90 protein-coding genes, 6 tRNA genes and 2 pseudogenes (2 of these 98 only partly in view) are annotated in these 103,898 nt (G+C 44.5%); 40 read left to right on the top strand and 58 right to left on the bottom strand.

The window, feature by feature from the left end; all coding sequences use genetic code 11:
- Positions 1 to 210, top strand: partial view of a glycogen/starch synthase gene (locus KUA50_RS06140; RefSeq protein WP_218457125.1) — the end only. Its footprint begins 1,464 nt before the window's first position; the window shows 210 of its 1,674 coding nt (coding positions 1,465–1,674); its start codon lies off the left edge, out of view; the stop codon is at positions 208 to 210.
- 90 nt (positions 211 to 300) lie between these two features.
- Complete coding sequence (glgP, locus tag KUA50_RS06135; RefSeq protein ID WP_218457126.1) at positions 301 to 2,859, top strand: alpha-glucan family phosphorylase; 2,559 nt, start codon at positions 301 to 303, stop codon at positions 2,857 to 2,859.
- Between the two features lie 288 nt (positions 2,860 to 3,147).
- Here the strand turns inward: glgP and KUA50_RS06130 are convergent, their stop codons facing one another.
- Entirely contained in the window at positions 3,148 to 4,086 is a 939-nt protein-coding gene (locus KUA50_RS06130; protein WP_022110725.1) for a ribose-phosphate pyrophosphokinase, read from the bottom strand.
- Positions 4,087 to 4,147: 61 nt separating this feature from the next.
- Positions 4,148 to 4,756 (bottom strand): thiamine-phosphate pyrophosphorylase, encoded by a 609-nt coding sequence (locus tag KUA50_RS06125; RefSeq protein WP_022110724.1) that lies wholly within the window; start codon positions 4,754 to 4,756, stop codon positions 4,148 to 4,150.
- Between the two features lie 108 nt (positions 4,757 to 4,864).
- Between KUA50_RS06125 and nspC the strand changes: the two genes are divergently transcribed.
- The 17 genes from nspC (at position 4,865) to KUA50_RS06040 (ending at position 17,099) form a co-directional block, all read left to right on the top strand.
- Positions 4,865 to 6,040 carry a carboxynorspermidine decarboxylase gene (gene nspC / locus KUA50_RS06120; RefSeq protein WP_218457127.1) on the top strand — a complete coding sequence of 392 codons (1,176 nt, stop codon included), beginning with the start codon at positions 4,865 to 4,867 and terminating at the stop codon, positions 6,038 to 6,040.
- Positions 6,041 to 6,231: 191 nt separating this feature from the next.
- A tRNA-Gly gene (locus tag KUA50_RS06115) sits at positions 6,232 to 6,304 on the top strand.
- A gap of 68 nt (positions 6,305 to 6,372) precedes the next feature.
- Positions 6,373 to 6,456: transfer RNA gene (locus KUA50_RS06110), tRNA-Leu, on the top strand.
- Between the two features lie 26 nt (positions 6,457 to 6,482).
- Positions 6,483 to 6,555, top strand: a tRNA-Gly gene (locus KUA50_RS06105).
- Positions 6,556 to 6,592: 37 nt separating this feature from the next.
- A tRNA-Leu gene (locus KUA50_RS06100) sits at positions 6,593 to 6,674 on the top strand.
- A gap of 20 nt (positions 6,675 to 6,694) precedes the next feature.
- Positions 6,695 to 6,778: transfer RNA gene (locus KUA50_RS06095), tRNA-Leu, on the top strand.
- A 10-nt stretch (positions 6,779 to 6,788) separates the two neighbouring features.
- Positions 6,789 to 6,861: transfer RNA gene (locus KUA50_RS06090), tRNA-Gly, on the top strand.
- 41 nt (positions 6,862 to 6,902) lie between these two features.
- Complete coding sequence (locus KUA50_RS06085) at positions 6,903 to 7,442, top strand: hypothetical protein (protein ID WP_118116924.1); 540 nt, start codon at positions 6,903 to 6,905, stop codon at positions 7,440 to 7,442.
- Positions 7,443 to 7,463: 21 nt separating this feature from the next.
- Complete coding sequence (locus tag KUA50_RS06080; RefSeq protein WP_118116925.1) at positions 7,464 to 7,895, top strand: single-stranded DNA-binding protein; 432 nt, start codon at positions 7,464 to 7,466, stop codon at positions 7,893 to 7,895.
- Positions 7,896 to 7,908: 13 nt separating this feature from the next.
- Positions 7,909 to 9,231 carry a gliding motility-associated protein GldE gene (gldE, locus tag KUA50_RS06075; RefSeq protein WP_022111094.1) on the top strand — a complete coding sequence of 441 codons (1,323 nt, stop codon included), beginning with the start codon at positions 7,909 to 7,911 and terminating at the stop codon, positions 9,229 to 9,231.
- A 123-nt stretch (positions 9,232 to 9,354) separates the two neighbouring features.
- Positions 9,355 to 9,987, top strand: a complete 633-nt coding sequence (locus KUA50_RS06070) for a 4'-phosphopantetheinyl transferase family protein (protein WP_022111095.1) — start codon at positions 9,355 to 9,357, stop codon at positions 9,985 to 9,987.
- Between the two features lie 3 nt (positions 9,988 to 9,990).
- A complete protein-coding gene (locus KUA50_RS06065; RefSeq protein ID WP_218457128.1) occupies positions 9,991 to 11,193 on the top strand; it encodes an esterase-like activity of phytase family protein in 1,203 nt (400 codons plus the stop codon).
- Positions 11,194 to 11,690: 497 nt separating this feature from the next.
- A complete protein-coding gene (locus KUA50_RS06060) occupies positions 11,691 to 11,861 on the top strand; it encodes a hypothetical protein (RefSeq protein WP_218457129.1) in 171 nt (56 codons plus the stop codon).
- Positions 11,862 to 12,312: 451 nt separating this feature from the next.
- Complete coding sequence (gene mtaB / locus KUA50_RS06055; RefSeq protein ID WP_218457130.1) at positions 12,313 to 13,650, top strand: tRNA (N(6)-L-threonylcarbamoyladenosine(37)-C(2))-methylthiotransferase MtaB; 1,338 nt, start codon at positions 12,313 to 12,315, stop codon at positions 13,648 to 13,650.
- An 87-nt stretch (positions 13,651 to 13,737) separates the two neighbouring features.
- Positions 13,738 to 14,625 (top strand): TIGR01212 family radical SAM protein, encoded by an 888-nt coding sequence (locus KUA50_RS06050; RefSeq protein ID WP_134844167.1) that lies wholly within the window; start codon positions 13,738 to 13,740, stop codon positions 14,623 to 14,625.
- Between the two features lie 104 nt (positions 14,626 to 14,729).
- Positions 14,730 to 15,755 (top strand): glycosyltransferase family 2 protein, encoded by a 1,026-nt coding sequence (locus KUA50_RS06045; RefSeq protein WP_218457131.1) that lies wholly within the window; start codon positions 14,730 to 14,732, stop codon positions 15,753 to 15,755.
- 120 nt (positions 15,756 to 15,875) lie between these two features.
- Positions 15,876 to 17,099, top strand: coding sequence for a DUF4861 domain-containing protein (locus KUA50_RS06040; RefSeq protein ID WP_218457132.1), 1,224 nt, complete (start codon positions 15,876 to 15,878; stop codon positions 17,097 to 17,099).
- A 7-nt stretch (positions 17,100 to 17,106) separates the two neighbouring features.
- On the opposite strand, the gene KUA50_RS06035 is transcribed toward KUA50_RS06040, so the two are convergent.
- Positions 17,107 to 17,352 (bottom strand): hypothetical protein, encoded by a 246-nt coding sequence (locus tag KUA50_RS06035; RefSeq protein ID WP_218457133.1) that lies wholly within the window; start codon positions 17,350 to 17,352, stop codon positions 17,107 to 17,109.
- 166 nt (positions 17,353 to 17,518) lie between these two features.
- Here KUA50_RS06035 and KUA50_RS06030 point away from each other — a divergent pair, with 166 nt between their 5' ends.
- From KUA50_RS06030 to KUA50_RS06020, 3 genes are all read left to right on the top strand, one after another.
- Positions 17,519 to 18,337, top strand: coding sequence for a gliding motility protein GldB (locus tag KUA50_RS06030; RefSeq protein WP_218457134.1), 819 nt, complete (start codon positions 17,519 to 17,521; stop codon positions 18,335 to 18,337).
- 209 nt (positions 18,338 to 18,546) lie between these two features.
- Entirely contained in the window at positions 18,547 to 20,736 is a 2,190-nt protein-coding gene (locus tag KUA50_RS06025) for a S9 family peptidase (RefSeq protein WP_218457135.1), read from the top strand.
- Between the two features lie 117 nt (positions 20,737 to 20,853).
- Complete coding sequence (locus tag KUA50_RS06020; protein WP_022109687.1) at positions 20,854 to 21,123, top strand: PqqD family protein; 270 nt, start codon at positions 20,854 to 20,856, stop codon at positions 21,121 to 21,123.
- Positions 21,124 to 21,471: 348 nt separating this feature from the next.
- On the opposite strand, the gene KUA50_RS06015 is transcribed toward KUA50_RS06020, so the two are convergent.
- From KUA50_RS06015 to KUA50_RS05985, 7 genes are all read right to left on the bottom strand, one after another.
- Entirely contained in the window at positions 21,472 to 21,960 is a 489-nt protein-coding gene (locus KUA50_RS06015) for a S24/S26 family peptidase (RefSeq protein WP_218457136.1), read from the bottom strand.
- A 20-nt stretch (positions 21,961 to 21,980) separates the two neighbouring features.
- Positions 21,981 to 22,892, bottom strand: a complete 912-nt coding sequence (locus tag KUA50_RS06010) for a hypothetical protein (RefSeq protein ID WP_256624280.1) — start codon at positions 22,890 to 22,892, stop codon at positions 21,981 to 21,983.
- A complete protein-coding gene (locus KUA50_RS06005; protein ID WP_218457137.1) occupies positions 22,889 to 23,410 on the bottom strand; it encodes a hypothetical protein in 522 nt (173 codons plus the stop codon). The genes KUA50_RS06010 and KUA50_RS06005 overlap by 4 nt, the downstream gene beginning before the upstream one ends.
- Positions 23,411 to 23,497: 87 nt before the next feature.
- On the bottom strand, positions 23,498 to 24,361 hold the full coding sequence (locus KUA50_RS06000) for an RNA polymerase sigma factor RpoD/SigA (RefSeq protein ID WP_022110428.1): 864 nt from the start codon (positions 24,359 to 24,361) through the stop codon (positions 23,498 to 23,500).
- Between the two features lie 214 nt (positions 24,362 to 24,575).
- Positions 24,576 to 26,039, bottom strand: a complete 1,464-nt coding sequence (locus KUA50_RS05995) for a trypsin-like peptidase domain-containing protein (RefSeq protein WP_218457138.1) — start codon at positions 26,037 to 26,039, stop codon at positions 24,576 to 24,578.
- A 447-nt stretch (positions 26,040 to 26,486) separates the two neighbouring features.
- Positions 26,487 to 26,921 (bottom strand): Fur family transcriptional regulator, encoded by a 435-nt coding sequence (locus tag KUA50_RS05990; protein ID WP_218457139.1) that lies wholly within the window; start codon positions 26,919 to 26,921, stop codon positions 26,487 to 26,489.
- A gap of 882 nt (positions 26,922 to 27,803) precedes the next feature.
- Complete coding sequence (locus tag KUA50_RS05985) at positions 27,804 to 28,286, bottom strand: low molecular weight protein-tyrosine-phosphatase (RefSeq protein ID WP_218457140.1); 483 nt, start codon at positions 28,284 to 28,286, stop codon at positions 27,804 to 27,806.
- Positions 28,287 to 28,450: 164 nt separating this feature from the next.
- Here KUA50_RS05985 and KUA50_RS05980 point away from each other — a divergent pair, with 164 nt between their 5' ends.
- Together KUA50_RS05980 and KUA50_RS05975 are read left to right on the top strand one after the other, a co-directional pair.
- On the top strand, positions 28,451 to 30,310 hold the full coding sequence (locus tag KUA50_RS05980; RefSeq protein ID WP_218457141.1) for an SLC13 family permease: 1,860 nt from the start codon (positions 28,451 to 28,453) through the stop codon (positions 30,308 to 30,310).
- A 48-nt stretch (positions 30,311 to 30,358) separates the two neighbouring features.
- Positions 30,359 to 30,499: pseudogene (locus KUA50_RS05975) on the top strand (MBL fold metallo-hydrolase); the annotation flags it as partial.
- A gap of 80 nt (positions 30,500 to 30,579) precedes the next feature.
- Here the strand turns inward: KUA50_RS05975 and KUA50_RS05970 are convergent.
- The 3 genes from KUA50_RS05970 to KUA50_RS05960 form a co-directional block, all read right to left on the bottom strand.
- Entirely contained in the window at positions 30,580 to 31,164 is a 585-nt protein-coding gene (locus tag KUA50_RS05970; protein WP_218457142.1) for a DNA-binding protein, read from the bottom strand.
- A gap of 231 nt (positions 31,165 to 31,395) precedes the next feature.
- The gene (locus tag KUA50_RS05965; protein ID WP_218457143.1) at positions 31,396 to 31,572 is read right to left on the bottom strand and encodes a hypothetical protein; all 177 of its coding nucleotides are present in this window, start codon (positions 31,570 to 31,572) and stop codon (positions 31,396 to 31,398) included.
- A 433-nt stretch (positions 31,573 to 32,005) separates the two neighbouring features.
- On the bottom strand, positions 32,006 to 32,158 hold the full coding sequence (locus KUA50_RS05960; RefSeq protein ID WP_218457144.1) for a hypothetical protein: 153 nt from the start codon (positions 32,156 to 32,158) through the stop codon (positions 32,006 to 32,008).
- A gap of 352 nt (positions 32,159 to 32,510) precedes the next feature.
- Here KUA50_RS05960 and KUA50_RS05955 point away from each other — a divergent pair, with 352 nt between their 5' ends.
- A complete protein-coding gene (locus KUA50_RS05955; protein ID WP_218457145.1) occupies positions 32,511 to 33,800 on the top strand; it encodes an ATP-binding protein in 1,290 nt (429 codons plus the stop codon).
- Positions 33,801 to 33,885: 85 nt separating this feature from the next.
- Here KUA50_RS05955 and KUA50_RS05950 read toward each other — a convergent pair whose 3' ends face one another.
- The 13 genes and pseudogenes from KUA50_RS05950 to KUA50_RS05890 all read right to left on the bottom strand — a co-directional run.
- Positions 33,886 to 34,104, bottom strand: a complete 219-nt coding sequence (locus KUA50_RS05950) for a DUF4248 domain-containing protein (protein WP_218457146.1) — start codon at positions 34,102 to 34,104, stop codon at positions 33,886 to 33,888.
- Positions 34,105 to 34,131: 27 nt separating this feature from the next.
- Positions 34,132 to 35,328, bottom strand: coding sequence for a CHC2 zinc finger domain-containing protein (locus tag KUA50_RS05945; RefSeq protein WP_218457147.1), 1,197 nt, complete (start codon positions 35,326 to 35,328; stop codon positions 34,132 to 34,134).
- 146 nt (positions 35,329 to 35,474) lie between these two features.
- Positions 35,475 to 36,812: a hypothetical protein gene (locus KUA50_RS05940; protein WP_256624281.1), complete on the bottom strand. Its 1,338-nt coding sequence runs from the start codon at positions 36,810 to 36,812 to the stop codon at positions 35,475 to 35,477.
- A 293-nt stretch (positions 36,813 to 37,105) separates the two neighbouring features.
- Positions 37,106 to 37,507 (bottom strand): hypothetical protein, encoded by a 402-nt coding sequence (locus tag KUA50_RS05935; RefSeq protein ID WP_256624282.1) that lies wholly within the window; start codon positions 37,505 to 37,507, stop codon positions 37,106 to 37,108.
- 97 nt (positions 37,508 to 37,604) lie between these two features.
- Positions 37,605 to 37,883: a DUF3127 domain-containing protein gene (locus KUA50_RS05930; RefSeq protein WP_218457148.1), complete on the bottom strand. Its 279-nt coding sequence runs from the start codon at positions 37,881 to 37,883 to the stop codon at positions 37,605 to 37,607.
- A 265-nt stretch (positions 37,884 to 38,148) separates the two neighbouring features.
- Entirely contained in the window at positions 38,149 to 38,595 is a 447-nt protein-coding gene (locus KUA50_RS05925; protein ID WP_218457149.1) for a hypothetical protein, read from the bottom strand.
- Between the two features lie 3 nt (positions 38,596 to 38,598).
- Positions 38,599 to 39,324, bottom strand: a complete 726-nt coding sequence (locus KUA50_RS05920; protein WP_218457150.1) for a hypothetical protein — start codon at positions 39,322 to 39,324, stop codon at positions 38,599 to 38,601.
- Positions 39,317 to 40,219, bottom strand: coding sequence for a hypothetical protein (locus KUA50_RS05915; protein WP_218457151.1), 903 nt, complete (start codon positions 40,217 to 40,219; stop codon positions 39,317 to 39,319). The genes KUA50_RS05920 and KUA50_RS05915 overlap by 8 nt, the downstream gene beginning before the upstream one ends.
- 81 nt (positions 40,220 to 40,300) lie before the next feature.
- Positions 40,301 to 42,028 (bottom strand): DNA (cytosine-5-)-methyltransferase, encoded by a 1,728-nt coding sequence (gene dcm / locus KUA50_RS05910; protein ID WP_218457152.1) that lies wholly within the window; start codon positions 42,026 to 42,028, stop codon positions 40,301 to 40,303.
- Between the two features lie 2 nt (positions 42,029 to 42,030).
- The gene (locus tag KUA50_RS05905; protein ID WP_218457153.1) at positions 42,031 to 43,566 is read right to left on the bottom strand and encodes a MutH/Sau3AI family endonuclease; all 1,536 of its coding nucleotides are present in this window, start codon (positions 43,564 to 43,566) and stop codon (positions 42,031 to 42,033) included.
- A complete protein-coding gene (locus KUA50_RS05900) occupies positions 43,566 to 44,972 on the bottom strand; it encodes a Sau3AI family type II restriction endonuclease (RefSeq protein WP_218457154.1) in 1,407 nt (468 codons plus the stop codon). Before KUA50_RS05900 ends, KUA50_RS05905 begins: the two co-directional genes overlap by 1 nt.
- Positions 44,973 to 45,616: 644 nt before the next feature.
- Positions 45,617 to 46,756, bottom strand: a complete 1,140-nt coding sequence (locus KUA50_RS05895; protein ID WP_218457155.1) for an AAA family ATPase — start codon at positions 46,754 to 46,756, stop codon at positions 45,617 to 45,619.
- 98 nt (positions 46,757 to 46,854) lie between these two features.
- Positions 46,855 to 48,132 (bottom strand): annotated as a pseudogene (locus KUA50_RS05890) (AAA family ATPase); the annotation flags it as partial.
- A 129-nt stretch (positions 48,133 to 48,261) separates the two neighbouring features.
- Here KUA50_RS05890 and KUA50_RS05885 point away from each other — a divergent pair.
- Complete coding sequence (locus KUA50_RS05885) at positions 48,262 to 49,101, top strand: MBL fold metallo-hydrolase (protein ID WP_256624283.1); 840 nt, start codon at positions 48,262 to 48,264, stop codon at positions 49,099 to 49,101.
- Between the two features lie 200 nt (positions 49,102 to 49,301).
- Here KUA50_RS05885 and cydB read toward each other — a convergent pair whose 3' ends face one another.
- The 3 genes from cydB to KUA50_RS05870 form a co-directional block, all read right to left on the bottom strand.
- Positions 49,302 to 50,441 (bottom strand): cytochrome d ubiquinol oxidase subunit II, encoded by a 1,140-nt coding sequence (cydB, locus tag KUA50_RS05880; protein WP_218457156.1) that lies wholly within the window; start codon positions 50,439 to 50,441, stop codon positions 49,302 to 49,304.
- Between the two features lie 86 nt (positions 50,442 to 50,527).
- On the bottom strand, positions 50,528 to 52,063 hold the full coding sequence (locus tag KUA50_RS05875; protein ID WP_218457197.1) for a cytochrome ubiquinol oxidase subunit I: 1,536 nt from the start codon (positions 52,061 to 52,063) through the stop codon (positions 50,528 to 50,530).
- A gap of 80 nt (positions 52,064 to 52,143) precedes the next feature.
- On the bottom strand, positions 52,144 to 52,356 hold the full coding sequence (locus KUA50_RS05870) for a DUF4492 domain-containing protein (protein ID WP_134844304.1): 213 nt from the start codon (positions 52,354 to 52,356) through the stop codon (positions 52,144 to 52,146).
- Positions 52,357 to 52,659: 303 nt separating this feature from the next.
- Between KUA50_RS05870 and KUA50_RS05865 the strand changes: the two genes are divergently transcribed.
- Positions 52,660 to 53,028 (top strand): MmcQ/YjbR family DNA-binding protein, encoded by a 369-nt coding sequence (locus KUA50_RS05865; RefSeq protein WP_218457158.1) that lies wholly within the window; start codon positions 52,660 to 52,662, stop codon positions 53,026 to 53,028.
- 3 nt (positions 53,029 to 53,031) lie between these two features.
- Here the strand turns inward: KUA50_RS05865 and KUA50_RS05860 are convergent, their stop codons facing one another.
- Positions 53,032 to 53,481, bottom strand: coding sequence for a cupin domain-containing protein (locus KUA50_RS05860; protein ID WP_218457159.1), 450 nt, complete (start codon positions 53,479 to 53,481; stop codon positions 53,032 to 53,034).
- Positions 53,482 to 53,821: 340 nt separating this feature from the next.
- Here KUA50_RS05860 and KUA50_RS05855 point away from each other — a divergent pair, with 340 nt between their 5' ends.
- Together KUA50_RS05855 and KUA50_RS05850 are read left to right on the top strand one after the other, a co-directional pair.
- Complete coding sequence (locus KUA50_RS05855) at positions 53,822 to 54,190, top strand: winged helix-turn-helix transcriptional regulator (RefSeq protein ID WP_218457160.1); 369 nt, start codon at positions 53,822 to 53,824, stop codon at positions 54,188 to 54,190.
- A 159-nt stretch (positions 54,191 to 54,349) separates the two neighbouring features.
- Entirely contained in the window at positions 54,350 to 56,140 is a 1,791-nt protein-coding gene (locus tag KUA50_RS05850; protein ID WP_218457161.1) for a 1-deoxy-D-xylulose-5-phosphate synthase, read from the top strand.
- Between the two features lie 101 nt (positions 56,141 to 56,241).
- Here KUA50_RS05850 and KUA50_RS05845 read toward each other — a convergent pair whose 3' ends face one another.
- Complete coding sequence (locus tag KUA50_RS05845) at positions 56,242 to 56,802, bottom strand: hypothetical protein (RefSeq protein ID WP_218457162.1); 561 nt, start codon at positions 56,800 to 56,802, stop codon at positions 56,242 to 56,244.
- Between the two features lie 355 nt (positions 56,803 to 57,157).
- Here KUA50_RS05845 and KUA50_RS05840 point away from each other — a divergent pair, with 355 nt between their 5' ends.
- From KUA50_RS05840 to KUA50_RS05830, 3 genes are all read left to right on the top strand, one after another.
- A complete protein-coding gene (locus KUA50_RS05840) occupies positions 57,158 to 58,231 on the top strand; it encodes a metallophosphoesterase (RefSeq protein ID WP_218457163.1) in 1,074 nt (357 codons plus the stop codon).
- Between the two features lie 74 nt (positions 58,232 to 58,305).
- Positions 58,306 to 61,137, top strand: coding sequence for a TonB-dependent receptor (locus KUA50_RS05835; protein WP_218457164.1), 2,832 nt, complete (start codon positions 58,306 to 58,308; stop codon positions 61,135 to 61,137).
- A gap of 44 nt (positions 61,138 to 61,181) precedes the next feature.
- Positions 61,182 to 62,570: a right-handed parallel beta-helix repeat-containing protein gene (locus tag KUA50_RS05830; protein WP_218457165.1), complete on the top strand. Its 1,389-nt coding sequence runs from the start codon at positions 61,182 to 61,184 to the stop codon at positions 62,568 to 62,570.
- A gap of 315 nt (positions 62,571 to 62,885) precedes the next feature.
- Here KUA50_RS05830 and KUA50_RS05825 read toward each other — a convergent pair whose 3' ends face one another.
- From KUA50_RS05825 to KUA50_RS05775, 11 genes are all read right to left on the bottom strand, one after another.
- A complete protein-coding gene (locus tag KUA50_RS05825; protein ID WP_218457166.1) occupies positions 62,886 to 63,659 on the bottom strand; it encodes a hypothetical protein in 774 nt (257 codons plus the stop codon).
- 160 nt (positions 63,660 to 63,819) lie between these two features.
- The gene (locus tag KUA50_RS05820) at positions 63,820 to 65,013 is read right to left on the bottom strand and encodes a glycosyltransferase (RefSeq protein ID WP_218457167.1); all 1,194 of its coding nucleotides are present in this window, start codon (positions 65,011 to 65,013) and stop codon (positions 63,820 to 63,822) included.
- A 99-nt stretch (positions 65,014 to 65,112) separates the two neighbouring features.
- Positions 65,113 to 66,270 (bottom strand): diaminopimelate decarboxylase, encoded by a 1,158-nt coding sequence (gene lysA / locus KUA50_RS05815; RefSeq protein WP_118116958.1) that lies wholly within the window; start codon positions 66,268 to 66,270, stop codon positions 65,113 to 65,115.
- A gap of 142 nt (positions 66,271 to 66,412) precedes the next feature.
- Complete coding sequence (locus tag KUA50_RS05810; RefSeq protein ID WP_218457168.1) at positions 66,413 to 67,732, bottom strand: aspartate kinase; 1,320 nt, start codon at positions 67,730 to 67,732, stop codon at positions 66,413 to 66,415.
- Positions 67,733 to 67,826: 94 nt separating this feature from the next.
- Positions 67,827 to 68,543: a cell division ATP-binding protein FtsE gene (locus KUA50_RS05805; RefSeq protein ID WP_218457169.1), complete on the bottom strand. Its 717-nt coding sequence runs from the start codon at positions 68,541 to 68,543 to the stop codon at positions 67,827 to 67,829.
- Positions 68,544 to 68,594: 51 nt separating this feature from the next.
- Positions 68,595 to 69,242, bottom strand: a complete 648-nt coding sequence (hisIE, locus tag KUA50_RS05800; RefSeq protein WP_118116961.1) for a bifunctional phosphoribosyl-AMP cyclohydrolase/phosphoribosyl-ATP diphosphatase HisIE — start codon at positions 69,240 to 69,242, stop codon at positions 68,595 to 68,597.
- 159 nt (positions 69,243 to 69,401) lie between these two features.
- Entirely contained in the window at positions 69,402 to 70,181 is a 780-nt protein-coding gene (gene hisF, locus KUA50_RS05795; protein ID WP_167639534.1) for an imidazole glycerol phosphate synthase subunit HisF, read from the bottom strand.
- Positions 70,182 to 70,211: 30 nt separating this feature from the next.
- Positions 70,212 to 70,925: a 1-(5-phosphoribosyl)-5-[(5-phosphoribosylamino)methylideneamino]imidazole-4-carboxamide isomerase gene (gene hisA, locus KUA50_RS05790; RefSeq protein ID WP_218457170.1), complete on the bottom strand. Its 714-nt coding sequence runs from the start codon at positions 70,923 to 70,925 to the stop codon at positions 70,212 to 70,214.
- A 7-nt stretch (positions 70,926 to 70,932) separates the two neighbouring features.
- Positions 70,933 to 71,541, bottom strand: coding sequence for an imidazole glycerol phosphate synthase subunit HisH (gene hisH / locus KUA50_RS05785; RefSeq protein WP_118116963.1), 609 nt, complete (start codon positions 71,539 to 71,541; stop codon positions 70,933 to 70,935).
- Positions 71,542 to 71,873: 332 nt separating this feature from the next.
- Positions 71,874 to 72,407, bottom strand: a complete 534-nt coding sequence (locus tag KUA50_RS05780) for an FHA domain-containing protein (protein WP_118116964.1) — start codon at positions 72,405 to 72,407, stop codon at positions 71,874 to 71,876.
- 48 nt (positions 72,408 to 72,455) lie between these two features.
- Complete coding sequence (locus KUA50_RS05775; RefSeq protein WP_218457171.1) at positions 72,456 to 73,583, bottom strand: SPOR domain-containing protein; 1,128 nt, start codon at positions 73,581 to 73,583, stop codon at positions 72,456 to 72,458.
- A 141-nt stretch (positions 73,584 to 73,724) separates the two neighbouring features.
- Here KUA50_RS05775 and KUA50_RS05770 point away from each other — a divergent pair, with 141 nt between their 5' ends.
- On the top strand, positions 73,725 to 74,564 hold the full coding sequence (locus tag KUA50_RS05770; protein WP_256624285.1) for a DUF4738 domain-containing protein: 840 nt from the start codon (positions 73,725 to 73,727) through the stop codon (positions 74,562 to 74,564).
- Between the two features lie 205 nt (positions 74,565 to 74,769).
- Here KUA50_RS05770 and KUA50_RS05765 read toward each other — a convergent pair whose 3' ends face one another.
- The 9 genes from KUA50_RS05765 to KUA50_RS05725 form a co-directional block, all read right to left on the bottom strand.
- Positions 74,770 to 75,918, bottom strand: a complete 1,149-nt coding sequence (locus tag KUA50_RS05765) for a sodium ion-translocating decarboxylase subunit beta (protein WP_022111035.1) — start codon at positions 75,916 to 75,918, stop codon at positions 74,770 to 74,772.
- 7 nt (positions 75,919 to 75,925) lie between these two features.
- On the bottom strand, positions 75,926 to 76,402 hold the full coding sequence (locus KUA50_RS05760) for an acetyl-CoA carboxylase biotin carboxyl carrier protein subunit (protein WP_218457172.1): 477 nt from the start codon (positions 76,400 to 76,402) through the stop codon (positions 75,926 to 75,928).
- Positions 76,403 to 76,461: 59 nt separating this feature from the next.
- On the bottom strand, positions 76,462 to 77,523 hold the full coding sequence (locus KUA50_RS05755; RefSeq protein WP_218457173.1) for an OadG family protein: 1,062 nt from the start codon (positions 77,521 to 77,523) through the stop codon (positions 76,462 to 76,464).
- Positions 77,524 to 77,682: 159 nt separating this feature from the next.
- The gene (locus KUA50_RS05750) at positions 77,683 to 79,374 is read right to left on the bottom strand and encodes a putative transporter (protein WP_022111032.1); all 1,692 of its coding nucleotides are present in this window, start codon (positions 79,372 to 79,374) and stop codon (positions 77,683 to 77,685) included.
- A gap of 181 nt (positions 79,375 to 79,555) precedes the next feature.
- Positions 79,556 to 80,803, bottom strand: a complete 1,248-nt coding sequence (locus KUA50_RS05745) for a phosphoglycerate kinase (protein ID WP_134844063.1) — start codon at positions 80,801 to 80,803, stop codon at positions 79,556 to 79,558.
- 390 nt (positions 80,804 to 81,193) lie between these two features.
- On the bottom strand, positions 81,194 to 82,495 hold the full coding sequence (gene thrC / locus KUA50_RS05740; RefSeq protein ID WP_022111030.1) for a threonine synthase: 1,302 nt from the start codon (positions 82,493 to 82,495) through the stop codon (positions 81,194 to 81,196).
- Between the two features lie 47 nt (positions 82,496 to 82,542).
- Complete coding sequence (locus tag KUA50_RS05735) at positions 82,543 to 83,850, bottom strand: cofactor-independent phosphoglycerate mutase (protein ID WP_218457174.1); 1,308 nt, start codon at positions 83,848 to 83,850, stop codon at positions 82,543 to 82,545.
- 30 nt (positions 83,851 to 83,880) lie between these two features.
- Positions 83,881 to 86,316 (bottom strand): bifunctional aspartate kinase/homoserine dehydrogenase I, encoded by a 2,436-nt coding sequence (gene thrA / locus KUA50_RS05730; RefSeq protein ID WP_218457175.1) that lies wholly within the window; start codon positions 86,314 to 86,316, stop codon positions 83,881 to 83,883.
- 247 nt (positions 86,317 to 86,563) lie between these two features.
- A complete protein-coding gene (locus tag KUA50_RS05725; protein ID WP_218457176.1) occupies positions 86,564 to 87,346 on the bottom strand; it encodes a phosphate ABC transporter ATP-binding protein in 783 nt (260 codons plus the stop codon).
- A 286-nt stretch (positions 87,347 to 87,632) separates the two neighbouring features.
- Here KUA50_RS05725 and KUA50_RS05720 point away from each other — a divergent pair, with 286 nt between their 5' ends.
- Positions 87,633 to 88,523, top strand: coding sequence for a PstS family phosphate ABC transporter substrate-binding protein (locus KUA50_RS05720; RefSeq protein ID WP_218457177.1), 891 nt, complete (start codon positions 87,633 to 87,635; stop codon positions 88,521 to 88,523).
- Between the two features lie 294 nt (positions 88,524 to 88,817).
- On the opposite strand, the gene KUA50_RS05715 is transcribed toward KUA50_RS05720, so the two are convergent.
- The 4 genes from KUA50_RS05715 to KUA50_RS05700 form a co-directional block, all read right to left on the bottom strand.
- Positions 88,818 to 89,243, bottom strand: coding sequence for a biotin/lipoyl-containing protein (locus KUA50_RS05715; protein ID WP_022111025.1), 426 nt, complete (start codon positions 89,241 to 89,243; stop codon positions 88,818 to 88,820).
- 10 nt (positions 89,244 to 89,253) lie between these two features.
- The gene (locus KUA50_RS05710) at positions 89,254 to 89,403 is read right to left on the bottom strand and encodes a hypothetical protein (protein ID WP_022111024.1); all 150 of its coding nucleotides are present in this window, start codon (positions 89,401 to 89,403) and stop codon (positions 89,254 to 89,256) included.
- Between the two features lie 24 nt (positions 89,404 to 89,427).
- Positions 89,428 to 90,993, bottom strand: coding sequence for an acyl-CoA carboxylase subunit beta (locus KUA50_RS05705; RefSeq protein WP_118116975.1), 1,566 nt, complete (start codon positions 90,991 to 90,993; stop codon positions 89,428 to 89,430).
- Between the two features lie 225 nt (positions 90,994 to 91,218).
- Positions 91,219 to 93,618, bottom strand: a complete 2,400-nt coding sequence (locus KUA50_RS05700; RefSeq protein ID WP_218457178.1) for a carboxypeptidase-like regulatory domain-containing protein — start codon at positions 93,616 to 93,618, stop codon at positions 91,219 to 91,221.
- A 175-nt stretch (positions 93,619 to 93,793) separates the two neighbouring features.
- On the opposite strand from KUA50_RS05700, the gene KUA50_RS05695 reads away from it, so the two are divergent.
- The 6 genes from KUA50_RS05695 (at position 93,794) to KUA50_RS05670 (ending at position 101,879) form a co-directional block, all read left to right on the top strand.
- Positions 93,794 to 94,972: a trans-sulfuration enzyme family protein gene (locus KUA50_RS05695; RefSeq protein WP_218457179.1), complete on the top strand. Its 1,179-nt coding sequence runs from the start codon at positions 93,794 to 93,796 to the stop codon at positions 94,970 to 94,972.
- Positions 94,973 to 95,071: 99 nt separating this feature from the next.
- Positions 95,072 to 96,250, top strand: a complete 1,179-nt coding sequence (locus tag KUA50_RS05690) for a PatB family C-S lyase (RefSeq protein WP_256624286.1) — start codon at positions 95,072 to 95,074, stop codon at positions 96,248 to 96,250.
- Positions 96,251 to 96,598: 348 nt separating this feature from the next.
- Positions 96,599 to 97,918: a TolC family protein gene (locus tag KUA50_RS05685; RefSeq protein ID WP_218457180.1), complete on the top strand. Its 1,320-nt coding sequence runs from the start codon at positions 96,599 to 96,601 to the stop codon at positions 97,916 to 97,918.
- 110 nt (positions 97,919 to 98,028) lie between these two features.
- Positions 98,029 to 99,168, top strand: a complete 1,140-nt coding sequence (locus KUA50_RS05680; protein WP_256624287.1) for an HlyD family secretion protein — start codon at positions 98,029 to 98,031, stop codon at positions 99,166 to 99,168.
- Between the two features lie 60 nt (positions 99,169 to 99,228).
- Positions 99,229 to 100,923 carry an MFS transporter gene (locus KUA50_RS05675; protein ID WP_218457181.1) on the top strand — a complete coding sequence of 565 codons (1,695 nt, stop codon included), beginning with the start codon at positions 99,229 to 99,231 and terminating at the stop codon, positions 100,921 to 100,923.
- Positions 100,924 to 101,003: 80 nt separating this feature from the next.
- Entirely contained in the window at positions 101,004 to 101,879 is an 876-nt protein-coding gene (locus KUA50_RS05670) for an AraC family transcriptional regulator (RefSeq protein WP_218457182.1), read from the top strand.
- Positions 101,880 to 102,034: 155 nt separating this feature from the next.
- On the opposite strand, the gene KUA50_RS05665 is transcribed toward KUA50_RS05670, so the two are convergent.
- The 3 genes from KUA50_RS05665 to KUA50_RS05655 form a co-directional block, all read right to left on the bottom strand.
- Positions 102,035 to 102,433 (bottom strand): hypothetical protein, encoded by a 399-nt coding sequence (locus KUA50_RS05665; protein WP_118116980.1) that lies wholly within the window; start codon positions 102,431 to 102,433, stop codon positions 102,035 to 102,037.
- A gap of 216 nt (positions 102,434 to 102,649) precedes the next feature.
- Positions 102,650 to 103,162, bottom strand: a complete 513-nt coding sequence (locus KUA50_RS05660) for a hypothetical protein (RefSeq protein ID WP_218457183.1) — start codon at positions 103,160 to 103,162, stop codon at positions 102,650 to 102,652.
- 232 nt (positions 103,163 to 103,394) lie between these two features.
- Positions 103,395 to 103,898: the 3' portion of a bifunctional dihydroorotate dehydrogenase B NAD binding subunit/NADPH-dependent glutamate synthase gene (locus KUA50_RS05655; RefSeq protein ID WP_218457184.1), read on the bottom strand. 1,842 nt of this gene lie beyond the right edge of the window; only the last 504 of its 2,346 coding nucleotides appear in the window; its start codon lies beyond the right edge, outside the window; its stop codon occupies positions 103,395 to 103,397.

The raw sequence follows: 103,898 nt of genomic DNA, 5'->3' as shown, positions 1-103,898 counted from the left end.
TACAACTATTCTGAGGTTGCTGATGCTATTAAGGATACTGTGGCCAAATATTCTGGTATGACAGATGCTCAAGTAAAGAAATGTCGAAGCAACGCGGATAAACTCTCGAAAAAAGCATTGTGGAGTCATTTTATAGAATACTATTATGAGGCTTATGATTTTGCGCTGCGTAAAGCCGAAAAAAGAATGGCTGATCTGACAGCGAAATAATAAATCATGCTGAAAGTGAGAATAGATTAGTAAGGATAAGATAAATAAAACTTATTACTTTAAATATAACAAACTTTAATATAAAACACAATGAAAATTAAAGCTGATTATGCAAATGCTCCTCAATGGAAGGAGACAACAGTAAAGTCAAGCCTTCCTAAAGAGTTGAAGTGCTTGGACGAGCTTGCTCATAACATGTGGTGGGCATGGAATTATGAAGGTCGAGACTTGTTCAAGAGCCTCGATGAGAAATTGTACGAGCAGGTTAATGCAAATCCTGTGTTGCTTTTGGAGCGTTTGAGCTATGATCGCAAGGAAGCTATCGTGAAAGACAAGGCTATGATGGCTAAGGTGAAGAAGGTTTACAAGATGTTCCGTGATTACATGGATGTTAAACCTAACGCCAAGCGTCCATCTGTAGCTTATTTCTGTATGGAATATGGTATCAATCAGGTGGTTAAAATCTACTCTGGTGGTCTTGGTATGCTTGCTGGTGACTATTTGAAGGAGGCTTCTGATAGCAACGTGGATATGTGTGCTGTTGGTTTCCTCTACAGATATGGTTATTTCAAGCAGTCTTTGAGCATGGATGGTCAGCAGATTGCCAATTATGATGCTCAGAACTTCAATTCTCTTCCTTTGGAGCGTGTTCTGGATAAGAATGGCAACCCAGTTGTCATCGACGTACCTTATATGAACTACCAGGTTCACGCTTATGTATGGCAGATGAATGTAGGTCGTATCAAGTTGTATCTCTTGGATACTGATAATGAAATGAACTCAGAGTTTGATCGTCCTATCACTCACTCTCTCTATGGTGGTGATTGGGAGAATCGCTTGAAGCAGGAGATCTTGCTGGGTATCGGTGGTATCTTGACTTTGAAGAAACTTGGTATTAAGAAGGATATTTATCATTGCAATGAGGGTCATGCAGCTCTCTGCAACTTGCAGCGTCTCTGCGATTACATCGAAGAGGATGGTTTGAACTTCAACCAGGCTCTTGAGTTGGTTCGCGCTTCTTCTCTCTATACAGTTCATACTCCAGTACCAGCCGGTCACGACTACTTCGACGAGGCTCTCTTCGGTAAGTACATGGGTGGCTATCCACAGCGTCTTGGTATTTCATGGGATGAGTTCATTGGTATGGGCCGTGAGAATGCAGACGATCACAACGAGCGTTTCTGTCTTTCTACTTTTGCATGCAACACTTGTCAGGAGGTTAATGGTGTAAGTAAGCTCCATGGTTGGGTGAGCCAGCAGATGTTCTCTAATATCTGGAAGGGTTATTTCCCAGAGGAGAACCACGTAGGTTATGTAACCAATGGTGTTCACTTCCCAACTTGGACTGCAACAGAGTGGCGTAAACTCTATGACACATATTTTGATAAGAACTTCATGAACGACCAGAGCAACGAGGAAATCTGGCATGCAATCTACAATGTTTCAGATGAAGAAATCTGGAATACTCGTATGACATTGAAGAAGAAACTCGTAGCTTATATTCGTGAGAAGTTTACAGAGACTTGGTTGAAGAATCAGGGTGATCCTGCTCGTGTGGTTTCTTTGCTTGAGCGTATCAATCCTAACGCTTTGATGATTGGTTTCTGCCGTCGTTTTGCTACTTACAAGCGTGCTCACTTGCTTTTCACAGATTTGGATCGTTTGTCTAAGATCGTTAATGATCCAGAGCATCCAGTATTGTTCTTCTTCTCAGGTAAGGCTCACCCAGCTGATGGTGCAGGTCAGGGCTTGATCAAGAGAATCTTCGAGATCAGTCAGCGTCCTGAGTTCCTTGGTAAGATTATCTTCTTGGAGGACTACGATATGACTTTGGCTCGTCGCTTGGTTTCTGGTGTTGATATTTGGATGAATACTCCTACACGTCCATTGGAGGCTTCTGGTACATCTGGCGAGAAGGCTGAGATGAATGGTGTTGTCAACCTCTCTGTACTTGATGGTTGGTGGGTAGAAGGTTACCGCGAGGGTGCTGGTTGGGCTCTTCCAGAGAAGCGTACATACCAGAATCAGGGTTATCAGGATCAGCTTGATGCTGCTACTATCTACAATCTCTTGGAGAACGATATCATTCCAATGTACTACAACAAGAACAAGGAAGGCTTCAGCAAGGAGTGGATTCAGGTAGTAAAGAACTCTATTGCTACTATCGCTCCTCATTATACTATGAAGCGTCAGTTGGATGACTACTATGATAAGTTCTACAACAAGGAGGCTGCCCGCTTCAAGAAGTTGAGCGCTAACGATAATGCTTTGGCTAAGGAGATTGCTCTCTGGAAGGAAAGTGTTGCTGAGCGTTGGGATGGTATTCATGTAGTATCAAAGAATGATGAGACAGCTAATGGTACTGAGACTGGTAAGAAGTACAAGATTCAGTATGTTATAGACGAGCAGGGCTTGAATGATGCTATTGGTTTGGAACTTGTTGTTCTTACCGATCAGCCGGAGAATGGTAAGCAGGTTTATTCTGTATTCCCATTCAAGGTTATTGGTCATGAGGGTAATAACTATACATTTGAGGCAGAGATTGAGCCTGTTAATGCTGGTTCTTTCAAAACTGCAGTACGTATGTTCCCTAAGAGCGATAAGTTGCCACATCGTCAGGACTTCTGCTACGTAAAGTGGTTGGACTAAGATAATAAATATCATAAAAGTGTTTTGGTATAGTAATATATCGAAAATATGATGAAGATATAATAAAGAATCCCACATTTTGAAAGAGATGTGGGATTTTTTTGTTTTTCCTATATTCTTGTATTTTTCTTTTTTTTCTGTCTTTCCTCTTTTTCCGTTTCCTTTAGTTTTTTGTTTCTTCTATCTTCTTGTATTTTCCTTTGTTTTGAATATTATGGGAAAAGAAAAAAGGAGCTTTCCCTAAGAAGAGTAGGGGAAGCTCCTTTTTAGATGGATAAATAATTTCTTTTATACGAGATACTGAGAAGAGATACTCTCGTTATCTTCTACACGGCGGATAGTTTCTGCAAACATATCTGCGATTGTAAGCTGCTTAACTTTTTCGCAACGCTTGGTGTAAGGAATTGAGTCGGTAAATACGATTTCCTCAAGAGCTGATTTCTGAACGCGTTCTGAAGCAGGACCGCTCATCACGCAATGAGAAGCACATGCACGTACGGTTTTAGCACCTGCTTCCTTCATGATATCAGCAGCTTTTGTGATAGTACCAGCTGTATCAACCATATCGTCGATGATCACAACGTTCTTGTCTTTTACGTCACCGATAATCTGCATGCTGGCTACAACATTTGCACGGGCACGAGTCTTGTTGCAGAGTACGAGTGGGCAACCGAAGTACTTAGCATAAGTGTTAGCGCGCTTAGAACCACCAACGTCTGGAGAAGCGATTACCATATCTTCGAGTTGCAAGCTCTGAAGATAAGGCAGGATGACGCCAGAAGCGTAGAGGTGGTCAACTGGTACGTCGAAGAATCCTTGAATCTGATCAGCGTGAAGATCCATGGTGATCAAGCGGTCGATACCGGCAACGCTCAACAAATCAGCAACAAGTTTGGCACCGATGCTGACACGTGGCTTGTCCTTGCGATCCTGACGAGCCCAACCAAAGTAAGGAATAACTGCGATAATATGACGAGCTGAAGCACGCTTAGCTGCATCAATCATCAGAAGCAATTCCATCAAGTTGTCAGAATTAGGGAAGGTGCTCTGTACGAGGAAAACATCGCGTCCGCGGATAGATTCCTCAAAAGATACACCAAACTCACCATCAGAGAATTTGGTTACTACCAAATTACCCAGTGGGCAACCTAAACTAGCGCAGATTTTTTCTGCAAGGTATCTCGTGTTAGTACCGGAGAATACCAAAAAAGAGTTTTTGTCACTCATTTGAATTTTAGTTTATGTGTAATTAAATTATTATTACGAATATTTATGATGAATAGCAATGTCAGTTAACTGCCTTGCGTAATTTCTCGAAATGATTGATTACTTCTTTGTAATCTCTTTCGTTGTGAATATCAAATCTATTCCAAAGATCACCACATATTACTATTCCTCCAAAGCCGAGCGCTTTAGCTATTTTGACATTTTCCAGGCTCATGCCTCCAAGAGCATATACTTTTTTGTCGATAAGCCCTTCTTTGGCTGCCAATTCTAATTGGTTGAGCGAGAAAGAGGATTTTTCATCTTTGAATTCTATGCAGTCGAAAATGTTTTTCAGAAAAACATATTGCGATTTTTTCTTCATTTCTTTCAACTGAAGAAGATCTGTGCATGTACGACTGTATTTCCCTTTGTATCCTTCTGGCAAGGCAGCGCTTGGATTGTCTATATGAATGCCGGCCAAATCATATTCCTGCTTGAGGTAATAATGATCGTGTACTGTGATCTTACGATAATAGTCCTCAGGTAAGAGTGTGAGTAGTCGCTCAGAGAACATTGGTGATGCCCCCGGTTTAAAAAGATGCAAATTGTCTAGTCCTTCATCAAACAATGAGGATAGGATTTTATCTTCTTCCACAAAGAATGTGGACTTCGTCATTATTACTAATTTCATAGTCTTAAAAACTTTTCTGTTGCAAAAGTATTAAAAAAAACGCAAACTTGCAATTATATTGGAGATAAAAAGCTATCTTTGCACCATAAAATTAATATTTATCAAGACATGCAAGTAAATTTAGAGAATTTTAAGGAGATTCGCACTCCGATTTACGTATTGGAAGAAAGTAGACTGAGACAAAATCTATCGCTTATAAAGAGCGTAGCTGATAGGGCTGACATGGAGATTATTCTGGCATTTAAGGCTTATGCCCTTTGGAAGACTTTCCCGATTTTCAGAGAATATATTTCTTCGACAACAGCAAGCTCTTTGAGCGAAGCAAAGCTGGCTTTTGAGAAATTTGGAAGTCCTGCCCATACTTTTTCTCCAGCTTATACTGATGACGAGATTGACGAAATTGCCCGTTGCTCAAGTCATCTGACGTTTAATTCTCTTTCTCAATATGAGCGTTTTCATGAGCGTGTAGCTACAGTTAATCCAAGCATCAAATTGGGACTGAGAGTAAATCCGGAATATTCTGAGGTAGAAACGTTGCTGTATAATCCCTGTGCGCCTGGTTCCCGATTTGGTGTAACTGCAGATAAATTGCCTGAGACTTTGCCTTCGGATATTGAGGGCTTCCATTGCCATTGCCATTGTGAGAGTGGGGCAGATGTGTTTGAAAGGACGTTGGTACATATTGAGGAGAAGTTCGGCAAATGGTTTTCTCAGTTGAAATGGATTAATTTTGGTGGAGGTCACCTGATGACTCGTAAGGATTATGATGTATTACACCTTATTAATATAATAAAGGAGTTTCATCTGCGTTATCCTCATCTTCATGTCATCATGGAGCCGGGTAGTGCCTTCGGATGGCAGACGGGACCTCTCGTTTCTCAGGTTGTGGATGTGGTGGAAGACCATGGTTACAAAACCGCCATTCTGAATGTCAGCTTTACTTGCCACATGCCTGATTGTTTGGAGATGCCATATCATCCGGCTGTACGCAATGCCGAAACCATCGAAATGGAAGATATGATGGAGAAGCCGGAAGGAGATCACGTTTACCGTTTGGGAGGAAATAGTTGTTTGAGTGGTGATTTTATGGGATATTGGAAATTTGACCACGAACTGGAAGTAGGCGAAAAAGTGATTTTTGAAGATATGCTTCATTATACTACCGTAAAGACAAATACTTTTAATGGCATTACGCATCCATCTATAGGAATCGTGCATTTGGATGGGAATTTGGAAATCCTGCGAGAATATGGATATGAAGATTATCTGAACCGAATGGATTAGACTGGTAGGAAAAGGACCATAAAAGTTCAGTTTTTGCAGATAAAACGATGAAAAATGCGTATTTTGCCTTTAAAAACAGACAAAATGCGCATTTTCTTAAAAAAAAGTCTTTGAAAAATTTGGTAATTCAGAAAAAAGTAGTACCTTTGCACCCGCATTCAGAGGAATGCTCCTTGCTAAGAGGAATAGCTGCGGAAATAGCTCAGTTGGTAGAGCACAACCTTGCCAAGGTTGGGGTCGCGGGTCCGAGTCCCGTTTTCCGCTCAATTTTTTGAAACAGCATCAAGTTTTATCTTATGTATTGAAATTGATGTAAGCAACATTATTATAATGGAGAGGTGGCGGAATTGGTAGACGCGCTACTTTGAGGGGGTAGTGACAATTGTGTCGTGGGAGTTCGAGTCTCCTCCTCTTCACAGAAGAAAGGTTGCTTTGTTGATTTGCGGAAATAGCTCAGTTGGTAGAGCACAACCTTGCCAAGGTTGGGGTCGCGGGTCCGAGTCCCGTTTTCCGCTCTAAGAGTGCTATAAGATTATTGTTTTATAGACTTGAGCCCAAGTGGCGGAATTGGTAGACGCGCACGTTTCAGGTGCGTGTGTTTCACAACGTGCAGGTTCGAGTCCTGTCTTGGGCACTATTTTTAAATTTGATGTTGGAGAGGTGGCGGAATTGGTAGACGCGCTACTTTGAGGGGGTAGTGACAATTGTGTCGTGGGAGTTCGAGTCTCCTCCTCTTCACCTTCTTTTTGCGGAAATAGCTCAGTTGGTAGAGCACAACCTTGCCAAGGTTGGGGTCGCGGGTCCGAGTCCCGTTTTCCGCTCTTTTTTCTTTAATATTTAAAAAGAGAGAAACATACCCACTATGAATTTATATATTAGATATTTCGATAAGGAAACCTTTGTTTCTTCTGTCGATCAAGCGATAGATTTTTTAAGTCAAATTCCAGAAATAGGAATGAATCCTGATTTGGAAGCGGATATCCGTGATTATGCTGCAAGTGATGTATGCTATCCAAAAAGATATAAAGTACGCCCAAGAGTTTATTTTATTATCATTAAGACAGCTGCTGCATGTATGCAGGATTTTAAGGATAAGAAGGCTTTGCGTACTGTGCCTTCTGAGCGTCATGATAATCCTGCAAGTCCAGTAAACCGTTTGACTGAAGAGCGTCCGGGCTGGTATGAAGGTTCGCTGGATTTCAAGCGAGTTGTAATGGTGCCTGCTACAGGTAAATTTGAGTATCGTGACACTCATTTTGTGGCAGACGTTAAAGCTATGTCTGGAATAGATTGCTATGAGAGAATCGTAGAGCATCTCCGTGGTAGGGTAGATTCCAGAAGTCAGTTCCCTTCTGCAAAGGGTAAGAATTTCCAGTTCCGTTATTTGGGAATGTGGAAATAATTTCATTAAAAATGTTTTGATATGAATAAGGTTATGTTAATTGGTAATGTCGGGAAGGATCCTGATGTTCATTATTATGATGCTGATCAGGCTGTAGCGCAGGTTTCTCTTGCGACAACAGAACGTGGATATACTTTGGAAAATGGTATGCAGGTACCAGATCATACAGATTGGCATAACCTTGTCTTTTTTCGTGCCTTGGCTAAATATGTAGAAAAGTATGTGCGTAAGGGTGACAAACTTTATGTCGAGGGTAAGGTGCGTTACCGTACCTATGATGACAAGCAGGGGAAACGTAGATATGTAACTGAGATTTACGTGGATAATATGGAAATGCTTGTATCCAAGTTTGCTGCTTCACGTACGAATGAAGCAAGTAATGCCCAAACTGCTGCCAAAGCTGAGGCTCAGACTTCTCAGGAAGAGAAGGAACAAGATAGTTTACCATTTTAATTAATATATAAAATTGGATATTTCAACTATAACTGAGGCCTTTGATGATGTTGCTTTTTCATCGCCTTCATTAGGGGTTGTTTTTGCTGCCGTCTTAGCGGCAGTATTGCTGTTGGTGTCTGCGTTTGCAAGTGGTTCTGAAATCGCTTTTTTCAGTCTTTCACCTACAGATGTTGATGAACTGGAAGATGAGAAAACAGAAACAGACCGTAAGATTCTGATGTTGCGTGAGGATTCTGAACGTACTCTTGCTACCATTCTTATTGCCAATAATTTTGTGAACGTCACCATCATTATGCTTTTAAACTATGTTTTTGCTGGTGTAGTTCATTTTGGAGCAAAAGCGTATTGGCTGCAATTTCTGATTATTACAGTTCTGCTTACGTTTCTTCTTTTACTTTTTGGTGAAATCATGCCAAAAGTGTATAGTCGTAAGGATCCGTTACTTTTCTGCAGGCGTTTTGTAGGAGGTATTTTGATTGCCCGTAAGATTTTCTGGCCTTTGGAAAATGTGCTCTTGAAAAGTGGAATGCTGGCCGAAAAGGTAGTGAAAAAGGAAAATCACATCTTGAGTGTTGATGATTTGGAACAGGCTTTGGAACTAACAGACAAGGATGATATCAAGGACGAACAGAGTATGCTGAAGGGTATTATCCGCTTTGGTGATGAGACTGCCAAAGAGGTAATGACGAGCCGACAGAATATAGTAGATTTGGATATTCACAGTACTTATCCTGAGGTTCTGAAATGTATCGTGGAAAATAACTACAGTCGTATTCCTGTTTATCAGGATAATACCGACAATATTCGCGGCATCCTGTATATCAAGGATTTGCTTCCTCATTTAGAAAAACCGGTCTCTTTCAGATGGCAGAGTCTGATTCGTCCGCCTTATTTTGTACCGGAGACCAAGAAGATTGATGATTTGCTGAGAGAATTTCAGGAGAATAAGGTACATATCGCCATCGTGGTAGATGAATTTGGCGGCACAAGCGGTATCGTAACTCTTGAGGATATTCTGGAGGAAATCGTAGGCGAAATTAATGATGAGTATGATGAGGAAGAAAAGTTTTACTCCAAGTTGAATTATAATACATTTATTTTTGAGGGTAAGACTTTGCTGACAGATTTCTGCAAGATTCTGAATGTTGATGATGAGGAATTTGAGGAAGTGGAAGGCGATGCCGATACTTTGGCCGGATTGTTGCTTGAAATCAAGGGTGATTTTCCAAGTATCCATGAGAAAATCGAATATAAGAATTATTCTTTTGAGGTTTTGGGTGTTGAGGAACGCCGTATCAGTAGGATCAAAGTGGTGGTTCATCCCGGTAAATAATTTGTTGAGGCTTTTTAAGATTGATTATAATAAGAAAGAGGGTCGAGATTGCTATAATCTTGACTCTCTTTTGTTTTTCTCGATTTTTTTTCGTAATTTTGTCCCCTATAAAATCAATTGGTTATGGCATTAATAAACGTAAGAGAAGTTTATCCTGGAGTACATTTGGGATTGTGGCAAATCGGGGAGTCTGTAAACGACTTTCTGGAGAGCTATCCTTGGATGAAAGTTTATATTAAAGATTTGGAACTTTATAAAAGTGAAGGGCGAAAGTTGGAGTTTCTTGCAGTCAGAGCTTTACTTAGAGAGATGCTTCTGATAGCTGGATATTCTGAGGAGCAGATAGGTAAAATCGGAGAAATCACACATGATAAGTGCGGCAAACCTTTGCTCAACAAGTTTAATATCAGTATTTCTCATACCCGGGGCTTTGCTTCCGTCATTATTTCTAAAAGCCGTTCTGTAGCTGTAGATATAGAATATTATAATGATAGGGTGGAGCGTATCGCTTCCAAGTTTTTGAGAAGGGACGAAAAGGCTGAAGGGCTGGATGCTTTGCTGGTTCATTGGTGCGCTAAAGAAACTGTCTATAAACTGTTTTCGGCAGAGAATTTGCAATATGGGGAGATGCGGCTGAAACCGTTCGACCCTATGATGGATTGGAATTGCGAAGTTGAAAACCTGAAGTCGCACAAATCGGTAAATGTGGACTTTGAGTTGACGATGGAGTTTGTTCTTACTTATGCAGCTTTGTAAACTATGCTTCGGAATATTTTACTAACTTGTTTCTTGTGTTTCGGGTATCAGGTGCTTTGGGCTGATACTTTACAGGTGGTGCGGGGTGATGTTGAGGAAGGTCAATGGACTGTCGTTCGGGAGTTTCCTCAGAAATCCTATTCCCGGTTTGTACCAGCAGGAAACTATAGTGGCATTACTCATTTGCATGATGATATTTATGCGGTAGTAAGCGATAAGTCTGATAGTGCCTTGTTTTTCAAGTTTCGCATCCAGGTAGATGAACTTACGGGAGAGCTTCGGCATGTGGAGAATCTGGGATATGATGTGATGGTGGATGGAAGCTGCTATGACGGGAAATCTTGGATAGGCAAGGATAGGGGCTTTGATCATGAGGCGATTGCAAAGGTTTCCGATTCTACCCTGATGGTGGCAAGTGAGGGATTTTTCAGTATCAGGGAGTTTTTTATCAATCCTTCATCCCGGAATGCGGAATGGAATTCCCGACTCAGAAAGATAGATTGCCCGTCTGCTGCGTTTGCTCCTAACTATGCGTTTGAATCTTTGGCTTTCGATTCTGTCCGTCATAACCTTTGGACGATTCCTGAAAGTACGCTCCGGAAGGATGGGGAATCTGCAACGCCACAGAATGGAGAAGCTAATAAACTACGTCTGATGAGAATTGATATTGGGCATCTGAAGGGGATAGATGCTCAACATCTGGAGGGGATAGGTGTTCTGAGGCAGAATAGCGATGATTCAGATTCAGTAAATGTTGGGGGAAAACACTTTATGGAAACTTACGCCTACCGGATGGATAAGCCTACTACGAACAAGAAGGCTGAAACGTATGTGATGGGTGTTAGCGAATTGTGTGTCTTACCAGATGGTCAGTTGTTGGTCTTGGAGCGTGAAGCTTTTATTCCAAAGATGAAATTGGGAGCATTTTGTAAGTGCAAGTTGTACTTGATTAATCCGTTGCAGGAGAATCCGTATCCCATTGAGCAACCTTTCTGCGAAGCTACACCTTATATTGATAAGCATTTGCTTTTAGAATGGAAGACCGGTTTGTCGGTTTTTGACCGCTCGTTTGCAAATTACGAAGGAATGTGCCTGGGACCGAAATTAAAGAATGGTGATCAGGTGGTGATTCTACTTTCTGATTCCCAAGACCAATATGCAGGCGTTCTTAAAGACTGGTTTAAAACGGTTGTAATAGGAAAATAGGGTCTGAGATAAAATGAGAAATGACAAATGAGAAGTGAGAAATGGGAAAGACGGGAGAAATGAGAAATGACAAATGAGAAGTGAGAAATGGGAAAGACGATGAAATGAGAAATGAGGAATGAGAAAGGAGAAAAATGATGATTATGATGAGAAAAACTGAGCTTTGAGATGAGAAAAACTGGTGGTTGAGATGAAAAAACGGAGTTTGAGATGAGAAAAAGGGGATTGGAAGTCTCGAAAAAGGGTAGTTTTGGAGTAGATGGCTTGGATAGTAAAAAACACGTAAAAGTGTTAATTTTCGGCTGTCTTCGCACACGATAAAAACTTTAACTTTTGTTAGCAGTTTGTAAGTGCCTGATTATTAGGCACTTGTAAAAATGTTACAAAAGTACCCCAAAAAAAGTCCTAAAAAAAAGAACAACCTATCGAAAAAATACTTACCTTTGCATCGTTTTAATAAACGAATGATTGTTTTACAGATTTAAAAAGCAAAGAAAATGAAGAAATTAGTTTTAATGTTCGTAGCTATCGCAGCTATCTCTTTCGCATCTTGTGGTAACAAAACAGCTCAGAACACAGCTTCTGCTGATTCTGATACTGCAATGGTTGATACAGCTTCTGCTGATACAGCTGCTGTTGATACAGCTGCTGCTGATACAGCTAAGTAATCTAGGATTACTTTACGAACGAAAAATGAGAGAAACAACCGCTGGACTTCGGTCTGGCGGCTTTTTTTGTTTTATAGGCTCTGGTGCTTTTCCTGTCTGGTTGTCTGATTGGTTTGATTCTTTCAGTCCCGATGCTTTATAGAATCAGTTTTTTCATACTGCCCATATTAGAAAAAGCGCTTTGGTAATTTGCTAATTTCAGAATAATTGTTTATCTTTGCCGAACTTTTGCTCAGAAGGCTAAAAAACAAGATTTGTGTTCCTTTCTTCTGATGCTGGAGGGATGGGGACTTTCTTCTTGAAAATCAAGATTTGTGTTCCTTTCTCCTGATGCTGGAGGGTTGGAGGACATTCTCCTGAAGCTGGAGATTTAGGGGCTTTCTCTTGAACGCAGAAAGGAGAACCTTTTCGTTTTGGCCGATTGAAATTTAATAATGTAAATAGGATAATTATGATAGATACAAGTGCCTTTCAAGGCAAGAAAGCTGCTTATTATACTCTGGGTTGTAAACTCAATTTCTCAGAGACTTCCACTTTCGGAAAGATGCTGGAAGATATGGGGGTTGTTACAGCTCAGAAGGGTGAACAAGCTGATATTTGTTTGATAAATACATGTTCTGTAACAGAAGTGGCTGATCACAAATGTCGTCAGGCCATTCATCGTATGGTACGCCAGAATCCTGGAGCCTTTGTGGTTGTTACTGGTTGCTATGCCCAGTTGGAATCAGAGAATGTGAGCAAGATAGAAGGTGTTGACCTGGTGCTTGGTGCCAATGAGAAAGCTCATCTGATACAGTATCTGAGTGATGCTTGGGCGCAGAAGTATTCAGAAGCGCTTCATCAGCATCATAGTGTGAAGACCAAGGAAATCAAGACTTTCCAGCCGTCTTGTTCCCGTGGCAACCGCACCCGTTATTTCCTGAAGGTACAGGATGGTTGCAATTATTATTGTACCTATTGTACAATACCTTTTGCCCGTGGCAATTCCCGCAATCCAAGTATTGCCTCTCTTGTAGAACAGTCTGAGCAGGCAGCCCGTGAGGGTGGTAAGGAAATCGTTATTACTGGCGTGAACATCGGAGATTTCGGTCAGACAACTCATGAGCGCTTTTTGGATCTGGTGAAGGCTCTTGACGGAGTAGAGGGCATCAAGCGATATAGAATTTCCAGTCTGGAGCCAGACCTCTGTGATGATGATCTCATCGAATATTGTGCCCAGAGCCGGGCTTTCATGCCTCATTTCCACATACCTCTGCAAAGCGGTAGCGACGAGGTACTCAAGTTGATGCATCGTCGTTATGATAAGGCTCTGTTTGCTCATAAGGTTCAACTGATCAAGGAGAAGATGCCGGATGCTTTCATCGGGGTTGACGTGATGGTAGGCTGCCGTGGTGAAACGCCTGAGTGTTTTGAGGAATGTTATGAGTTCCTGAAGTCCTTGCCTGTTACCCAACTTCATGTTTTCCCTTATTCTGAACGCCCGGGTACGGCTGCGCTCAAGATTCCTTATGTGGTGAGTGACAAGGAGAAGAAGTTGCGCTCCAAGAGACTCCTGGAGTTGAGCGACCAGAAGACGCAAGAGTTTTATGCCCAGTATATTGGAACGGAAGCTGAGGTTCTGTTTGAGAAGGCGCCTCGCGGCAAGGCCATGCATGGTTTTACCAAGAACTATGTGAGAGTAGAACTTTCTCCTGCGCTTGCCAAGGAAGAATATGACAATCAGTTGCTCCGTGTTCGCCTGGGCGATTTCAATCATGACAAAACGGCTTTGAAGGCAGAATTGCTCTAAGAGTTCGTGGTGATGATAACGCTCGAATCATATCGTTCGAATATAGTCTCGTAAGGTTCGGGCGATGTGTTTATTCTATGGTGATGTATTATGATGTATTATAATGATTTTGGTACTTGGATTCGGAAACAGTTTCCTGATTTCCGGGTTCAGAAGATTTCTATAGATGCAGGATTTTCCTGTCCCAACCGGGATGGGAAAATTTCCAGCGGCGGATGTACTTATTGTGACAACCGCACGTTCAATCCCAGCTATTGCGACCGCAAGAAGTCTATCTCCGAACAGTTGGAAGAGGGGAAGGCATTCTTTTCCCGTAAGTATCCGGACATGAAGTATCTTGCTTATTTCCAGGCTTATACCAATACTTATGCTAAGGTAGAACAGCTTCGGGAGATGTATGAGGAAGCCCTTCGCGTGGAAGATGTGGTGGGTATCGTGATTGGTACTCGCCCGGACTGTATGAGCGATGAATTGCTGGATTATCTGGAGGAACTCAACAAGCGCACGTTCTTATTGGTGGAGTATGGAATAGAAAGTGCGAATGATGATACTTTGCGTCGCATCAATCGCGGCCATGATTTTGCCTGCAGCCGTGATGCGGTAGAGCGTACGCATGCTCGCGGCATCCTGACTGGCGGTCATATTATCATCGGGCTGCCAGGAGAAGATGCGGAGGAGAGTCTCCGTCAGGCTCCTATCATTTCTTCGCTTCCTCTTGATATTCTGAAGATTCATCAGATGCAGATTATCAAGGGAACCCGTTTGGCACAGGAATATGCTGAGCATCCTTTTCATGTCTATTCGGTAGAGGAGTATATTGACGTCATCGTCAGGTTTATTCGGTTGCTTCGCCCGGATCTGGTGCTCGAAAGGTTTGTAAGTCAATCGCCTAAGGAATTGCTCGTGGCTCCGAAATGGGGATTGAAGAATTATGAGTTTACTAACTTGCTGAACAATAGGCTTAAGAGCCGTTAAAGCATTTTTTTATCATTATAAATTCTTAATTATGCCTCAAATCGGGGCATAATTGAATTATTCTTTGTATTTTTGCAGTCAATATGCAAAAGTAGCAATACAAGATGGCAAAAGTAGCAATTGTAATACTAAATTGGAATGGTCAGAAGATGCTGGCCAAGTTTCTTCCGAATGTGATAGAGTATTCCCGACAGGATGCTGAAATCTGGGTGGCGGACAACAGTTCGTCAGATGGTTCCATGCACCTTCTGGAAACTCAATTTCCTCAGGTTAAGACTATCGTACTGGAGCAGAATTTTGGCTTTGCCGAAGGGTATAATCGGGCGTTACGCCAGATAGAGGCCGACTACTATGTGCTTTTGAATAGCGATGTAGAGGTGAGTCATCATTGGCTTACTCCGCTTATCGAGTTTATGGATTCCCATCCTCGGGTGGCAGCCTGTCAGCCGAAATTGTTGGCAGAATATGACAAGGACAGTTTTGAGTATGCCGGCGCCTGTGGAGGTTTTCTGGATAAATATGGTTATCCTTTCTGTCGTGGCAGGATTTTCGGTACGGTAGAACGTGATAATGGCCAGTATGATTACCAGCAGGAGATATTGTGGGCTACGGGTGCGTGCATGATGATCCGTTCTGCGGATTATTGGAAGGCAGGTGGACTTGACGGCCGCTTTTTCGCTCATAATGAGGAGATAGACCTTTGCTGGCGTTTGCGCCTGATGGGGCGGAAAATCTATTGCATTCCTGAGAGTGAAGTGTATCATGTGGGTGGAGGAACTTTGCCTAAGAGCAATCCGATGAAGACTTTCCTGAATTTCAGAAATAATCTAACGATGCTTTATAAGAATCTGTCGGACAAGGAGTTATCGTATGTGATGAGAGTGAGATGGTTTCTCGATTATCTGGCTGCTTTTGAGATGTTGCTGCTTCAGCGGAATTGGGGTGATTTCAAGGCTGTGTTCAAAGCTCGTAAGGCATTCAAGGAATGGCGTTCCTCTTTTGATGAGGAGAGAAAGCGTATTCAGGCACAAAGAGTAGAGGAGGAGATTCCGCAGATTTTCCAGACTTCCATATTGTGGCAATATTACGCCAAGGGAGTGAAGAATTTCAAGGATTTGAAAACGACTTGAATGAAGCGTGATAATCCTTCTCGAATGAAGTCTGATGGAAGCTTTCGATAAAGCCAGATGGCTTCCTTTGAAAACGAGTAGGCTTTAAAAAATAGAAATAACTTAGAAACTGACTATAAAATGAGACGTATTTATTTATCATTTTTTGCTTTCTTCCTGGCATTAGGGATGGAAGCGCAAACGATGGTGAAGGTGCAGGTGACTAATCCTTCCAAAGTAGAGAGAAACAACGAACCGGTTGTCTTGGATTTGAGCAAGTATGGCGAAGTTTCCAAGGCCGTCGTTACGGTAGATGGCAAGGAAATTCCATCCCAGTTGGATGATCTGAATCGTGACTGCGTGAATGATGAACTTTGTTTTCTGGCTGATCTCGGCAAGAGGGAGTCGAAGACTTATCAGATTCTGTTGTTTTCCGAGGGCGAGCAGTCTGTCTATCCTGCCCGTACATTTGCAGAACTGGTTGTGCCAAGCAAGAACAAGAAGTTGGCCAAGAACAAGCAGGATATTTACTTGCGCAGTATTGCCTTCGACAAGAAGACCAAGGATGTCTATCATTTTGTGCATTCTCATGGCGTCTGTTTCGAGAGCGACCTCGTGGCGATGCGTGTTTATTTCGACAATCGGCAGACCATCGACCTTTATGGCAAAATCAATAAGGGACTGGTGGTAGAGGATACTCAGTTTTATCCTTCCGAAGAACAGTTGGCAGCAGGTTCCGGCGACGACTGTCTGTGGGTAGGCAATACCTATGGTTTGGGTGCCCTGCGCGGTTGGGACGGCACGAAATCCCTGTTGCTTACAGATGTGAAATGTCAGGAGCAGCGTGTTATTTCCGAAGGTCCTTTGCGTGCCGTGGTAGAAGTGGTGGACAACGGTTGGGTTCCGGCTCCAGGATTAAAGCCAGTAAATGCCACCATCCGCTATACGATTTATGCGGGGCATAGGGATTTTGATGTGGAGGTATTCTTCAATAAGAATGCGGATGATTACGTATTTTCTACAGGACTTATCAACGTGAAGGGTTCTACAGAAATGTCTGATGGCAAGGGATTGAGAGGCTGTTATGGTAGCGACTGGCCTACGGGCAAGGATGATGGCAAACATAAGTTGGAGACAGTTGGCTTAGGTATTTATGTGCCTCAATCTCATTTCGTGAGCCAGGAGGAGGCCAACAAGGATGTATATACGATGCTGGTGCGCCCTGTAGGAAAGAAGCTGACCTATAAATTGGCTTATACGAGCGCCAATGAAACCTATGGTTTTTCCGGAGAAAAGGAGTGGTATAAGTGGTTGGCGGAATGGAAGAAACTTCAGACTCAGCCATTACTGGTCAAAGTATTTTAAGCAAGCCTCAAGTTTGCTCGCTTTCTGCAAGGCTCAAGTTTGCTTGCTTTCTGCAAGAAATTGTTTGCGAGTTTTTCAAAAACGAAATAATAGAAGAGAGACTTTCTGCTGTGGTATTCCTGGCGGGAAGTCTTTTCTTTTTCTTTCTTTTTCCTTCTCCCATCTCCATTTCTCCTTTGTCATTTGTCCTTTGTCCTTTCTCCTTTGTCCTTTGTCCTTTGTCATTTCCCATTTCTCCTTTGTCCTTTCTCATTTCTCCCGTCTTTCTCATTTTGTTGCTCAAATCTCTGCAAATGTGAATATTTATAGAATAGATTCATCTTTTTTGCACATAATTTGTGCTTTTTTAGCTTAAAAACTTGGAATTTAAAATATTTTTTAGTATTTTTGCACTCGTATTAATACAAAATTATAATTACGTGAAGAATTTATATCATATTATCATAATTGCGGCACTTGTCTTGCTTTCTTCGGCTTGTGAATTTAAATTCAAGCCGAATGAGGAGTTAGTTGCTGAACCTCTTTGCGTACAGCGTTATGATCGTTTGGAAAGCCGCTATCTTACTACCGGAGATTTTTCTGCCCTGCAGCAGATGAATACCGATTATCCTATTGAAACCCGTACTCTGATAGAGAAAATGCTCCAGTTGGGTACGATTACCGATGCCAACATCAGCAATCGCTTCCTGATGTTCTTTCAGGACTCTACGCTCCAGGCTCTCATCGCAGATGCAGAGGCTGAATATGCCAATATGGACGATATCAATAAGGAGTTGAAGGAATCGTTTGGTCGATTGCAGGATTGGCTGCCGGAAATCAAGCAGCCTGTTTTCTATGCGCAGATAGGAGCTTTGGACCAGAGTATCGTGATAGGCGAGTCTTCGGTCGGCATTTCACTCGATAAGTACATGGGGTCTAAATATCCGCTCTACAAGAAATATTATAATGCCCAGCAGCGTAGCACCATGAACCGAAACAACATCGTGCCAGACTGTCTCACTTTCTATCTGCTGAGTATCTATCCGATGGATGATTTTGACAACAGACCGCAGTTGGACCGCGACCTGCACATGGGAAAAATCATGTGGACGGTCAATAGGGCGATGAACAGGGAAGTCTTCAATACCCGATATGTAAAGACAATCAACGATTTCGTGAAGCGCTATCCGAAAATTACGGTCAAGCAATTACTGGAAGATGAAGACTATTCCGCTATCAAGGCTTTGCACAAAGATTAGCAGGAACATTCTGAGTTGGGATGAATTTGTCCTTGATGAATAGGGATGAATTCGTCCTTCATTTGTTTTAAATGAGAAATGAGAAATGAAAAATGAGAAATGAGGAAGGAGAAGGGAGGAAGGAGAAGTCTGCTAAAGAAAAAAGGGTGGCAGATTTCAAATAGGAAAAATAAACAGATAATATTGAAGCTTTTTATATAAAGAAAACTATGAAGAAATTTTCTATTTTTATTGCAACTATCATGATGGTAACGGCAATGGAAGCTGCAGAGAAACTGGATCTGAAGAGCATTACTTCGGGCGAATTCTCTGCCAGTTATGTGACGGGAATCAATCCTATCGAAGGTACTGATTTGTATGCTTCTATCAGTAATGACGGCAAGCAGATTGTCAGCTATTCCTTCAAGTCGGGCAAGCAGGTGGCTGTCCTCTTTGATATTCATGAGGCTCAGGCTCCTTTCGAGTCTATTGATGGATATGTGATGAGCCCTGACGGCAAGCAACTTCTGGTAATCACCAAGAGCAAGGCTGTGTACCGCAGATCTTTCAAGGCTGAGTATTTCATCTATAATATCGCCAGCAAGAAGCTCCGCAAACTTTCTGAGGGCGAAAACCAGCAGGTGGCTACCTGGTCGCCTGATTCCAAGCACATCGCTTTCGTAAAGGATAATAATCTCTTTGTCTTTGATGGCGAAAAGGAAACGCAGATTACTTCCGACGGCAAGTTTAATGAAATCATCAACGGAATTCCTGACTGGGTTTACGAGGAGGAATTTGCTTTCAATAGGGCGTTTGCATGGAATGCTGACGGTACTTCCATCGGCTGGATTCGCTTCGATGAGTCGCATGTGAAGACTTATTCCCTCCAGCTTTTCGAGGGTGCCAAGCCAGCACATCCTGAGTTCCACGATTATCCGGGCGAGTATTCCTACAAGTATCCGAAGGCGGGTCAGGACAATTCCAAGGTGAGCCTCTGGAGTTATGATCTGAAGGCTGGCAAGACCATCCGCCTTGATGTTCCGGTAGATGCTGACGGATATTATCCTCGCATCAAAACTTCGCCAGACCGCAATAGTCTGATTGTCTATACGATGAACCGCCATCAGGACGATATGCGACTCTATTCGGTCAATCCTTTCACGGGTGCCAGCAAGATGCTCATCAAGGAGAGCGTGCCTAAGTTTGTGAAAGAGGAGGTGATGGAGAACAGCATCGTGGGCAAGAAATATATCCTCATGCCAAGCGACCGCGACGGCTATATGCATCTTTATCTCTACGATATGAACGGCAAGCTGATTCGCCAGGTAGAGAAGGGAAATTATGATGTGACCGAGATTTACGGAATGGACGAGAAGACCGGGAACGTGTACTTCCAGGCTGCGATGATCAATCCGCACGACCGACAGGTATATGTGGCTCACAAGAATGGTAAGGTGGAGCGACTCACAGATGCGGAGGGCTCTAATGCTGCCAATTTCTCGGGCGATTTCAGATATTTCGTCAATACCTGGAGCTCTTACAGCCATCCGCAGGTGTTTACCGTGCGCAGCAACAAGGGTAAGGTTATCAAGATGCTGGAGGACAACAAGGTACTTTTGGAGAAGACCCAGAAATACAACTGGGGCAAGCGTGAGACTTTCTCGTTTACTACTTCCGAGGGCGTGAAACTCGACGGTTGGATGGTGAAGCCTGTTGACTTTGATGCCAACAAGAAGTATCCTGTCATCCTGTTCCAGTATTCCGGTCCGGGCAACCAGCAGGTTCTGAATGCCTGGAATACGGGCAGTATGGGCCAGGGTGGTGCTTTCGACTATTATCTGGCTCAGGAGGGTTTCATCGTGGTTTGTGTAGATGGTCGCGGAACGGGTGGCCGTGGTGCAGAATTTGAGAAATCTACTTATCTCAGACTGGGCGATCTGGAGTCTAAGGATCAGGTGGAGACGGCTCTCTACATGAGTAGTCTGCCATACGTTGATAAGGACAATATCGGCATCTGGGGCTGGAGTTATGGTGGCTTCAATACGTTGATGAGTATGAGCGAAGGCCGTCCTGTGTTCAAGGCTGGTGTGGCTGTGGCACCTCCTACCTGCTACCGTTTCTATGATACGGTTTATACCGAGCGCTATATGCGTACTCCTCAGGAGAATGAGGATGGTTACAAGGTGAATCCTATCGAGCGTGCAGACCGCTTGCATGGTGCCCTGCTGATTTGCCATGGTGTGGCTGATGATAATGTGCATCCTCAGAATACCTTCGAATATTCAGAGGCGCTGGTTCAGGCAGACAAGGATTTCAAGGAGCTGTTTTATACCAACAGAAACCATGGTATTTATGGTGGCAATACGCGCAATCATCTGTTGAGACAGATTGCAGATTGGTTTAAGAGTCACATGAAATAAAAAGGAAATTTCCTCGGGGAAATCGGTTTCTCCGGGGGAAATTCTTCGGAAAGAAATTGGCTCCTTTCGAGGGGAAGAATAGAATATAAAAGAATAAGAATTAAAAAATAAGGAAAGATGAAAGCAAAACCAGGTTTCAATCTCCGTGTGGTTTGTGGTGAGAACATCATCGTGGCTGAGGGAGAGGAGAATATTGATTTCAGCAATATCATTAGTATGAATGAGAGTTCTGCTTATTTGTGGCAGAATATCCAGGGCAAGGAGTTTACTCATGAAGACTTGGTTGGTCTGCTGACTCAGGAGTATGAGGTGGATGAGGCTACGGCGATGAAAGACGTGAAGGCTCTTACCGAATTATGGTTGCAGGCTGGAATTATTGAAGCATAAATCGAGCGGTTTTGCTTTGGTTTAGTATTGGATTGTAAATCAAGCGCTTCTGCTTCGGTTTTAGTATTGGATTGTAAATCAAGCGCTTCTGCTTTGGTTTAGTTTTGGATTGTAAATCAAGCGCTTCTGCTTCGGTTTTAGTTTTGGATTGTAAATCAGGCGCTTCTGCTTTGATAGAAGTTCAAGTTTTGAAACATAAAGGCTTAGAATTATAAACAATTAAAAAGCGGGATTATCTTTTGGAAACTGAAGATAACCCCGATTTTTATTCTAGCATATTGTTATATATATCATATTCTATATATACCTGATATTTTAATACCTGATATTCCTCGTATTCTCTATATCCTACATCGGTCCAAGAATCGGAATCCAGATTCTTCTGTAAGCGGCAAGAAGATATCTGCGGATAGGGAAGAGGCGCATCCATAGGGCCGAATAAATTTTCCACTTTTTGCTGTCGGTTCTGTCCAGCTTCTTTCTGCCCTTGCGGTAAAATCCGATTACGGATGCTTTCACGTCTTCTATTCTGCATTTCTCTATGCCTAAGTTTCCGTCTCCTCGCAGTATTACTTCCCGGTCCTGAATCTTGATGATGCGATGAAGCACGTAATGCCTGTAGCCGATTTCTGCCAGTACCGCATCGCCTACTTTGATGTCTTTAGCCTTGGTCAGCAAGGCCTTGTCTCTATTGTCTTCCAGGAACGGGCGCATGGAGTAACCGCGCAGCAGCAGGGTTACGGTATGACCTTCTTCCAGCAGTTTTACGATCTCTGGGAGTAGTTGGGCGTTGGCAAACTGTATTTCTACAGTCTTTATGGAATGATTATCTTGCATCGTTTTTTATTATTTTTTTGTCATGCGGATTTTCCTTCACCTTCTTTGATGGCAATCGCCTGATTACAAACTTCGGCAGCCTCCCGGTTGGGCAGGCAATGGAGGATGTAGATGTTGGCGGTCTCCACCAGTCGGGTAATCGTATTGCAGATGTCGTTGAAAATATCCTGGTCCCATTTCATGCTCGAACAGGAGGGCAGGAGAGAGGCGAAGGCTTCGATAGGCGAAAGGCGCTCCACCCAGTTGGAACTGTCGCGGTCGATGCGTGTGATGGCTCCCAGCTTGGCTTTCACGTTGCGATAGCAAGGGGTTTTGCCGCTCCACGGACTGCCGTAGATGTAAGGCTTTCCGTCGATGAATCTTATGATAGGATTGTCGTCGTTCATGAGGTCGCATCCCTTCAGATATCTCAGCCACATGCTTACCTGAGTACTCTTTCCGGTTCCGCTTTTGGCGATGAATGCATATCCGTATCCGTTCTGTCTTACCAGGGATGCGTGGATGAGGAGAGTCTGCAGTCTGCTGCCGGCAAAGGCGAAGATGAGCATCAGGGCGTTGTTCAGTCCGAAGCAGCGCATGTTGTAGTTGCCGTTCAGGGCGCATCGGCAGTCGCTGAAGTCCTTGTTGGTTTGCAGCAGGCAGCAGCTGGCCCCGTTAATGTCCTTGATGATATACTGGTAGCCTCCGTTGTCGAGTTTATCCACGATGGTGTCTCCGTTTCCCGTGTCGAAAGCCCTGATTCTCTTGCGCTTATCCTTGGGGTAGGGTTTGAGGGAATCATCTACGAGCAGGCTAAAAAAAAGATGACCCTCCAAAGTGTTGACTCTGAAGGGTTCGAATGAGGACAGGAGTCGCATGCTGTTGAATGGAGACTCTGCAAAACAGATTCTCACGTTCAACTCTGCGATATTAAAATCATGTGATTCTATCATTTGTTCTTGCGTTGCTTTTTCTGGGCTTTCTTAGCCTTCACTTTCTTTACAGGTTCCTCTATTTCTGTAGCTTCATCCATAGGTGCTACAGCCTGGAACTGGAATTGCGTCCTGTTCAGTTTCTTGATTTGGAAAGGAGGCAGTTCGGTCTTCTGCTTCTGGTTGTTTTTCTGCTTCTGGTTGTGCGCATAGCGTATGTAGAGCTTGTTCCACACTTTCTCCAGTTTCTTCGGGTCGGTATTATATTCCACCACGCATGTGCGATGCTGTTCTCCGATGTTTGCCAGATAGTCGCGCAACTGGTATGAGTAGTTCTCTCGGCTTACCAGGAAATGATGTTTGCTGGTAAACCATGCAGAATCTACCTCCTGAATGTCTGTGAAATAGACTGTGGAGTCGTTGAAAGAAGAAGCAAATCCAAAGACGTATGCCTTTTTCATCTCGTTTTTAGCCTGTACGGTAAGCGAGATGAGGAGTGTAGCTGCTATAGCTGTGAGTCCGATTTTTGATAATTTCATTTCTATTCTAAATTATTTTAGCCTACTGACCTTCATCCGGTTTTCCTGAAAAGCTACAGACTTCCGCATCAGCATGTGTCTGATAGCCTACTGTCCCAGATAGGTCTTCAGCAGTTTATTCTTCGTATTGTGTCGGAGTCTGCGTATGGCTTTCTCCTTGATTTGGCGCACTCTCTCACGGGTGAGATTGTATTTGTCGCCGATTTCCTCGAGCGTCATTTCTGGCGAGCCGATTCCGAAGAAGGCTCTTACCACCTTTTGTTCTCTATCGTTGAGCAGGTCGATGGCCCTGTCGATTTCTTTCCGTAGCGATTCCTGTACGAGTGCCTTGTCAGCCATCGGCATATTGTTGTCGGCAAGTACGTCCAGCAGGCTGTTGTCCTCTCCATCTACGAAAGGAGCATCCATACTTACGTGGCGGTTGTTGGCCTTCATCGCTTCCTCGACTTTTTCTTCAGGCAAATCTATGCGGTCGGCAATCTCATTTACGCTTGGACGGCGCTCGTGTTCTTGCTCAAACTTGTTGAGTTCACGGTTTATCTTGTTGACGCTTCCCACCTGATTGAGTGGCAGGCGCACGATTCTACTCTGCTCTGCGATGGCTTGCAGAATGCTTTGGCGAATCCACCAAACAGCGTATGAGATGAATTTGAATCCACGTGTTTCATCAAATTTCTCTGCTGCTTTGATGAGTCCTACATTTCCCTCATTAATGAGGTCGGGGAGGCTGAGTCCCTGATTCTGATATTGCTTTGCCACAGAGACAACGAAGCGTAGATTTGCTCTTGTTAATCTCTCTAAGGCTTGGCGATCACCTTTCTTGATTTTCTGTGCCAACTCTACTTCTTCATCTACCGAGAGTAGTTCTTCATGTCCTATCTCCTGCAGATATTTGTCGAGTGACGCACTTTCACGATTAGTGAATGAATTTGAAATTTTTAGTTGTCTCATGGTAGCCTTTATTTTTTTAAGTTCTGCAAAAGTACACTTTTTGTTCGAAATGACAAAAAAAATAGCAAAAAAATAGCAGATATTTTTAAAAATACCTGCTATTTTGTCGTTTTTTATATTTTCAAAACCTTTTTCTGACGCCTAATTGGAGAAATTTTTCTGATAAAACTCTTGCTTGACTTGAGTTTTCTGTTCTCCTTTCGGGGCGACTGGTTTAGTCTCTCTGCAGAGGAACTGCGAAGTAAGCCTTCTTGCCTGTAGGCCACATACCCTGGATGTAGAGCACAGGGTCCTTGCTGGTAGAAGCGCTCTTGACGGCTTTCTGCAGGTCGTCGAGAGAAGTGATATTGTTGTCGTTGATCTTCTGGATGATGAATCCGCGAGAGATTCCGGCTTCCTTCAAGGCTCCGCTATTTACCTTCATCACCTCTACACCATACTTGATGTTGAGCTGCTCCTTCTGTGAAGCGGTAATCTGGCGGAAGTTGCCACCCAGCACATCGAGGTCGGCTGACTTGATGACAGAGGTTGTGCCCTGAGCATTCTTCAGCGTGATGGTCTTGGTGATAGCCTTCTTGTTGCGCAGATAGGTGATGGTCATCTTGTCGCCAGGGCGCTTGCCGTTGAGCAATTCCTGGAGTTCAGCCATCTTGGTTACCTTCTTGCCGTCCACCTTGGTGATTACGTCACCTTCTTTCAGGTCGGCAGCAGCACCATTTCCGTCTTCATCCACCTTGGCGATGTAAACACCCTCATTGGTTCCGAGGTTCACTTCCTTGCCGTTCTCCTTCTGGTTGTTGATATAGTTGAGCACGTCTGAACCCTGAATGCTGAGCATTACACGCTGTACGCTACCATATTTCTTGATGTCATCTACCACCTTGTTCATGATGGATGTAGGGATGGCGAAACCATATCCTGCGTAAGAACCGGTCTGTGAGTAGAGCATGGCGTTGATACCTACGAGTTCGCCCTGGGTATTGACGAGTGCACCACCAGAGTTGCCTGCGTTGATGGCAGCATCGGTCTGGATGAAGCTCTCTACGCCGTTGGCTCCGAGTGAACGTGCCTTGGCAGAGATGATACCAGCAGTCACGGTATTGTTGAGACCGAATGGGTTGCCTACTGCGATGACCCATTCTCCGACTCTTACCTTGTCGCTATCTGCGATAGGGAGGGTAGGCAGGTTCTTGCCGTCCACCTTGATGAGTGCGAGGTCGGTAGTCTTGTCGGTACCGACGATGCGGGCTGAGTATTCGCGGTTGTCGTTGAGGGTGACGGTCAGTTCGTCAGCACCTTCCACCACGTGGTTGTTGGTTACGATATATCCGTCGCTACTGATGATGACTCCCGAACCTGTAGCTTCTTTCTTAGGGGTCTGCACTCTCTGCTTGCGTGTGCCGCCGTTGCCAGGGTTTCCGAAGAAGCCGAATGGGTCGAAGAATCCTCCGAATGGATCGTCCTGCACGTCAACGGTTGTTGTCTTGGAGTTCTGTACGTATTTGATGTGAACTACAGCTGGCAGAGCTTTTTCTGCTGCATAAGTGAGATCTACTGGTTGACCAGCTGGAGCTGAAGTAGTAGCTGGAGCTGCGTTTACTTTCATGAATGCACCGGCTGAGAATGCGAGTGAACCTACGCACAACAGAGCCATCACGTAATTTGTTACCTTTTTCATGTCTATTGCTTTTAATTATTACTTTTCTTTTTTATTACTCTAATTGGTTTGCGGCAGCCTCGTTTCTTTCAGAACTCCTTGTGAGGGGATTCTCGGTTTCAGAACCTCTGCTTTGGTTTTCTTATTCCCAGAACTCCTTGTGAGGGGATTCTTGATTCCAGGCAGATTTGACTGTCTCGGAAAAACGATAGCTTCGTCTAACCGGTTGCAAATATAGAAGCAAAAAATGAGAAAGCAATCATTCCGTATTGTTTTTTATCCCGTTTTAACATTTGAATTTAACACTTTAACGGCTCTTAAATTTGAAATGCCCTAAATTTACAAATCTTATATACTTTGTAAGAAAAAGTTAGTTGCAAATATGTAACTAAAAAATGCGAATAGTTAAATGTATGTTAAGCTAAGGATGCTTCTCTTATTGATTTTATGGCAAGTATTTTGCCGTTATTATGGCAAGTACTTGTGCTTTTTTCTACATTCCGGGCATTCTCCCTTGATGACAAAGGAAACGGAGTGGGGATAGAATCCTTCTGGTAAATCGAAGCTTGGGATGTGGATGTCTTCCATGCAGAAGGAGCGTTGGCAAGCCTCGCAGTAGAAGTGGATATGGCCGTCATGATGGTCGCATTTTCCTTCTTCCTCGCAGAGTTCGTAGTTGAGGATGCCTCGTCCGTCCTCGAAAGCGTGTACCACGTCGTGTTCGAGGAAGAGGGTGAGCACTCTGAAGATGCTGGATTTGTCCATGGTCAGCATCTTGTGTTCCAGATTGCTGAGGCTCTGGGGATGATGCTCGCTCGCTAAAGTCTTGAGAACGAGAATGCGGTTGGCTGTAGGTTTGATTCCCTTCGCCTCCAGTTTGATGATAATATCTTGGTGCTCCATTTTCTATTTTCTTTATGTTCTAATTAAAAAGTGTACCACTTTATACTTGCTTGCAAAGGTATGATAAAATAATGAAATGACCAAACATAAAGTATAAAATCGGGAAAAACATCTGTGTAGATCTGTGAAATCTGTGGGACAAAAAACAATTATCTGTGAGAAGAACAAAACTCAGCGGAGAAAAAACAAAAAAAGCGTACAAGCTTTAGAGAGACTTGCACGCTTCTTTCATATATTACAAACGTAATTACTTTCTTTATCAAATGAATGCCCGCTTGAAGAAGCAACTCCATTTCTGAAGTTAGCTTACCGAAGCAGCATTCTTTTCATTCAGGATACTTGCTTACCGAAGCAGCATCCTTTCCGTAGGTTCTGATGCACCAGAGGTAAACCCCTTAAGCGCAAGAGCAACCACGACCTTTACTCAAGGCCTCGCCATACATTTCCATGGCGTTCATGTAGTTCTCAAGTAAAACTTTGAAAGCCTTCTTGATGTTTTCGAAAATTGTTTTCATACTTGTTATCCTTTAATTAATTAATACTGCAGGCTTCTTTCAGCCTAAATCTTTTTACCACTCATGGAGCAGGTAATTACTTACCCATTTCCATTTTGTCGTTTACATTTACAGCTTTAGCAATCATGACTGCTACTACTGCGAGAATCATTACTGTTGTCATCATAATCATTTTCATTTTGCGGAGTCTCCATTTGAGGCTCCAGTTTAACATTATCCTTATTACAATCTCACCTTTTTCGAGTGCAAAGGTAATGCCTATTTTTTGAAAATCTGTCACAAAGGCATGACAAAATGATGAAACGAGGACTTTTTTTGACTCATATCAACCAAATCCGTTTTCGGCTTGATGTAGGTCAAAGGAAAATTATTCCGTGAGAGACTGCAGCAATCCCTGACAGGCATCCTCCAGGAGAGTGATGACCAGTTCAAAGTCGCTATAGTCGCCATAGTATGGGTCGGGCACGGTCGTGTATTGGCGATGATGGGTCAGAAAATCAGCCATGCGAACCACCTTATCCTTGTCAGCCTGACAGGATGACATAGACGTGATGGCACGATAATTGTCGTTGTCCATCACCACGATGGTGTCGAAGCGGTCGAAGTCTGATTTCTTAAACTGGCGGGCGTGACTGTTGAAATCATAACCGTGCTCGGCGCCACATTTTCTCATACGGCTGTCGGGCAATTGTCCTACGTGCCAGTTGCCGATACCGGCAGAGTCGATTTCAAACTCGTCGCTCAGCCCCGCCTTTTCTACGAGACTCTTCATGATGCCTTCACCCGCAGGAGAGCGGCAGATATTGCCGAGGCAAATAAATAATACTGTATGTTTACCTTTCTTTATCATTTTGGAGTTTTAATGTTTCTTTTCCGTCTGCAAAGTTAGTATAATACTTTGAAATGAGCAAAGTTTTTTTACCAATTTCTTTGTTTTTTCTGAAAAAGTGCTTATCTTTGCAATCAAAACGTGATTTCGTTTCGAAAACATTATTTTAATTCAAATTTTATAGCATGACAATAACGCTTAGCATTTTAATCATTACGGTTGCCATGTTTATTTGGGGCAGAGTGAGGGCCGACATCGTAGCTCTTACCGCCTTGGCAGCACTACTCGTATTCGGAATTCTTACTCCTTCAGAAGCCCTGGCAGGTTTCTCGTCGCCCATCGTCGTCATGATGATAGGCCTTTTCGTGGTGGGTGGAGCCATCATGCAGACGGGACTTGCCAAGCTCACGGGCAATAAGCTCATGGCCCTTTCGCGCGGCAACGAAACCATTACCTTCCTGCTGGTGATGCTCGTCACCTCCTTCATCGGAGCCTTCGTGAGCAATACCGGAACCGTGGCGCTCATGATGCCTATCATCGTGAGCTTAGCGGCAGCATCGGGCATGCAGTCGAGCCGTTTCCTCATGCCTCTGGCCTTTGCGGGCAGTCTCGGAGGAATGCTCACGCTCATCGGTACGCCGCCCAACCTGGTCATCGATGAGGTGCTCACAGAAGCCGGTTATCAGCCGCTCGCTTTCTTCTCCTTCTTCCCCGTGGGTCTCATCGTCATCGCCATCGGCATCATCGTACTCATGCCCCTCAGCAAGATTTTCCTCAGCAAAAAGCAGAACGGAAAGAAGAAGGACAAGGCGAAATCGCTCGACGACCTGGTGGATGAATACCAGCTGCTCGACAATCTGCATCGCTACATCGTGCCTAGCAAGCGCTATGGGGCGGCCGATGAAAATGGTGGGGTGATGGACATCGTGGGCAAGACGCTCAAGGACCTCAGCATACAGAAGAAATACGGGGTGAGCATCATCGAAATCAGAAACGAGAAGAAGTCGAAACTCGGACTCGTCAAGGATGTCAACCAGAACATGGCGAAGAGCAGCAGCACGATTTCCGTACACGATATCCTCTATATTCTGGGCGATGAGGAGAAGATAGAAAAGTTTGCCCACGACTACGGATTGAGAAAGATGAAGGACGTGAAAATCGACTTCTACGACCTCGGACTCACGGAGATAGTCGTGATGCCTACCTCCAATTTCGTAGGCCTGCGCATCGGAGAAGCCAATCTGCGTAAGCGCTTCGGTATCAACGTGTTGGGCGTGAAGCGAGGAGAGGAATATATCACGGATAATCTGATAGCTGCCAAACTGCATGTGGGCGATATGCTCCTGGTGCAGGGCGAGTGGACCAATCTGGCTCATCTCACTTCGGATACTTCCAACTGGGTGGTGCTCGACCAGCCTGAGAAGACTGCCGACAAGGTGCTGCTCGACTATAAGGCTCCTGTGGCTGCGGCCATCATGCTGCTCATGGTGGCGATGATGGTGTTTGATTTCATCCCTGTAGCTCCGGTTACGGCGGTCATCATAGCCGGTCTGCTCACGGTCTTTGCAGGCTGTTTCCGTAATGTGGAGGCGGCTTACAAGACCATCAACTGGGAGAGTATCGTGCTGATAGCGGCGATGATGCCGATGTCCACGGCGCTGGAGAAGACGGGAGCCTCTGCGCTGGTTTCGCAGACTTTAGTGGACAGTCTGGGGGCGCTGGGACCTACGGCTCTCTTGGCTGGCATCTATTTCACCACCTCTCTGATGACGATGTTTATCAGCAATACCGCCACGGCCGTGCTGATGGCACCTATCGCCTTAGTGGCAGCCCAGCAGGTGGGTGTGAGTCCTTATTCCTTCCTCTTTGCGGTCACCTTGGGAGCCAGCATGTGCTTCGCCTCTCCATTCTCCACGCCGCCTAATGCACTGGTGATGAAGGCGGGTGGTTACTCGTTTATGGACTATGTGAAGGTGGGTCTGCCTCTGCAGATCATCATCGGCGTGGTGATGACTTTCGTCCTGCCGCTGCTGTTTCCTTATTAATTTGATTATACTTAAAAATAGAACAGGAATGCCCATACCGACCATGTATTAGGTGTCAAGAATCTCATTCTTTATCATACGGAGGAGAAGACGCTTGCCACTCGCAAGGAGAAATATTCCCAGGAGGCTGCTGAGTATTTCAAGGGCAGGATTGTGGTGCCTGATGACTTGGAGGTAATCGAGTTGTAAAAAAATATCCCCAATCCAAGACAGAATCGTCAAGGATTGGGGACTTTGTTTGGATGCCCCTCCTTTAGAAGAGGGCTGGGCTACTTCAATTCGTAGTCACCATCTCCTTCAGAGCCGGTGTCGCCCTTGTTGTCGCCATTAGAGCCGGTGTCACCCTTGTTGTCGCCATTAGGCTTACCGCTGTTGTCGCCCTCAGAGCCATTAGGCTCTTTGTCTGGGTCTTCCACATCGCCCTTGTCGCCAGAGGTCACTTTCTTTACCAGTTTGCCGTTTCGGTCGTAGCAGGTAATCTGGATGGCGGTACGCTGGAGCTCGTTCTTGATCTCCACGTTAGGAGTGAAGATAACACGACGGCTGGTAATCAGGCTGCTTGCCACTTCTGCCACATTACTTACGCTCTTGGCACGAACGCCAAATCGCATGGTTCCCAAACCGGGGATGGCTACAGAGTGACCTTCAGTTGCCCATGCCATGATCACGTTGCCGGCTGCATCCCAGCATGCCTGCATCACGCCTCGGCTCACACCACTTCGGAGTGCTGCCTCCTGAATCACCTTGCTTTCAGTCAGTTTACTGTACAAATCAGTACCGAGCACGTAACGGTAATTTCCCTTTTGCTCACCCACTTGGATGAGGGTTTCCTTTGCTTTCAAATTGATAGCCATAATGATAAAACCTCCTGTAAACTTCTCCCTTCCGGAAATCTTTCCGGGGGTCCCCGTCTTTCCCAAAATCTGTTTTTCTTCCTTTCCGCCTATCAAGACTTTTCTTGCATTACGTTTCCTCAGAAAATCAGGAATCTTGGGGGGTAGAGGGTAGGGAGAAGGACTCGTTTCGAGGTTTGGAGTCTGGATTGAATTTGATTGAAATAATTGGTTGATTTCCCTTCGCAGCCTTTACCGGATGGTAATGGTCGGAACGAAATGGGAAGAATCTGCCCGGGTGGAGATGTTGTTCTCCTGATGTTGTCGCTGGTTCTTTCCGATTACGAGACCCGCAGTACACGAGTTGGAGAGGAATGTGACGACGGCAGAGCACACGGCCACGATGAGATACCTGATGAATGCTTTCATGTTTTGGCTCATAAGCATTTTGCCCCCTTTTAGCTTCGTCTCTCGCAGAAGATTTTCAGAAAGGATTTCCTCGCTTTCGGGATGGTTCCCTTTCGGTTTTATCCTTTTCCGAAGATTTTCCGGTAAGAGATTCGAAGGACTCGTTGCAGGGCTTGGAGTCTGGTTTGACGAATTTTGGTTTGAATTCAGCTTCCCAGTTAGAGAAAAATATTTTTCCAGTTGGGAAAGTGATTTTTCAGCGCTTTCTGAATCACGATGCAAAGATACGGCATTCCTCATACCCAGTCGTGCGATGTCGTGCGATGCCGTGCGATTGTGAAACATTTAGTCTGAAATCCCCTAAAATTTTACCATTTTCGCTTTTATAGAGCTAAATTTTACCAGTTTCGTGTTATAAGGTTAAATTCCATGAAATTTTACCATTTTCGCTTTTTTAGAGCAAAATTTTACCAGTTTCGTGTTGTAGTGTTAAATGCTTGATTTTACCATTTTCGCTTTTGTAGAGCAAAATTTTACCATTTTCGTGTTGTAGTGTTAAATGCTTGATTTTACCATTTTCGCTTTTTTTAGAGCTAAATTTTACCATTTTCGTGTTGTAGTGTTAAATGCTTGGTTTTACCATTTTCGCTTTTTTTAGAGCTAAATTTTACCATTTTCGTCTTGCAGGGTTAATTTCTGTAAATTTTACCAGTTTCGCTTTTATAGAGCAAAATTTTACCATTTTCGTGTTGTAGGGTTAAAAACTCTTAAATGAATCTCGGAAAGGCAACGTGAACTTGGTTTTATGTGTCGAAAAGTGTATCTTTGCGCTAACTTTATGTGTCGAAAAGTGTAACGATAGCATGATTTCATGTGTCGAAAAGTGTAATGATAGCATGATTTCATGTGTCGAAAAGTGTAATGAACTGGCATTTTTATGTGTCGAAAAGTGTAAAGATATGAAGAGAAAGATATATGACCAGCTACTGGAATGGAAAAGTCAGGAGCATCATAAGCCTCTGATTCTTAATGGAGTAAGGCAATGTGGAAAGACCTATGTTCTTAAGGAATTCGGTCGTCGTGAATTTGAAAGTTTAGCTTACGTAAGTTGCGATAGAAATGTAAACCTTCAGGCCATCTATTCGGGTGATTTTGATGTTGCCAGAATCATTCAAGGTTTAAGCGCTTTGACAGGGGTAGATATTATCCCTGGTAAAACACTTATTTTCCTGGATGAGGTGCAGGCTTTCCCTCAGGCTTTAGAGGCTTTGAAATATTTCTGTGAAGATGCTCCGGAATATCATATTGCAGTAGCTGGTTCTCTGCTGGGAGTTGCTTTGCATGCAGGCATCTCGTTTCCAGTTGGCAAGGTGCAGACCATGCGTCTCTTCCCAATGGATTTTGAGGAGTTTCTCATGGCGATGGGCGAGGAGCAGCTGTTGAAGCTGATGCATAGTCATGACTATGAACTGATGAATGCCTTTCATGAAAAACTGAAGGACTTGCTGCGACAATATTATTATGTGGGTGGTATGCCTGAAGTGGTAAAGGCATTTGTTGAAAACAAGTTGCTCAATCAGGTGCGCAGCCTGCAGAATGAGATTCTTTCCAACTATGCCAGCGATTTCTCCAAGCATGCTCCATCGCAGGAGGTGCCCCGAATCGATATGGTTTGGCAATCCATTCTGGGACAGTTGTCGAAGGAGAACAAAAAGTTTGTTTATGGCGTGTTGAAGAAGGGTGGTAGAGCCAAGGAATTTGAACTTGCCATCCAATGGCTGGTGGACGCAGGTTTGGTGTATAAGATAACAAAGGTTTCTAAGCCAGAGTTGCCTCTGAAGTTCTATGAAGATTTATCGGCATTTAAACTCTATTTGTGTGATTGTGGGTTGATGGGTGCCATGGCTGATACGCCTGCAAAGGAGGTATTGTTGGGAGATACGATATTTACGGAATATAAAGGTGCTTTTAGCGAACAGTATGTTTTGCAGCAGTTGCTTGCAACAGGATTGCAACATGTCTATTATTACAGTTCTGATACCTCTCGTATGGAGATGGATTTCCTGATTCAGCGTGATGGTGTCTTATTGCCAATTGAGGTAAAAGGGGGTACAAGTGTCAAGGCTACCTCGCTTCATCATTATCTGATGGAGCATCCTGATATTTCTGCTATCCGTTATTCCATGCTGCCTTATCGCCAGCAGGCTAATATTACCAACATGCCATTATACGGGGTGTTTTTAGAATGAACTTGATATAAACATCTGGAGTGTATGATGAGGCTTCATACACTCCAGATGTTTTTGTTATTCCTCTCAGGTCACCCCAGCGATTCTACGGTTCCCCCAACTGTTCGATAATGGCCCTTACTTGCTTGGGCGTAAACTCCTTGCTGGTAGTCTTGTAACCCGTCTGCAGGAGCTCATCCCAGAGTGGGGTGCAGCGGCGAATCCAAACCATCAGGTGATTGACGGCAGTACGAGGATTGCTCTGGGGAAAAAACATCAGAGCCAGTTCCTTCTTGGTGTACGAACGAATGATAAAATCTTCCATATTACTAAATTTTTATAAGACATTTTTTTATAAAAGATTGATTTCTTCAGCGGGATTAAATCCTTTCAGATAAGCCTCTCCGAAATCCTTGCATCCCAGGGGCAACTGGTGATGGATGAGCGAGGGCAGAATCTCCTTGAGTTGCAGGAAGAGCCTTTCTCCCGGTGCATCCCTGTCGGGAAACATGTGCCATTCCACTCCGAACGTTTCGCTGATATAGGCGAGCACATCCCTGTCCTCAGGTTTGAGAAGCGTGGCAGAAGGAATAGCTATAGCCTTATGTCCGGCAGAAAGCATCGCCCAGCAGTCGCTGCATCCCTCCGTGATGAAAAGCCTTTCTCCCGGTGTCAGCAAATTCAGCACCTGCAGATTGTAGATTCTGCATTGGCTGCCGTAGGGAAAACGGAATCGGGGCGCCTCCTCGGAATCTGTGCCATCCTTAGAACCTATAGAGACCTTAGAATCCTCAGAATCCTTAGAATCTGTGTCATCTGTGAAATCTGTGGGACAAGAACTTTTCCCCGTCTTTTCAGAATCCATAGAATCTGTGGGACGAGATTTTCGATGAAAATCCAGATTGCGGTTTTGTATTCCCACTAATCGTCCCTCCTTGTCGAAGTAAGGAATCTGCAGCCAGTTCACCTCCTTGCGGTCGGTCCACGAACTCAGTCTGCACCATCTCGCCACTCTCCCGTCAATCTTCCTCTCATCAAAAAGAAATCTGCAGGCAGCCTCGTTCAGCCACGGATGTTCGAAGAATCTCGCATATCGTGCCGCATCAAAAGAGTGGGGTGCATCAAAAGAGCGGGGTGCAGCTGAAGCAGCAGATAAAGCCGAAGCAGCCGAAGATGCAGCAGATACAGTCGAAGCAGCCGAAGATGCAGGAGATACGGCCGAAGCAGCAGGAGATGACCTGCAATCCCTCCGCCAGCCATTCCTTCCCCAGACTTTTTCCAGGAGAATGCCATTCCTTTCAGCGAGCCAGAAGCACGCCTTAGGGAAATCCACGTGTAGCGATTTCATGACCAGTCCGATGGAGTCGAGGCTCTCGTCCATGCAGACAAAGCAGCGGCACAGGTTCTTCCTCGTATTGAACGACAGGCTTGCATGATGATCGCTATGAAAAGGGCAGAGACTCTTATGCCGCGCCACTTGCAATCCCAGTTGGCTGGCAACCTCCTCTATCGGGAGGTCGCGCAGCTTTTCAATTTCATATTTTTCCATTTATCAAATATTATTTTACCAGTTTCGACTTTATTCTCTAAAATTTTACCAGTTTCAATTTCAATCGTTAAATTTTACCAGTTTCCCGATTTAGAATTCATTCCCCGGAGGAAAAACATTTTTCAGAAAATCCCCGGAGGAAAAAATTATTGTTTCTTTCCCACCGTTATTCCCTTCAGGTATTCCTGTGTCTTAGAGTAAAGTCCCGTCTGGTTAGAGAAGGTGATGAATTTGCGGAACACCCACTTTCTGAGTTGTCCTTTCGTGCCGTCTTTCGATTTACCTAATGAGAGACGGAGTGCCTCCAGTTGTGCCTCGTTGAAAGAATCAGGCAAATCCTCGAGCAGATTCTTCGGACCTCTGCGTTGCGCCTCGCTCACAGAATCGGCTTCCTGGCTCAGCATATCAGCAAATATCTGCATCTTGCTCCACAGGTCGTGATAAACCATCCATTCCACCAGCTCGCCCATCGACTTCGTCCACGTCTGGTTGTTCAAAACCCAGAGCAGGCAGCCAGCCTTCCATGCCGACACGATAGAGCGCTTCGAGATGTCCCAGAGCACATCATCATCCGTCAGGTCGGCCAGCGAAGCCATGTCAGCAGCCAGATGGTCGGCCAGTTTGTTCAGCGGCTTGATGATGAATCGTCCCTTGCAGATGCTGAGTTTCACCAGATACTCGCCCAGCTTCTGATAGAAAGTATCGTCGTATTTACCCTGTCTCGGAATTTTTCCCTCGCGTCCCTGTCGAGCCTTGTAGGAGAAAACCATTCGGCCGAAAGTACCGTTGAAAAGTTCGTTCTTATAGAACTTGCGGGCGGCATACGGGGTGGATGAAATCGTAAGATTGGCACGGAGCACGGGATTGCCGGTCACTCCCTCGGCTGTGGCTCGCAAGGCACCAGAACGCTGGCGGTCGTAGATATTGCGCAGCATCTGCGAAATCTGCTTATGTCCGCCACACATCCTGTCGGCCATCTCTACCTCGGGCAGATTGAGGTATTGTGTGCGTCCGCCAAGTTTCTCGCAAGTCATGGCATTCTGGATAAAGGCAGCATTGGTCACATCGGCTGGTGGAAACCAGAAACTCACGTCGGGGCGAGCCGGTTTCTCCTTGTTGGCCGATTTGGTTTTCATCTGCTTCTGCCATTCCACGAGCTTCTCCAGTTCCGTATTGTCGTGCTCTCGCAAGTTGTGACAGATAGCTTCCACAATGTTGGACAATTGCCCCTTATTACATCCCGAATCGGCCACGAGATTGCCCATCATGCCACATAACTCCTTCCAACTGAGGTCGGGATACTGGAATTCCGTCTCGCTGACCTGCGCTCCGAGAATAGGGAAAAACATCGGAACGAGGGGTTCGTACATGTCTTTTGATATCTGAGAGAGCAAAAGTTGCACACATTCGGTGCCTTTTCCCAGTTTTGGCATCGCCGGAGCGGTGCTTTTTGTAATGTCGTACTTCAAATTTGTTGCTTTCATTTTAACTTAAATTATTGATAATGAGCCTTTTAGAGGAAATGGGGTAGGGCTGGAGCGTTCCAGTTCCAGTTGTTCCAATTAATTTTTTGAGGGTTCCAATTCCACTTCATCTATATATAACTATCTGATTATTAAGTATTTATAGAATCTATAAAAAGGAATATTGTCCTAAAAATGCTTTTTGGAACAACTGGAACAACTGGAACAACTGGAACGGCAGAACCGTCTGAAACTAATGAACCGTCAGCCATTTCACCCAGTTCCCTTTTCTCTATAAAGCCCAAAACTCCGTTTTATTTCTTTGCCATTTCGCCCACTACCATGCGAAGTTCGTTGGCAGCTTCCCAGCAGAAATCCTGGAAGGTAAACTTCTTTGTGTATCGTGGACGGTTGAAAGTAGGGTAGAGAGTTCCGTCCGGTTTGCGGTTGATGTTGATAAACGTCCCTTCATACACGTGCGGATTTCTCTGTATCACCTTCACTTTCTTCTTGTTGGAGTCGTCTTGGATGAAAGAGAAGTGGTCTTCGCCATCGCGTGTGATGGTACCGTCCAGGTATTCTCCGACAGCCAAGCGTCCCGGCTTGCATGTCATCAACTTGAGGTCAATTCCCAACTCCGTGTTAGGGAACAAGATGTGATTTGACCGTGAACTGCTGTCCATCAACAGATGGATGTCTTTGATATTTTCTGTCATAACCTTAGTGAAATTGAGAGCAAAGAAAGCGAGAAACGTAGCGCTACTTACCTCCGGAGATTTCTTCACTCACTCCACTCGGGTTAGTAAATAAAAATTAATTAAATTTATACAAGTCTGTCAAGAGAATATCCTGAAACACCTGTCCATTATATTCACGTGTAGAGAATCTCATCGTGACGGCCACCACATCGCCCGGATAGAACTTGCATTGTGCCAGGTTGCCCAGCATTGTGGCTACGTACTGGTTTTCATACTTGCCTCCCATTTCCTGCAGCACGATGTTGCATTTCATGATTTGCCCGTTCTCACTCTTCTGACTCTGCACAGCGAAGGCTTCGCCCTGCTGCACCACTCGCATCAATTTTGTATGCATAATTCTAAAAAAACGAAGATGATTCAAGGAAATCCGAAACCATTCCGGATTTTATCTTGTTTCTTCGACGAGTGCAAAAGTAGGGAGAAAAAAGCTTGATTTAATACTTTTAGAAGGTCGCATCTCTAAAGTTCTCTCAATTTCTCTAAAGTTCTTTGGTTATCTCCGATTGTCTTTCTTTGTGTTATCGCATATTTGGTATAAATGCAAAAAAACGGCCGATACTTGATTTTATATCAAGTGTCGGTCGCTATAAAAACAATCCCTATACCTTATTGTAATATTTGCAAAATGTTTTGTATTCAAATCCTCCTTTATTCGTTGGTAATCCCATTCGTACCAATTCATTATAGGCTTTTAGGGGGCTTTCCGGTAGGAGCAATTTCTTGTCCTTTTTCAATTGACTCAGCCGTATGCAAATCTCTTTCATGTCAAAACGCTTTACCAATCTTTCTACCTCACGATGCACCATTTGTTCTTCACTTTCTTCTAGTGAAGGATGCACAAAGCGGAAGATTTCTTTTTGTAATGCTTCCTGATTCGTTTTTAAAGTAACCTTTTCTTCTTCTGAAATTTCTTTCTGAGATTGACTTTGTTTTTCCTTGTCCTCCGAATAGCCGTTATAATGAACTTTAACCTGCTGGTTGTCGTGAATATCAAACATTTTGCCAATACTCACATTACCATTAAATTCCATTTTGATATCTGCCATAATTTATCTTCCTATTTGAACTTGATCATTATCGTGAATGTCGTTGAGTTTGTCAAAGTGGAAATTTGTTTGTGTCTTGATTCCCAATTTTTCTTTCAAACGATTTATATCCTTATCAAATGCAAAATCATATTCCTCGTTGGTTGTCATTAATGGGAGAAGAATAGATTCTATAGCACTACCGGTAAGGCCCATACAGTTATCTACGATTGATTTTACAACCTTCTTAGCTTGCTCCAAGTCAAGGTTGTTTTCTTTTATAGAATCCAGTTCTTCCTTTACGAGGGAAACAATCTGGTTTACCTTACTGCCGTAATCACAAGGGGTAATGTAGTAACCTTTTGATTCTTCATCCTGTTCTGATTTTCTGATTTCCATGTACAAGGTCTTCCACAATTCTCCATGTGCTATCAGTAGTCGGGCTAGCGCATCTTTTAAAGCTGTAGGCTTTTGTGATTCCTCTCGACCTGCTGCCATGTGCATGTAGAATACTACGGCTTCTTCGCATAAAGCCTCAATCTGCGATTTTTCAGCAAACATGCGGCCTATGATGAGGTCAGCCCTGCTGATATTACCTATTTCTTGCATTATTTGCAGAGAATCCATCCATATGTTTATGGGTGATGGAGCTTGATATTTTTCTTCCATAAAGTTAAGTGCGGAATAGAGCGAGCAGAACAGCTGGTCGGAGAGGAAGATTTCGAACATTTTTGATTCCAGATTACTCATACACAAGTTTTATTTGGTTGAGGAATTCTACAATCTTTTCAAATTTGGAGTTAAATAAATCGCTATCGCTTAACTCCTTTATAGCCTTATCGGAAATTTCTTCAATCACAGGACTTTCTACTCCAATCTTTTTCAAGCTACTTCCTTTAGGCTTGATAACGATTGGTCTTCCGCTTGCAGCACAAGCTTTTATGGCATTCAATATCCAAATGTCTTTAGAATCAATATTTACGCTCTCATGGTTTTGTCCCTGAAGATGCAAGGTTGGTTCACTATTGGTACGGCGAGCTAAGTCCGTAAAATAATCGCCCACATAATCACTTATCTTTGGGAGATTTGGATAAGCAAATGGAAAATCAACAAACTCAATACCCTTGAACTTCATGCTATCATTTATAACCTGCCAAAACTCTGAGGTATGAAATTTGCCAGATATGTCTAAAGTGAGACGTTGAAAACTTAACTTTTGGCGGAAATTATATTGCAAAATGTCTGCAACCATTGCAGTATTAGAGAATGCTGAATTGCATTCTATGGCAATAATCTGTCTGTCTTTACGATTGTCAATAATCACTAAACATGAAGGATGATTGTCTAGTTCTGCAACGTTGAAGTCTGATTCAACCTTTGTTTTCTTATTATTGGCCAAGCGCAATATATAGATGTTATCTTGGTTAACATAGAAGCGGTATTGGTATATATAGTTATGGGTGTAAAAGTTTCTTTTATGTTCTTTAGGCTCGTATGCAAAATCATTAAGTACACTTCCTAACAAATCCTGTTTTCTTTTAAGTGAGTCTTGAACATTTATGGCATGAAATTCTTCAAAAGGTAATTCAAGCTGATTTTCGTTTATAGGACGAAACATAAATTGGTAAATTTGAAATTTAGCCATTGTCTATTTTTGTTTTATATTGATTGTTTTATTTATGAGTTTTAATAATCTCTCTGATATAGAAAGAGTGGGGGGATGGATTTATAAATCCCCCATCACTCTTCCTAGAACTGTGTTTCTATAGGTGTTGAAGATGTTAGGCTTCAGCATCATGTAGTTTGGCAAGCTCTCTAGATATTCCAACTCAAACACAAGGCGTGGGTCTTTGTCGTCTGACTCTGGATGAATCTCAGCCTTGCTGCCTATGCGGGCAATGCGGATGAGATACAAGTCTTTTATTCCTTTACCCTTGATATAAGGCATGAAATAATAGAGCTTATTGAGCGCAATGGTAGAAGGGAAAGACTTCGTCTTACCTGTATAGTAGATTTTAGTCTGACCACCATCAAGAAAATAATCTGTATTATCTTCCTTCACAAAACCTACCAGCAGGTTTTTGTTCATATCCAGCGTATAGCTCTTCTTAGGCTTGTTCTTTAGTAAATAAGAATCCATTTCTGAAAACAATTCAAGATTCAGCTTGGGTTGCGCATCACGTTGAGTATCTATTGGATGAGAAGAAACTGGTTCTTTCTCAAAGATGAAGCGATAAAGACTTTTTCCTATCTGCTGTACGATACCGCACACCAGGGCATTACCCATCAGAAAGGCTCTACGACCATCTGTCACATCGGGGTGTAAGGTGTGATTGTCTGGGAACATATTCAGACGCTCTAATTCTAAAGGAATCAAACGGCGATAACGGCCAGAAGCAGTCTTGATAACATGCTTGAAGCGTGATGCAGATGCACCGCCTTCTCCCGTGATAATCGTGCGTGAAGGCTTGTCCAGCGAATCGGGGAAAGCCATTCCTCCTTCGGAGAAAAGGTATTTGTAACCCTCTTTTGTGGTACGTTCTATTTTCTTTGCACCTTTCTCGTATTCCCATCTTGCCAGTTCTTCTTCTGAAATAAAAAACTCCTCAGGTACAAATTTTTCATCTACTATATTGCCGCCAAGTGTCATGACTGGTCCTTCATAAATAGCCTCTGCATCTACGGAATATACCTGGCGATGGCGCATGATACCTGCATTACCAAACGGACTGTCTTTCTCACCTTTATTAAAACTGTCGGAGACTTCCTTGATGGTTCCATTTATCTCAAATTCAGAAAGTGTCTTTTCCTTGGGTTTAAAAGGAAATGCCTTTGCCAGGACTCCTTCATAAAGCACCCAATCTTTCAACTCCTGTACTTGCTTAGATACATGAGAATCCTCGCGGTAACCCACGATATAAGTGCGGCGACGGCGCTGAGGCATTCCGTAATCTGCAGCATTAATTACTCGCCATTCTACGGTATAGCCTAAATCGGCAAGTGAAGCAAGAATAATGGCAAAATCACGTCCTCGCTGTTTAGCTGGAGAACCCAGCAAACGGTCAACATTTTCAAAGAAAATATAACTTGGACGGTTATCTCCCTTCTCGTTTAATATGCGATAAATCTGCCACCAAAGCACACCTTTTTTGCCCTCAATTCCGCCTGAACGGCTCAATGTAGAGGCTACTGAATAATCCTGGCAAGGGAAACCGCCAACTAATAAATCATGATCAGGAATATCGTTTGTAGGAACAGTATTGATGTCTTGATTACTATGACCTTTGGACCCAAAACGTGCTCTATAAACGAGCGAAGCATCCTGATGTTTGGTTGATGGCTCCCATTGGTTGTTCCAAATAGTTTGGTAGGCATCCGATGCGCCTTCCAAACCTATGCGAAACCCGCCTACGCCGGCGAAAAGTTCTACTACCTTTATTGTATTTTTAGACATATTTATATGTATGGAATTTCTTGTAATTTATTTGCGATATATGAGCCCTTGAGCCAGAAGAATTGTGGTAGCATACTAATGCCGTTTACACATTCTGTTCTTGTTTTCTCTGTGGAAACATCTGCACCTCCGCGGAAGAACACTTTGTATTCAGAACTCTTTGGAAAGTTTGGCGCTCCCATATAGGAACCGCTATTGTTCATACGTTTATTACCCTTTTTGTCATAAACGTATTCCCATTCCAACTCATTCCTATGAATCAGATTTCTGGAATCCTCCCAGGTACGCCGAACTTCATTCTCGATGAATTCTTCATCAAATGCAAAGCGTTTAAAACCTTCAAAAACGGTCTTGCTCGGGTCTTTACTATCATGCTCACAGAAGATTGGGCAGAGGAAACTGTGCTCACAGAAGTAATCGTATACATCGGAATCTTCAAAGTCTGCATCTCTATCTGCCCATTCTTCAAAGTCGATGTGCTTGAGCTTCATATCCTCTGTTCTTCCACCTTGGGGCGTAATCGTGATGGTCTTCGCTATGATACCAACTTTGTTAAAGTCTGAAATCTGATTTAACCTATTGCAATCGGTTCCGAACATACGGATAACGCATTTAGCAGAAATATCCTTGACCTTAGCATCTATTCCGAGCATTTCTCTTAGCTCTGGTAAAGTCTTGCCCTTATACTTTAATGTAAGTGCATGGCAACGAGCATCCAGCTGGGCGAAACTTGAAAAAGATTCTTTCAGTACGATTTCGTTCTTTGCTCTGCTTTTGTCAAAATGTCCTCGTACGATGTAATCAACAAAAGTCTGTTTCAATCTATATCGGGGCTTCTGGTAAGAGCCTGTTGCTGTGCGCTTGAATCCTGGTACTAATTCTATCAGCAAGAGATTTGGACGAAGAAGGTGAGTGAAACCAACCAGTTGTTCGTTACGCTTTTCTGCATCCTGATAATCATGATAAACCTGTTGCAGGTGATTGCTGACAATCTCCCAGTCGTTTCGTAATTTGTCTTTTTCTTCTTGTGAGAAAGAATTGTAGCAGTAGTCAACAATAGGGAACTTAGCATAGCCGGAAGCAGGCACAACTTCGTATGATTTATATTCATAGAATATAATTAAAAGCCGTTCTGATTTTTCCCAAAAATGAGAGGTGTTGAAGTCTGTCTGTATCGGAGGCTCAAAGGTAACATGTGTAATACTGATACCTTCCTTTGCACCTAGGTAAACATTATAAGCTTCTCCTTTTTTCCCGCTTACATTCTTCAGGTCTCTCTTGGGTACACGAACTCCGGTGGTCTTAATTTCCGTAAGAACACCATCAATCTCAATATCACATTCCTGTTTGCTGTCTTTTTTGTAACCGAAGACAGATTGTTCAATCACGTCTCCAGCGATACCTGTGATTTTTTCACGTTCCAATGTACGGTCAAACTGGTGGGATTTATCAACCTCACCTAAAGTCTTGCCCTTTGCTCCTTCAAGTAGGGTATAGACTTGTTCTTTAGTAAATCTTCTATCTTCAGTTACTGCCATCAGTTTAATTCGTTCAATACGATATTAAGTATATAATCATTATTTAGCCAAAAACATTTGGGCTGCACCCTGTTGCCTTGTGAGGTTAACACGGTTTGACCTTTAGTTCCGTGAGGGCGTACGTGGCAGATTCCATTTGCTTTGCTTGTTATGAAATGGTCATAGTCGCCATTGCAAACTTTCTGCTTAGTATCTTCCCAAAGTCTCTCAGTCTCCTTTAAATCGTTGTATGGCATATTCCAAAAGAAGACTTTAACGAGTTTCATCTTTCTTTTATCTCTATCTGGAGATTTTCGGAATACGACAAATAAGAATTTGGCAGAGAGTTGCTTGTGCCACTCTGAATTCTCCCATTCTTCATTTTTAATATCCACAAATCTGATATATGGAAAAGACATGGACTCAATTATTTTATCACGATTTGCTTCTAACACTATCGTTTTCAAAGAAATGTTTGCATTCTCAAACTCTTGTATTTTGCGTGTCTTTATATTGAATATAGCCCGGCAGACATTATATGCTAAATCTTTGGCTTTTACATTTAATTTTACCTTACGCTTTTTTCCTATTTTCTCAACTGTCTTACCATAGAATGGTTCTACACGTCTTATGACAAGTTGCTCAAATGTTTCTTTTGGCTTATAACAGCGTAGCGATTTTACAATCTTGTCCGATGCGAATTTCTTCTGAAGCTTTTCTAATCTTTTTGGAGTGATATTTAATTGATGATTAATTCCCTCATCAAGAAAAGAATCCAGGATAATCTTGTTCATATATCCTGTTTTAAGCGAGTATGCTCTTTGCTGTGCCCGTACGTTAGTGCCGGGTTGGTCGCGCATTTCTTCATCTTTTTTGCTGCCTTTCATGCATGCTGCAAGATAGAATGTATCGCCTTCCGATAACTCATGCGCTTGTCCATGTAGAATTTTTGAATGTATAAAGTTCCAATCATCTTTGATAATCTTTAGGTCATCTTTGGGAAATTTCCATTTACGAATTAATTTAAATACCAAATCCACGGGATTTACTTTCTCTTCATGAAGATAAAACATCAGAAGTAGTAATTTGTTTTTCCTCCAGAAACTACTGGTTTCAAAAGTCTTTTTTGCTTCCTCTATATAATTAATGATATTGAGTACAAGCCGTTCTTTTGCAGCCATACTCTTATCAGTTTTAAGCTCCTTTAATGGCGTACATTTGAGTTCCAAACCAGCCTCTTTGAAGTCTGGTTCCGCAACTGAGTTTGGTTTATAGCCGTAGTGGAACATTTCCACGGCTTCGGCCAAAGCGCCCTTCCCGCGAGGGGCGACAGCTTCAGGATGCAACTCTCTCAGCGAATGACCAAGCAATTTCTCGCCATGTTTTAGAATCGAGTTGGCGTTTTTGGGATTGTATTCTTTTGCCATGTTTCTAGTTTTTATATTATAAAATCTACCGTGTGTTGTAGTATTTGGAAATAGATTTCCCTTACTTTTGCTCCGCACGCTGACCTTAGACAATCTGCAAAAGTACAAAAAACTTTTAAAACTTTGCATTAGATTACGTTCTTTAACGCTAATCTTAGGAAAAATATTTTTTGAGAGTATTTTTCTGTAATTGTGATTGTTTAATTTCTCCTATTCACTAAGAAACTCTTCTTTTATCAGCACGACTATAAATGTTTTATGTCTTTCTATGATTATTTTTTTGTACATAACGATAGTCTATTATACAACTTCAATCAGTCATTTTCAATTAGTTTTTATTTAATTTCTTGTTATTGAAAGGTTAAGTTCTAAAATAGATTTTAAATCTGAAATTCTATAATCGGCGATAAATTAATGATATTTTGGCATTTGTCGCCGATTCAAAGTTGATTTTCCGATTTTATATCCTCTTTGTAGTATAGTTTTCGTTCGTTTATACAATCTGAATTCCGTGCATAGACAATTTTATTTTTGTTTGATTTTATATTACAATTGCTAATTGCTCTTATCTGCGACTCTACAGCTGAAAAAACATCTAACTCGTGGTGATTTTCTTACTATTTTCCCTAAATCAACTAATGGCTTTAGGTGTGGACCGGCAATACCATTTCGTATAATGCTTGGCGTACCTTATGGTTTGGAAAACCGAGAAGATAAACTCTCTCGTAGTAACCCTTGATGGTAAGATAACCTGACTGATAGAGAAACAATTCTGCTCCTCCTTCTGAAACATCAGCTGTCTCAATAATGGTATTCATAAGAGCGCAGTTTTCTAAATCTTCCAATCTGTTTTCCAGACTAATTTCTAAGGGTGGAAGGAGAGGGGCGGTCTCTGATGAATCCCAGTAGTTGTCAATCTTCGTTAATGATAAAGCCTTGATGAGGCTGAACGGTTTGAATATTTCTGTCATATTTCTTTGGCTGAAATGATAACCGCCATAATGGGCTTGAAGCTGTGCTACGGCTTCATCAAATGTCCAATTTTCGTAATCAGCTAACTTCTCTATTTCTGGCTTGAAGTCATTCTGCAATTCTTCTTTTGTAATTCCGCAGATGGCTGCATACTCTGGCTCAAAACTGATGTTGCTCAGATTATTGAGTCCAGAGAATAGAGATAGTTTTGTGAATTTGGTAGTACCTGTTATTAAGACGAATTCCTCGTATTCGTCATCTGCCTTCAAAATGGTAAATACGTTAAGATAGATGGAAATACATTCCTCGTGATGAGGCGTATTCCAGGAATTCAGAAGGGGAGAGTCGTATCCTTCGACGAGAACGACTACCTGTTGTCCTGTCTGCTGATTGGCTGACTGGATGATGGCATCAAAACGATTGGGCAAGGAGTCGGCAGAGGAGGCCTCTATGCTAAATTTCTGTTCATATTCCTTGAATGCTTGATTCAGATAAGCGTTGAGCTCATGAGCCGAGGATCCTGCCCGGCTCATGTCGAGGCGAATGACTGGATGCTTGGTCCATTCTGTCTCTAAATCCATAATTTTCAGTCCATCGAAGAGTTCCTTTCTTCCCTCAAAATATGCCTGGAGTGTATCCACGAGAACGGATTTACCAAAGCGGCGTGGGCGGCTCAGGTAATTATATTTTCTGCCCCTGTTGGCAAGTTGCCAGATGATATCTGTCTTGTCAACATAAAGGTATCCTTTCTTTCTGATTTCTTCGAAAGATTGAATGCCTACGGGTAATATTCTGTCTTTTATTTCTGCCATGGTCGAAAAGCACAAAGCTGTTATTAAGTTTTTTTCTTATTGTATCGAATTCGGTACAATTAAAAATGATTTTCACCTATTTGTACATTTTCTTCTCTCAATAATTTGTATATCTGTTGGCGTGTTGCTTTGTTGGAAATCACGAATCTGTTGTAGCCCTGATAAGAACCATCTATAGTAATCATGCCGAAATAGAAGAGCAGACTAAGAATACTATCGGGGTCATTAGTGCAATTGGATGGGAATGGAAAAATGTCCTTCAAATCTCCCAAGGCGAACCCTTTGACTAACATAGCTTCTATGATACCGGAATTGTGGGAGAATTCTCTGTCGTAACGGATAAGTTTGCGAATAATCTTGTCGTAGTCTATGCGGATATTGTTTTCCAACATGCTATCAGGAATATCGTAATCGTTGCGGATATAATTGTCCACAAAATTGAGTACCATTACAGAGTTGTACATGGTTGTCTTGCCGTATCTTCTGATGGCGAAGCAATAGTTGTCATACCAAGGTTTCATCACTTCGATCAGTTCATCCACATTATGGCGGAATGGCAGCACGCTGGCGTAATAAGCCAGCATTTCACGCACTTCATCCTCGGTAAATCCTACCATCTCGTTGAATTCCGGAGATAGGGAATAATTGGTGCCGATATTGAAACCGCTGGTCAGGTCGTCCATGGTTACAGGACTTACTCCAGTAACGAAAACTCTGCCCAATGAATCTCCAGCGGCTCCCTTGATGGTGTCGAAGAAATGTCGCAGATACCCCTCGCCGTGAGTCTGTTCGCGGTATCGGGATTCATGCTCCTTATGGGCAAGAATCTGATTGGTAAAATGGTCGTATTCGTCGATGAAGAGATAAATCTTCAAGCCTGCTTCAGCACATTTGTCGCATAGAAATCCCAATTGGGCAACGGCATCTTCCTTCTGGTTCATCTCTTCCTTTATGTCCGGTGATAAAAGGTGGGCGTATCTGCTGCAGAAGGAATTGAACTTGTTGTTGCAATGGGCATCAAGTCCCTTTTTATAATTATCCAATCCTGCTGAAATCATGGCGAAATTGAGGTGTAGGATGAGATAGCTGTTGCGTTCGGGAGTAGGATTCTTTCCTATATAAAGGTTGCCGAAGAGGCTCTCGAATTTATCTTTCTTATTGATGTCGTAATAGTTTTCGAGCATGGAGAGGGTGAGGCTCTTGCCAAAGCGGCGAGGGCGTATGAAGAAGAAATACATGTTAGATTCTTCTATTTTCTCTATGAAGGGAGTCTTGTCAACATAGTAACAATCTCTTTCTATTACATCCTCGAAGTTTTGCATTCCGTATGGGATGCGCTTGCGATAAATCCTTTTTTTTCTTTCTATTTCTGCCATATTCGAAGCTTTTTTGCTTTTTCTCCCGCAAAGTTAAGATTATTATTTGGAATACGCAAAGTTTTCGGGGCTTTTTCTTGGTGGTTTATCAGAAAATGAGTAGTTTTGTGGGCGTGAATCAAATAGATAATGGATAAGATAATGGATAAGACAACGGCTCAAATTACGATGCTCGGAACGGGAAATGCTACGGTTTCCCAGATTTATAATACCTGTTTTGTGCTCCAGACTCCCAGCACCCTGATGCTGGTGGATGCGGGCGGAGGAAACGGAATACTGGCGCAGCTGAAGAAGGTGAATGTTCAGATTTCTGATATTCATCACCTCTTCGTTACACATGCGCATACCGACCATGTGCTGGGCGTGATTTGGGTAATCCGAATGGTGGCACAATGCAAGGGTTACGAGGGATTGCTGCATGTGTATGGAAACGACAAGGTGATGAAGGTGATCAAAACCATCATCGACATGATTCTTGCCAAGAAGCAACTGGCAAAGGTGGCTGAAAGGGTGGTGTTCCATCAGCTGGAAGATGGCGATTGTTTCGAAGTGGGGGATATGAAGCTGGAATGCTTTGATATTCAGTCTACTAAGGAGAAGCAGTTTGGATTCCGGGCGGAGTTGCCTTCTTCTTCTGATGAATCGGGTAAGCCTTTGGTCTTGGCGTGCCTGGGCGATGAACCTTATAACGAGCAGAACCGACGCTACATAGTGGGGGCTGACTGGATGATGTGCGAGGCGTTCTGCCTCTATGCCGACCGCGATACGTTCAAGCCTTATGAGAAATGCCACAGCACGGCGCTTGATGCCGGAAAACTGGCGGAGGAACTGGGCGTGAAGAATCTTATCCTGTATCATACGGAGGAGAAAACGCTCGCTAATCGTAAAGAAAATTATACCCGTGAAGCTGCCGAGAACTTCAAGGGTAGAATCTTCGTTCCGGATGATTTGGAGGTGATAGAGCTGTAGGATTTTCTTTGTCCCACAGATTTCACAGATTTACACAGATTTTTGACCTGTTCGGTCTTTGGATAAAAAGGCACGCTGATTTCGCAGATTTTTTTGTTTGGATATTTGGGGGATTCTCCTCCCGTTTATGGCAAGAATGAATCTGTGTAAATCTGTGGTATCTGTGGGACTTTTGAAGAGGCTCACTTTTTCTGCCTTTTTTAATACGCTTCTCCCTGCTCTATTTCTTCCTGCGTGATGCGCTTGCGGTCGATGGCGCGCCAGGCGAAGACGATGTAGGCGAGCACGAACGGGATGAGGAGGGAAACTATCGCCATGGTGCGGAGCGTGAACTCGCTGCTACAGCTGTTGGCGAGGGTGAGCGAACTCTGAAGGTCGATGTTCGACGGATAGTAGGCGGTGTGGTTCCAGCCGGCTATCAGCAGCAGAACCAGCACGGTGAGCACGGTTCCGATGCCCGTAAACCAGATTCCCTTTCTATACTGCACGCTTCTTGATGACTTGTAAATGCCGAAGAGTACGAGCACTATTCCTATTAATAATAGGGCTGATAGGATTGGCATCTCCAGGAGATTGTGAAGATACTTCATGCTCTCTATCGTAATGCTGCCTGCAGCTGCTGTGCTGAATCCATCCTTTACCAGCAATCTGATGAGGAATGGCAGGAAGAACAATAGGAAGAGCAGGGCATTCCATGGCAACTGGCGGGTGCAGCGTTCCTGAATCTGCTGGTGCTCGATGTTGTTCTTGATGTAGAGCATGCCCAGGATGCGGGCTAACATCAGTACGGCAAGTCCCAGCACCACATTCCATGGGTCGAGCAGGGCATCAAGACCATGACTGGCGTTTGCCCAACGGCTGATAACGGGTTGCAGATTGTTGGTAATATTGACCTTATCAATCAGAAAATTGCTGCCGTTGAAGAAGGTGGCTACGGATCCGCCAAGAAGCAGAGGCCCCACGATGCCGTTGATGATGAGGCAGATTTGAAAGGTCTTTGGTCCAAGAAAATTACCTATCTTGTTCTGGAATTCATAGCTCACGGCTTGAATCACAAACGAGAACAGGATGATCATCCACAGCCAGTAGGCTCCGCCGAAACTGGTGCTGTAGAACAATGGGAACGAGGCAAAGAAGGCTCCGCCGAAGGTGACGAGCGTGGTGAAGGTGAACTCCCACTTTCGCCCCGTAGAGTTGATGATGAGGCGACGCTCTTCTTCTGTTTTTCCCAAACAGAAAATCAAGGTGTTGGCTCCCTGTACAAACATGAGAAACACCAGCAGGGCTCCTAATAATGATACGAGGAACCACCAGTATGATTGCAAAAATTCGTATGTCATAATACTTTCGGGTTTTGTTGTTTACTGAAAAACTATCCTATGATTCTTTTCGAAATCTTTCTGAAAAACATTGATTATCAGAGAGATTATTCATATTCCGGTCCTTTCTTGATCTGCTTCACCAGAATGCAGATTTCCACGGCAAGCATGGTGGTGAAGAGTGCCAGGAAGATGATGAAGGTGGTGGCCACGCTGCCTGCCTCGATGTCGGAGATGGCGGCACTTACTGGCAGCAGGTCTTGGATGGTCCAAGGCTGGCGACCGATTTCTGCTACTATCCAGCCCGATTCTGAGGCGATGTAAGCCAGCGGAATCATGATGATGGCGGAAATGAGGAACCATCGGTATTGGGCGATTTCCTTCTTATAGACCAAGAATAGGCTGAGGGCGAAGAAGAGGATGAGCAGGCAGCCTACTCCCACCATCAGGCGGAAGGCGTAGAAGCAGATTGGGATGCTCGGCACCAGTTCCTTGGCGTCCTTGATGTAACCATATCCGAAGTATTTCATATTTTCCTTTAAGATAGGGAGCTGGTCTTGCGCCTTGGTTTCGCGATAGGTTTTCAGGGCAACTATTGCCTTCTTGCCCCGGGCTATCTTTTCCTGCACGGATGGTTCCCGGGTGCCATCCTCGTGGGTGTAACCCTTGAGGATATCGTTCACGCCTGGCACGTAGCCATCGGCTGTGCGGGTGGCTAAGAACGATAGCATGTTGGGGATGGCGATGCGCATGGCTGGCTCCTGCTCGTTTTCGTAATCGGGCTGCCGGAAGGGATGAACGGCTGCTATCGCCGTAAGGCTCTCACCCTTTCCACCATTATATAATGCTTCCATCGCAGCCAGTTTCATTGGCTGCACCTGTGCCACCCGATAGGCGGAGTTGTCGCCGGTCATCGCAGCCAGCAGGGTGGCGATGAGTCCTACTCCGGCACCCATCTTGATGCTCGCCTTGGCAAGTTGGGCTTCTCTCTTTTTTAGGAGATACCAGCAGCTTACGGCTACCACGAAGGTGGCTCCGATGATCCAGGATGAGGTGACGGTATGGGTGAACTTGTTGATGGCGAATGGCGAGAGTGCCACATCCAGGAACGAGGTCATCTCGAAGCGCATGGTGTCGGGATTGAATTCCTGTCCCACCGGATATTGCATCCAGGCGTTGGCTACGAGAATCCACCAGGCAGAAATGGTGGCTCCAAGTCCCGTGAGCCAGGTGGAGGCAAGGTGGAAGCCCCGGCTCACCTTATCCCAGCCGAAGAACATTACGGCTACGAAGGTGCTCTCCATGAAGAACGCCAGGATGCCTTCGATGGCAAGGGGAGCGCCGAACACGTCGCCCACGAACCAGGAGTAGTTGCTCCAGTTGGTGCCGAATTCAAATTCCAGGATGATGCCTGTGGCAACACCCATGGCGAAGTTCACGCCAAAGAGTTTTTGCCAGAAACGGGTTACGTGCTTCCAGAACGGCTTGTTGGTGCGGTAGTAACATGTTTCGGCAATGCCCATGATTACTGCCAGTCCCAGGGTGAGCGGAACGAACAGCCAATGGTAGATGGCCGTGAGTGCGAATTGCGCCCTCGACCAGTCGATGGTGGCTGATGTAATGTCTAATAATAGATTTGTCATCATAGTTGGACGGTTTTAAAATTGTTATTATATCATGTTTTTGTATTTCTTCTGATAATATAGGATTGAAAATCAGAGTCTTATCTGTTCAGAATTTCCTTGGATACGAAGCCTGCCTTATCTCCGTTTTTTGCATTACTGTTAATATAATTCGGAAAGAAAAAGAGCTTGAGCACCAGGAAGATGATGGCAAGCTTGATGAGGATGATGGTCCAGAGCGTCTTGCCCAGGGTCATCGTCCTGAAGCCATCATAATAGAGATGGAATATTTGGGATAGAAGTCCTTGCTTCATCGGCTTTACATCTGTTGTCATCAGATTTTCATTCTTTTCCTTCTTCATACTTACTCCTTCTTTTAAAAATCTGCTGTAAATCTACAATAAAATGATGTAACTACCAAATATTTTCTTGAAAAAGTTACAAAAAGGTTATTTTTTTGTGTCTCATAAAGGGGTGTTTTAAAGAGAAAACTGTATCTTTGCATCAGAATTTATTATCTTTGCATTATCTAAGCATAAGAAATTGCAGAAAATGATGCTTTAGAAAATGCATCTGAAAAATAGAATCATCTAAATCAGAATGAATCAGAAGATATTATGAACATAGAATCTGTTAGAGAGTATTGCCTCTCACTCCCTCTTGCAACCGAGGCTTTTCCCTTTGATGAGCGGACCTTGGCGTTTCGAATCTTCGACAAGATCTTTGCTTGTGTAGATTTGGAGCGCCCGGAATGGGTTACGATGAAATGTAATGCCGATTATGCCCTCGAACTTCGGGAGAAGCATTCCGAGATAGAAGGTGCCTGGCATTGGAACAAGAAGTACTGGAACCAGGTGAATCTCTACGGCACGCTGGAAGATGATTTCATCCAGTCCCTGCTTCGCCATAGCTATTCCGAAGTGGTGAAGAAGCTCAAGAAACAGGAAAAGCTTGAGCATCCTGAAATCATGGAGGTGGTGGAGTAGTTTCTACCACTCCACTTTATCGTTGAGAATCACGCCGTCGGTTGCATCTTCGGCTGTAAAGGTTTCTGCCTTATACTGCACGCAGAGCATCACGAGTGGTTCTGTACCGTTGTTGCGAACAGAGCGCTTGCCGGCTGGTGCTACTCTCACCACGCTTCCCTCCTGAATAGGGAATACCTTGCCATCAACCTGGAACTCGCCCTTGCCGCTGAGGAAGAAATACAGTTCCTCGTGGTTTTTGTGGGTGTGGAGGAATCCTGTCTCTGTGCCAGGAGCAAAGCTCTGGAATGAGAATTCGCTGCCGGTTGCGTTTACGCTCTGACCACCAAATACCTTTCCTGAAACCTTGATTTCTGGGGTGAATTCCAGAATGTAGTCCTTGAGATCACTCATCTTACCAAAATCCGTGGCTGTGAAGTTTTCAGCCTTTGCAATAGTCTTTGTTTCTTTCATCTTGTCTGTAATTTTTAAATGTTTATATTTCTTTCACTTTATGTTATTTCTTTTTGTGAATACTTCTGCTTTCAGCTTTCATTTCTGAATTGCGCTGCAAAGATACTGCGAAAAACTGGTTCCTGCAAGAGGGCACTTGGGGGTAAGATGGTTACCGGGAGGTAACTATTGTGTGGGAATGGGAGAAAGAAAAATGAAGCGTTAACTTAGATTAACTTGGTATGTTTGGTTTCTATTCGGATATTAGTTACTTTTGTAGCCTATTGCAGAATATTGCAGAGTTTTGCAGAATATTATAGATTATTGCAGAATATTATAGTAGAATATAAGAAGATTGATTATGGCAAGAATGATAAAAGAAATGGTAGTGCAGGACTGTCCCATCCGTAACGTTCTGGCGCGCGTTTGCGACAAGTGGTCACTACTGGTAATCTACACCCTGAAAAATCATCAGGATGGTCCCCTCCGGTTTAATGCCCTGCGTAAGCTGATTCCGGATATTTCGCAGAAAATGCTTACCAGCACGTTAAAATCGTTGGAGGTTGATGGCTACGTTACCCGCAAGGCTTATGCCGAAGTGCCGCCAAGAGTGGAGTATTCTCTCACACCCCGTGCTGAAACCCTTATTCCTATTATGGATCATCTGATAGAATGGGCGCTGGATAACATGGCTGTGATTCTGAAGGATAGGGATAAGGCTGCAGGCTGATTTCCAAGATGAGTTTCCCGGAAAATATTCCAAGATGAGTTTTCCGGAAAATTATTCATTTTTTCTGTAGTTTGGGTAATGCGTGTTTTCGGGAATCATCGTATCTTTGCACCCGGAATTCGTAATCATCATATAATCATAACTATAAGTATAAAAAATATGTATATTGAGAAAATAAAGTCGCCAGCTGACTTGAAGAAGCTGGATTTGAAGGAGCTGCAGGTGGTGGCTGATGAAACCAGACAGGCTGTGCTGAACCGTGTAAGCAAGCATGGCGGTCATGTGGGACCAAACCTCGGATTCGTGGAGGCTACCGTGGCGCTTCACTACGTTTTTGATGCGCCAAAGGATAAGCTCGTGTTTGACGTAAGCCACCAATGTTATCCGCATAAGGTGCTCACCGGACGAGCTGCGGGATTCCTCGGCGATGTGGACGACATGAATGCCATTTCGGGTTATTCTTCTCCTGCCGAATGTCCGGAATATGATAACTTTGAGGTAGGGCATACTTCTACTTCCGTGAGTCTTGCCACCGGTTTGCAGAAGGCGCGCGACGTCAAGGGTACCGATGAGAACATCATCGCCATTATCGGCGACGGATCTCTTTCTGGCGGTGAGGCTTTTGAGGGACTGGATGAGGCTTCGGAACTCGGCACGGGCATCATCATCGTGGTGAACGACAACGAAATGTCTATCGCCGAAAATCATGGCGGAATCTATAAGAACCTGCGTGCCCTGCGCCAGAGCAACGGCACCTGCGAGCACAACTGGTTCAAGGCATGGGGCTTTGAATACAAGTATCTGGAAGAGGGTAACGACATCGAAAAACTCATCCAGGTTTTCGAGAGCGTGAAGGATACGGATAAGCCTACCGTGGTTCACATCCACACAGAAAAAGGTCATGGATTTGCGCCAGCCGTAGCCAACAAGGAGGCTTGGCATTGGGGATTGCCTTTCAACCTGGAAGACGGTTCGCGACCAAGAAAGAATGCCGATGGAACCCTCCCGGAGGTTGCTCCAACAGAGGATTACGGCACATTATTCTCTGACTGGATGCTCAGCGAGATGAAGCAGGATAAGACCCTCATCGCCGTAACCGCCGGTACTCCTGCCGCAGGTGGCTTTACTGCCGATAAGCGCCAACTGGCTGGCAAGCAGCACATCGATATGGGAATCGCCGAAGAGCAGGCAGTAGCCATGATTTCGGGAATGGCAAAGGGTGGATTGCATCCGGTATGGACTGTTTACAGCACCTTCATCCAACGTACCTACGACCAGATAGCGCAAGACCTCTGCATCAATTCCAACCCAGCCGTAATCAACGTGGTAGGAGGCGGAGTGAACTCGATGAACGACATCACCCACATCTGCCTTTTCGATATTCCGATGCTCTGCAGCATTCCGGGGCTCATCTATCTGGCTCCAACCACCTGCGAGGAGTATTTCGCCATGCTCCGCTGGAGCATTCTGCAGGATAAGAAACCTATCGCCATCCGCGTGCCAAGCAATGGCGTGGTTCATACTTCAGAAGCTGTTGATGCTGAGTATGGTTACGAGGCAAAGTACAAGGTGATGCACCAGGGCGAGAAGGTGGCAGTCATCGCCGCTGGTTCGTTCTATCAGAAGGGCGAGAATGTAGTCCGCCTGTTGGCTGATAAGGGTATCGATGCAACGCTCATCAATCCCCGTTATCTGAATGAGGTGGATGCCGAAGTGCTGGATAGCCTGAAGGCAAACCATCAGTTGGTGGTAACCTTAGAGGATGGCTCGAAGGATGGCGGATTCGGAGAGCGTATCGCCTCTTACTATGGCACTTCAGAAATGAAGGTGATGGTGGGCGGCATCAGGAAGGGACTCTACGACAGATATGATGTGAAGAAGTTGCTTTCGGATAATCGCCTGCTCGATGAGCAGATTGTGGAAGACATCTTGTTAGTAATTAATGATTAGTTAGTCGGCATAGTTAGTTTTTATTTAACGAGAAATCCAAGCCGGAGAATCATCTCCAGCTTGGATTTCTTCTGTTTTATCATCGAATGTTTGTCATTATCTCAATCATCGTCATCATCATCATCCCAATCTCTATCGTGCTTCCACTTCTTCTTGTCGTGCTTCCACTTCTTGTCGTGCTTGTCGTGCTTGTGATGCTTGCACGGCTTTCCTGGTCCGTAAGTTTCATGAGTTCCGCCTGGCCATCCCGGTCTTCCGTAGTTGCACTCAGGGCGAGGGCGGCGCTTGTCGTGTCCCCAGTTATGCTTAGGATACTTGGTATAAATATGGTGAACATACACATGGTTCTCCCAGCCGATAGGGCGATAGAAATAGTAGGAGTCCTTGAATCTCTTCCATTGTCTGGCGGTCATCATGCGCTTGAGCTGCTTGTTGCGATAATGCCAGCCGTAGGCATTGATGTCGCGATAGCTTCGGATGCCGTCCAGATAGGTGAAGTTGATGTTCAGGAGATTGTTGCGCTGGGCGTTGCTCAATCCCAGTTCCACCACCATCTTATCTGTGATAAAACGGGCTTCAGCCTGAATATTTGTCAGTCTCTGAGCATTCATAGATGTTATCATCATCCATACTGCAACCAATGTCATAATCATTCTTTTCATAACGATCTTCTCTTTAAAGGGTTATTACTGCATTTCTTTTTGTTCTCTTGATTGAAGAGGCTACTTGGTGCCGCTATCAACTTTTGATGGTGCAAAGATAGAGGAAAGGGATGAATGCAGCAAGGGGAAAACCATAATCTGATGTATGATTTTCCCTAAATGCATCGGGGGAGATTCCCTGTAATAAGATTGTAGTATCTTTTATCTGCTAATTAAAATCCTTGTAACCCTTTTGACATATAATACCTCTACCTTTGCACCCGAATTCTGAACGGTATTGTCTCTATATGTGGAAATACTGATTAGAATATTCAAGTTTATTAGAATATTAATAATTATAGTCAGATAAAGAAAAATGGAAAAGAAAGTATCGGGTAAGCATAGCAGCATGAATGGCTTTGCTATGATGAAAGGTAGAGTAGCTACTGTAGTTTTGGCTTCGGCTTTATTGTTGGGTGGAGGCTTGACTGCACAGGCTCAAAACGCAGCATTAACAACCTGTTCTCAGAGTGCAGCAACCGCGATTCCGCAGAATCCTAACTGGAAGGCGAATGCTGCTGAATGGCAGAAACTGAAGGGCGAAATCACCCTCTACATGACCAATGATATGGGTCGCAACGGCTACTATGACCAGAAGCCTATCGCAGAACTGATGGGCGAAATGGCGGGCACGGTAGATCCTGAATGTGTACTTGCCGTGGGCGACATCCATCATTTTAATGGCGTGGCTTCCACTCAAGACCCTTTGTGGCTTACCAATTACGAATGGGTTTATTCTCATCCCGACCTGATGCTCAACTGGTTCCCGGTTTGCGGTAACCATGAGTATCGTGGTAATACTCAGGCTTTTATGGACTACGGCAAGGTGAGCCGCCGCTGGATGATGTCAGCCAAATATTACACCAAGGTGTTCGACCACAAAGGAACCACCGTGCGCGTCATCTTCCTCGACACCACGCCCCTTATTGATTCTTACCGCAAGAATCCGGAAATCTATCCTGATGCTTGTAAGCAGGATGCTGAGGCTCAGCTCTCCTGGCTCGACGAAACTCTGAAGAATGCCAAGGAAGACTGGGTTATCGTGGTAGGCCATCATCCTATCTACGCCGAGACTAGCAAGGAGGAGAACGAGCGACTCGACATGCAGAAGCGCCTTCTTCCTATCCTCCATAAATATAATAATGTGGCGATTTATGCCTGCGGTCACATCCACAACTTCCAGCACATCCAGAAGAAGGGCGATAATATCGACTACGTAGTTAATTCCTCTTCTTCTCTGGCTCGTCCGGTGAAGCCTATCGATGGTACCGTGTTCTGCAGTCCTGCCGACGGTTTCTCTGTATTTACCGTAGATAAGAAGCTGCTCAGAATGGCGATGATTGACAAGGATGGAAAAATCATACACACGGTTTTAAAGGTAAAAAAGTAAAAAGGTAAAAAAGTAAAAAGGTAAAAGGAGCTTTTTTGCGAAAAGAAACGAATGAAGAATCAATAGCGATATAGATGAAAAGATTTTTAATGAGTGCGGCGCTTCTTGCCGCTGCGACTTCCGCCATTCAAGCACATACGCTGGATGGTATTGTCAAGGATAACAAGACGGGCGAACCCCTCATCGGAACCGTAATCCGAGTGAAGGAGTTGCCCAACGTGAGTACCACGTCTGGTCTCGATGGTACTTTCACCCTGCATGAACTGCCTGATAAGGGCAAGGTGACTCTCATCGTTTCATACATGGCCTACAAGACCCGCGAAATGGTGGTAGATGTGGCTAAAGACTTCTCCAAGGATGGAAAAGAGGGAAAGGATGGACATCTGACCATCGCCATGGATGAAGACCTGAAGCAGTTGGGCGAAGTGGTGGTTACCGGTCATCGCGAATACAGAAGCGACCGTAGTGCCGTGGAGACCGTGAAAAATGCGGGCAACGTGCTCAACGTGATGAGCCAGCAGAGCATCCAACTCTCTCCTGACGTCAACGTGGCGAGCGTGCTCCAGCGTGTTTCTGGTGTCACTATGGAGCGTGATGCTTCCGGAGAGGCTTCTTACGCCATCCTCCGTGGTATGGATAAGCGATACAACTACACCTTGGTCAACGGCGTGAAGATTCCAAGTCCGGACGACAAGAACCGTTATATCCCATTAAATATCTTCCCAAGCGACCTGATGGACCGCCTCGTGGTTTCCAAGTCTCTGACTGCCGATATGGAAGGCGATGCAGCCGGCGGCGTGGTTGATATGGTGATGAAGGATGCCCCATCCCGCTTTCAGATTCAGGCGAATGCTGCCATCGGAGCAAGTGATTATTTCTGGAAGGATGGCAGAGATTATCTTACCAGCAACCGCTCTGATTATACAAAGAAATCTCCTTACGAGGCTTTCGGAAAAGACTATAAGGCACAGATGAGCGATTTCAAAAATGGTCCTGTACAGTTGAAGCGCCATTCCGCTCCTGCTCCCAACTTCATCGGAGGTTTGAGCATCGGCAACCGATTCTGGGGCGATCGCCTGGGTGTGATGCTTGCCGGAAGCGTTCAGAATACTTTCCGTGGTACCGAGCGTACTTATAATTCCGTGAAGATGGCTTCGGGTGAGCAGGCGATGTATATCTCCAATCTGCATCATCGCTTCTACAGCATCCACGACCTTACCACGGGTGTTCATGCCAAGTTCGACTTGACTCTGCCTGGACATAAGTTGGAATGGTACAACATGTATGTGCGCACCAATTCCAAGGGCATCAGATACAATAGCGGCATCAATACCGAATACATCGGAGCCGACAGTTATACGCAGGATGATGAAGTCCGCTCTCTCTCAACTACTCAGAGCATCTTCGCCTCCAACCTGAAGGGTACGCATCATCTTACCAAGGATTTTACCCTCGATTGGTCGGGCGTGTTCTCTCAGGCAAAGGAAGAAGATCCGGACAGAACCTATGTCTCTCTGACGAATACCGTGAGCAGGACTGCCGAGAATGGCGGAGATGCCGTTTCGGGTTCTATCTGGGACGATAACAAGAACATTACCAAGACCCTGCCTAAGAGTGCCGAGCGCCGATTCCAGCACAACAAGGATACCGACTGGGCGGGTTACATCAATCTCTCATACGATACCCATTTCTCCAACGATGTGGAGGCGCTCTGGAAGGCGGGTGCGCAGTATCGCAGAAAAGAGCGTAGCAACAGATATTATTCCTACATCTTCAATCCAGCCGACATCTCGCAGACTTTGGACGGCAACGGATTAGACCAGTATGCTACTATCGATTGGGTTTGCAAGACTCCTTATTCTCAGGCTTCGCAGCTCAACTATGATTCCAAGGAGCACATCGGCGGCGCTTACGCCATGGTAACCCTGAAGAGTGAACTGGGCGAACTGAACGCCGGTTTCCGTGCCGAGCATACCAACCAGATCTATACCATGCTCCAGCATTTCCGCAACATGGGACAGACGGGCGAGCAGAGTTACTGGGATTATCTGCCATCTGCATCCATCAAGTGGACACCTACCAAGAAGATGAATGTGCGTCTCTCTTACTATCGCTCCATCAACCGACCTGGCTTCTACGAGATTGTGCCTTATCAGATTATGGGCGAGGAGTATCAGGAGAAGGGTAATCCAAATCTGAAGCGTGCCCGCATCGACAATATCGACCTGCGCTGGGAGTGGTTCCCAAGTAAGACCGAGCAGATCTTGGCGGGCGTATTCTATAAGTATCTGAAGGACCCTATCGAGCAGGTGTTCGTAACATCAGATGGAAAAATTGGTGCCGGAACCGATGCCTACTATACGCCGGATAACCTCGGTAATGCCAAGAATATGGGATTTGAGATTGACGTGATCAAGTACATCCGCCACTTCGGAGTGAAGGCGAACTATACCTACACCCATTCTGAAATCACCACCTCCAAGCGTGAGTATCAGGAGGGGAGTGCCGAGTATAAGACAGGCGTAACCCAGACCCGTCCGCTGGTCAATCAGGCTCCTCATACCGCCAACATCTCCTTATTATATAAGGATACGGAGCACGGATGGAATGCGCTGTTGGCCTCTTCCTTCACAGGTACCAAGCTTGCCCTGGTTTCTCCTTTCAAGGATGCTGACCAATGGGATAAGGCGATGTTCGGTCTCGACCTGAGTGCAGAAAAGCAATTCAAGAACGGCTTTTCCGTCTTCTTCAAGGCTAACAATCTGCTTGATGCCAAGCGCGAGAGATACTTGAAGACCGTGAACAAGAGCAACTTAGAGTATGAGGGGCAGAAGAGCGATAAGACTATCGTGGGTACTTATAAGTATGGCAGAACCTTCCTGCTGGGAGTAAGATACAAACTTTGAAAGGCTTTTAAAGGTAAAAAGGTAAAAAAGTAAAAAGGTAAAAAATGAAAAAGATAAATACTTTCGCTTGCATGCTGATGATGGCAGCAGCGGCTATGTTCTCTACTTCTTGTGAGAACGATAATATCAATCCATACGATTATACTAATCATGGTGGTAATGGAAGCAACGAAAACCAGGGTTCTAACGAAGTTCTGAAAACTGACGTGGCTGAATATCCTGTAGGTTCTCTGGTTTGGAGCAAGGATACTACCCTCAGCGAGAGCGTGGAGATTCCTGTGGGTACTTCGCTCTATATCGAGCCGGGTGTAACCGTTACCTGCAAATCTGAGGTTCAGGTGCCGGTGGAAATCGTAGTGTTGGGTAATCTCTATTGCATGGGTACTGCCGAAAAACCTGTCACCTTTACTTCTGATACCAAGAAGCCTGCCGATTGGGGTGGCATCATCTGCGGATACAATTCTGAGGAGGTGGTACTCAATCATGTGGAAGTGGCCAATGCCGGCGCTACTCCTACCGAGAGTTCAGCTTCTTTCCAGAACAAGCTTTTCAAAACCACCATCGATGGTGGTGTGCCTGCTTTCCATTTCTGTAATGTGAATGGTAAGTTTGTGATGGCTAACTGTTTCTTCCACGGCAACTATAACGACCAGACTTACTTTACTGGCGGTAATGGTGTGATTATCAACAATATCTTCGCCGATAGCGGAAATGCTGCTGATGGTGGTGAGGCTATCAACGTGAAGGCTGGTTGCAAACTCGATGTTGCCAACAATATCATCTACAACGCCTGCACCAACGCCTTCAAACTCTCTAATGCAGGCAATAGTGAGACCATTCCGCTTACAGAGATGACCGTTTACAATAATACTATAGTTGATTGCGGATGGCGTCGTGCCAAAAACAAGAAGGGTGGTTCTGTATGGGTAGAGAAGGCTGCCAAACCTATCTTCGTGAACAATCTCATCTACGATTCCCGTTATGGACTGAAGCAGCCAAAGCAGGATGGGGCAGATATGGAGCATAGTCGTCTGACTCCAAACTACTACTTTGCCTCTACCGACAAGGGAGTAGAGCAGATGGCGAAGGGTGCAAGCCTCAGTATCTGGTATGATACAGATATCAAGAGTAGCGTGGCAGGTCAGCTCAATCCTCTCTTCAAGAACTTTAAGCAGAGCGATAAGATGAACATCAATTGTGAAATAGATCTTCAGGAAAAGGGTGCTCCTCTTGCTTTCGATAAGACTTGGAATTTCGAATATCAGGATAATAGTCCTGCACTCTCTGGTGGTGTGACAGACTTTTCTCCTCTTTTCCCTAACGGTTTGCCATTCTTTGGTCTGAAGAAAGTGAATTTCCTCGATACCAAGAATGATATGAACTATTACTTCTCCGCTCCATTGCCACGTGCAAGATTCGGAGCGTGGAGATAAAACATGAAATGATATTTATTATGATGGAACGTCCTGTATAATAGAAAAATGAACAGATAGAAAAAGTCCTTTAGCGAAACAAGTGAGAACTTGCTGCTAAAGGACTTTTTTATTTTATTAGGACTCCTAAAACCTTTGCTTTCGATTAATTTAAACCTTTCTTTTCGAAGCAATTCTAAGCCTTTCTTTTCGAGCAATTCTAAGTTTTTTTTAGCTTAATTCTAATCCTTTCTTTCTATTAATTCTAATCTTTTCTTTTCGAGCAATTCTAATCCTTTCTTTTCGAGAATTCCCTTTTTATATTTCAGTATTCCTTTACTTTACATATTTCAGAATCTCCCGGCTCTTTCTTCCCTCCTTGGCAGGAATCGGCATGAAGCCTTCCGTGAGTCCTGTTTTCTCGGTCATCGCCTGAAATACGGAAGCGGCATAGTTGGAGAGTTTCAACTTACCCAGTTCTTCCTTGATGGCATCCTCATCATAATCGTCGGCATACAATAGCGTGTGAAGGTCATCCAGATACTTCTGTGGAATGTTCTTGTGAGGCATTCGGCTCTTGATTTGCAGCACTTGCGAGATGATGGCATCCTGGGTCAGTTGGGCAATAGCCTCTGCCTTGCGGCGCTCAAACTCATCAAAGGTAAGCGTGTCGGCCTCGCCCCAGTCTTCCATCATCGAAGCTGCAGAAGTAAGATGACTGTAACCGAAGTAACGGATGAGGGAAACGTGCTGGTTCCACGCCAACTTTTCCAGGTAGTTTTTTTCTAATGGGGTAGTGGCGATGAGAAGGTCGGCCTTGCTGTACATGTTTTTCTGATAGCATGCAGTCTGCAGGCTGCGCTTCAACCAAGGATTTTTGCAGTTGCGCTCAGAAACATCGCCCAGCGGACAAACGATGTATGGAATGCCCATCTTGCGCGATTTCTTCGCCAGTTGGGCACCCTGCATTGTCCATGCTCCTAAAATCAATACTACATCGGCATCAGTCAACTTGTCTGTGATGTCGAGTTTCTGGCTCATTGCTTCTGTGTATGGCTCATACATCTTCAGCAATTTCTTCTCTTTGGAAATGAACAAATATACTTTCATCGTTTACTTTAATTTTATAACTATAAGTATTTGTATTTTAAGTATTTCGATTATATAGTCTTGTCTTCAAGTCTCTACTTCCAGCCTTCCGCCTTTTACTTCCTGTTTTCTGTCTCCAGTTTCAAATTCTTCCAGCCTTCAATTTCAAAGCCTTCTGCCTTTACAGTTTATGGCTGGTGAAATCGTTTTTGTCAGCTCGCCAGTATCTGATTTTGTTGGCAAAATTTCTCCAGATGATTCCATATTCGTAGAATGGCAACTTGATCATAGCCAAGTCTTCATCAAAATGCTTGATGGCCTTGTGGGCGATGAGCATGCGGATGACGAAGAGGAGGATAAGTGAGAATCCAGCGCAACCTGTAAGTATCCAGTCTTGAGCATAAATGCTCCATGCCAAAGCTGCTATAGATGCGAGAAGACTCAGATGAGGCAGCAGATGGTCGAAGAAGAGAAGGGTGCGCATAGACTTGACTCTGTTGAGCGACTTGAGTGAAGCCTGTAGATAGAGGTGGATATTGTGCCAAGACTTGTTGGAAGGTTCATCATGGACGAGCCAGGCTTGGCGGCCAAGTTCTACAGCCGTATCGCCACATTCAGCATACTTGTTGACCAGGAAGTCGTATTCGCCTCTGATATATTCCAGGTTGCCCTGATAGCCCTGTCCTTCCATAAAATCGCTCTTGCGGAAGGCCACGTTAGGCATGTGGGTGCGGTAGGCATAGGAATGCTGGGCACGGCGGAGCAGATAGAATGCCCTGTGAATGCTCTCGAAACGGCGGATGCGCTTGGTTTCATCATCAAAAGCTACATAGCCCAAAACCAGATGGGTGGAGGTGCTGAATTGCTGGGCCATAGCGGCAAGCCATTGGTTGCTTTCCGGTCTGCAAGTTGGTTCTGTCAGAATAATCCACTCGTATTTGGCTGCTTTCACACCCAAGGTAATCTGCAACTTCTTACGGCTCATGTAGCGTGAACTCTCAGGAATATACGTATAGTAGAGGTGAGGATTCTGCGCAGCCGTACGCTTCAGAAAGTCGATGGTATCTACGTCGGTACTTTGGCTTACTACGATAACCTGGTAGTCGGCTGCATACTGCTGGTTGAGAAACATCGGCAGATTTCGCTCCAGCTCTGGCAGGTTGTCATGAGCTGTAATGAGAATTGTAACTGGTTCAGCATTTTCTTTTTGAGAAAATTCTGCCTTATTTCCTGATTCCTCATTTCCTTCCGTCTCATTTCCTTCCGTCTCTGGAAAGCGCAACGAGCGCAGGAATGGATTTACCAGCGATCCGAGGATAGCCAATAAAACCACTACTGCGCCTGCTATGATAGTAGTTATACTAATTGTTATCATTTCTTTTCTCGTAATAAGGAAATCATTCATCTTCGTGCAGAATTCATTCTGCTTCGTTCTGAAGTCTTCACTTCATGACGAAATCATTCCTTTTTATTTTTAAAGATCTTCTGTAATGTAGCCCTTTGGCAACTGGCGGCAGTTGTACTGACTTGCCATGATTTCACCATAGGCTCCTGCGGAACGAAGGGCTATCAAATCGCCACGATGGGTCTTGTTCAGGTCGATTGCCTTGGCGAAGACATCGCTCGATTCGCAGATAGGTCCTACTACATCGTAAGTTTCTACTGGCTCATCGCTTGAGATATTCTCTATCTTGTGGAATGCCTGGTAAAGGGCAGGGCGGATGAGATCGGTCATTCCTGCATCGACGATGGCAAACTGCTTGGCAGTTCCCTGTTTGATGTAGAGGGTCTTGGTGATGAGTGAACCCATCTGGCCAACTACGGCACGGCCCAACTCGAAGTGAACCTTCTGACCATCACGCAACTTCAATTTCTTGGCATAAGTATCGAAATAATCCTTGAAATCTGGGATTGGCATGCGGTTTGGATGATTGTAGTCTATACCAAGACCACCACCCACATTGATGTTCTTTACTACAATATGATGAGCTTCCAACTGGTTCTGCAATTCGTTGATACGGTTGCAGAGAGCCTCGAAGTCACCCATGTCAAGTATCTGACTACCAATATGGAAATGCAATCCTAAGAACTGGATGTTCTTCAACTTTGCAGCCTCTTCGATGACTCCTTCCATATCGCGCATGGCAATACCAAATTTGTTTTCAGCCAAGCCTGTGGTAATGTTGGCATGTGTATGGGCGCCAACGTCAGGATTGATGCGGAAGCAAACCTGTGCAATCTTATTCTGCTTCTCGGCAAGTTCGTTGATTACCTCAAGTTCCGGAATGCTTTCTACATTAAAGCAGAAAATTCCTTTCTCCAGTCCGAGGTTGATTTCCCAATCACTCTTACCTACGCCAGCATAAACGATTTTGTTGGCAGGGAAACCTGCGTTGATGGCTGCCTGAATCTCTCCTCCGCTCACACAGTCGGCACCTAATCCAGCCTGGCAGATGACGTTGAGCACCTTAGGGTTGGCATTAGCTTTCACAGCATAATGTACTTCGAAACCTGGGTGCTTGCCTGCCTCCTCGTTGATAGTCTTGAGGGTACGGCGCAACAGGTCTGTGTCGTAATAGTAGAACGGAGTCTGTATCTCCTGAAACTTATCTATCGGAAATGTACCTTTCATTTCGCTTTGTCTTAAATTAATATCTTATTTATAGTCAAATTAGAAAATCCAACTGATGGTTAAGTCAGAATATCCAACGAAGAGTGGACAGGAAGTATTACATGAGAATTCTTCACTCTTCACTCTTCGTTCTTCACTTACATTACTTCTCAAACAGAACTTTACTCAAGTTCTGCAAAGCCTGCTTCTTATCCTTCTCTCTGATGAGGAACGAGATGTTGTAGTTGCTGCCGCCGTAAGAAATCATGCGTACAGGGATGTTCTTCATCGCATCGGTAGCGAGGGTCTCGAAGCCTACGTTGCTCCAGTCGAGGTCGCCTACTACGCAGATGATGCACATGTCTGAATCTACGGTTACAGTACCATATTTCTTCAACTCGTTGACGATGTCGTTGATGTGAGCGTCGTTGTCAATACTCATGCTTACACCTACCTCAGAAGTAGCAATCATGTCGATTGGAGTCTGGTAGCTCTCGAAAATCTCGAATACCTTGCGCAGGAAACCTGTAGCGAGGAGCATGCGGCTACTCTTGATCTTGATGGCTGTAATATTGTCCTTTGCTGCCACAGCCTTGATCTTGCCACGTACGATTACGTTGTCGATGATGGTACCGTCTGCCTTAGGATCCATAGTGTTCTTCAGGCGAACTGGAATACCTGCATACTTGGCTGGCTGAACACAGGTAGGGTGGAGAATCTTGGCTCCGAAGTAAGCCAACTCTGCTGCCTCCTCGAAGTTCAACTGGCGTACAGCCTCTGTGTGCTCTACGACACGAGGGTCGTTGTTGTGCATACCATCGATATCGGTCCAGATCTGAATCTCGTCAGCTGGGAGAGCTGCACCTATGAGAGAAGCTGTGTAGTCGCTACCACCACGCTGGAGATTATCTACCTCGCCGTAAGCGTTGCGGCAGATGAAGCCCTGGGTGATGTAAATCTGATAACCCTCGTTCTGCTCCATGATGGCACCCAATTTCTCCTTGATGTACTGTGGGTCTGGCTCTGCATTCTTATCAGTACGCATAAAGTCTAATGCGCTGAGCAATACTGCCTTTACGCCCTGTTCCTTCAAGTAGTTTACAACCATGTTTGTGCTCATGATTTCACCCTGAGCCACGATGCTTTTCTCCTCGAAAGAAGTAAAGAGATCCTTAGTGAAAGAGCGGAGATAATTGAACTCGCCCTGCAGGAATTCGCGTGTAGTTTTCTTCATCTCTTCGGTAGAGTAGAGATCTTCCACGTGCTGCATGTATTTCTTCTCCAAGTTGTTGATTACCTCGTTGGCGCCCTCTGGGTTCTTCTTGTAGAGATAGTCAGAGATTTCAACGAGAGAGTTTGTTGTACCACTCATCGCAGACAATACGATGAAAGTTGGTTCACCTGATTCTGTAACCAATGAGGCTACTCCCTTCATGCGCTCTGGTGAGCCTACGGAAGTACCTCCGAATTTCATTACCTTCATAGTCGTAAATTATTTGAATGTTTAAATTTTTATTTTATTGTTTAAAGTTTAATGAGGGTGTAGAATACTTCACTCTTCACTTTTCGTTCTTCACTTAATTTTCCTCTCCGTCTTCCGTGAGGTCGATGCAATTGTATTCCTTTGTCACTTCGTGCAGTTCACCATCCTTGCAGCGGTAAACGATTCCCGGGAATTTGTCGAGCATCGGGATGTTGTGGGTGGTCATGACTACAGCCGTGCCTTGCTGGGTGATTTCCTTCAGCAGGCTCACGATGTTGCTGGCTGTTTCTGGGTCGAGATTACCCGTAGGCTCATCTGCGATGATGATCTTCGGATTGTTGAGCAGGGCTCTTGCGATGGCGATACGCTGCTGTTCTCCACCCGAAAGTTCATGTGGCAACTTGTCTATCTTCTCGATCATGCCCACTTCGTTGAGCACTTCTTCGATTCGCTTGTTTCTTGCCTTCTTGTCTTTCCATCCGGTAGCCTTCAGTACAAACTCGAAGTTCTTGCGTACGGTACGGTCGTGGAGCAACTGGAAATCCTGGAAGATAATACCCAGTTCCTTGCGCAGGGCTGGTATTTCCTTTCGCTTGATGGTCTTGAGGTCTCTGCCCAAAATCTCTGCCTTTTCTGTTTCGCCTTCCACGAGGTCGAGTTCGCAGTAGAGGGTTTTCAGGAGAGAACTCTTTCCTGAACCCACTTTACCGATGAGGTAGGTAAACTCGCCTTCATCCACATGGAAGTTTATTTCCTTGAGCACGCACTTATCAGCCTGGTAAATGCTCACTTTCTGATAGTCTATCAACATCTCTTTTTCTATTTCTGGTTTACATAATGTTTGATGATTCCCCGGCAGAAATTATTTCATTTCTCCCTTGCTCTTGGCTACTCGGCGCTTCTTGTCCCAGTTTGGGTCGTGGCGCATCTGGAGTTCCTTGGCTACATCCTCTATGCGTAAGCCCTTGCTGGTGAGCAATACGATGAGGTGGTAGAGTAGGTCGGAAGACTCATATACGAGTTTCTCATCATTTCCGTTTGTAGCTTCGATGATGGTTTCAACTGCCTCTTCTCCAACCTTTTGCGCCATTTTATTGACGCCTTTATTGAAGAGACTGGTCGTGTAACTTCCTTCTGGCATTTCCTCGTGGCGCTTGTTGATGAAGTCCTGAAGTTCTGAGAGGAAGAGGATAGGGTTCAGCTCGTTCTCCTCAGCCCAGCAGGTATCTGTGCCCTTGTGACAGGTAGGTCCGTCTGGGTGTACCTTAATTAATAAGGTATCGTTGTCGCAGTCGTTCTGAATGCTGACAAGGTTGAGGAAGTTGCCTGATGTTTCACCCTTTGTCCAAAGACAGTTGCGTGAACGGCTCCAGAAAGTAACCTTTTTGGTTTCTATTGTTTTATCGTATGCTTCCTTGTTCATGAATCCCAACATCAGAACGTTCTTGGTGATTGCGTCCTGAATGATGGCAGGAACAAGTCCGTCCATTTTTTCGAAATCTATTTCCATATAATCTTAATATTTTTATCGTATTATAGTTGCTTTATCTTTTATGGTTGTATTGTTGCTTTCATTCTCTTTGAGAGGAAAAGCATCGTCAGTTAGATTCAGAGACTTCCTCGATTCGTCCTTCTTGCGTTTCAGGGACATTCTCGATTCAATTCCTTATTAGATTCTGACGTTAATTCCTTCTTCTCTGAGGTATTTCTTGAGATCAGGAATGGCAATCTCGCCAAAGTGGAATACGCTTGCGGCGAGAGCGGCATCAGCTTTTCCCAAAGTGAAGGCATCACGGAAATGCTCCATATTGCCGGCACCTCCCGAGGCGATGATAGGAATGCTTACCTCATCAGCCAGTCTGGCAAGCGCTTCATTGGCAAATCCCTGTTTCACTCCGTCATGATCCATGCTAGTAAACAGAATTTCACCTGCTCCTCTGTCGGCAACTTCCTTTGCCCAGTCAAACAAGCCCAATTCTACACGTTCTCTGCCTCCTTTAACATAGCAATGCCAACCATCTTCATCGAGACGGGCGTCGATAGCGCAAACGCAAACCTGTGAGCCATAGTGACTTGTAATCTCGTTGATGAGTTCCGGACGGCGGATGGCAGCACTATTGATGCTGACCTTGTCTGCGCCGGCATTAAGCAGGCGATCCACGTCTTTGAGTTCGTTGATTCCTCCACCTACGGTAAATGGAATGTTGATTTCGGCAGCTACGCGAGTCACCATATCTGTGAAGGTTTTGCGCTCCTCGAAACTTGCTGTTATGTCAAGGAATACCAGTTCGTCGGCTCCTGCATCGCTATAGGCTTTGCCCAGTTCTACCGGGTCGCCAGCGCTGCGGAGGTTCACGAAATTGGTGCCCTTCACAGTCTCGCCGTTTTTGACGTCGAGGCAAGGGACGATTCGCTTTGCCAAACCTTTATTTATTCTTTGTTCTACCATATTCTTCTTTTTAGCTTTTCCCGCAGGATTCTATAGTCCCAATTCTTCAACTTTGATTTTGCCCTCATAGAAAGCCTTGCCGAAAACGACAGCAGGAATTCCTGCTGCTTCCAGAGCCTTGATATCTTCGTTGCAACTTACGCCGCCCGAAGCAATCAGATGAAGGTTAGGGTAGGCTGCCATTACCTTTTTATATAGTTCTATGGCAGGTCCCTGCAACGTTCCATCCTTACTGATTTCTGTGCAGAGCACATTCTTTACACCCTTATCAATATATTGTTTCAGGAAAGGCAGGAGGTCTTCTGAGGAATCCTCCTTCCAACCATTGATAGAAATCTTGCCGTTTCTCACGTCTGCACCCAGAATCAGCTTCTCTGCACCATATTTCTCCATCCATTGCATGAAAAGCTCCGGATTGGTTACGGCGATGCTGCCCACGGTAACCATCGAAGCACCTGCTGCAAATGCCTTCTCAATATCCTCCTCGGTTTTGATTCCACCACCGAAATCAACCACAAGGGAAGTACTCGTCGTAATAGCCTTGAGTACGGCATCATTAACGATATGCTTAGACTTGGCACCATCAAGGTCAACCACATGCAGTCGATTGAAGCCCAGACTCTCGAAGTGCTTGGCTACTTCAGCAGGATTATCATTATAGACCTTCTTCTGGTCGTAATCGCCTTTCGTAAGACGTACGCATTGCCCGTTGATCAAGTCGATGGCAGGAATTAATTCTATCATATTTCTTTTATATTTCTAAGAAGTTCTTCAAAATCTGTTCGCCAACCTTGCCGCTCTTCTCTGGGTGGAACTGGCAAGTATAGAAGTTGTCCTTGTGTAAGGATGCACTATAGGGGAGGATATAATCGGCTGTAGCAATTGTATCCTCGCAGAGCGGAACATAATAACTGTGTACGAAATAGGAGTAGGGATGAAGTAAAGCCTCTGATGATTTCCCGAATCCTTTATAAAGATCCGTCTTCAGGTCGTAAATCTCGTTCCATCCCATCGCAGGCACTTTATCTTCATGTCTTTGAGGCTGGAATCTCTTAACATCTACATCAAAGATGCCGATGCAATCTACATCGCCCTCTTCTGAATGGCGACACAACAATTGCTGTCCTACGCAAATGCCCAGAACTGGTTGCTTTAAATCTCTGATGACTTGGTCGAGGTGGTGTGCCTTGAGGTATTCCATGGCTTCTTTAGCCTGGCCTTGTCCAGGGAAAAGAACACGGTCTGCCTTCTGAAGCATTTCAGCATCATCTGTAAGAATAGGATTGATGCCCAAACGCTTCATGGCGTTGACTACGGAATAGATATTTCCGGCATTATATTTTACGATTGCTACATCCATAACCTAACGTAATTCATGTTATTTTAATACGTTTTGTAATTTACAGATGCAAAGATACATATTTTCTTTCAATCAAAAGAAAATATTAGCAAAAAGATTGCCAAATATGCTATATTTCTTTCAGATAGTAAGCGAAAAAGGTATATTTATTCGACTTTATTATCTTTAAGCGCCCTTTTTTCATTTCAAGCGCTTAAATTTCATACGAAAGAATTCCAAATGAAATAATTCTGACGGATTCGTTTCTGATGAATTTATTTCATGCGAATCAATCTCATGCGAATTATAATCATGCTTGGATTGATTTCAGGCAAATTTCCTTTTTCTTTTAGTTAGTCTTCTTGTGAATCTGCGGTACGAAGAATGATGGAAGTTGCACCAATAGTAAATAATGTACCGTCTTCGATAACACGACGTTCCTTGTCTCCCAAGATTTCATTATCTACAAAGGTACCTGTGTAGCTCGGACCGTCACGGAGCACATACTTGAGGCGTCCCTTCTTGTCGCGACTCACATTGATGACACAATGGTTCATGTCAACACTTGGGTCAACCGTCTCGATAGGGCAGTTGATTCCGCTGTTCTTCATATAGCGTCCGATGATGTTATCGCCCATCTGGAGAGGAATCACCTGCTTGTAGGCAAATACATTCTCTATGACAACGATGGAGCCGAATCCCTTTTCGTTGGCATTTTCGTCAAGAACTTCCTCCTTGCGGGTCTCGCGAAGTTTGGAAACACCCATGCGAATGCCAAATTGCTTATTGCAGTTAGGACACACAAATACGAGACTCTGACCAGCCTCGTATTTCTTCTCATCAAAAGTAATGTAGTTGTCACACTTAGGACAGCGAACTCTTTTCATGTATATTTTCTTTGTTTTTACTCACTTTTGTTTTTTGCTCATTCTCTGTTACTCAGTAACTTTGGTAATCCAGCCATCCGCAAAAACTTCATTATTACGGAGATCATGGAGAGCCTTATAGGCCTGACCTTCAGTCTCGTATGAGCCATAAACTACCTTCACATTCGTAGCGGTAATAACCACCTTGGCAGCCTTGAAACCCTTGGCTTGCAGCGTCTCTACATAGTTGGCAGCATTACGCTTGGTTACGCGGCTTGCCAAAACGATTCCATAATATGGTTTGGCGCTCTTGAGCTCAGCCTGGTCGATTTTCTTCTCGTTGGCCTCATCGTTAGCGTCCTTATTCGTTTCTGGGTTGATTTTCAATACCTTCTCGCTGTTTTCAGCCTTGGAAGCAAGTTTCGTTTGGTGGGTATTTTGTGTAACTAACTCCTTTGGCATGATACGGGTAAGCATGCCTGTATCAATCTTGCTGGTCTGCACATTAGGAGTTCTCAATGGAGTAGAGATGGCGAAGAATGCTATGATGGCGATGCAGGCTGCAGCCAGATTGCGAAGCCAACTCTTCTTGATAAGAATGAACTCTGCAGATGGCTTTTCGTCATCGTCATTTACGTCAAATACAGAATTTGCTGTCGCATTCTGTAATGCCACAACAGGTTCTGCCTGTTTTTCTTCTTGATTTATCTCTATATTTTCTGCAATATTGGTGCTGTTAGTCTTCTCAAGCGTAACTGTAGGTTCATTTTCCTGGGCGCTGAGAGGAAGCATGTCGAATCCGCCCAAACCATAATAGTTAGGGGTCAGAATGCCAGCCTCGCAAGGCTCAAAAGTATAATTGCCGTCTTCGTTGAGATATATAGTACCGATATTGTTGATTTCATACTTGCCTTCATTTTCCAGGCGCTGACGGATTTCGGCCACCTCGTTGGCAAGGCGGTCGATAGCTTCTGGGTAACTGATGTCGTATGCTTCTACGTAAGATTGCGCCAAAAGGGAATCGTTCATCTTCAACTGTGGATTGAAGCCAACGGTTCTCAATGGTGGCAAAAACATGTTGTCTCTGCCATCATAACGTGCATCTACGTGGTGAGCCATGAAGCCCCCAAAATCAGGGACAATCACGCAATCGTTGCTCAGAAGTAGGATTTCGATATGTCTTTCTAGTTCATTCACGACTGCAAAGTTAGTGAAAAAAATGAAACTGACCAATAATTTTAAGGAAAAAAAATACTTGAAGATATAAATAGTTGAAAATGTTTTGTCATATCGTAGAAAAGTATTATCTTTGTCCCTAAATAATTAATGTGTGATGATATGAACAGCAAAATTACAGATATTCAAGGAGTGCTTTATCTGATCAAGAGGCATTCTTTGATGATGGCATTGCTATGTGGACTCTCTGTTGCTGCCAGTTGTGGCAAGAAGGCCAGTCCGAATTCTACCCCTAAGGAAGATACTCGCGCTAAGGAATTGTTGCAGGGCATCTGGCTTAATGAGGACGATGAGGATGTGGCTTTCAGAGTAAAGGGAGATACGATTTATTATCCTGATTCGACGAGCCAACCCGTATATTTCTGCATTTATGGCGATACTTTGATCATGAAAGGTGCCCGAGATGTGAAATATCCTATCCTGAAACAGGCGGCTCACTTATTCGAGTTCAAGAGTCCAAGTGGTGATGTAATCAAGTTGACCAAGACTTCTGATAAAACTTACCTGAAGGCTTTCCAGCAGGAGAAAACCATAGCGCTCAATCAGAATCAGCTTATCAAGCGTGATACGATTGTTTCGCATGGGGAGAACAGATACCATCTGTATGTTCAGGTGAATCCTACTACTTACAAGGTGTTTAAGAGTTCGATGAACGATGATGGAGTGCAGGTGGATAATGTCTATTTCGACAATATTATCAATCTCAACGTGTTCCATGGTGCCAACAAACTTTTCTCTCATGATTTCAAAAAGAAAGATTTTGGGAAAAAGGTGCCTGAATCTTTCTTGGAACAGGCTGTGTTGAGTGACCTGCTCTTTGAGAGGATAGACGAAAAGGGGATTCATTACCTGGCTGTCTTGGCCATGCCTGACAGTTCGCTGAGTTATCAGGTTAAAATCGTGGTTTCTTATCAGGGAAAACTGGAAATTCTTTCTGTTTAATCAGAAATAGTTCTTTATCAGATATAGCTTCTGGCAAGATTCGATACAAATTTTGAGTATCGGATCTTGCCAGATTTCTTTTATAAATATAGTATAAAGGTGTGCCATAAGTACATGGCGCAATTTTATTCGTCTGAATCTCTGGTGAAACGAAAAAGAGGATGTATCATAGCCTTATGACATATCCTCTTATTATTTGAGAATTTTAATTCAGGAAGCCGAGCAAGGCGCCGGCTGCTACTGCCGAACCGATAACACCTGCCACATTTGGTCCCATAGCGTGCATGAGCAGGAAGTTGTGGCGGTCGTATTCCAAACCGAGATTGTTGGAGATGCGGGCACTCATTGGCACAGCGCTCACGCCAGCATTACCGATCAGCGGATTCAGTTTCTTGTCTTTCGGCAAGAACAGGTTCATCAGTTTCACAAAGAGAATGCCGCTTGCTGAGGCTATAATGAATGCCAAGGCACCAAGGGCGAAAATCTTGATGGTATTGAGGGTCAGAAATTCTGATGCCTGGGTGGAACATCCTACTGTCAGACCGAGGAGCATCACCACGATGTCGTTCAGGCTGCTGCCAGCTGTCTTGGCGAGTCTTGTTGTCTTGCCACTCTCTTTCAGGAGATTTCCGAAGAAAAGCATACCGAGTAGTGGCAAACCGCTTGGCACGATAAAAGTGGTAAGCAATAAACCGATGATAGGGAAGAGTATCTTCTCGGTCTGACTTACTTGGCGAGCTGGTTTCATCTTGATGACACGCTCTTTCTTGGTGGTAAGAAGTCGCATCAAAGGTGGCTGAATCACAGGCACTAACGCCATGTAGGAGTAGGCACAAACCGCAATGGCTCCCATCAGATTTGGACTCAACTTGCTGGAGAGGAAGATGGCGGTAGGTCCGTCGGCTCCTCCAATGATGGCAATACCTGCAGCCTGATTAGGCTCGAAACCTAAAGCTAAGGCTATCATGTATGCTCCGAAAATACCAAACTGGGCGGCGGCTCCGATAAGAATCAGTTTCGGATTGCTGATGAGTGCCGAGAAGTCTGTCATAGCTCCAATACCCAAAAAGACGAGTGGCGGATACCATCCCTGTTTTACTCCCTGATAGAAAATATTGAGTACGGAGTTGTCCTCGTAAAGACCGATTTCGAGTCCTGCGTCAGCACGGAATGGGATGTTGCCAAGGATGATGCCCAGTCCGATAGGTACGAGAAGCAATGGTTCGAAATCCTTCTTGATGGCGAGCCAGATGAAGATGGCTCCCACTAAAATCATGATGAGATTTCCTGCCGTGGCGTTGGCAAAGCCCGTATAGGTCAGGAACTCATGAAAGTTTTGTATGATGAAATCCATAAGCTATCTATTTAATGGTTACTAACGTATCGCCTTCCATCACGGCATCGCCCTTGTTCACGTTGATACTTGTGATGGTTCCGGAAGTTTCAGCCTCGATATTATTCTGCATCTTCATGGCTTCAAGGATGACAACCGTATCTCCAGCATTCACCTTGTCGCCTACCTTCACCTTGATTTCGTTAATCGTACCAGGCAGAGGGGCTACCACAGGCTTACCGGCTGCTGCCGTTGGTGCCGAACTTGTACTTGCTGCAGAGGCAGAAGAACTATTGGATTCTTCACTCTTCACTCTTCGTTCTTTACTTCCTTCTGCTCTTCTTTCTTCACTTAATTTCACTTTCTGCTTACCGGCTTTTACAGGTTGCTTCATTTCCACTTCGAATGGGATTCCATTCACGGTCACGTTAGCGATATTGCCTTCGATGTCTTGGATTTCGACTTCGTAATCGACACCCTTGACAGTATATTGATACTTTGTCATAGTTTTAAATCTTTAATATTTATATTTTGAATCAGTAAAGCTATTGAATTCTTCACTCTTCACTTATTATTAAAATTCGGGGCATTCCATCTTGTCTGTTTTGGTTTGATGGTGATGATACCGGATTCAATATCATGTACATCCTCCAGATACTCTTTTAGCGCCAATGAAATGACAGCCATATAGATTTCCTTGTCAATACCCTTAGTTGTCAAACCATCCTTGAGTATCACGTTGGTTTTGTGACTGATTTCTGATGTCACTTCAAGGGTTTTCTTACCAGTCTTATACAATAGGTTGGCATGTTTCTCCGTGGCACGTGCAATACGCTGTTTGTGCTTCATGTAAGCGCCGAAAGCCCAGAAGAAGATGAAGAGGAGGGCAAGGCAGGAGAAGACGATGCCCATGGAGAGAATGGCAATACCGTAGCCGTGAGGATCTGTTTTCTTGAGCATCTGGGGTTTGCTGAGCCCGGTGCTCAGAGGCAAATAACCGGGAGTTACTTCATCCGCTTTACTAATCTTCCAAGTCTTGAAATCGCTGGTCAGAGCATAGGATTGGTCTGCTGCCAACCACGGAATACTGATAGAGTCTATCAGATCTACAGCATTACCATCGTAGAGAGCAATCCAGTTGTTTTTTTCATGGAATGCATCTGCGATTTTCTTGAGAGGAACCAATCCGAGTTTCAGTTGGAAAGGTCCTGTACCTTCGCTCAACCATCTGAAGTGTCCTCTTCCCTTAGGAAAACAGTCTGGGCATGTTTCTTCCGAATCTTCATGCCAGATATACCGGTCGTAGATAATCACACTTTTCTTGCCAGCCAAGGTTGTGCGAGGCTCGTTGTTCGGCAGAGGGCACATCAGCTTTCGCCGTTCTTCGGGCGACATCTTTTTGTCGAGAACTCTCCGGTCGGTAGTCAGGAACATACCGCGAATGTTGTAGGTTGTAAACGAGGAATTGGATAGTTCCACCCATGATTTATGTGCACCGTACTCATCCACAATGCTTGTACGGTTGTTGGTCATCACCTCCGTTATCCGGATGCTTTTGGCTCCTTGGCTCCAAGTGGGCAAGGATGTGATGAACCCTATGCTTAATATAAGTCCCAATTTCTTCATACGCTTCTAACGTTAAAGGGTTATTCTTAGGTTTCTTGGCTCAAAGATACGAATTATTTGGGAATAAACCATAAAAAAGGTGCACATTTTTTGAAAAATGCGCACCTCTTTATAATTTATAACTTTTTGTTAAGCTTATTTCAGTAATTGTAAGCTATATTATCCGCAGAAGAACAAAACAACAATCTGTGCCGAGAAAATTCTGAGGAACATACTCAACGGATAAACTGTAGAATAGCCTACTGCAGGAGCCTCTTTCGAGCATGAAGCATTTGCATAAGCTAATGCTGGTGGGTCGGTATAGGTACCTGCAAGCATACCCATGATGGTGAAGTAGTTGAACTTATACTTCAGACGGGCGATGGTTCCGATTATCAGGATAGGGATGACTGTGATGAGGAAACCGCAACCTACGTATTTCAGTCCGTCTCCCTGTACTACTGTATCCCAGAATCCTGCTCCAGCCTTGATTCCCACACTTGCCAGGAACAATACCAGTCCGATTTCTCGTAGCATCATGTTGGCAGATGTGGTCGTATAAGTCACCAGTTTGAAGTGATAACCGAATCGGCCGATCAAAATAGCGATGATCAGCGGACCACCCGCGATACCTAATTTCAGAGGAACTGGCATTCCTGGTACTGCAAATGGGAGGCTACCGAAGATGATACCTACCATGATACCTACGAAGATGGTTGCGATGTTAGGTGCATCCAGACGCTTCACGGAGTTACCCATCATTTCTGCCACACGGTTTACATTCTCTTCAGGACCTACTACCAAAATCTTGTCACCTACGTGGAAGTGGTGGTTGCGGCCAGCAAAGATGTCCATTCCCTGACGGGAGATACGGGTTACGTTCACGCCATATACGCTGGAGAAGTGCATCTTACCGAGGGTCTTACCGTTCATTTCTGGACGGGTAACGATAATGCGGCGGGAAACAAAGTGCTGAACCTCATCCTTCTCGCGGTCCCATTCTGCATCAATCTCAGGGCCGATGAATGCCTTGATTGCTTCTGCATCAGCCTCAGCACAAACTACGAGGAGTTCGTCGCCTACCTCAAAGGTTGTCTTACTATTTGGGATGCTCACCTCGCCCTTGTGCAAGAGACGTGAGCATACAATGTCGCGGTTCAAAAATTCTGATACTTCACGTAATGTGCGACCTGCGATATAAGCATTCTCCACACGCAAGTGCATGTTGTGTGCCTTGGCATGTGGGTTGGCTGCATCTTCCATGTTCAACTGTTCTTCCTCCTCTTGAGGGTTTACCTTGCAGATATACTTGATCAGAATGGTAGCACCAATGATGCCAACCACACCAAGAGGGTAGGCGCAAGCATAACCATTGGCAATACTTGGCGCACCATTAGGGAATACGCTGAGCAACGCTTCGTTGGCAGCACCAAGACCTGGGGTATTGGTTACAGCACCATAGAGCGTACCTACCATCATCGGAAGGTTGTTAGGGTTGCTTGTGTCAAAGAACAAGTAGTAGCATGCAAACATCACGCATACGTTGAGGAAAATGGCTCCTGTAGAGAGCAAGTTGAGGGTGACACCGCCTTTCTTGAAACTCTCGAAGAAACCAGGACCTACCTGAAGACCAATCATGAAGACAAAGAGAATCAATCCGAAGTCTTGTATGAAAGTCAGGATATCCTTTGGTGCTGTGAATCCCACATGACCTGCGAGAATACCAGCGAAGAGAACGAAGGTAACACCTAAAGAGATACCTCCGATTTTGATTTTACCGAGATACACGCCGATGGCAATGACAATCGCATAGAGTAGGGCGATGTGAGCCACGGATTCCGTATTGGTAAATAGATTAATAATCCAATCCATTATTATTGTTAAGTTGTAGATTCTTAGGGGTATTTGCTAAAACTGAAAATTCGAGGACACCACTAAAGAGGATGCCCTCGAACTTATATTTTCCTTTATCTTCAAGCTTTCTATAGGAATATTTCCTGAAATCCGGGAAAGTCCTGACGATTACTTTTAGATAATTAAATGTGTTTAGCTATTACTTCTCGATAGCAGCTACACCTGGCAATACCTTACCCTCGATAGCCTCGAGAAGAGCACCACCACCAGTAGAGATGTAAGAAACCTGATCAGCCAAGCCGAACTTGTTGATACAAGCTACAGAGTCACCACCACCGATGAGAGAGAATGCACCCTCCTTAGTAGCCTCAGCGATTGCGTCAGCAATTGCCTTAGAACCACCAGCGAAGTTGTCGAACTCGAAGACACCAGCAGGACCGTTCCAGAGGATAGTCTTAGCACCCTTGATAGCTGCAGCGAAAGCCTTGCGAGTCTCAGGACCTGCGTCCATACCCTCCCAACCGTCAGGGATGTTGTTAGATGGGCAAACCTGTGTATTGCAGTCGTTCTTGAAATCGTCACCGCAGATAGAATCTGTACCGAGTACGAGGTTTACGCCGTTCTCCTTAGCCTTCTTGATTACATCGAGAGCAACGTCGAGCTTGTCATCCTCGCAGATAGACATACCGATCTTGCCACCGAGAGCCTTAGAGAATGTATAAGTCATACCACCGCAGAGAATGAGGTTGTCAACCTTGGTCAACAAGTTCTCGATGATACCGATCTTAGTAGAAACCTTAGAACCACCCATGATAGCTGTGAATGGGCGCTTGATGTTGCCGAGTACTGCATCAACAGCCTTTACTTCCTTCTCCATCAAGAAGCCGAGCATCTTGTGATCCTTATCGAAGCTGTCAGCGATAACTGCAGTAGAAGCGTGCTTGCGGTGTGCTGTACCGAATGCGTCCATTACATATACATCAGCGTAAGAAGCCAACTTAGCAGCGAACTTCTTCTGGCGTTCCTTCATCTCAGCCTTAGCAGCGTCGAACTCAGGAGTACCCTTCTCTACGCCAACTGGCTTACCTTCCTCTTCTGGGTAGAAACGAAGGTTCTCGAGCAAGAGAGCCTCACCTGGCTTCAAGGCAGCAGCCTCAGCATCAGCGTTACCGCAGTCCTTAGCAAACTTAACCTCTACACCGAGAGCGTCAGAAACGTTCTTTACAATCTGAGAAAGAGAAAGTTCTGGTTTAACTTTGCCCTTTGGCTTACCCATGTGGCTCATCATGATAAGAGCACCACCGTCTGCGAGTACCTTCTTCAAAGTAGGGAGGGCACCACGGATACGAGTGTCGTCAGTTACATTACCATTCTCATCCAATGGCACATTGAAATCAACGCGTACGATTGCCTTGTGACCGGCAAAGTTAAAATCTTCAATTTTCATTTTACCTAAATTTTATTTTAGTTGTTATTAACTTATTTACTACTTTGCATGGATACTGCACAACTTCGCATAGGATGGGCTTTAGGAGAGCTTGCCGCTGCTAATCATGATTGTCCTGCTGAAACTGTAGGCAAAAATAATAATTTTATTTGATACTGCCAAATTATTGGCTATGAATTATAGAATTTTGTGCTAATTGTTGTAAATCTGTAATATGGAGTTTACAAATTGGCGTCCACAAAGCACAAAAAAGCCTTTCTGCCGAAAAACAGAAAGGCTCTTATGATGTTTTCTGATTGCTTGCCATTCCATTTAGATGATGGGTTGCAAAGAGAGAAACTTTTGTCTTTTTATTCGTTCCACATGTGTCTTTTTATTCGTTCACATGTTTTATTCGTTCATCAGATAGTTCTTGAATGAAGCGAAGTCCTTGGTCATTTCGATGCTCTGCTTCTTGCCCTTCATAAACTCGGCAAGGCGTGCAGGAATCTCGATGTCAGAACCGAGGATGCTATCTACCTTCTCCTTGAACTTGGCTGGGTGAGCGGTCTCCAGGAATACACCTACTTCGCCTGGTTTCAACTGCTCTTTCAGGGCACGATAACCGCAAGCGCCATGAGGGTCAAGTACATACTTGGTGTCATTGTAGCATTGCTTCATGGTCTCTGCTATCTGATCGTCCTTGTAGGTGGCACCGCTGATATAGGCTGTGATGGCATCATGATTGCCCTTGTAGAGATCATAGATGCGGGCGAAATTGCTTGGGTCGCCTACGTCCATTGCGTTGGCAATGGTTGCCTTGCTTGGCTGAGGTTTGTACTCACCAGTCTGCAGGTAGTTGTAGAAAATATCGTTGGCATTGTTGGCTGCGATGAAGCGGTGGATAGGCAAGCCCATCTCGTGACCGAACAGACCGGCTGTGATATTACCGAAGTTTCCGCTTGGTACACAGATTACCAACTTGTCTGCCAATCCTTTCTCCTTCATGCGTGCATAGGCATTGAAATAGTAGAATGCCTGAGGCAGGAAGCGAGCTACATTGATAGAGTTGGCTGAAGTCAACTTCATGTGCTTATTCAGTTCCTCATCCATGAAAGCTGATTTTACGAGTGCCTGACAGTCATCGAAAACGCCATCCACTTCAAGGGCTGTGATGTTCTGACCGAGGGTAGTAAACTGGCTTTCCTGAATCTTGCTCACCTTACCCTTTGGATAGAGTACATAGACATGAATGCCCTCTACGCCGAGGAATCCATTGGCTACGGCTGAACCAGTATCACCAGATGTGGCAACGAGCACATTCACTTCTTCTTTGCCTTCCTGGCGTACGAAGTATTGCAACAGACGGGCCATGAAACGGGCACCTACATCCTTGAAAGCGAGAGTAGGACCATGGAACAATTCCAGAGAGTAGATGTTTGGTTCTACCTCTACGACAGGGCAATCGAATGCCAAGGTGTCATAGACGATTTTCTTCAAAGAGTCTGCATCCACATCCTCGCCAAAGAAAGCGTCTGCCACCTGATAAGCTATCTCCTGGAAAGAGAACTTTTCGATATTGTCGAAGAATTCCTTTGGTAACTTCTTGATGATTTCAGGCATGTAGAGACCGCGGTCTTCTGCCAAACCTTTTACTACTGCCTTGTGAAGATCGGCAATCGGTGCTTTCTTATTTGTTGAATAATATTTCATTTTTCCAATTTTTTTTATGTTAATGATGTCTGTTTAATTGATAAACATTATTTGATGGCCATGAATGCATTCATGAAGTCTTGCAGCTGTAGCAGACCATAGCTGCCACGTACGCAACTTACCTCGTCGTATTTCTCTACCTCGTCAGGTGTTATGCCTGGGTAGTAGATGATGAAAGGTACTGGCTCCTTCACATGGGTGCGAATTTCTACTGGAGTAGGGTGGTCAGGCAGGATGGCGATGCATACTGGTTCATCCCACTTGGAAACCTCATCGTAGATAGGCTTGATGAGTCTCCTGTCAAGGTTTTCAATAGTCTTGATCTTCAACTCCAGATCGCCATCATGGCCGGCCTCATCGCTTGCTTCTACATGTACATATACGAAATCGTCGCCTTCCTTCAGAGCATCAATAGCAGCCTGCGCCTTACCTTCATAATTGGTGTCAGCAAGACCTGTCGCTCCTTCCACGATGATGTTACGGAGACCGGCATAATGACCGATACCGCGAATCAGATCGACTGCAGAGATGACAGAACCTCGCTTGATCTGAGGATACATCTGTGAGAGCGTGAGCATGTGAGGACGATAACCGCCGCCCCAAGGCCAGATGATGTTAGCCATGCGCTCTCCGCGTTCCTTGCGTGCCACATTGAAAGGGTGGTTCTCCAGGATTTCCTGACTCTTCAGAATCAGTTCATTCAGGAGATCGGCAGTCTGCTGTGCGCTCATGCGGTATTCATCGGCTAACGGATCGATAGCCTTGCCGTTGGCATCCTTGTCATGCGCAGCGAGCAATGCTGCATCTACGTTCTCCATCGGTTTTACCAGAAGTGGTTTCCATTCCTCGTTCGGATGATCGTGAGGAGGAGCACAATCCACATACTTATTACCTCCCTTGATAATCAGGAGGTGTCGGTATTGGATACCTGTGATAAACTTCACGATGCCAGGATACTGACTGGCGAGTTTCTCGTTCAGATACTTGATGAGTACATCTGCATCCTCTGTTTCCAGATTGCCTCCGTTGTGGGTGATGATAATGCCATCGTTCACATTGATAATATTGCAGCGAAGGGCGAAATCATTCGGACTCATCTCATAGCCGATGCTGGCTGCTTCCAGAGGACCGCGTCCCTCATAGACTTCGTTCTGATCGTAGCCCATGATAGAACTGTTAGCTACCTCAGAACCTGGATGAAATCCGTCTGGTACTGTAACGAGTCTGCCTGTCTTTCCCATCTTGGCAAGCATGTCCATATATGGTTTGTTGGCGTATTGCAGCAAGGTCTTGCCACCCAGTCTCTCCACTGGGTGGTCAGCCATGCCGTCGCCAAGTATGATAATATGCTTCATAATTGTTATCCTTTTATTGGTATGATACGATTAAATGTTGGCGATACTCATGATGTTGGCGAATACACCGGCTGCAGTTACGCTTGCTCCGGCTCCATAACCCTGAATCATCATAGGGTATTCCTTGTAGCGCTCGGTGGTGAGCAACACGATGTTGTTGCTGCCTTCGAGGTTGTAGAACGGATGCTCTGGACCTACTGCCTGCAAGCCTACGCTGGTCTTGCCACCGTCGAGGGTTGCCACGAAGCGCCAGCGCTTGTGCTCGATGTCGAGGGTCTTGCGCTTTGCCTCGAATTCTGGATCCAACTCAGGCAACTTCTTCCAGAAATCATCCAGACTGCCCTGGAAGTATTCGTCTGGTACGAAGAGGTTCTTTTCAACGTCATCTTGTTCTACACGGTAGCCTGCTTCACGAGAGAGGATAACCAACTTGCGTACAACGTCCATACCGCTCAGGTCGATGCGTGGATCAGGCTCGCTATAGCCCTTCTCTTTGGCGAGGCGAACGGTCTCAGAGAATGGTACGACACCAGAGATAGCGTTAAAGATAAAGTTGAGCGTACCAGACAGAACTGCCTCAATCTTAAGGATTTTATCACCAGAGTTTCGGAGGTCGTTGATAGTTCCGATGATAGGAAGACCAGCACCTACGTTGGTTTCAAAACGGAATACGACACCACGCTGGATGGCCGTCTTCTTCAATCGCTCATAGTTCTCATATTCGCTGGAAGCAGCTATCTTGTTGGCTGCGATAATGCTCACGTTGTGCTCCAGAAGACTCTGGTAGAGACTTGCCACATCCTTGCTTGCAGTACAGTCCACGAATACGCTGTTGAAGATATTCATATTCAGAATCTTTTCCTTCAGGGTCTCGTTGGTACTTGGTTCTGAAGCCTTCAGAGCCTCACGATAATTGTCGAGGTCGAGACCGTCACGGTCGAAGATGGCATTGTGGGAAGATGCAATACCCACCACGTTGAGCTTGAGTTTGTTGCGCTCCTTGAGTTCTTCGTACTGGTTCTTGATCTGCTCAATCAGTTTGCCACCCACGGTGCCCACACCGCAGATAAAGAGATTGAGCACCTTGTATTCTGAAAGGAAGAAACTGTCGTGTAATACGTTCAATGACTTGCGGAGGAAATCGCTCTTTACTACGAAAGAGATATTGGTCTCCGAAGCACCCTGTGCACAGGCGATGACTGAGATACCACTTCGTCCGAGTGTACCGAACAGCTTACCAGCGATACCTGCAGCGTGCTTCATGTTCTCACCTACGATGGCGATGGTAGCCAGACCGCATTCTGCGTGCATAGGGAACATGGCGCCGTCGGCAATCTCATTCTTGAATTCCTCATTCAATACTCTTACAGCTTCTTCTACGTCCTGCTCTCTTACACCGATAGAGGTAGAGTTCTCTGAAGATGCCTGGGAAACCATGAACACAGAGATGCCTTCATTGGCAAGAGCGGTAAAGATACGGCGGTTGACGCCGATGACACCGACCATGGAAAGACCGGTTACGGTAATAAGTGCTGTACCATTGATAGAAGAAATACCCTTGATAGGTTTGGAGTCGCCATCAATCTTGTTCTTGATGATGGTGCCAGGAGCCTCTGGGTTGAAGGTATTCTTGACCTTGATAGGAATATTCTTGACACAAACTGGGTAGATAGTAGGAGGGTAGATGACCTTTGCACCAAAGTTGCAAAGCTCCATCGCTTCGATGTAACTCAGTTCGTTGATTGTGTAAGCTGATTTGATGACACGTGGGTCTGCAGTCATAAAGCCATCCACATCGGTCCAGATTTCAAGCACTTCTGCATTGAGTGCTGCTGCGATAATAGCTGCGGTGTAGTCGCTACCGCCACGTCCGAGGTTGGTAGTACGCTCGGTATTCTTGTCGCGGCTGATAAAACCCGGTACGAGAGAGATGCGAGGCAGCTCTGCGAAGGTATCCTTTACCAATTTGTTGGTCAACTCACTATCGAGGGTATGCTTTCTATTGATACGCTCTGTCTTGATGAAGTTACGTGAGTCAAACCACTTGGCGCCACGAATCAATGTGGCAACGATCTTCGAACTGAGCCTTTCTCCATAGCTCACGATGGCATCCTGTGTCTTTTCGCTTAAATCGTGGATGAGATACACACCGAAATAGATGCTCTTCAACTGCTCGAAGAGGGCATCGACCGATTTGAATAAGTTTTCTCTGTCTGAGGTGTCGGTGATGATGGTGTCTATCATCTTGTGGTGGCGATCAACCATGGCGTCGAATTCGACTTTCCATTGTTCATCACCCTTGAGGGCAAGCTGAGACGTTTGCAGAAGTTTGTCGGTGATTCCGCCAAGTGCGCTCACGACAACCACTACACTCTGTTTCTTAGCCTCATTTTCTACGATACGTTTTAAGCTGAGGATGCTTTTTACGGAACCAACAGATGTTCCGCCGAATTTTAATACTTTCATTTGTTATTGATTTTTGTTGGTAATGTAGTGTTCCCCCCGAAACGACCGGGGCTGAAACAAAACTTGACCGCAAAAATACAAAGTTTCTGTCAAACTGCCAAAGAAAATTGGAGAAAAGTAACAAATTGCTGCAAGAAATGTATTTTTATACTATTTTTTACAGCAATTGTATGTATATTTAGGGATGCTATTATGGAAAGCTTTGTTTTTGGTAAGCCTATGATAGCACGTCTTGCCCCAGATTATTTTAGCTGAACGCTCCGTTCAGATACTCTTTGGTCAGTTCGTGCTTTGGATTCTTGAATACTTCTTCTGCGCTTCCTTCTTCGATCACTTCGCCGAGATACATGAAGATGACATGGTCGGCTATGCGGAGTGCCTGGCGCAGGGTATGTGTCACCATCACGATGCTATAGTCTTTCTTCAATTCAGTGAAGAGCTGTTCTACCTTTTTGCTGCTGATAGGGTCGAGAGCAGAGGTGCTCTCATCGGCGAGGAGGTAACTTGGTTCTACGGCAAGGCTTCTGGCAAGGCAGAGGCGCTGCTGCTGACCGCCGCTCAACTTGGAAGCAGGAGTCTTCAGTCTGTCTTTCACTTCCTCCCAGAGACCTACTGCTTTCAGGTAATGCTCTACGATGCTGTCGAGCTTTTTTCTGTTGTGGATGCCATGAATACGGCAGCCGTATGCCACGTTGTCGTAGATGCTCATAGGGAGTGGGCATGGGCGCTGAGGTACGAGACCTATGTTGCGGCGCACTTCAGAGAGCTTGCTGCTGCCTGCTTCGAGGATATTATTTTCACCTAAGTTTACCTCACCATTCATTTTCAGACCTTCCACGCGGTCGTTCAGGCGATTGAAAGTGCGGAGTAAAGTTGATTTGCCGCAACCAGAAGGACCGATGATGCAGGTAATCTTGTTCTTTGGGATACTTACGTTTACATCTTTCAGAATCTGGGCACCGTTGATATAGACATTCAGATTTCTGGTGTCTAACTGTGCTTGGGTGTTGTGAGCAAATTGAATAGCCATATCTTTATCTCCTATATTTTATGATTCATACACCTATATATATAATAAGGTGTAATCCTCTGTGTTGTTACTTCTTATTTCCGTTTGCAAAGGTACGAAGTTTTCGGGGGCCAGGCAATCACCTACATAGGGTAAATTCATACCCTATGTGTGGTATATAGGAATGCTGCAATTGTGGTATTGTGTTTCTGGTATAATCTTCATACCTTTGCAGCCAGATTGATGTATATACTGAGAATGGATGTATATACGAATATGTAAAGTATATTTTAAGCAAGTTATGAATATGAAAAAGAAGACGATAGGAATCATAGCATTAGGCGCTTTCTTGTTGCTGGCAGGTTGCAGCAGCAAGGGGGAAGTGAAGCGTGATGCTCATGGCAGAGAGGTGCTGAGTGGATATATCACGCTGTCGGGAGCCTTTGCGCTTTATCCGTTGGCAATTCAGTGGGCTGATGAGTTTCACCGGCTTCATCCCGAGGTGGATATTGATATTTCGGCAGGTGGGGCAGGAAAGGGAATTACTGATGTGCTTGCCGACCAGGTGGATATTGCGATGGTAAGTCGTGAACTGAAACCTCAGGAGAAGGAGAGAGGTGCCTTCGCTTTTGCGGTGGCGAAAGATGCTGTGGTGGCTACGGTCAATGTTAATAATCCTATTTATAAGGAATTGTTGAAGACAGGTTTGAGTAAGCAACAGGCTCAAGAGATTTGGGAAGGAAAGACGAAACTGAATGTCTATACCCGTAGTGATGCTTGTGGTGCTGCCGAGACCTGGGCGGCATTTTTGGGGAAGAAGCAGGAAGATCTGAAAGGCACGGGTGTCTTTGGAGACCCAGGCGTGGCGGAAACCTTACAGAAGGATGTGAATGGTATAGGATTTAATAATATCGGTTATGCCTATCATGATAAGACGCATAAACCCACGAAAGGGATTGCCATCGTTCCTATTGATGTGAATGGTAATGGAAAAATGGATGAGGAAGAAAAATTTTATGGAACTTTGGATGAACTGATGGAGGCTATTGCAAAGGAAAAATATCCTGCACCGCCAGCCCGCAATCTTTATCTTGTAACGGCAGGAAAACCGAAGAATCCAGTTGTGGTGGAGTTTCTGAAGTATGTCAGAACAAAAGGGCAGCGGTTGAATGCGCCAGCCGGATTTGTGCATATCTGATACCGGTTGCTTTCTCTGCTGGAGTGGATTTCTGACAGATAGTAATAGACCTTCGGTCTGTACTGAAGGGAGAATATTAAGTCTGTTTGGTGAAATATAATTTAAGTTTGTCCCTGTGGAAAAATAACCGTTTGCCCGAGGAAGAATTTCTGCGTGCCCACGCAAAAATTTTTCCCTGGGCAGGCAAAAATAAAAGTGGTCCCTGACAGACAAAAAAACGTCCCGATATAAAAGAATATATCGGGACGTAAATATGAAGTTTCGTTTACACGAATCTTGTTTTAAGAGAGGAGATTACTCGATAACGATGAGTGCATCCTCTTCGAGAACAGCCTGACCAGGCTTTACGCAGATAGCAGTTACCTTACCGTCTTTCTCTGCCTCGATGTTGTTCTGCATCTTCATAGCCTCAAGAACGACAACGGTATCGCCAGCTTTCACTTCCTGACCTACAGCAACTTCGATGCTGGTGATAGTACCAGGGAGAGGAGCCTTCACAGCGTTGGCTGTGTTGACATTGGCAGCAGGAGTAGCCTCAGCATCATCAGATGCAGCAGCAGGCTGACCGAGCACTACCTTCTTCTTCTCTGGCTCAGCTTCCTGTTCCATTTCCACCTTGTAAGCTTCGCCATTCACGTTCACGCTTGCGATGTTACCCTCAACACCGTCAATCTGAACCTTATATTCTTTTCCGTCGATTGTATATTTAAACTCTTTCATTTCTTATTTTTTATGGTTTGGCTGTTAAACTCAGGAACTTGGCATTCCACATAGTCTGACGTGGCTTGATGGTGATGATGCCTGATTCCTTGTCATGTACGTTATTACCCTGATACTCATAGAGAGCCATGGCAATCGCAGCATAAATATTCTTATCCATTTATTCTAATGTTTAATGATATCATTACATTGGCATACAACCATGCTTCTTAGCAGGCAAGTTCTGGCGCTTGGTAGCGAGCTGAGCCAAACCACGGCAGATGCGGAAACGAGTATTGCGTGGCTCGATAACATCATCGATGTAACCATACTGGGCAGCCTGATAAGGATTAGCAAACTTGTCTGTATATTCCTGCTCCTTCTCTGCCAAGAATGCCTTTACATCCTCGCCAGCTTCCTTCTTAGCCTTAGCTTCCTTACCGCAGAGGACTGCAACAGCACCGCTGGCACCCATTACGGCAATCTCTGAAGATGGCCAAGCGAAGTTCAAGTCAGCACGCAACTGCTTGCAACCCATCACGATATGGCTACCACCATAGCTCTTACGCAATGTGATAGTGATCTTTGGCACGGTAGCCTCGCCGTAAGCGTAGAGCAACTGTGCACCGTGGAGGATGACAGCGTTGTACTCCTGACCTGTACCTGGCAAGAATCCTGGTACGTCAACGAGAGATACGATAGGAATGTTGAATGCATCGCAGAAACGTACGAAGCGAGCTGCCTTACGGCTGGCATTTACATCAAGCACACCTGCGTAAGCAGCAGGCTGGTTGGCTACGATACCAACGCTCTGACCATTGAAACGAGCGAAACCTGTGATGATGTTCTTAGCAAACTTAGGCTGAACCTCAAAGAATTCGCCGTTGTCTGTGATAGCACCAATTACCTTGTACATATCGTATGCCTGGTTTGGATCATCAGGAATAATCTCGTTCAGGGAATCATCCATGCGGTCGATAGGGTCTGTGCACTCTACGCGTGGAGCTTCTTCTGTATTGTTGCTTGGAATGTAAGAGAGCAGGCTCTTGATCATCTCGATAGCCTCTTCCTCTGTCTTAGCTGCGAAGTGGGTTACACCACTCTTGGTAGCATGGACAGATGCACCACCGAGGTGTTCAGCATCGATATCCTCGCCTGTTACAGTCTTAACCACCTTAGGACCAGTCAGGAACATATAAGATGTCTGCTCCTTCATGATGATGAAGTCGGTCAAACCTGGAGAGTAAACGGCACCACCAGCGCAAGGGCCCATGATGGCAGAAATCTGTGGGATGACACCAGAAGCAAGGATGTTGCGCTCGAAAATCTCACCATAACCAGCGAGGGCGCAGATACCTTCCTGGATACGTGCACCACCAGAGTCGTTCATGCAGATGACAGGTGCACCCATGGTCATAGCCATATCCATTACCTTACAAATCTTCTGTGCCATAGTCTCAGAGAGTGAACCGCCATTTACGGTAAAGTCCTGAGCATATACATAAACCAAGCGGCCAGCGATAGTAGCACTACCTGCTACGACACCATCACCGAGGTATTGTTTCTTCTCCATACCGAAGTTGGTGCAACGGTGCAATTTGAACATGTCGTACTCCTCGAAACTGCCAGCATCTACCAACATTTCGATACGCTCACGAGCTGTATATTTGCCACGTGCATGCTGCTTCTCGATAGCTTTCTCGCCACCGCCAAGACGAGCCTGTTCGCGCTTTGCGATCAGCTCCTTAATCTTTTCTATTTGTTTACTCATAATTGATTATTATGTATTGTTTTTTATTCTATGGAGTGTATGCAATGGGACGGATGGGTCCACATTGCACAAATCGGTGGCAAAGATACTAAAAAAACCGCAGATAGCGAACTATCTGCGGTTAAATATTACGAATTATGCAAAAATATGTTCATTTTGTTCTGCTAAATGTTCATTTTAGCCTTTCTGGACAACCCGAAATAATAATCTGACAACCCGAAATGGTTAGAATTCGATGAGGACTCGGCCATTTAGCTGTCTGCCTGTCAGATAATTCGGTACTGCATACTGCTGGTTGGTTACGTCTGTTACCCAGTAATAGCTGTTGACGTTGTCGATACCGAAGAGATTGAGGCAATCTACACCCAGCCAGATATTCTTGAAGATACTCTTCTTGGTGCCCTTGCTGTTGTCGAGCAGGCGATAGCTCATACCGATGTCGGCACGTTTGTAGGCTGGTGCTCGGAAGGTATTGGTCTCCAGTTCTCTGTGTGGTGTAGAGAATGGTAAACCGTCTGCCAGAGCAAGTTTTAGCGACATTCTCCACCGCTCTGTTCCTGGGAAGTAATCCGTGAAGAAGAGGTTTACGGCAAATCGCTGGTCTGTAGGTAGCGGCACGCCCTTTCCGTTCAGTTTCATCTGTGTATTCATCAGCGCGAAGGTAAGCCAGGAATCTGTTCCCGGTACAAATTCTCCATAGAGTTTCAAGTCGATACCGGCAGCGTGACCACTGGCTCTGTTTTCTCCGTAATAGACCACCTTGACATTGTTGACAGAGTAGGGAATCAGATTACCCAATGCCTTGTAGTAGGCTTCTGCCGTGAAACGATAGCGCTGGTTGTTGATGCGGAAACGGTAGTCATAGCCTGCTATGAAATGGATGCTTCGCGGACTCTTGATCTTTTCATTGAGTGTGGCATAAGTGATGCCGTTAACAGTAGATGTATCGCGCAATTCCTTGAAGAATGGTGCCTGATAGTAGAGTCCGGCTGCAAATCTCAATGTGGTGTTCTCGCTGTAGGCTGGGATGATACCGAGAGAGATACGAGGACTGAAGAGTGTTTCCTTGTTGAGGCTCCAATGGTTCATGCGCACACCATAGTTCAGCGTGAAATGGGTATGTCCTCCCTGACTCGTGAAACGATAGGTATCCTGCAGATAGGCTTCCGTGCGGTTGGCATCGAGGGTGTTTCTTGCCTTCATCGAGTATATCATGTAGAGGTCTTTTCCATTGTGAGGAACACTATAGCCAGCGCTGTCCCTCATCTCGTATTCTACAGAATTTTCAGAGATATGTTCCTTCTTATAGGTATATGCCACTTCGATGTCATGTTTTTTTGTCTTGTGTTTCAGGATGGCCTTGGCACTCAAGACGCGGGCGGTGAGATAGTTGCGTGCATGTTCGAAATAGGTTCCAACGCCCAGATTTTCAGAGGTTTCTGTCTGGTCAAGCCAGTATTGTCCCTGAATATCGTATTTTTCCTGTTCTTTGCTATAGAAGGCACTTCCCAGGATAGAAAAACTGGTCTTGTCGGTGATGTTGCGGGTGATGCCGAGTGTACCGAAGTAGGTGAGGAAGCGGTCTTTTTCCTGTCCGTCGAAATAGACTCTGAAACTCTTTACGTCCTGCTGGGTTCCGAATGTTGTCTCTCGGTCGTGAGGAACAAAGTTGTAATGGTTGTCGGAGATATTTCCGATGAAATCTATCTTCCATCGCTTGTTGGGACTATAGCTCAGGTATGTCTGGTAGTCGAGGAAATTCGGCTTGTACTCGGCCTTTGTGTCGGTGGTTCCCAGCAGGTAACTGTTGGTCTTATAGCGTATGCTGTTGAGCCATGACAACTTCTTGGTTCCCAGTCCGAAGTAGGCATCTGCCCCCAGAAAACTGGCTGCTAAAGTGCCTTCTGTAACGGTCTTTTTGCTGCCTTTAGGTTGCAGTTTCTTATAGGTGATGTCGAGTGCCGAACTCATCTTGTCACCATATTTAGCAGCATATCCACCCGTAGAGAATCCGATTTTATCCACCATATAGGGGTTGATGACTGATAGACCTTCCTGCTGACCGCTGCGCACGAGCAAAGGGCGATATACTTCCACATTATTTATATATACGGAATTTTCGTCGAAGGCACCACCGCGCACATTATATTGCGATGACAATTCATTGTGCGTACTTACACCAGCTTGTTGCTGGATGAGACCTTCCACGCCATTTCCTGATGCTGACGGTGCGAGTTTGGCATCCTCTGCCTTCAGTTCTTCGGTTTGTCCGGTCTGTATTTTCTGTCCGGTTACCTGTACTTCTGCTAACGTATTGTCATCGGTAAACAAAACCACTTGTAGGGTTTGTTTTCCTTTAGGATGACGGAGGATACGTACCTTAGGTTTGTATCCTATCATGGTAAACTTAACTACCACGCTATCAGCTGATTGCAGGTGCATACTAAATTCACCCTTTAAGGAGGTAAATGCCACTTTTCCCTGCTTGAGCACGGAGACGGTGGCGAGTTCAACCGGGTTGTTGTCCTGATCGGTTACCCTTCCTTGCAGCGTGAATCCCTGAGCCATCGCCTGTGTAGCAAAAGTGAATGCTAAGATGGCAAGATATATGATTTTCTGTTTCATTTCAAATTTGTTTCTTTATCATTAACTAACGTAAGAAACGTCAAATTATTATATGAAAGAGGGAGGGAAATGCAAAAACAGTATAAAACCATTAAAATACCAAACTTATGTGATATGATTTTTCTGTTTTTTTTAGTACTTTTGCAACCAAAATATAAAATTTAGATTATATAAGATGAAGAAACAGACACAAGCCATCCATGTGGCTTATGAGCGCCGAGACGCTTATGATTCTTTGAGTGTGCCAGTATATAATACATTGGCATACGAGTTTGATAATGCGCAAATCATGTCGGATGCCTTTACAGACAAGATCAAGGCACCAGATTATTCTCGTGTAGAAAACCCTACGGTAACCAATCTGGAGCGTCGTGTGGCTGCACTTACGGGTGCCTCTCATGCCACAGCTTTCAATTCCGGTATGGCTGCCATCAGCAATACCATACTGGCACTGGCTTCTCAAGGTAAGAATATCGTCACCTCCAAGCATCTTTTCGGCAATACCTTCTCTTTGTTATTTGGTACTTTGCGCCGTTTTGGCGTAAAGACACATCTGGTAGATCTCACAGATATAGAAAAGGTAAAAGAGGCGATAGATGATGATACCTGTTGCGTATTCCTGGAAATTATTACCAATCCTCAGTTGGAGGTGGCAGATCTGAGTGCTCTTGCTGAAGTGGCTCATGCCAAGAATGTGCCACTTGTGGCAGACACAACGATTATTCCTTTCACCCAGTTTTCTGCCAAGAATCTTGGTGTAGATATTGAGGTAGTATCCAGTTCTAAATATGTAAGTGGTGGTGCAACCTCGTTGGGCGGTCTGGTGATAGATTATGGTACTGAATACAACAAGGACTTTGCCAAGCGTCTTTATGGGGAGATGCTATTCAATTTCGGAGCCTATATGACTCCACAGGTAGCCTATATGCAGACTATCGGTTTGGAGACACTTGATGCCCGCTATCGTGTGCAGTCTTCTAATGCATTAGAATTGGCAAAGAAACTCCAGACTTTGCCGAAAATCAAGCGTGTCAACTATGTGGGTCTGGAGGATAATCCTTTCCATGAGTTGGCTGTCAAGCAGTTTGGAAAAACGGCTGGAGCTATGATCTGTATAGATTTGGAGAGCAAGAATGCCTGTTTCAATTTCATCAACAATCTGAAGTTGATTCATCGTGCCACCAACCTGTTTGACAACCGCTCGCTTGCCATTCATCCTGCCAGCACGATTTTCGGAGGTTTCCCTGAGAAAATGCGTGCAAGTATGGATGTCTTGGATACGACAATCCGATTCAGCGTTGGCCTGGAGGATGTAGAGGATTTATTTGAGGACATCAAGCAGGCACTTGGTTAAATCTGCTCTCAGGATGGTTTTTGTTTAGTTTTTGACCTCACACTGAGTCCAGTTTTGTTTTATAACCTTCAGGCAATAGCTTGTACAAAAAAGAAAATTATGAAATACGATTTTGATAAGATCATAGACCGCTCTGGCAGTGGTGACCTCAAGCATGAGGCTTTGCTGCCACGTTGGGGAAGAAAGGATCTTCTTCCTCTCTGGGTGGCTGATATGGATTTTGAGACACCTGCATTTATCACAGATGCCATCAAAGCCCGTCTGGAGCATTCTCTCTTCGGCTATACGGTAGAGCCTGAAGATTTTCTGCCATCTATCATGGATTGGGTGAGAGACCATCACCAGTGGGATGTCAAGCGGGAGTGGATCCGTTTTATTCCAGGAATCGTCAAGGGCATTGGCATGGTCATCAATGTGTTCACCAAGGAAGACGAGAAGGTTATTATCCAGCCACCAGTCTATCATCCGTTCCGTCTGACCCCAGAGGGCAATGGCAGGGAAGTGGTGTTCAATCCGCTGAAAATGCGTGAAGATGGATATTATGAGATGGATTTCGAACAGTTGGAGAAGGTTTGCGATGAGAAGTGCAAGGTATTCATTCTCTGCAATCCTCATAATCCAGGTGGTATTACATGGGATCGAGAAACCTTGCAGCGTTTGGCTGACTTCTGTTATGAGCATCATCTGATTGTGATTTCAGATGAGATACATGCCGATATGGCCATCTTCGGGCATAAGCATATTCCGTTTGCATCAGTTTCTGAGAAGGCCCGAGAAATCAGTATTACTTTCCAGGCACCCAGCAAGACCTTCAATATCGCAGGTATCGTGAGCAGTTATTCTATTATTCCTAATGAGGATATTCGCCGCAAATTCTATGGCTGGTTGAGTGCCAACGAGTTGGATGAGCCGACAATCTTTTCGCCAATAGCTACGATTGCAGCATTCCGTCATGGAGAGGAGTATCGCCAGCAGATGCTTGCTTATATTGAAGAAAACATCCGTTTCGTAGAGGATTTCTGCCGGGAGCATATTCCGGGCATCCGTCCTTTGCGTCCTCAGGCTTCCTTCCTGGTTTGGCTCAACTGTAGGGATTTGCATCTCAACCATGAACAGTTGCTTGACCTCTTTATCGACAAGGCTCACCTGGCACTGAATGATGGTGAGATGTTTGGTCCTGGTGGTGAGGGATTCATGCGCTTGAATGTGGCGAGTCCCCGCATGATTATCAGACAGGCTCTCGAGCAATTGGCAGAGGCTGTTGGAAATCTATCATAGATAATGGGAATTCTATAAGACATAGAATATAACAAATCATAATCCCCCGTAGCTGATACGATATCGCATCAGTTGCGGGGGATTATGATTTTTGGCAATTTTGAACACATTGTGATATTTTATGAATAGTAAGATGTAGTGGAAAAGTCGTAACTTTGCACCTGGTATTATGAACAGGCTTTATGCAATGGTTTATGATGTTGGTATCATGTATTGGTATCATGAATAAGATAAGAAATGTACGTCAGAAGAACTATATAAAATAGAATAAGTACTACATTAAACCAAAAGCCGTTCAGCACATACCAAAAGAAATACAACAAAAACCAGAAGAAATCAATAGAAAAAATGAAGAAAATATTTTTGTTTTGTATCGCGCTCGGTGCATTCTCTGCTATTCAAGCACAGGAGATGCTTACGCTGAGCCAGTGCTTGCAGATGGCTGTAGATAACAACCTTTCACTGCAGAAAAACCGTAATGAGATAGCAAAGGGTAAGTATTCTATCAGTGAAAATCAGGCTAAGTTGCTCCCACAAATTAATGCGGTAGCCCAACTTAATGACAATTTTACTCCGCCCGTATCGGTTACAGACGGTTCTGCATACGGAAAGCTTTACAATGTGACTAAGACCTTGCAGTATAATGCTTCGGCAGGGCTTCAACTCCAGATGCCTCTCTATAATCAGATGGTATATACGGCCATTGATATTGCTAAGATAGCGGACCAGCTCAACAAACTCTCTTATGAAAAGGCACGTGAGGATCTCATCATGCAGACTGCTAAAATGTATTATATGGCACAGAATACCTCTGAACAGATACGTCTCGTGAACGACAATATCAAGCGACTGGAAGAACTTCGTGACATCACGCAGGCTTTCTACGACAACCAGATGAGTCTTGAGGTGGATCTGAAACGCGTGAACCTCAATATAGAAAATTTGACCGTACAGCGCGATAATGCTGCAGCCATGCTCGAACAGCAGTACACCATGCTCAAGTATGTTATCGATTATCCTGCTGATAAGAATATCAAGGTGACGGATGTGGATCCTAATCAGATAGAAACCGTAAAAGCGGATGGTCTGAATGTCAATCTCTACGAACTGCAACTTCTGCAGCAGAAAAAGGAACTGACCCAGAAACAGGTCAAACTGGCAAAGGATGGTTATCTGCCATCAGTCAGTCTGACTGGTAGTTTGATGTACTCAGCTTTTACCGATAAAATAGAGCATTGGATTCACTCGGGCGATTCTAATCACTGGTATGGTTCCAATGGTCTCGGCATCCAGTTGAGAGTGCCTGTATTCGACGGATTCGAAAAACGCTCGAAAATCAGAAAGGCTAAAGTGGAGGCGGAGAGTGCCAGAATCGGTTATGAGGATGCACTCAAGGGTATGCAGGCCAATTATGTGAATGCTGTAAGCGAGGTAAACAACAGTCAGCGCAACTATAAGAAACAGTTGGATAATTACGTGCTTGCACAGGATGTCTATAATGTGACTGCCGACCAGTATAAGGAGGGCGTAACTTCCATGACTGCTGTGCTTCAGGATGAGATGCGCATGAGTGAGGCTATGAACAATTATCTGAATGCCTATTATCGCTATAAGGTGGCCAATCTGTCTCTGCTTAAACTCACAGGGCAGTTGGAACAGGTGAAGTAAGCTTGCTTGTGACGGTATCTGATTATGGTAATAAATAGACGGAAATTTAAAAAATAAGGAAATATTGAATAAATAGAAAACAACAAATAAAGATTATAAAGGAATAAAATATGGAACAGAACGAAAAAGAAACGATAGGAGTAAAGAATGAAGGAAATGTAGTATCTACTCCTCAGACAACTCAGAAATCACATGAGGAAACTGCCAAGAAACTGAAGAAGCAGAGAACTCGTCAGATTGTGGCCAGTCTCATCGGTATCGCAATTCTGGTTTTCGGACTTTGGAAAATCGTCTGTCTTTTTTTAGATTACAGTTCAAATGAAACGAGCAATGATGCTCAGATAGAACAGTATATCTCACCGGTAAATCTTCGTGCCTCCGGTTATATCGCAAAGATTTATTTCAAGGAGCATCAGGAGGTGCATAAGGGTGATACGCTTCTTGTACTTGACGACCGTGAGTATCGTATTCGTCTGATGGAGGCTGAGGCTGCCCTGAAGGATGCCAAGGCTGGAGCCAATGTAATAGATGCTACCCAGCAGACTACGGAGACTTCTGCTTCTGTTTATTCTGCTTCTATTGATGAAATCGAAGTACGTCTGGCTAAGCTTGCCAAGGACTGTGAGCGATATCGCAATCTGGTAGAAAAGAAGGCGGCTACTCCTATCCAATTGGAGCAGCTTGAGGTGGAATATGCCGCCACCAAGAAGAAATTGGAGTCTGTAAGAAAGCAACAGGCTGCTGCATACAAGGGAGTCAACGAGGTATCTACCCGCAAGCAGAATGTGGCTGCTGCCATCGAGCGAGCTCAGGCTGCAGTGGAAATGGCTAAGTTGAATCTCTCTTACTGTGTGGTAGTGGCTCCATGTGACGGAAAGTTAGGACGACGCTCTATCGAGGAGGGACAGATGGTGAATGCTGGTACTACCATTACCTATATCTTACCTAATAGCCAGAAATGGGTGATTGCCAACTACAAGGAAACGCAGGTAGAGAACCTCTATGTAGGGCAGAAGGTACGCATGACGGTGGATGCTGTAAGCAATAAGGAGTTTGAGGGTATGGTAACAGCAATCTCTGGTGCTACGGGTTCTAAGTACTCACTCGTTCCGACAGATAATTCGGCAGGTAATTTTGTGAAAATCCAGCAGCGTGTGCCTGTCAGAATTGATTTCACCAATATCAGTAAGGAGGATAATGCCCGTCTTGCTGCAGGTATGATGGTGGTAGTGAAGGCTGAAAGGAAATAAAAATAAGCGCTGAAAGGAAATAAGTAACATGAAAGAAAATGTTGGAAGAAATCAAGTAACATGTTAGAAGAATATAAGAATTATCCATTTTATGACTGGGTGCCGAAACCTCTTGGCATCATCTTCATGATCATCCTCTTCGTGCCGATGATAACGATGAGCGGTGTCTATTCTGCTAATAGCGGCGAGATGATGAGCGGATTGGGCATTCAGTCGGAATATATCGCTTTTGCCGGTTTCTGCACATCCATAGGAATGGCGGCTTTCTCTCCTTTCTTCTATGAATTGGTGTGCATCCGAAGAGAGAAGATGATGTGTATCGTGGGGTTCTCCATTCTATTTGTACTCAGTTTTGTCTGTGCTCAGACCGACTCTTTGTTTATTCTCGGACTATGTAGCTTGCTGATGGGTTTTGTGCGCCAAACCCTGTTGATGGCGCATCTCTTCGTGCTTATCAAGTATGCTTTCGGCATAGAGGCAACCAGAAATATCACTCCGGGATGCGAACCTACTACGGAAGAAGCCTGGGATGCTGTTGACAGCGAAAAGATGGTGTCGCAGCCTGTTATCTATCTCTTCTTTATGATTATTGGTCAGCTTGGAACCTGGCTTACTGCATGGTTGGCATACGCTTATGAATGGAAGTATGTGTATCACTTCATGATGGCATTCATGTTGGCGGGCATCATCATTGTCTTCTTCACCATGCCTTATCATAAGTATCCGATGCCGAAGTTTCCCATTACGATGTCTAAGTTTGGCAATGTGACGGTGTTCAGTATCATGCTCTGTTCCTTTGTCTATGTCATGGTATTTGGCAAGACCTTAGACTGGTTTGATGATGAGTCAATCCGTTTCTCTACGATGATCTGCATCATCTTTACGGGCTTGTTTGTCTATCTGGAGTTAACCCGCCGTTCTCCTTATTTTATGATGGAGGTATTCAAGTTGAGAGTCATCAATTATGGCATCATGCTTTTCTTCCTCCTAATGGTGTGCAATTCCAGTGCGATGTTTGTCAATGTCTTCACCAATGTTGGTATGAAGATTGACAATTGGCAGAATGCCACCTTGGGCAACTGGGTGATGGTGGGATATACTGTGGGCCTGATCTTTGCCGTAATAGCCAGGGCGAAGGGAGTACACCTCAAGTGGATGTACTCGTTGGGCTTTCTTTTCATTGGAGCCTATGCCTTGTATATGTATTTCGAAGTACAGAATGATGGTATGTATGAACGCATGAAGTGGCCTATCATCATCCGTTCTACGGGAATGATGCTGCTTTATTCACTCATCTCCACGATAGCCAACCAGCGTATGCCTTACCGGTTTATGTCCACTTGGGTCTGCATCATGCTTACCGTGCGTATGGTCATTGCTCCAAGTATAGGTTCGGCTCTCTACACCAACGTACTTCAGCATCGCCAGCAGTATTATGTAACCCGGTTTGCACAGGACTTCGATCGTACGAGCATTCAGACTGCCAATACTTATGATCAGACGGTACGTGGTATGAAATTTCAGGGAAAAAGTGATGCTGAAGCTCAGGAAATGGCGGCCATGTCGGTTAAGGGAAAAGTACAAGTGCAGGCTACGCTTATCACCATCAAGGAAATGGCTGGATGGACTTTCTATGGTTGTCTGGCTTGTGCCCTACTAATGCTCGTTATCCCATGGCGTAAGCGTAATCTGAAAGAATTGACTCGGGAATATCTGCTGAAGAATGTGGATGTGCATTCGCTCGGAAGAAGATAGAATTGTGCTAAAATTTCATAAATTAGCAAGATATTCTGCGAAGTGAAATGATATTTTGTTATCTTTGTCGTTTTAGGAACATGGGAATCAACATCGGCTCCCATGCCGTTAACGAAGAAATCATCATGGAGATAACAGATAATATCATCATCAGTGAAGCCAATGAGTTTCCTCATTCTCTGATGCAACCTTTTTATTCTGACTTTGTCGGAATCATTATTTGTCAACAAGGGATGTTCCGTTTCTGTGTAGATGGAACATCCTTTGTCGCATCTGCCGGAGAGACCGTTTTTCTCTCCAAAGGTCTTATGTTTCAAGTTTTGGAAACTTCTCAGAACCTATGCTTTACTTTGCTTTTTTATCGTGTAGAACAGATACGCCACATGTTAGGAAATACCATTGTTGCCATGCGGCTTTATTCTACTCTTTATCCTCAGTCGTGTGTCGTCATGCATACGGAATATGAAGGAATGCTGAATGATTATATTCGGATGCTCCACACATTGGAATGCCAGACGCTGCGAGATACTTATAGTTGTCATGAGCAAAACCTGCTTCTCATGGCTGTCACCTACAGGCTCTGCAGTATCTTCTCTGCATCTTTCAAACCCGTAGGAAAGGAGATGGACCGCAAAATTGAAATATTCGAAACTTTAGTGAAGTTGATAGAACAGAATTTCATGCATGAACGCAGTGTGGCTTTCTATGCAGACAAACTCTGCGTCACTTCGAAATATCTCACAGTAATGGTGAAATCTCTGTGTGGAAAGACCGTGCAGCAGCTTATCTTCAAGGCGATTATCCGTCGTAGTATCTACTTGATGAAGAATACCAATAAGACCATATTGCAGATAGCTACAGAATTGAGTTTTCCAAACGCTTCTGCCTTTGGTACGTTTTTCAAAAAACATACGGGACTTTCTCCTATGAATTACCGTCATGCAATGGAATTGTAGGGGAGAGGAAAATGGAATTGTAGTGGGAACAAATAAATCGTAGTAAGAACAAGAAAGTAAAGTGGGAGAGAATATAGACTTTTAATGAGATAGAATTAGAGGGCATATCAAAGCCGCAGTGACTTTTGATATGTCCTCTTGTATTTGATTATCTATTAGGCAGTAAACAACTTGGCGAAAGCTTCAGCTGTCTTGCCTGTATATACTACCATCTCTGTGACTGGTTTGTAACCGAAGTCCTGAAATGAAAGGAGTTGGGTGGCAACAAACTGATGGTCATCCGAGAGGCAAGCTTCCAACTTTACATTGCCCATGTTGATGGCAGATACAGGAAACTTATTGATAGCAGTTTCCACATCGTTAGGATCTGCAGAAAGAATGTTACCCAACTTCTTTCCATCCTCTGCGGAGTATTCTTTCTCCTTTATCTTAATCACACTGTTGGTTGGTTTGTAAATGAGTTTACAGCTCAAACCTAAGAAACCTTTCTTTACTTCTATATCATTGAGCGCCATAACATCGGCACCCATCTCTAAATGATTAATCTTTGCCATATTATTTAATTACTTATTCTTTTCTTGTTTATAAATGTCGAACCATCTCTTTAGGTTCGAATTGTCTTGATATGTCCAAACAGTCTTTGTATGTTCGAACATACTTATATATATAGAACTGTTTTTATAAAATATAAGGGTGGGTGTGACCTGCCTTATCGTATGCTGATAGCATGCGGTAAAACAGAATGAGATATAAAAAGAGAAGAATAAGTGCTAACACCGTAGATGTCGCAGGCAAATGACGTAATATTTGCTGGCGACATCAAAGTGGATAGGGGCAGTTTCCATACGGAAAGACTCCATGCCACTTATATTTGCAGTTAGAAGTGAAGATAAAAACTTGATTTTATTAAAAAGCAATCTACTTGCAGATGGATTGCTCTGGATATTGCCATTTGGCAATAATCGCTGTGGACGATTGCTGCATACGCGATAGGCGATTGTAGAAGCATCTTCCAACTGTGCATCTTGCTTGTTTTGCTTGTGTTCTATCTGAGTAAGTCGGTCCTCGGAATGGCTTTCCTTGTTGAACAGTTCCTTTGAATCTTGATTCTCATAATGTTGGCCTGCAATAAATTGATTCTCGGAAAAACTACTCTCGGAAAGAAATGATTCTGATGACTCTGCAAAGGGAAAACTCAAAGTTTCTGGGACGGATGACGCCTTGCCATAGTTTGTGAAAACCATGGACATCAGGAAGATGATGTATAATGCCAACTGTCTCATAACTTTATCTATTGATCGACTTAGTTTTATCTATGATTGATTCATCTATAGATTTGATTTCATGGATTTTTCCATGCGATTTGGTGACAAAGTTACGAATTTTCTCTGAAAACTGCAAATTTTAAGCAGATGTTTTAGTTTCTTTATTATTTTTGTGTCATAAGAGAGGGGGATTCGGTGTCTCTATTTGAGTACCAGAAGCCCCCTCGCTTTACCGTTATAAGAATCTACATTATTTACCTGACAATTGCTTTGCCATGTTCTCTGCAGCTCTTCTTCCGTCGCCCATAGCGAGAATCACAGTAGCACCACCTCTTACGATATCGCCACCGGCATAGATCTCTGGTTGTGAACTCTGCATCTGCTCGTTTACTGCAATTGTGTTCTTTCTGCCAAGTTCCAGTCCCTCAATACTCTGAGGAGCGAGTGGATTAGGGCTAACGCCTACTGCCACAATCACCTGGTCGCACTCTATTGTGATGGTCTCTCCTGTAGCTTCAGGACGGCGACGGCCGCTGGCATCAGGTTCGCCCAACTGCATCACATCGAGTACAACAGCCTTTACAGCTCCCTTCTCGTCAGCCTCATATTCCTTAGGGTTGTGGAGTGTCAGGAAGGTAATGCCTTCTTCCTTGGCATGCTTTACTTCTTCCAGTCGGGCTGGCATTTCTGCTTCTGAGCGGCGATAGACCAGAGTGACATCTGCACCCAAGCGCTTCGCAGTACGGCAACTGTC

The sequence above is a fragment of the Segatella hominis genome (assembly GCF_019249725.2).
Classification (GTDB): Bacteria; Bacteroidota; Bacteroidia; order Bacteroidales; family Bacteroidaceae; genus Prevotella.
This window is presented reverse-complemented; position numbering and strand designations above follow the sequence as displayed.

Bases quoted from the DNA above. Each gene is read 5' to 3' on its own strand.
- glgP (WP_218457126.1), top strand. From the start codon at position 301: ATGAAAATTAAAGCTGATTATGCAAATGCTCCTCAATGGAAGGAGACA.
- KUA50_RS06130 (WP_022110725.1), bottom strand. From the start codon at position 4,086: ATGAGTGACAAAAACTCTTTTTTGGTATTCTCCGGTACTAACACGAGA.
- KUA50_RS06125 (WP_022110724.1), bottom strand. From the start codon at position 4,756: ATGAAATTAGTAATAATGACGAAGTCCACATTCTTTGTGGAAGAAGAT.
- nspC (WP_218457127.1), top strand. From the start codon at position 4,865: ATGCAAGTAAATTTAGAGAATTTTAAGGAGATTCGCACTCCGATTTAC.
- KUA50_RS06085 (WP_118116924.1), top strand. From the start codon at position 6,903: ATGAATTTATATATTAGATATTTCGATAAGGAAACCTTTGTTTCTTCT.
- KUA50_RS06080 (WP_118116925.1), top strand. From the start codon at position 7,464: ATGAATAAGGTTATGTTAATTGGTAATGTCGGGAAGGATCCTGATGTT.
- KUA50_RS06070 (WP_022111095.1), top strand. From the start codon at position 9,355: ATGGCATTAATAAACGTAAGAGAAGTTTATCCTGGAGTACATTTGGGA.
- KUA50_RS06065 (WP_218457128.1), top strand. From the start codon at position 9,991: ATGCTTCGGAATATTTTACTAACTTGTTTCTTGTGTTTCGGGTATCAG.
- KUA50_RS06060 (WP_218457129.1), top strand. From the start codon at position 11,691: ATGAAGAAATTAGTTTTAATGTTCGTAGCTATCGCAGCTATCTCTTTC.
- mtaB (WP_218457130.1), top strand. From the start codon at position 12,313: ATGATAGATACAAGTGCCTTTCAAGGCAAGAAAGCTGCTTATTATACT.
- KUA50_RS06045 (WP_218457131.1), top strand. From the start codon at position 14,730: ATGGCAAAAGTAGCAATTGTAATACTAAATTGGAATGGTCAGAAGATG.
- KUA50_RS06040 (WP_218457132.1), top strand. From the start codon at position 15,876: ATGAGACGTATTTATTTATCATTTTTTGCTTTCTTCCTGGCATTAGGG.
- KUA50_RS06035 (WP_218457133.1), bottom strand. From the start codon at position 17,352: ATGAGAAAGGACAAAGGAGAAATGGGAAATGACAAAGGACAAAGGACA.
- KUA50_RS06025 (WP_218457135.1), top strand. From the start codon at position 18,547: ATGAAGAAATTTTCTATTTTTATTGCAACTATCATGATGGTAACGGCA.
- KUA50_RS06020 (WP_022109687.1), top strand. From the start codon at position 20,854: ATGAAAGCAAAACCAGGTTTCAATCTCCGTGTGGTTTGTGGTGAGAAC.
- KUA50_RS06015 (WP_218457136.1), bottom strand. From the start codon at position 21,960: ATGCAAGATAATCATTCCATAAAGACTGTAGAAATACAGTTTGCCAAC.
- KUA50_RS06010 (WP_256624280.1), bottom strand. From the start codon at position 22,892: ATGATAGAATCACATGATTTTAATATCGCAGAGTTGAACGTGAGAATC.
- KUA50_RS06005 (WP_218457137.1), bottom strand. From the start codon at position 23,410: ATGAAATTATCAAAAATCGGACTCACAGCTATAGCAGCTACACTCCTC.
- KUA50_RS06000 (WP_022110428.1), bottom strand. From the start codon at position 24,361: ATGAGACAACTAAAAATTTCAAATTCATTCACTAATCGTGAAAGTGCG.
- KUA50_RS05995 (WP_218457138.1), bottom strand. From the start codon at position 26,039: ATGAAAAAGGTAACAAATTACGTGATGGCTCTGTTGTGCGTAGGTTCA.
- KUA50_RS05990 (WP_218457139.1), bottom strand. From the start codon at position 26,921: ATGGAGCACCAAGATATTATCATCAAACTGGAGGCGAAGGGAATCAAA.
- KUA50_RS05985 (WP_218457140.1), bottom strand. From the start codon at position 28,286: ATGATAAAGAAAGGTAAACATACAGTATTATTTATTTGCCTCGGCAAT.
- KUA50_RS05980 (WP_218457141.1), top strand. From the start codon at position 28,451: ATGACAATAACGCTTAGCATTTTAATCATTACGGTTGCCATGTTTATT.
- KUA50_RS05970 (WP_218457142.1), bottom strand. From the start codon at position 31,164: ATGGCTATCAATTTGAAAGCAAAGGAAACCCTCATCCAAGTGGGTGAG.
- KUA50_RS05965 (WP_218457143.1), bottom strand. From the start codon at position 31,572: ATGAAAGCATTCATCAGGTATCTCATCGTGGCCGTGTGCTCTGCCGTC.
- KUA50_RS05960 (WP_218457144.1), bottom strand. From the start codon at position 32,158: ATGGTAAAATTTAGCTCTAAAAAAAGCGAAAATGGTAAAATCAAGCAT.
- KUA50_RS05955 (WP_218457145.1), top strand. From the start codon at position 32,511: ATGAAGAGAAAGATATATGACCAGCTACTGGAATGGAAAAGTCAGGAG.
- KUA50_RS05950 (WP_218457146.1), bottom strand. From the start codon at position 34,104: ATGGAAGATTTTATCATTCGTTCGTACACCAAGAAGGAACTGGCTCTG.
- KUA50_RS05945 (WP_218457147.1), bottom strand. From the start codon at position 35,328: ATGGAAAAATATGAAATTGAAAAGCTGCGCGACCTCCCGATAGAGGAG.
- KUA50_RS05940 (WP_256624281.1), bottom strand. From the start codon at position 36,812: ATGAAAGCAACAAATTTGAAGTACGACATTACAAAAAGCACCGCTCCG.
- KUA50_RS05935 (WP_256624282.1), bottom strand. From the start codon at position 37,507: ATGACAGAAAATATCAAAGACATCCATCTGTTGATGGACAGCAGTTCA.
- KUA50_RS05930 (WP_218457148.1), bottom strand. From the start codon at position 37,883: ATGCATACAAAATTGATGCGAGTGGTGCAGCAGGGCGAAGCCTTCGCT.
- KUA50_RS05925 (WP_218457149.1), bottom strand. From the start codon at position 38,595: ATGGCAGATATCAAAATGGAATTTAATGGTAATGTGAGTATTGGCAAA.
- KUA50_RS05920 (WP_218457150.1), bottom strand. From the start codon at position 39,324: ATGAGTAATCTGGAATCAAAAATGTTCGAAATCTTCCTCTCCGACCAG.
- KUA50_RS05915 (WP_218457151.1), bottom strand. From the start codon at position 40,219: ATGGCTAAATTTCAAATTTACCAATTTATGTTTCGTCCTATAAACGAA.
- dcm (WP_218457152.1), bottom strand. From the start codon at position 42,028: ATGTCTAAAAATACAATAAAGGTAGTAGAACTTTTCGCCGGCGTAGGC.
- KUA50_RS05905 (WP_218457153.1), bottom strand. From the start codon at position 43,566: ATGGCAGTAACTGAAGATAGAAGATTTACTAAAGAACAAGTCTATACC.
- KUA50_RS05900 (WP_218457154.1), bottom strand. From the start codon at position 44,972: ATGGCAAAAGAATACAATCCCAAAAACGCCAACTCGATTCTAAAACAT.
- KUA50_RS05895 (WP_218457155.1), bottom strand. From the start codon at position 46,756: ATGGCAGAAATAAAAGACAGAATATTACCCGTAGGCATTCAATCTTTC.
- KUA50_RS05885 (WP_256624283.1), top strand. From the start codon at position 48,262: ATGGATAAGATAATGGATAAGACAACGGCTCAAATTACGATGCTCGGA.
- cydB (WP_218457156.1), bottom strand. From the start codon at position 50,441: ATGACATACGAATTTTTGCAATCATACTGGTGGTTCCTCGTATCATTA.
- KUA50_RS05875 (WP_218457197.1), bottom strand. From the start codon at position 52,063: ATGACAAATCTATTATTAGACATTACATCAGCCACCATCGACTGGTCG.
- KUA50_RS05870 (WP_134844304.1), bottom strand. From the start codon at position 52,356: ATGAAGCAAGGACTTCTATCCCAAATATTCCATCTCTATTATGATGGC.
- KUA50_RS05865 (WP_218457158.1), top strand. From the start codon at position 52,660: ATGAACATAGAATCTGTTAGAGAGTATTGCCTCTCACTCCCTCTTGCA.
- KUA50_RS05860 (WP_218457159.1), bottom strand. From the start codon at position 53,481: ATGAAAGAAACAAAGACTATTGCAAAGGCTGAAAACTTCACAGCCACG.
- KUA50_RS05855 (WP_218457160.1), top strand. From the start codon at position 53,822: ATGGCAAGAATGATAAAAGAAATGGTAGTGCAGGACTGTCCCATCCGT.
- KUA50_RS05850 (WP_218457161.1), top strand. From the start codon at position 54,350: ATGTATATTGAGAAAATAAAGTCGCCAGCTGACTTGAAGAAGCTGGAT.
- KUA50_RS05845 (WP_218457162.1), bottom strand. From the start codon at position 56,802: ATGAAAAGAATGATTATGACATTGGTTGCAGTATGGATGATGATAACA.
- KUA50_RS05840 (WP_218457163.1), top strand. From the start codon at position 57,158: ATGGAAAAGAAAGTATCGGGTAAGCATAGCAGCATGAATGGCTTTGCT.
- KUA50_RS05835 (WP_218457164.1), top strand. From the start codon at position 58,306: ATGAAAAGATTTTTAATGAGTGCGGCGCTTCTTGCCGCTGCGACTTCC.
- KUA50_RS05830 (WP_218457165.1), top strand. From the start codon at position 61,182: ATGAAAAAGATAAATACTTTCGCTTGCATGCTGATGATGGCAGCAGCG.
- KUA50_RS05825 (WP_218457166.1), bottom strand. From the start codon at position 63,659: ATGAAAGTATATTTGTTCATTTCCAAAGAGAAGAAATTGCTGAAGATG.
- KUA50_RS05820 (WP_218457167.1), bottom strand. From the start codon at position 65,013: ATGATAACAATTAGTATAACTACTATCATAGCAGGCGCAGTAGTGGTT.
- lysA (WP_118116958.1), bottom strand. From the start codon at position 66,270: ATGAAAGGTACATTTCCGATAGATAAGTTTCAGGAGATACAGACTCCG.
- KUA50_RS05810 (WP_218457168.1), bottom strand. From the start codon at position 67,732: ATGAAGGTAATGAAATTCGGAGGTACTTCCGTAGGCTCACCAGAGCGC.
- KUA50_RS05805 (WP_218457169.1), bottom strand. From the start codon at position 68,543: ATGTTGATAGACTATCAGAAAGTGAGCATTTACCAGGCTGATAAGTGC.
- hisIE (WP_118116961.1), bottom strand. From the start codon at position 69,242: ATGGAAATAGATTTCGAAAAAATGGACGGACTTGTTCCTGCCATCATT.
- hisF (WP_167639534.1), bottom strand. From the start codon at position 70,181: ATGGTAGAACAAAGAATAAATAAAGGTTTGGCAAAGCGAATCGTCCCT.
- hisA (WP_218457170.1), bottom strand. From the start codon at position 70,925: ATGATAGAATTAATTCCTGCCATCGACTTGATCAACGGGCAATGCGTA.
- hisH (WP_118116963.1), bottom strand. From the start codon at position 71,541: ATGGATGTAGCAATCGTAAAATATAATGCCGGAAATATCTATTCCGTA.
- KUA50_RS05780 (WP_118116964.1), bottom strand. From the start codon at position 72,407: ATGAAAAGAGTTCGCTGTCCTAAGTGTGACAACTACATTACTTTTGAT.
- KUA50_RS05770 (WP_256624285.1), top strand. From the start codon at position 73,725: ATGAACAGCAAAATTACAGATATTCAAGGAGTGCTTTATCTGATCAAG.
- KUA50_RS05765 (WP_022111035.1), bottom strand. From the start codon at position 75,918: ATGGATTTCATCATACAAAACTTTCATGAGTTCCTGACCTATACGGGC.
- KUA50_RS05760 (WP_218457172.1), bottom strand. From the start codon at position 76,402: ATGACAAAGTATCAATATACTGTCAAGGGTGTCGATTACGAAGTCGAA.
- KUA50_RS05755 (WP_218457173.1), bottom strand. From the start codon at position 77,523: ATGAAGAAATTGGGACTTATATTAAGCATAGGGTTCATCACATCCTTG.
- KUA50_RS05750 (WP_022111032.1), bottom strand. From the start codon at position 79,374: ATGGATTGGATTATTAATCTATTTACCAATACGGAATCCGTGGCTCAC.
- KUA50_RS05745 (WP_134844063.1), bottom strand. From the start codon at position 80,803: ATGAAAATTGAAGATTTTAACTTTGCCGGTCACAAGGCAATCGTACGC.
- thrC (WP_022111030.1), bottom strand. From the start codon at position 82,495: ATGAAATATTATTCAACAAATAAGAAAGCACCGATTGCCGATCTTCAC.
- KUA50_RS05735 (WP_218457174.1), bottom strand. From the start codon at position 83,850: ATGAAGCATATTATCATACTTGGCGACGGCATGGCTGACCACCCAGTG.
- thrA (WP_218457175.1), bottom strand. From the start codon at position 86,316: ATGAAAGTATTAAAATTCGGCGGAACATCTGTTGGTTCCGTAAAAAGC.
- KUA50_RS05725 (WP_218457176.1), bottom strand. From the start codon at position 87,346: ATGGCTATTCAATTTGCTCACAACACCCAAGCACAGTTAGACACCAGA.
- KUA50_RS05720 (WP_218457177.1), top strand. From the start codon at position 87,633: ATGAAAAAGAAGACGATAGGAATCATAGCATTAGGCGCTTTCTTGTTG.
- KUA50_RS05715 (WP_022111025.1), bottom strand. From the start codon at position 89,243: ATGAAAGAGTTTAAATATACAATCGACGGAAAAGAATATAAGGTTCAG.
- KUA50_RS05710 (WP_022111024.1), bottom strand. From the start codon at position 89,403: ATGGATAAGAATATTTATGCTGCGATTGCCATGGCTCTCTATGAGTAT.
- KUA50_RS05705 (WP_118116975.1), bottom strand. From the start codon at position 90,993: ATGAGTAAACAAATAGAAAAGATTAAGGAGCTGATCGCAAAGCGCGAA.
- KUA50_RS05700 (WP_218457178.1), bottom strand. From the start codon at position 93,618: ATGAAACAGAAAATCATATATCTTGCCATCTTAGCATTCACTTTTGCT.
- KUA50_RS05695 (WP_218457179.1), top strand. From the start codon at position 93,794: ATGAAGAAACAGACACAAGCCATCCATGTGGCTTATGAGCGCCGAGAC.
- KUA50_RS05690 (WP_256624286.1), top strand. From the start codon at position 95,072: ATGAAATACGATTTTGATAAGATCATAGACCGCTCTGGCAGTGGTGAC.
- KUA50_RS05685 (WP_218457180.1), top strand. From the start codon at position 96,599: ATGAAGAAAATATTTTTGTTTTGTATCGCGCTCGGTGCATTCTCTGCT.
- KUA50_RS05680 (WP_256624287.1), top strand. From the start codon at position 98,029: ATGGAACAGAACGAAAAAGAAACGATAGGAGTAAAGAATGAAGGAAAT.
- KUA50_RS05675 (WP_218457181.1), top strand. From the start codon at position 99,229: ATGTTAGAAGAATATAAGAATTATCCATTTTATGACTGGGTGCCGAAA.
- KUA50_RS05670 (WP_218457182.1), top strand. From the start codon at position 101,004: ATGGGAATCAACATCGGCTCCCATGCCGTTAACGAAGAAATCATCATG.
- KUA50_RS05665 (WP_118116980.1), bottom strand. From the start codon at position 102,433: ATGGCAAAGATTAATCATTTAGAGATGGGTGCCGATGTTATGGCGCTC.
- KUA50_RS05660 (WP_218457183.1), bottom strand. From the start codon at position 103,162: ATGAGACAGTTGGCATTATACATCATCTTCCTGATGTCCATGGTTTTC.